117 protein-coding genes, 2 tRNA genes, 1 pseudogene and 1 riboswitch (1 of these 121 running past the window's edge) are annotated in these 109,820 nt (G+C 64.0%); of the genes and pseudogenes, 55 read left to right on the top strand and 65 right to left on the bottom strand.

Annotation, left to right across the window (positions count from 1 at the left end):
• Positions 1-282, top strand: the 3' portion of a protein-coding gene (locus tag M2281_RS23735) for an RNA polymerase sigma factor (protein WP_280823672.1). Its footprint begins 267 nt before the window's first position; 282 of the gene's 549 nt are visible here — the last part of the coding sequence; its start codon lies off the left edge, out of view; the stop codon is at positions 280-282.
• Here the strand turns inward: M2281_RS23735 and M2281_RS23730 are convergent.
• Positions 268-657 carry a response regulator gene (locus tag M2281_RS23730; RefSeq protein WP_280823671.1) on the bottom strand — a complete coding sequence of 130 codons (390 nt, stop codon included), beginning with the start codon at positions 655-657 and terminating at the stop codon, positions 268-270. The genes M2281_RS23735 and M2281_RS23730 overlap by 15 nt on opposite strands.
• Before the next feature lie 160 nt (positions 658-817).
• Between M2281_RS23730 and M2281_RS23725 the strand changes: the two genes are divergently transcribed.
• On the top strand, positions 818-1,153 hold the full coding sequence (locus M2281_RS23725) for a DUF883 family protein (protein ID WP_280823670.1): 336 nt from the start codon (positions 818-820) through the stop codon (positions 1,151-1,153).
• Complete coding sequence (locus M2281_RS23720; protein WP_342394296.1) at positions 1,150-1,623, top strand: hypothetical protein; 474 nt, start codon at positions 1,150-1,152, stop codon at positions 1,621-1,623. The genes M2281_RS23725 and M2281_RS23720 overlap by 4 nt, the downstream gene beginning before the upstream one ends.
• 279 nt (positions 1,624-1,902) lie before the next feature.
• On the opposite strand, the gene M2281_RS23715 is transcribed toward M2281_RS23720, so the two are convergent.
• On the bottom strand, positions 1,903-3,429 hold the full coding sequence (locus tag M2281_RS23715; RefSeq protein WP_425537794.1) for a sensor histidine kinase: 1,527 nt from the start codon (positions 3,427-3,429) through the stop codon (positions 1,903-1,905).
• A gap of 129 nt (positions 3,430-3,558) precedes the next feature.
• Between M2281_RS23715 and M2281_RS23710 the strand changes: the two genes are divergently transcribed.
• Both M2281_RS23710 and M2281_RS23705 read left to right on the top strand, forming a co-directional pair.
• Positions 3,559-3,891, top strand: coding sequence for a hypothetical protein (locus M2281_RS23710; protein WP_280823668.1), 333 nt, complete (start codon positions 3,559-3,561; stop codon positions 3,889-3,891).
• 121 nt (positions 3,892-4,012) lie between these two features.
• The gene (locus tag M2281_RS23705) at positions 4,013-4,942 is read left to right on the top strand and encodes a PRC-barrel domain-containing protein (protein ID WP_280823667.1); all 930 of its coding nucleotides are present in this window, start codon (positions 4,013-4,015) and stop codon (positions 4,940-4,942) included.
• Between the two features lie 68 nt (positions 4,943-5,010).
• On the opposite strand, the gene M2281_RS23700 is transcribed toward M2281_RS23705, so the two are convergent.
• A complete protein-coding gene (locus tag M2281_RS23700) occupies positions 5,011-6,555 on the bottom strand; it encodes an alkaline phosphatase family protein (protein ID WP_280823666.1) in 1,545 nt (514 codons plus the stop codon).
• A gap of 211 nt (positions 6,556-6,766) precedes the next feature.
• Here M2281_RS23700 and M2281_RS23695 point away from each other — a divergent pair, with 211 nt between their 5' ends.
• The 3 genes from M2281_RS23695 to M2281_RS23685 all read left to right on the top strand — a co-directional run bounded on the left by M2281_RS23695 (position 6,767) and on the right by M2281_RS23685 (position 8,703).
• Entirely contained in the window at positions 6,767-7,699 is a 933-nt protein-coding gene (locus M2281_RS23695; protein ID WP_280823665.1) for a VOC family protein, read from the top strand.
• A 66-nt stretch (positions 7,700-7,765) separates the two neighbouring features.
• Entirely contained in the window at positions 7,766-8,407 is a 642-nt protein-coding gene (locus M2281_RS23690) for an alpha/beta hydrolase (RefSeq protein WP_280823664.1), read from the top strand.
• A complete protein-coding gene (locus tag M2281_RS23685) occupies positions 8,404-8,703 on the top strand; it encodes a GNAT family N-acetyltransferase (RefSeq protein WP_280823663.1) in 300 nt (99 codons plus the stop codon). Before M2281_RS23690 ends, M2281_RS23685 begins: the two co-directional genes overlap by 4 nt.
• A gap of 28 nt (positions 8,704-8,731) precedes the next feature.
• Here the strand turns inward: M2281_RS23685 and M2281_RS23680 are convergent, their stop codons facing one another.
• The 4 genes from M2281_RS23680 to M2281_RS23665 are packed head-to-tail and all read right to left on the bottom strand — an operon-like array spanning position 8,732 to position 13,392.
• Positions 8,732-8,971 (bottom strand): hypothetical protein, encoded by a 240-nt coding sequence (locus tag M2281_RS23680; protein WP_280823662.1) that lies wholly within the window; start codon positions 8,969-8,971, stop codon positions 8,732-8,734.
• A gap of 2 nt (positions 8,972-8,973) precedes the next feature.
• Positions 8,974-10,227, bottom strand: coding sequence for an aminomethyltransferase family protein (locus M2281_RS23675; protein ID WP_280823661.1), 1,254 nt, complete (start codon positions 10,225-10,227; stop codon positions 8,974-8,976).
• A gap of 2 nt (positions 10,228-10,229) precedes the next feature.
• Positions 10,230-11,786, bottom strand: coding sequence for a phytoene desaturase family protein (locus M2281_RS23670; protein ID WP_280823660.1), 1,557 nt, complete (start codon positions 11,784-11,786; stop codon positions 10,230-10,232).
• Positions 11,773-13,392 (bottom strand): phytoene desaturase family protein, encoded by a 1,620-nt coding sequence (locus M2281_RS23665; protein ID WP_280823659.1) that lies wholly within the window; start codon positions 13,390-13,392, stop codon positions 11,773-11,775. The genes M2281_RS23670 and M2281_RS23665 overlap by 14 nt, the downstream gene beginning before the upstream one ends.
• Positions 13,393-13,561: 169 nt before the next feature.
• On the opposite strand from M2281_RS23665, the gene M2281_RS23660 reads away from it, so the two are divergent.
• The 5 genes from M2281_RS23660 to M2281_RS23640 all read left to right on the top strand — a co-directional run bounded on the left by M2281_RS23660 (position 13,562) and on the right by M2281_RS23640 (position 18,637).
• Complete coding sequence (locus M2281_RS23660) at positions 13,562-14,362, top strand: methyltransferase domain-containing protein (protein WP_280823658.1); 801 nt, start codon at positions 13,562-13,564, stop codon at positions 14,360-14,362.
• Between the two features lie 26 nt (positions 14,363-14,388).
• On the top strand, positions 14,389-15,075 hold the full coding sequence (gene betI / locus M2281_RS23655; RefSeq protein WP_280823657.1) for a transcriptional regulator BetI: 687 nt from the start codon (positions 14,389-14,391) through the stop codon (positions 15,073-15,075).
• Between the two features lie 27 nt (positions 15,076-15,102).
• Positions 15,103-16,185 (top strand): substrate-binding domain-containing protein, encoded by a 1,083-nt coding sequence (locus M2281_RS23650; protein ID WP_280823656.1) that lies wholly within the window; start codon positions 15,103-15,105, stop codon positions 16,183-16,185.
• A 95-nt stretch (positions 16,186-16,280) separates the two neighbouring features.
• A complete protein-coding gene (locus M2281_RS23645; protein ID WP_280823655.1) occupies positions 16,281-17,357 on the top strand; it encodes an extracellular solute-binding protein in 1,077 nt (358 codons plus the stop codon).
• Positions 17,354-18,637, top strand: a complete 1,284-nt coding sequence (locus M2281_RS23640) for a flavin monoamine oxidase family protein (RefSeq protein WP_280823654.1) — start codon at positions 17,354-17,356, stop codon at positions 18,635-18,637. Before M2281_RS23645 ends, M2281_RS23640 begins: the two co-directional genes overlap by 4 nt.
• A 111-nt stretch (positions 18,638-18,748) precedes the next feature.
• Here M2281_RS23640 and M2281_RS23635 read toward each other — a convergent pair whose 3' ends face one another.
• The 3 genes from M2281_RS23635 to M2281_RS23625 are packed head-to-tail and all read right to left on the bottom strand — an operon-like array spanning position 18,749 to position 21,595.
• A complete protein-coding gene (locus tag M2281_RS23635) occupies positions 18,749-19,822 on the bottom strand; it encodes an ABC transporter ATP-binding protein (protein WP_280823803.1) in 1,074 nt (357 codons plus the stop codon).
• A 37-nt stretch (positions 19,823-19,859) separates the two neighbouring features.
• Positions 19,860-20,681 (bottom strand): ABC transporter permease, encoded by an 822-nt coding sequence (locus M2281_RS23630; protein WP_280823653.1) that lies wholly within the window; start codon positions 20,679-20,681, stop codon positions 19,860-19,862.
• The gene (locus M2281_RS23625) at positions 20,678-21,595 is read right to left on the bottom strand and encodes an ABC transporter permease (RefSeq protein ID WP_280823652.1); all 918 of its coding nucleotides are present in this window, start codon (positions 21,593-21,595) and stop codon (positions 20,678-20,680) included. Before M2281_RS23625 ends, M2281_RS23630 begins: the two co-directional genes overlap by 4 nt.
• A 240-nt stretch (positions 21,596-21,835) precedes the next feature.
• On the opposite strand from M2281_RS23625, the gene M2281_RS23620 reads away from it, so the two are divergent.
• Positions 21,836-23,257 carry an aminotransferase gene (locus M2281_RS23620; protein WP_280823651.1) on the top strand — a complete coding sequence of 474 codons (1,422 nt, stop codon included), beginning with the start codon at positions 21,836-21,838 and terminating at the stop codon, positions 23,255-23,257.
• A 189-nt stretch (positions 23,258-23,446) separates the two neighbouring features.
• Positions 23,447-24,181, top strand: a complete 735-nt coding sequence (locus M2281_RS23615) for an SDR family oxidoreductase (RefSeq protein WP_280823650.1) — start codon at positions 23,447-23,449, stop codon at positions 24,179-24,181.
• Here M2281_RS23615 and M2281_RS23610 read toward each other — a convergent pair.
• The 8 genes from M2281_RS23610 to M2281_RS23575 all read right to left on the bottom strand — a co-directional run bounded on the left by M2281_RS23610 (position 24,166) and on the right by M2281_RS23575 (position 32,246).
• Positions 24,166-25,062, bottom strand: coding sequence for a LysR family transcriptional regulator (locus M2281_RS23610; protein ID WP_280823649.1), 897 nt, complete (start codon positions 25,060-25,062; stop codon positions 24,166-24,168). The genes M2281_RS23615 and M2281_RS23610 overlap by 16 nt on opposite strands.
• Positions 25,063-25,225: 163 nt before the next feature.
• Positions 25,226-25,699 (bottom strand): Cys-tRNA(Pro) deacylase, encoded by a 474-nt coding sequence (gene ybaK, locus M2281_RS23605; protein WP_280823648.1) that lies wholly within the window; start codon positions 25,697-25,699, stop codon positions 25,226-25,228.
• Between the two features lie 127 nt (positions 25,700-25,826).
• On the bottom strand, positions 25,827-26,966 hold the full coding sequence (locus M2281_RS23600; protein ID WP_280823647.1) for a helix-turn-helix transcriptional regulator: 1,140 nt from the start codon (positions 26,964-26,966) through the stop codon (positions 25,827-25,829).
• A gap of 324 nt (positions 26,967-27,290) precedes the next feature.
• Positions 27,291-28,499 (bottom strand): aromatic ring-hydroxylating oxygenase subunit alpha, encoded by a 1,209-nt coding sequence (locus M2281_RS23595; protein ID WP_280823646.1) that lies wholly within the window; start codon positions 28,497-28,499, stop codon positions 27,291-27,293.
• Positions 28,500-28,743: 244 nt separating this feature from the next.
• Complete coding sequence (locus tag M2281_RS23590; protein WP_280823645.1) at positions 28,744-30,009, bottom strand: ABC transporter substrate-binding protein; 1,266 nt, start codon at positions 30,007-30,009, stop codon at positions 28,744-28,746.
• 111 nt (positions 30,010-30,120) lie between these two features.
• The gene (locus tag M2281_RS23585) at positions 30,121-31,170 is read right to left on the bottom strand and encodes an aldo/keto reductase (RefSeq protein ID WP_280823644.1); all 1,050 of its coding nucleotides are present in this window, start codon (positions 31,168-31,170) and stop codon (positions 30,121-30,123) included.
• A 10-nt stretch (positions 31,171-31,180) separates the two neighbouring features.
• Positions 31,181-31,531, bottom strand: coding sequence for a TIGR04076 family protein (locus M2281_RS23580; protein ID WP_280823643.1), 351 nt, complete (start codon positions 31,529-31,531; stop codon positions 31,181-31,183).
• On the bottom strand, positions 31,524-32,246 hold the full coding sequence (locus tag M2281_RS23575) for a GntR family transcriptional regulator (protein WP_280823642.1): 723 nt from the start codon (positions 32,244-32,246) through the stop codon (positions 31,524-31,526). Before M2281_RS23575 ends, M2281_RS23580 begins: the two co-directional genes overlap by 8 nt.
• Positions 32,247-32,426: 180 nt before the next feature.
• On the opposite strand from M2281_RS23575, the gene M2281_RS23570 reads away from it, so the two are divergent.
• The 5 genes from M2281_RS23570 to M2281_RS23550 are packed head-to-tail and all read left to right on the top strand — an operon-like array spanning position 32,427 to position 37,358.
• Positions 32,427-33,239 carry an ABC transporter ATP-binding protein gene (locus M2281_RS23570; protein ID WP_280823641.1) on the top strand — a complete coding sequence of 271 codons (813 nt, stop codon included), beginning with the start codon at positions 32,427-32,429 and terminating at the stop codon, positions 33,237-33,239.
• A complete protein-coding gene (locus M2281_RS23565) occupies positions 33,236-33,982 on the top strand; it encodes an ABC transporter ATP-binding protein (protein ID WP_280823640.1) in 747 nt (248 codons plus the stop codon). The genes M2281_RS23570 and M2281_RS23565 overlap by 4 nt, the downstream gene beginning before the upstream one ends.
• The gene (locus tag M2281_RS23560) at positions 33,979-34,890 is read left to right on the top strand and encodes a branched-chain amino acid ABC transporter permease (RefSeq protein ID WP_280823639.1); all 912 of its coding nucleotides are present in this window, start codon (positions 33,979-33,981) and stop codon (positions 34,888-34,890) included. The genes M2281_RS23565 and M2281_RS23560 overlap by 4 nt, the downstream gene beginning before the upstream one ends.
• The gene (locus M2281_RS23555; RefSeq protein WP_280823638.1) at positions 34,887-35,885 is read left to right on the top strand and encodes a branched-chain amino acid ABC transporter permease; all 999 of its coding nucleotides are present in this window, start codon (positions 34,887-34,889) and stop codon (positions 35,883-35,885) included. The genes M2281_RS23560 and M2281_RS23555 overlap by 4 nt, the downstream gene beginning before the upstream one ends.
• A 12-nt stretch (positions 35,886-35,897) precedes the next feature.
• Positions 35,898-37,358: an aldo/keto reductase gene (locus M2281_RS23550; RefSeq protein ID WP_280823637.1), complete on the top strand. Its 1,461-nt coding sequence runs from the start codon at positions 35,898-35,900 to the stop codon at positions 37,356-37,358.
• Here M2281_RS23550 and M2281_RS23545 read toward each other — a convergent pair.
• Positions 37,322-37,912: a DNA-3-methyladenine glycosylase gene (locus M2281_RS23545; RefSeq protein WP_280823636.1), complete on the bottom strand. Its 591-nt coding sequence runs from the start codon at positions 37,910-37,912 to the stop codon at positions 37,322-37,324. The genes M2281_RS23550 and M2281_RS23545 overlap by 37 nt on opposite strands.
• Positions 37,913-38,059: 147 nt before the next feature.
• Here M2281_RS23545 and M2281_RS23540 point away from each other — a divergent pair, with 147 nt between their 5' ends.
• From M2281_RS23540 to M2281_RS23525, 4 genes are all read left to right on the top strand, one after another.
• Positions 38,060-38,596, top strand: coding sequence for a cytochrome b (locus M2281_RS23540; protein WP_280823635.1), 537 nt, complete (start codon positions 38,060-38,062; stop codon positions 38,594-38,596).
• Between the two features lie 166 nt (positions 38,597-38,762).
• Complete coding sequence (locus M2281_RS23535; protein ID WP_280823634.1) at positions 38,763-39,233, top strand: (2Fe-2S)-binding protein; 471 nt, start codon at positions 38,763-38,765, stop codon at positions 39,231-39,233.
• On the top strand, positions 39,230-41,419 hold the full coding sequence (locus M2281_RS23530; RefSeq protein ID WP_280823633.1) for a xanthine dehydrogenase family protein molybdopterin-binding subunit: 2,190 nt from the start codon (positions 39,230-39,232) through the stop codon (positions 41,417-41,419). The genes M2281_RS23535 and M2281_RS23530 overlap by 4 nt, the downstream gene beginning before the upstream one ends.
• A 117-nt stretch (positions 41,420-41,536) precedes the next feature.
• A complete protein-coding gene (locus tag M2281_RS23525; RefSeq protein ID WP_280823632.1) occupies positions 41,537-42,157 on the top strand; it encodes a Spy/CpxP family protein refolding chaperone in 621 nt (206 codons plus the stop codon).
• A 124-nt stretch (positions 42,158-42,281) separates the two neighbouring features.
• Here the strand turns inward: M2281_RS23525 and M2281_RS23520 are convergent, their stop codons facing one another.
• The 4 genes from M2281_RS23520 to M2281_RS23505 form a co-directional block, all read right to left on the bottom strand.
• Positions 42,282-42,482 (bottom strand): hypothetical protein, encoded by a 201-nt coding sequence (locus tag M2281_RS23520; protein WP_280823631.1) that lies wholly within the window; start codon positions 42,480-42,482, stop codon positions 42,282-42,284.
• Between the two features lie 610 nt (positions 42,483-43,092).
• Positions 43,093-43,758 carry an outer membrane protein gene (locus tag M2281_RS23515; protein WP_280823630.1) on the bottom strand — a complete coding sequence of 222 codons (666 nt, stop codon included), beginning with the start codon at positions 43,756-43,758 and terminating at the stop codon, positions 43,093-43,095.
• A 611-nt stretch (positions 43,759-44,369) separates the two neighbouring features.
• Positions 44,370-44,446, bottom strand: a tRNA-Arg gene (locus M2281_RS23510).
• 163 nt (positions 44,447-44,609) lie between these two features.
• Positions 44,610-45,773, bottom strand: coding sequence for a M20 aminoacylase family protein (locus M2281_RS23505; protein WP_280823629.1), 1,164 nt, complete (start codon positions 45,771-45,773; stop codon positions 44,610-44,612).
• Positions 45,774-45,986: 213 nt separating this feature from the next.
• Here M2281_RS23505 and M2281_RS23500 point away from each other — a divergent pair, with 213 nt between their 5' ends.
• Both M2281_RS23500 and M2281_RS23495 read left to right on the top strand, forming a co-directional pair.
• Positions 45,987-47,132: a D-alanyl-D-alanine carboxypeptidase family protein gene (locus tag M2281_RS23500; RefSeq protein WP_280823628.1), complete on the top strand. Its 1,146-nt coding sequence runs from the start codon at positions 45,987-45,989 to the stop codon at positions 47,130-47,132.
• 5 nt (positions 47,133-47,137) lie between these two features.
• A complete protein-coding gene (locus tag M2281_RS23495; RefSeq protein ID WP_280823627.1) occupies positions 47,138-48,262 on the top strand; it encodes a CobW family GTP-binding protein in 1,125 nt (374 codons plus the stop codon).
• 42 nt (positions 48,263-48,304) lie between these two features.
• Here the strand turns inward: M2281_RS23495 and M2281_RS23490 are convergent, their stop codons facing one another.
• The 5 genes from M2281_RS23490 to M2281_RS23470 all read right to left on the bottom strand — a co-directional run bounded on the left by M2281_RS23490 (position 48,305) and on the right by M2281_RS23470 (position 52,216).
• The gene (locus tag M2281_RS23490; RefSeq protein ID WP_280823626.1) at positions 48,305-48,538 is read right to left on the bottom strand and encodes a sulfurtransferase TusA family protein; all 234 of its coding nucleotides are present in this window, start codon (positions 48,536-48,538) and stop codon (positions 48,305-48,307) included.
• A gap of 11 nt (positions 48,539-48,549) precedes the next feature.
• Positions 48,550-49,848, bottom strand: a complete 1,299-nt coding sequence (locus tag M2281_RS23485) for a murein L,D-transpeptidase family protein (protein WP_280823625.1) — start codon at positions 49,846-49,848, stop codon at positions 48,550-48,552.
• A gap of 252 nt (positions 49,849-50,100) precedes the next feature.
• Positions 50,101-51,051 (bottom strand): acetyl-CoA carboxylase carboxyltransferase subunit alpha, encoded by a 951-nt coding sequence (locus M2281_RS23480; RefSeq protein ID WP_280823624.1) that lies wholly within the window; start codon positions 51,049-51,051, stop codon positions 50,101-50,103.
• Between the two features lie 91 nt (positions 51,052-51,142).
• On the bottom strand, positions 51,143-52,066 hold the full coding sequence (locus M2281_RS23475; protein WP_280823623.1) for a site-specific tyrosine recombinase XerD: 924 nt from the start codon (positions 52,064-52,066) through the stop codon (positions 51,143-51,145).
• Positions 52,067-52,216: a histidine kinase gene (locus M2281_RS23470; RefSeq protein WP_106725288.1), complete on the bottom strand. Its 150-nt coding sequence runs from the start codon at positions 52,214-52,216 to the stop codon at positions 52,067-52,069.
• 169 nt (positions 52,217-52,385) lie between these two features.
• On the opposite strand from M2281_RS23470, the gene M2281_RS23465 reads away from it, so the two are divergent.
• From M2281_RS23465 to M2281_RS23455, 3 genes are read left to right on the top strand one after another with little or no spacing between them, the layout of a single operon-like run.
• Positions 52,386-52,994: a shikimate kinase gene (locus M2281_RS23465; protein WP_280823622.1), complete on the top strand. Its 609-nt coding sequence runs from the start codon at positions 52,386-52,388 to the stop codon at positions 52,992-52,994.
• Entirely contained in the window at positions 52,991-54,112 is a 1,122-nt protein-coding gene (gene aroB, locus M2281_RS23460) for a 3-dehydroquinate synthase (RefSeq protein ID WP_280823621.1), read from the top strand. The genes M2281_RS23465 and aroB overlap by 4 nt, the downstream gene beginning before the upstream one ends.
• Complete coding sequence (locus M2281_RS23455; protein ID WP_280823620.1) at positions 54,109-55,398, top strand: HlyC/CorC family transporter; 1,290 nt, start codon at positions 54,109-54,111, stop codon at positions 55,396-55,398. The genes aroB and M2281_RS23455 overlap by 4 nt, the downstream gene beginning before the upstream one ends.
• Before the next feature lie 12 nt (positions 55,399-55,410).
• Here the strand turns inward: M2281_RS23455 and M2281_RS23450 are convergent, their stop codons facing one another.
• Entirely contained in the window at positions 55,411-55,713 is a 303-nt protein-coding gene (locus M2281_RS23450; protein WP_280823619.1) for a BolA family protein, read from the bottom strand.
• A 156-nt stretch (positions 55,714-55,869) separates the two neighbouring features.
• Here M2281_RS23450 and M2281_RS23445 point away from each other — a divergent pair, with 156 nt between their 5' ends.
• The 5 genes from M2281_RS23445 (at position 55,870) to M2281_RS23425 (ending at position 61,542) form a co-directional block, all read left to right on the top strand.
• The gene (locus M2281_RS23445) at positions 55,870-56,490 is read left to right on the top strand and encodes a J domain-containing protein (RefSeq protein ID WP_280823618.1); all 621 of its coding nucleotides are present in this window, start codon (positions 55,870-55,872) and stop codon (positions 56,488-56,490) included.
• 119 nt (positions 56,491-56,609) lie between these two features.
• Positions 56,610-57,596, top strand: a complete 987-nt coding sequence (cobS, locus tag M2281_RS23440; protein WP_280823617.1) for a cobaltochelatase subunit CobS — start codon at positions 56,610-56,612, stop codon at positions 57,594-57,596.
• Between the two features lie 5 nt (positions 57,597-57,601).
• Positions 57,602-59,506 (top strand): cobaltochelatase subunit CobT, encoded by a 1,905-nt coding sequence (cobT, locus tag M2281_RS23435; protein ID WP_280823616.1) that lies wholly within the window; start codon positions 57,602-57,604, stop codon positions 59,504-59,506.
• Positions 59,503-60,522, top strand: coding sequence for an esterase-like activity of phytase family protein (locus M2281_RS23430; protein WP_280823615.1), 1,020 nt, complete (start codon positions 59,503-59,505; stop codon positions 60,520-60,522). Before cobT ends, M2281_RS23430 begins: the two co-directional genes overlap by 4 nt.
• Before the next feature lie 165 nt (positions 60,523-60,687).
• The gene (locus M2281_RS23425) at positions 60,688-61,542 is read left to right on the top strand and encodes an alpha/beta hydrolase (RefSeq protein WP_280823614.1); all 855 of its coding nucleotides are present in this window, start codon (positions 60,688-60,690) and stop codon (positions 61,540-61,542) included.
• Positions 61,543-61,620: 78 nt separating this feature from the next.
• On the opposite strand, the gene M2281_RS23420 is transcribed toward M2281_RS23425, so the two are convergent.
• A complete protein-coding gene (locus M2281_RS23420) occupies positions 61,621-62,721 on the bottom strand; it encodes a saccharopine dehydrogenase family protein (protein WP_280823613.1) in 1,101 nt (366 codons plus the stop codon).
• A gap of 124 nt (positions 62,722-62,845) precedes the next feature.
• Between M2281_RS23420 and M2281_RS23415 the strand changes: the two genes are divergently transcribed.
• Positions 62,846-63,274: an Lrp/AsnC family transcriptional regulator gene (locus M2281_RS23415; RefSeq protein WP_280823612.1), complete on the top strand. Its 429-nt coding sequence runs from the start codon at positions 62,846-62,848 to the stop codon at positions 63,272-63,274.
• Positions 63,275-63,289: 15 nt separating this feature from the next.
• Here M2281_RS23415 and M2281_RS23410 read toward each other — a convergent pair whose 3' ends face one another.
• The 5 genes from M2281_RS23410 to M2281_RS23390 all read right to left on the bottom strand — a co-directional run bounded on the left by M2281_RS23410 (position 63,290) and on the right by M2281_RS23390 (position 66,224).
• A complete protein-coding gene (locus tag M2281_RS23410; RefSeq protein ID WP_280823611.1) occupies positions 63,290-63,985 on the bottom strand; it encodes a spermidine synthase in 696 nt (231 codons plus the stop codon).
• A 2-nt stretch (positions 63,986-63,987) separates the two neighbouring features.
• Complete coding sequence (locus M2281_RS23405; RefSeq protein WP_280823610.1) at positions 63,988-64,668, bottom strand: queuosine precursor transporter; 681 nt, start codon at positions 64,666-64,668, stop codon at positions 63,988-63,990.
• Positions 64,669-64,764: 96 nt separating this feature from the next.
• A complete protein-coding gene (rpmB, locus tag M2281_RS23400) occupies positions 64,765-65,058 on the bottom strand; it encodes a 50S ribosomal protein L28 (protein ID WP_280823609.1) in 294 nt (97 codons plus the stop codon).
• A 125-nt stretch (positions 65,059-65,183) separates the two neighbouring features.
• Positions 65,184-65,627, bottom strand: coding sequence for a DUF1284 domain-containing protein (locus tag M2281_RS23395; RefSeq protein WP_280823608.1), 444 nt, complete (start codon positions 65,625-65,627; stop codon positions 65,184-65,186).
• A 3-nt stretch (positions 65,628-65,630) separates the two neighbouring features.
• Positions 65,631-66,224 (bottom strand): biotin transporter BioY, encoded by a 594-nt coding sequence (locus M2281_RS23390; protein ID WP_280823607.1) that lies wholly within the window; start codon positions 66,222-66,224, stop codon positions 65,631-65,633.
• Positions 66,225-66,483: 259 nt separating this feature from the next.
• On the opposite strand from M2281_RS23390, the gene M2281_RS23385 reads away from it, so the two are divergent.
• The 3 genes from M2281_RS23385 to M2281_RS23375 all read left to right on the top strand — a co-directional run bounded on the left by M2281_RS23385 (position 66,484) and on the right by M2281_RS23375 (position 68,938).
• Positions 66,484-67,272, top strand: a complete 789-nt coding sequence (locus tag M2281_RS23385) for a DUF3108 domain-containing protein (RefSeq protein WP_280823606.1) — start codon at positions 66,484-66,486, stop codon at positions 67,270-67,272.
• A 107-nt stretch (positions 67,273-67,379) separates the two neighbouring features.
• Positions 67,380-68,267: an aromatic amino acid exporter YddG gene (gene yddG / locus M2281_RS23380; RefSeq protein WP_280823605.1), complete on the top strand. Its 888-nt coding sequence runs from the start codon at positions 67,380-67,382 to the stop codon at positions 68,265-68,267.
• Positions 68,264-68,938 carry a lysoplasmalogenase gene (locus M2281_RS23375; RefSeq protein WP_280823604.1) on the top strand — a complete coding sequence of 225 codons (675 nt, stop codon included), beginning with the start codon at positions 68,264-68,266 and terminating at the stop codon, positions 68,936-68,938. Before yddG ends, M2281_RS23375 begins: the two co-directional genes overlap by 4 nt.
• 5 nt (positions 68,939-68,943) lie before the next feature.
• Here M2281_RS23375 and M2281_RS23370 read toward each other — a convergent pair whose 3' ends face one another.
• The 3 genes from M2281_RS23370 to M2281_RS23360 all read right to left on the bottom strand — a co-directional run bounded on the left by M2281_RS23370 (position 68,944) and on the right by M2281_RS23360 (position 70,743).
• Positions 68,944-69,390, bottom strand: a complete 447-nt coding sequence (locus M2281_RS23370; RefSeq protein ID WP_280823802.1) for a cupin domain-containing protein — start codon at positions 69,388-69,390, stop codon at positions 68,944-68,946.
• The gene (gloB, locus tag M2281_RS23365; protein WP_280823603.1) at positions 69,387-70,154 is read right to left on the bottom strand and encodes a hydroxyacylglutathione hydrolase; all 768 of its coding nucleotides are present in this window, start codon (positions 70,152-70,154) and stop codon (positions 69,387-69,389) included. Before gloB ends, M2281_RS23370 begins: the two co-directional genes overlap by 4 nt.
• 88 nt (positions 70,155-70,242) lie before the next feature.
• Positions 70,243-70,743 (bottom strand): GNAT family N-acetyltransferase, encoded by a 501-nt coding sequence (locus M2281_RS23360; protein WP_280823602.1) that lies wholly within the window; start codon positions 70,741-70,743, stop codon positions 70,243-70,245.
• 132 nt (positions 70,744-70,875) lie between these two features.
• Here M2281_RS23360 and M2281_RS23355 point away from each other — a divergent pair, with 132 nt between their 5' ends.
• Positions 70,876-71,676: a class I SAM-dependent methyltransferase gene (locus tag M2281_RS23355; RefSeq protein WP_280823601.1), complete on the top strand. Its 801-nt coding sequence runs from the start codon at positions 70,876-70,878 to the stop codon at positions 71,674-71,676.
• On the opposite strand, the gene M2281_RS23350 is transcribed toward M2281_RS23355, so the two are convergent.
• Complete coding sequence (locus M2281_RS23350) at positions 71,627-72,913, bottom strand: MFS transporter (RefSeq protein ID WP_280823600.1); 1,287 nt, start codon at positions 72,911-72,913, stop codon at positions 71,627-71,629. The genes M2281_RS23355 and M2281_RS23350 overlap by 50 nt on opposite strands.
• Positions 72,914-72,983: 70 nt before the next feature.
• On the opposite strand from M2281_RS23350, the gene M2281_RS23345 reads away from it, so the two are divergent.
• Complete coding sequence (locus M2281_RS23345; RefSeq protein ID WP_425537793.1) at positions 72,984-73,613, top strand: TetR/AcrR family transcriptional regulator; 630 nt, start codon at positions 72,984-72,986, stop codon at positions 73,611-73,613.
• A 305-nt stretch (positions 73,614-73,918) separates the two neighbouring features.
• Here M2281_RS23345 and M2281_RS23340 read toward each other — a convergent pair whose 3' ends face one another.
• Both M2281_RS23340 and metA read right to left on the bottom strand, forming a co-directional pair.
• Entirely contained in the window at positions 73,919-75,121 is a 1,203-nt protein-coding gene (locus M2281_RS23340; protein WP_280823599.1) for an AI-2E family transporter, read from the bottom strand.
• Positions 75,122-75,357: 236 nt separating this feature from the next.
• The gene (gene metA / locus M2281_RS23335; RefSeq protein ID WP_280823598.1) at positions 75,358-76,296 is read right to left on the bottom strand and encodes a homoserine O-acetyltransferase MetA; all 939 of its coding nucleotides are present in this window, start codon (positions 76,294-76,296) and stop codon (positions 75,358-75,360) included.
• Positions 76,297-76,351: 55 nt separating this feature from the next.
• Positions 76,352-76,430, bottom strand: a riboswitch (SAM riboswitch).
• Positions 76,431-76,548: 118 nt separating this feature from the next.
• Between metA and hisC the strand changes: the two genes are divergently transcribed.
• Both hisC and M2281_RS23325 read left to right on the top strand, forming a co-directional pair.
• Positions 76,549-77,661 (top strand): histidinol-phosphate transaminase, encoded by a 1,113-nt coding sequence (gene hisC, locus M2281_RS23330; protein WP_280823597.1) that lies wholly within the window; start codon positions 76,549-76,551, stop codon positions 77,659-77,661.
• Between the two features lie 3 nt (positions 77,662-77,664).
• Positions 77,665-78,609, top strand: a complete 945-nt coding sequence (locus M2281_RS23325) for a prephenate/arogenate dehydrogenase family protein (RefSeq protein WP_280823596.1) — start codon at positions 77,665-77,667, stop codon at positions 78,607-78,609.
• A 63-nt stretch (positions 78,610-78,672) separates the two neighbouring features.
• Here the strand turns inward: M2281_RS23325 and M2281_RS23320 are convergent, their stop codons facing one another.
• Positions 78,673-79,647, bottom strand: a complete 975-nt coding sequence (locus M2281_RS23320; protein WP_280823595.1) for a DUF2125 domain-containing protein — start codon at positions 79,645-79,647, stop codon at positions 78,673-78,675.
• A 157-nt stretch (positions 79,648-79,804) separates the two neighbouring features.
• Between M2281_RS23320 and M2281_RS23315 the strand changes: the two genes are divergently transcribed.
• Positions 79,805-80,326: a gamma-glutamylcyclotransferase gene (locus M2281_RS23315; protein WP_280823594.1), complete on the top strand. Its 522-nt coding sequence runs from the start codon at positions 79,805-79,807 to the stop codon at positions 80,324-80,326.
• Between the two features lie 118 nt (positions 80,327-80,444).
• Complete coding sequence (locus M2281_RS23310; RefSeq protein ID WP_280823593.1) at positions 80,445-81,392, top strand: aldo/keto reductase; 948 nt, start codon at positions 80,445-80,447, stop codon at positions 81,390-81,392.
• 55 nt (positions 81,393-81,447) lie between these two features.
• Here the strand turns inward: M2281_RS23310 and M2281_RS23305 are convergent, their stop codons facing one another.
• The 4 genes from M2281_RS23305 to ftsE all read right to left on the bottom strand — a co-directional run bounded on the left by M2281_RS23305 (position 81,448) and on the right by ftsE (position 84,800).
• Positions 81,448-82,233: a lysophospholipid acyltransferase family protein gene (locus M2281_RS23305; protein ID WP_280823592.1), complete on the bottom strand. Its 786-nt coding sequence runs from the start codon at positions 82,231-82,233 to the stop codon at positions 81,448-81,450.
• An 84-nt stretch (positions 82,234-82,317) separates the two neighbouring features.
• Entirely contained in the window at positions 82,318-82,998 is a 681-nt protein-coding gene (locus M2281_RS23300) for a YdcF family protein (protein ID WP_280823591.1), read from the bottom strand.
• Between the two features lie 154 nt (positions 82,999-83,152).
• The gene (locus tag M2281_RS23295; protein WP_280823590.1) at positions 83,153-84,148 is read right to left on the bottom strand and encodes a cell division protein FtsX; all 996 of its coding nucleotides are present in this window, start codon (positions 84,146-84,148) and stop codon (positions 83,153-83,155) included.
• Positions 84,141-84,800 carry a cell division ATP-binding protein FtsE gene (gene ftsE / locus M2281_RS23290; RefSeq protein ID WP_280823589.1) on the bottom strand — a complete coding sequence of 220 codons (660 nt, stop codon included), beginning with the start codon at positions 84,798-84,800 and terminating at the stop codon, positions 84,141-84,143. The genes M2281_RS23295 and ftsE overlap by 8 nt, the downstream gene beginning before the upstream one ends.
• 180 nt (positions 84,801-84,980) lie before the next feature.
• Between ftsE and M2281_RS23285 the strand changes: the two genes are divergently transcribed.
• Positions 84,981-85,631, top strand: a complete 651-nt coding sequence (locus tag M2281_RS23285) for a hypothetical protein (RefSeq protein ID WP_280823588.1) — start codon at positions 84,981-84,983, stop codon at positions 85,629-85,631.
• A gap of 4 nt (positions 85,632-85,635) precedes the next feature.
• Positions 85,636-86,178 carry a hypoxanthine phosphoribosyltransferase gene (gene hpt / locus M2281_RS23280; protein ID WP_280823587.1) on the top strand — a complete coding sequence of 181 codons (543 nt, stop codon included), beginning with the start codon at positions 85,636-85,638 and terminating at the stop codon, positions 86,176-86,178.
• A 20-nt stretch (positions 86,179-86,198) separates the two neighbouring features.
• Here the strand turns inward: hpt and M2281_RS23275 are convergent, their stop codons facing one another.
• Complete coding sequence (locus tag M2281_RS23275; RefSeq protein ID WP_280823586.1) at positions 86,199-87,089, bottom strand: lipid kinase; 891 nt, start codon at positions 87,087-87,089, stop codon at positions 86,199-86,201.
• A 105-nt stretch (positions 87,090-87,194) separates the two neighbouring features.
• Positions 87,195-88,118, bottom strand: coding sequence for a DMT family transporter (locus M2281_RS23270; RefSeq protein ID WP_280823585.1), 924 nt, complete (start codon positions 88,116-88,118; stop codon positions 87,195-87,197).
• Positions 88,119-88,305: 187 nt separating this feature from the next.
• Here M2281_RS23270 and M2281_RS23265 point away from each other — a divergent pair, with 187 nt between their 5' ends.
• Both M2281_RS23265 and M2281_RS23260 read left to right on the top strand, forming a co-directional pair.
• Entirely contained in the window at positions 88,306-89,217 is a 912-nt protein-coding gene (locus M2281_RS23265) for a LysR family transcriptional regulator (RefSeq protein WP_425537792.1), read from the top strand.
• Between the two features lie 87 nt (positions 89,218-89,304).
• On the top strand, positions 89,305-89,928 hold the full coding sequence (locus M2281_RS23260; protein WP_342394295.1) for a glutathione S-transferase family protein: 624 nt from the start codon (positions 89,305-89,307) through the stop codon (positions 89,926-89,928).
• A 31-nt stretch (positions 89,929-89,959) separates the two neighbouring features.
• On the opposite strand, the gene M2281_RS23255 is transcribed toward M2281_RS23260, so the two are convergent.
• The 4 genes from M2281_RS23255 to argH form a co-directional block, all read right to left on the bottom strand.
• Positions 89,960-92,566, bottom strand: coding sequence for a TIGR02302 family protein (locus tag M2281_RS23255; protein WP_280823584.1), 2,607 nt, complete (start codon positions 92,564-92,566; stop codon positions 89,960-89,962).
• Between the two features lie 108 nt (positions 92,567-92,674).
• On the bottom strand, positions 92,675-93,940 hold the full coding sequence (gene lysA / locus M2281_RS23250) for a diaminopimelate decarboxylase (protein ID WP_280823583.1): 1,266 nt from the start codon (positions 93,938-93,940) through the stop codon (positions 92,675-92,677).
• Positions 93,941-93,980: 40 nt separating this feature from the next.
• Positions 93,981-94,187, bottom strand: coding sequence for a hypothetical protein (locus M2281_RS23245; protein ID WP_280823582.1), 207 nt, complete (start codon positions 94,185-94,187; stop codon positions 93,981-93,983).
• A 124-nt stretch (positions 94,188-94,311) separates the two neighbouring features.
• The gene (argH, locus tag M2281_RS23240; RefSeq protein WP_280823581.1) at positions 94,312-95,712 is read right to left on the bottom strand and encodes an argininosuccinate lyase; all 1,401 of its coding nucleotides are present in this window, start codon (positions 95,710-95,712) and stop codon (positions 94,312-94,314) included.
• Positions 95,713-95,743: 31 nt separating this feature from the next.
• Between argH and tlpA the strand changes: the two genes are divergently transcribed.
• Together tlpA and M2281_RS23230 are read left to right on the top strand one after the other, a co-directional pair.
• Positions 95,744-96,451 (top strand): thiol:disulfide interchange protein TlpA, encoded by a 708-nt coding sequence (gene tlpA / locus M2281_RS23235; protein ID WP_280823580.1) that lies wholly within the window; start codon positions 95,744-95,746, stop codon positions 96,449-96,451.
• Between the two features lie 106 nt (positions 96,452-96,557).
• Positions 96,558-98,000 carry an FAD-binding oxidoreductase gene (locus M2281_RS23230; RefSeq protein WP_280823579.1) on the top strand — a complete coding sequence of 481 codons (1,443 nt, stop codon included), beginning with the start codon at positions 96,558-96,560 and terminating at the stop codon, positions 97,998-98,000.
• A 57-nt stretch (positions 98,001-98,057) separates the two neighbouring features.
• Here the strand turns inward: M2281_RS23230 and M2281_RS23225 are convergent, their stop codons facing one another.
• The 6 genes from M2281_RS23225 to M2281_RS23200 all read right to left on the bottom strand — a co-directional run bounded on the left by M2281_RS23225 (position 98,058) and on the right by M2281_RS23200 (position 102,668).
• Positions 98,058-98,939, bottom strand: coding sequence for a 3-hydroxybutyryl-CoA dehydrogenase (locus tag M2281_RS23225; protein ID WP_280823578.1), 882 nt, complete (start codon positions 98,937-98,939; stop codon positions 98,058-98,060).
• 116 nt (positions 98,940-99,055) lie between these two features.
• Positions 99,056-99,985: an electron transfer flavoprotein subunit alpha/FixB family protein gene (locus tag M2281_RS23220; RefSeq protein WP_280823577.1), complete on the bottom strand. Its 930-nt coding sequence runs from the start codon at positions 99,983-99,985 to the stop codon at positions 99,056-99,058.
• A gap of 25 nt (positions 99,986-100,010) precedes the next feature.
• Positions 100,011-100,760 (bottom strand): electron transfer flavoprotein subunit beta/FixA family protein, encoded by a 750-nt coding sequence (locus tag M2281_RS23215; protein WP_280823576.1) that lies wholly within the window; start codon positions 100,758-100,760, stop codon positions 100,011-100,013.
• Positions 100,761-100,964: 204 nt separating this feature from the next.
• Entirely contained in the window at positions 100,965-101,735 is a 771-nt protein-coding gene (locus M2281_RS23210; RefSeq protein ID WP_280823575.1) for a rhomboid family intramembrane serine protease, read from the bottom strand.
• 128 nt (positions 101,736-101,863) lie between these two features.
• A complete protein-coding gene (locus M2281_RS23205; RefSeq protein WP_280823574.1) occupies positions 101,864-102,445 on the bottom strand; it encodes a cob(I)yrinic acid a,c-diamide adenosyltransferase in 582 nt (193 codons plus the stop codon).
• A 31-nt stretch (positions 102,446-102,476) separates the two neighbouring features.
• Positions 102,477-102,668: a twin transmembrane helix small protein gene (locus M2281_RS23200; RefSeq protein WP_280823573.1), complete on the bottom strand. Its 192-nt coding sequence runs from the start codon at positions 102,666-102,668 to the stop codon at positions 102,477-102,479.
• Positions 102,669-102,888: 220 nt separating this feature from the next.
• Between M2281_RS23200 and M2281_RS23195 the strand changes: the two genes are divergently transcribed.
• Complete coding sequence (locus tag M2281_RS23195) at positions 102,889-103,743, top strand: YihY/virulence factor BrkB family protein (RefSeq protein WP_280823798.1); 855 nt, start codon at positions 102,889-102,891, stop codon at positions 103,741-103,743.
• Here the strand turns inward: M2281_RS23195 and M2281_RS23190 are convergent.
• Complete coding sequence (locus tag M2281_RS23190) at positions 103,710-104,600, bottom strand: DMT family transporter (RefSeq protein ID WP_280823572.1); 891 nt, start codon at positions 104,598-104,600, stop codon at positions 103,710-103,712. The genes M2281_RS23195 and M2281_RS23190 overlap by 34 nt on opposite strands.
• Before the next feature lie 166 nt (positions 104,601-104,766).
• Between M2281_RS23190 and M2281_RS23185 the strand changes: the two genes are divergently transcribed.
• Positions 104,767-105,054, top strand: coding sequence for a hypothetical protein (locus tag M2281_RS23185; protein ID WP_280823571.1), 288 nt, complete (start codon positions 104,767-104,769; stop codon positions 105,052-105,054).
• A gap of 6 nt (positions 105,055-105,060) precedes the next feature.
• Here the strand turns inward: M2281_RS23185 and gluQRS are convergent, their stop codons facing one another.
• Positions 105,061-105,945, bottom strand: a complete 885-nt coding sequence (gene gluQRS, locus M2281_RS23180; protein WP_280823570.1) for a tRNA glutamyl-Q(34) synthetase GluQRS — start codon at positions 105,943-105,945, stop codon at positions 105,061-105,063.
• Between the two features lie 73 nt (positions 105,946-106,018).
• On the opposite strand from gluQRS, the gene M2281_RS23175 reads away from it, so the two are divergent.
• Together M2281_RS23175 and M2281_RS23170 are read left to right on the top strand one after the other, a co-directional pair.
• On the top strand, positions 106,019-106,669 hold the full coding sequence (locus tag M2281_RS23175; RefSeq protein ID WP_280823569.1) for a DNA-3-methyladenine glycosylase family protein: 651 nt from the start codon (positions 106,019-106,021) through the stop codon (positions 106,667-106,669).
• A 120-nt stretch (positions 106,670-106,789) separates the two neighbouring features.
• Positions 106,790-107,347, top strand: coding sequence for an HNH endonuclease (locus M2281_RS23170; protein WP_106725341.1), 558 nt, complete (start codon positions 106,790-106,792; stop codon positions 107,345-107,347).
• Between the two features lie 107 nt (positions 107,348-107,454).
• Here the strand turns inward: M2281_RS23170 and M2281_RS23165 are convergent, their stop codons facing one another.
• Together M2281_RS23165 and M2281_RS23160 are read right to left on the bottom strand one after the other, a co-directional pair.
• Positions 107,455-107,967, bottom strand: a complete 513-nt coding sequence (locus M2281_RS23165; protein ID WP_280823568.1) for a disulfide bond formation protein B — start codon at positions 107,965-107,967, stop codon at positions 107,455-107,457.
• 40 nt (positions 107,968-108,007) lie between these two features.
• Positions 108,008-108,595: a YqaA family protein gene (locus tag M2281_RS23160; RefSeq protein ID WP_280823567.1), complete on the bottom strand. Its 588-nt coding sequence runs from the start codon at positions 108,593-108,595 to the stop codon at positions 108,008-108,010.
• A 137-nt stretch (positions 108,596-108,732) separates the two neighbouring features.
• Here M2281_RS23160 and M2281_RS23155 point away from each other — a divergent pair.
• Positions 108,733-108,817, top strand: a tRNA-Leu gene (locus M2281_RS23155).
• A 77-nt stretch (positions 108,818-108,894) separates the two neighbouring features.
• Here the strand turns inward: M2281_RS23155 and M2281_RS23150 are convergent.
• From M2281_RS23150 to M2281_RS23140, 3 genes and pseudogenes are all read right to left on the bottom strand, one after another.
• The gene (locus M2281_RS23150; protein ID WP_280823566.1) at positions 108,895-109,200 is read right to left on the bottom strand and encodes a UBP-type zinc finger domain-containing protein; all 306 of its coding nucleotides are present in this window, start codon (positions 109,198-109,200) and stop codon (positions 108,895-108,897) included.
• Between the two features lie 128 nt (positions 109,201-109,328).
• Positions 109,329-109,670 (bottom strand): hypothetical protein, encoded by a 342-nt coding sequence (locus M2281_RS23145; protein ID WP_280823565.1) that lies wholly within the window; start codon positions 109,668-109,670, stop codon positions 109,329-109,331.
• A gap of 21 nt (positions 109,671-109,691) precedes the next feature.
• Positions 109,692-109,820: pseudogene (locus tag M2281_RS23140) on the bottom strand (chemotaxis protein CheD); the annotation flags it as partial.

Below are 109,820 nucleotides of genomic sequence, written 5' to 3'. Positions count from 1 at the left end.
CTGGCCGTGCATCCCGCCCAGCATGGCCTGCTCGATCTCGAGGATTTCCGCGGCGCGCTTGAGCAGCTGCCGCAGGACCAGCGCGAGGCGATCATCCTTATCGGCGCGTCGGGCTTTTCCTATGAGGAGGCAGCCGAAATCTGCGGCTGCGCCGTCGGCACGATCAAGAGCCGCGTCAGCCGTGCGCGCAACAGGCTTCAGGAGATTTTGAAGATTTCCGGCGAGTCCGAATATGGCCCCGATGCGATCTCGGCGCAGGTGACCGGGTCAAACGCGGCCTGAGCCACTGAGACGGCTGATCGCAATGGCGAGCGCCTCCATGAGATCCCCGCCCGAATAGGGCTTGTCGACCACCGGGATGCCGGGAAAGGCCTGAAACACCTCATCCATGTCCGTGTAGCCGGACGCGAAGATGAAGGGCAGGCGCTGTGCGCGGATACGGCGCGCAAAGCTGAGTGTCGAAATACCGCTCACCATGATATCGAGGATCGCCGCGTCGAAATTCGCCGCGACCGTATCCTGTTCGATCTCGTCCAGATCCTTGACGATCACGACATCCCTGGCGCCATTGTCGCGGCAAAGCTGCTCGACATCCATGGCGATCAGGAACTCGTCTTCAAGTAGCAGGATTCGCATGCCGGCGAGTATATCGGACACTCAAATCACCCATTTTGGAATATTCGTAGACCATGGCGACAAACGCCGGGCCTGTCATTTAGAAATGGCATATATACTTAATATCGCTGCGGAACTTCCTCGGGGAACCTCGCAGGGTATGAAACGTTTGCAGGCCAACGAGAACTTGAGGAGTTGAACTATGCCAGCAGCAACAGGCAAATCCAGCAAGACCGGCAACGACGGCGGCGCCAGCCCTGATCTCGATGCCGATATCCGCCAGTTGCGGGCCGACATCGCCAGGCTGACGGAGCAGCTCAACGTCACTGGCGAACACTCCTATCGCACGGCGCGGCGCGCCGCCAAGGAAGGCGTGGAGCAGCTGAAGGTCCAGAGCGAGGCAGCCATGGAAGGGCTGCGCAGCAATGCCAAGGACCTCGAGGAACAGATCCTGACCGCCGTCCGTGAAAAGCCCGTCACCTCGCTGGCCATCGCCGCCGGTATCGGTTTCCTCTTTGCCATGATGTCACGCCGTTGAGCGGCGCGGGGGGGGCGAACACGCTGGCCACGCTGCTGGCAAACTTCGCTTCGGGGGAGGCAATGGTTGCGGCGCGCCGCGCGCGCCAGACGGCGATCGCCTATCTGCTGGCCGCAGCTGCCGCTTTGTGCGGCGTCGGTTTCCTGATCGGCGCCGGCTACATCTGGACGGCACGGCGCTACGGAGCATTGGAAGCCTCGCTGGGTTTCGGCATCGGGTTTCTGGTTCTGGCCGGCCTCATCCTCATCATCTACAGACTGGTGCTGGATCGCCGCCGTGAGCGCGAGATCCGTCAGCGCAATAAGGAAATGACCAATCTCGCCATTGCCGCGGGTCTCAATGCGGTACCGTCCTTGCTGAGCAGCAAGGCGGGGCTGGGCGCCGCGCTGGCGGCGGTTGCCTATGCCATCTACCGCGAGAACAAGGCCACCAAGCCAGACGTGTCGGATGAGGAAGGCGGCGAGGGCTGACGGCCTGCTGCCTACGGCTCCAAGTTCTATCCTGCTGTTGTTTTGGTGCGTCCTTCGAGACGGCGCTTCGCGCCTCCTCAGGATGAGGGAGGTTGGCGCCGACGGTCCTGACCCCAGACGCGATCCTGAGCTTGCGGAAGGGCGAGGCTCGCGCTTGGCACCAGCAGTTCAGAATGAAGAGGGCTGGCGCCTGCGTTCCTCATCCTGAGGTGCGACCCTGAGCCTGCCGAAGGGGAGCCTCGAAGGACGTACCCAAATTCAGGGGCCGTTCCCGTCAGTTCAAAAATCCACCAGCGGCATCGAGATTTCCGCCCGCACGCCCTCGGGCAGGTATTCGTGCCTGACCTCGCTGGCGAGAATCTTCGATAGGCTTCGCCGGATCAGGATGGAGCCGAAGCCTTGGCGATGCGGCGGCTCGACCCGCGGCCCGCCGCTTTCCACCCAGGTCAGGACCAGCCGCCGCGCGCGGCGGTTGCCCTCGACCCTCCAGCTTAGATCGACGACACCGTCCGGGTTGGATAGCGATCCATGCTGGAGCGCGTTGCCGCCAAGCTCGTGCAGGACAAGGCCAAGCCCCAGCGCCTGGTCGGGCGAAAGCAACAGATGCTCGCCGCTGACCCGGATGCGCGGGTTTTCGGCCTCGTCGAAGGGCAGCACTTCCAGCCTGATCAGCTCGCACAGCGCGATGCCGCGCCATTCGTGGTCGGAAAGCAGCCCATGCGCCCGGCCAAGCGCGCGCAGCCGGGCGGTGAAGGCCACCAGGAATTCGGCCGGGTCCTGCGCGTGGCGCACGCTTTGCGTGGCCAGCGCCTGCACCGTCGCCAGCGTGTTCTTGACCCGGTGATTGAGCTCGCGCAGCAGCAGGTGCTGGCGCTCTTCGGCCGCCTTGCGTTCGCTGATGTCGAAATTGACGCCGAAGATGAGCAGGGGATTGCCCTCCTCGTCATGCTCGATGACGCGTCCGCGCGCGGCCAGCCAGCGCGTCGGGTGCACGCCGGCGACGCGGTATTCGCCGATATATTCCTCGTCGGTGGCGAGCGCGGCACGGAACTCGGCCTCCGCCTTCTTGACGTCGCGGCGGTCTATGGCGCGGAAGATCCGGCGGGCCGACAGACGGGTCGTCGGCGGCAGGTCCAGAAGCTCCGGAAACAGCGTGTCGCACTCGATCGTGTCGGTGCGCAGGTCCCAGGCCCAGCTTGCCAACGAGGCCGCCTCGACGGCGACGACGCGGCGCTTTTCCTCGCGCGCCAGGGCAGCTCGCGCCGCCAGGCCGGTGCGATTGTCTTCCTTGATCTTGAACAGGCTGGCAGCGAGCGCGGCGAGCGAGTGCAGCTGGCCGATCCGGTTTTCGTCGGGTGTCGGGCGCGGCTTGGTGTCCACGACGCTCAGCGTGCCGATTGCCTCGCCCGACACGATGATCGGCGCGCCGGCATAGAAACGGACGTTGAGGCTTCCGGTGACCAGCGGATTGTCGGCAAAGCGCGGATCGGCGGTTGCATCCGGCACCACGAATACCTCGTCGCCGCCGGCGATGGCATGGGCACAGAACGAAACGCCGATGGGAATCTCTTCGACGCCGATGCCCAGGCAGGACTTGAACCACTGGCGATCGGATTCGATCAGGCTGACGAAGGCGATCGGCGCTTGCATGAGCGCGGCGGCGAGCGTGGTCAGCCGATCGAAATCGGCGTCGGCCGGCGCGTCGGCCAGCTGCAAATCGCGCAGCACGGCGATCCGCTGATCGTCGTTCACAGCGCGCAGGACGTCAGCAGGCAAGCCTTGTGCCTCTTTCAATTTGCGCTGCACTTTTCCCCCAATCGCTCCCCCGCACCACTAAGTTTCTGCACTGATCCTCAAAAGTCTACCCTCCTACAAAGGGTAATTTAGTTTGAGTTAATACATCTGCCATGTTGGCAGAACGTTTTCGCGCTTCATGTGGAGATCGACATCGGCCAAAGCAAATCTGGCTGGCTGGGCGAGTTTGCAATCTGGCTTGCGCTTCAGCGCCATCATGAGCTTGGCATCCACGCGACCGATCTTCGGCCGAAGCCGCAAATCGCCTCGGTTTCTGCTCTGCCCGGAACGCCCTATCCACGGCGGATCACCGCTGCAGAATGCATCCGTTGGTCTCCATTTCTGCTGGAAGGCAGCAGCGCCGTCCACGCCTGCCAGAGCGAACTTCCCGCCGCCAACGTGCCGGCAGATGAAAGGTTCCCAAATGCATATACAAATTTTTCAGACGAAGTCTGGCGGTTCCGAGGCCGATAAATTTCGGAACAACGAGGTTTTCGTGACGTTGTCGACACGTGAAAGCCACGTCCCAACAGCTCCCAGCGGCGGTGTGTAACCGCAACGTGGCAGTGCAAAATTCCCGCATAAGGAGAATATCATGTTCCGCAACCTCTTGGCTACGACCGCCATTGCAACGCTGCTGACGACCGCCGCCTATGCGCAGAACACGACAGCACCGGCTCCCGCGAACCCCGCGCCGATGGGCCAGGACAACAATTCTTCAGGCACGCCCGCCATGCGCGCCGACGGCCATCTTGCCAGCAACCTGATCGGCGAGACCGTCTATAACGGCACCGGCGAGGATGCCCAGAACATCGGCAAGGTCAAAGACCTGGTGATTTCACCGAACGGCGCCGTGGAATCGCTGGTCATCGGTGTCGGCGGCTTCCTTGGCCTTGGCGAGAAGAACGTCGCCGTCAACTATGGTGACGCTGACCAGGCCGAGCAGAACGGCAAACGGTGGCTGGTGGTCAACGCAAGCAGAGACCAGCTGAAGACGCTGCCCGACTTCGACCGCCGTGCCTATGACGTCGCTCCGGTCACCGCCGGTGATACGAGCGCGCCCGTTACCAACAACCTGGCGCAGGCGAATGGTGGCGGCGCGATGGCGCGGGCTGCGCCGGGCCACGACAATACGGCCGAGGCGCCGAGCGAACCCGACACCATGACAACGGCCTCGATCGACAAGTCGCAGCTGACGCGGATGCCTGTGGGCGAGATCCGCTCCGAAGAGCTGACCGGCACCACCGTCTACGGCTCCGAGGATGCCAATGTCGGCAAGATCGGTGACGTGGTGCTATCTGGCGACGGCAAGGTCGATGCGGTGATCATCGATGTCGGCGGCTTCCTCGGCATCGGCTCGAAGGAAGTGGCCGTCGGCATGGACAACCTTGCCTTTATGGTCGACAAGGGCGGCACGAAATATCTGTACACCAACTTCACCAGGGATCAGCTCAAGGCCCAGCCGGCCTATGACAAGAGCACCTATTCGGAGAAGCGCGACGAGCAGCGCATGATGCAGCAGTAGCGTTGCCGACGGCGAAGTTGTGAATGGCGAAGAGGACTCGTGCCGGCGACGGCGCGGGTCTTTCTGCATCAGGGCCTGTAGGTGAGGGGGCCTTCGTTGGTGAGTTCGACCAGCGCCAGCGACTGGTCGAGATGGCGGGCGCGCCAGGCGAGCAGCCGTTCTGCGAATTCGAGCCGCACACCGGCGAAGGCCGGGTCGTCGGCGAGGTTGCCGAGCTCGCCGGGGTCTTCCTGAAGATCGAACAGCAGTGGCGGCAGCCCGCCGCCGAAATGGACATATTTGAAACGCTCGCCGCGGATGACCGAGAGATTGCAGTCGCGCGGGCCGATGCCGAAATGCCGTTCGGCGGTGCCTTTTGAAACCGAGCGGAAGTCGAACTCCCAATGTGCCGCGTCGCGCCAGTTCTCCGGCGCCTCTCCTTCAATGAAGGGTTTTAGGGAGTTTCCATCGAGATGGACGGGCACGTCCTCGCCCAGCAGGTCGAGAAGCGTCGGCATGATGTCCACCGCTTCGGTGAAGCGTTCGACTTGCGTGCCCGAGGCCGCCTTGCGGCTTGGATCGCGGATGATCAGCGGGATGTGAAAACTCTGGTCGTAAAAGCCGCCTTTGCCGAGCATGAAGTGGTCGCCCATCATTTCGGCATGGTCCGACGTCAGCACGATGATCGTGTCTTCCCATGCGCCGGTGGCCTTCAGCGCGGCCCAGATACGGCCGAACTGGGCGTCAACTTCCGAGATCATGCCGTAATAGAGCGCGCGGATGGCGCGGAAGTTCTTATCGCCCCAGTCGCGCACCTTGCCCTCGGTGCCGGGGATGAATTTCGAGCGCTTCTGATGTTCGTATTCATAGGCGAGGTAGGGGTGCGTTGCGGCTTCCTCCTGCCAGTCGCCGGCCTGGCGGAAGGCCGGGCCGTCGGCCGGGTCGTACATCGTGTTGTAGGGTTCGGGCACGATGAAGGGCGGGTGCGGGCTGATGAAGGAGAGATGAGCGAACCAGCTTTGCTTCTCCTGCTCGCCCAGCCAGCGGATGAACTCGCCGGCGATGAAGGCCGTCGGCGTCTCGTCCTTCGAATAGACGGGCGGCGCGTTGGTCACGTCGTCTCCGGCAACGCCGGTGGCGGGACGGTGGATGTCCGGGCTGCCGGCGCCGGTATCGATCCCGCGCTGGGAAAGCCAGGAGAGCCACTGCTTCTGGTGCTCGGGCAGCAGCTGGCGCATGGAAAAGCCGGGCAGCACGCCCTCATAGCTGCGCAGGAAGGGGTCGTTAGGTGCAAGCGTCCTCGGGTCAGGCGAGACGTCGGTATAGCCGAACAGCGTCGGGTCGTAGCCGAGGCGGCGGGCGGCGAGCGCGATGTTGTCGTGGCGAGCGTCGAGCGGCGTGCCATTGCGACAGACACGGTTGTTCATCTGGTAGAGACCCGTGTAGAGGCAGGCGCGCGCCGGCGAACAGGGCGCCGCACCGCCATAGTGCCGGCGAAACAGCACGCCCTCGGTGGCCAGCGCATCGGCGTTGGGCGTCTTCACCACACCATGCCCGGCGGCCGACAGGCACTCGCCGCGCCACTGGTCGCAGGTGATCAGAAGAATGTTCGGTCGATTGCCTTTGCGTACCACGCGCTTCCCCCATCATGCGTGCGGAAGTTGGAGCCCAATTTTCGGTATGGCGCAAGCGGCCGTTCGGCAAGTTCAGTGAACGATGCCTGTGTTATTGTTCGATAATCGAAGACAGTCCATTCTGTGACCGGCCTCTTTCCCAAACGCCCTGATGACCGACATATGAGGACGACGAAAGCAGCAGCGGCTGCACGAAGAAAGGGACAAGGACATGCTCGACCAGATCAAGGGTCTGCATCACGTGACCTCGATGGCCAAGGATGCGCGCCAGAACAACGATTTCTTCACCCACAAGCTCGGCCTGCGTCGCGTCAAGAAGACGGTGAATTTCGACGCGCCCGACGTCTACCATCTCTATTATGCCGACGAGGTTGGCACGCCCGGAACGGTGATGACCTATTTCCCCTTCCCGAATATCGGCAAGGGCCGCCCCGGCACCGGTGAGGTCGGCAGGACAATCTTTTCCGTGCCCGAAGGCACGCTTGCCTATTGGGAAAAGCACTTTGCCGAGCAGGGCGTGACCGGCCTGAAGCGCGAGACGCTGTTCGGCCAAAACCGTCTCGATTTCGACGGGCCCGATGGTGACAGCTTTGCGCTCGTCGAGGTTAGGGATGACAAGCGGTTGCCATGGCTGAAGGGCGGCGTGCCGGGCGAGGACGCGATCCACGGCTTCCATTCCGTGTCGCTGCGCCTGAAGGATGGCGGCGCGACCGAGGAGCTGCTGAAGTTCATGGGCTATGAGGCGGTGGACACCGCGGGCAACGTCAAGCGGTTCGCCGTGAAGGACGGCAACGGTGCCGACTTCGTCGACATCGAGACCCTGCCGGGCGTTTCCTATGGCGACCTCGGCGCCGGCTCGGTGCACCATGTCGCCTTCGCGGTGGAGAACCGCGCCAAGCAGCTCGAGGTGCGCAAGGCGCTGATGGACACGGGCTATCAGGTGACGCCGGTGATCGATCGCGACTACTTCTGGGCGATCTATTTCCGGACGCCCGGCGGCGTGCTGTTCGAGGTGGCGACCCACGAGCCCGGCTTCGACCGCGACGAGGACACCGCCCATCTCGGCGAGGCGCTGAAGCTGCCGGCCCAGCATGCGCATCTGCGCCCGTGGCTGGAGAAGAACCTGCAGCCGCTCGCCGACTGACGATCCCCGGCCGGTGGCGAACCCTTCGCCGCCGGCCCCTAGAACCGATCAGGCAAGGAGGCCACAATGTCCAAGGACAGCTACATCTACACGCAGTTGCCCGGCAAGAAGAACGGCCCGGAGCTCTTCCTCTTCCACGGCACCGGCGGCAATGAAAACCAGATGCTCGGCCTTGCGCTCGACCTGTTGCCGGGCGTGGCCGCGATCTCGCCGCGCGGCGACGTTTCCGAATATGGCGCGGCGCGCTTTTTCCGCCGCACCGGCGAAGGCGTCTACGACATGGCCGACCTGGCCGCCCGCACGGCCAAGATGGCGAATTTCGTAAAGGCGCATGTCGCCGAGGCCAAGCCGTCTTCGGTGATCGGCATCGGCTTTTCGAACGGGGCAAACATTCTTGCCTCGCTGCTCTTTGCCGAGCCGGAGCTGTTCGACGCGGCGATCCTGATGCATCCGCTGATCCCGTTCGAACCCGAGGTGAAGGGCAGCCTGGCGGGCAAACGGATCCTGATCACCGCCGGACGGCGCGATCCGATCTGCCCGCCCGAGCTGACCACGCGGCTCGACAGCTATTTGCGTGCGAACGGCGCCAATGTCACACTCGAATGGCATGAAGGTGGGCACGAGATGCGACAGAACGAGCTTGTTGCGGCAAGAGGTTTTCTTGCGCCCTACAGGTTGGAACAGGCAGGCCAGGAGGTGCGGACGTGATTGAGAACCTAGCTGAAATCGAACTCGAGGATAACGGCTCCAAGGGGCGCTATGTGCTGCGCGAGCCAGGCGGCGCCGAGGCGGAGATGACCTTCACCCGCATCGGCGAACACCGGATCATCATCGATCATACCGAGGTGCCGGACGCTTTTCGCGGGCAGGGCGCGGGGCTGCGGCTGGTGACGCGGGCGGTCGAGGATGCGCGCGCTGCCGGCAAGAAGATCATTCCGCTCTGCCCCTTTGCCAACGCGCAATTCCGCCGCCATCCCGAATGGGCGGATGTGCTGCAGGGCTGATTTTCCCTTGAGACCGCGGGGCGCGGCGCTATCGCTGCGCCTCCATTTTTTTCAGCCAATCCTTGCCCACGCCGCGGTCGCGGATGATCGGCAGCGGATCTGTCGAGTCCAGCCGCGAGCAGATGCGGTAGACTTCAAGCGTCTCGGCATCCATGTCGCCGCGCTTGTGAAACCACATCGCCGCCGCATAGCGGGTGCGGCCGGACCATTCTTCGCCCAGCGGCGTGTTTACGAGCCGCCACTGTTCGGCGAATTCGGCATCGGTCATGCTCAGAACTCCGCAGGCGGGCTCGCGGTGCGGCGGTCGAGTTTTACGAAGGGCCGCGCCACCACCTTTGCCCGCTTCATCAGCCGCTCGTATTTCAGCTCACGCATGGCATAGATCTCGACCCAGAGGTCGTCCGTAATCGCATCGCCATAGGGCCGGGCGAGACTTGCCAGCGCGATGTTGCGCTTGGCCATGGGCGACCAGATGGCCGCGCTGACGAGCCCGACCTCCTTCTTCTTGCGATGATAGACGATGGCGTGCTCGGCGGGAATGTTGCCCTCGATCTCCAGCCCGACCAGGACATGCTGCAGCTTACCCTTCGCGCGCGCTTCGACGATGGCGCGGCGGCCGTTGAAATGGCCCTTTTCCAGATCGACCATGAAGCCCAGCCCGATCTCGTCGGGCATCCGCACGCGGTCGGCCCGGATGGCATGTTCGGCGGTGACGAAATCGGCATTGGCGACGATCAGCCCGGCCTCCAGCCGCGCGCGGTTGAGCGCGGTGTAGCCGATGGCGCGGATGCCACGCAGCTCGCCCGCCAGCCAGAGGCGGTCCCACAGGCTGAGCGCGAGACGCGTTTCGACGAAGAGCTCGTAACCCAGATCGCCCGTAAAACCGGTGCGCGAGATGGTGACGCTGCCGTCCTCATGCGGGAATTCGGCAAGGTCGAAAATCCTTAGGCGCTCCACGCCTTCGAAACCGGCCTCGCGCAGGATCGCGAAGGAAGTCGGGCCCTGCAGGGCGAGCGCGGCGACCGCTTCGGTTTCCTCGGAGACGGTGACGGCGAAGCCGATGGCGCTGTCGAGCAGCCAGGGCAGATGGCGCTCCTGGCAGCAGAGCCTGAAACGGTTCGGCGCGAGGAGGAAGAGCGTGCCGTCGTCGAGCACATGGCCGGCATCGTCACACCAGGCGGTGTAGTGGACGCGGCCGGGCTTGAGCTTCGTCACATCGCGGAGCGTAAGTCGGTTGAGAAAGCTTTCTGCGTCCGGCCCCTCGATCCGGTATTTCGTCATCGGCGAGATGTCGAACAGTGCCGACTGGCTACGGATCGCGAAATATTCCAGCTCCTCGTCCCATAGCGAGGCAGGCGCGCGGTAGCCGCCCCAGTCATACCAGTCATTGGTCTTCATCAGCGCGTCGATGCGCGGCTGAAACGGCGTATCGAGGCGCAATGTGCGGAAGTGCAGCTGGGCGGGGGTGTGAGCAGGTCGGATCGTCGGCTGCTCAGCCACGGGTTTTACGGCCGTCTTTGACATGCTCAGCCCCTCATCTCGATGATCCGCCGCGCCGCGTTTAGGCCCGGCACACCGGAAATGCCGCCGCCCGGATGCGAGCCGGCGCCGCACAGGAACAGCCCGTCGACGGGCGTATCGTAACCGGCTGCGCCGAAGGCGGGGCGCGACATCATCATCTGGTCGGCCTGCAGCTCGCCATGGTGCCAGTGGCCACCGGGCATACGGTAGCGGGCTTCGAGGTCGGCGGGCGTCAGCAGTTCGGCATGACGCACCAGCTTGCCGATGCCCGGCGCGTAAAGCTCGAGCTGGGCCATGATGGCGGCCAGAAACTTCGGCTTGCCGGCCTCCCAGCCTTCCTTCAGCCCATAGGGCGCATATTGCACGACGGCCGAGAGCACGCAGGCGCCGCTTGGCGCGAGCGTGGGGTCGGATAGGCTGGGCAGGGTGATCTCCATCACCGGCTCGGGAGAAAACTCGCCATATTTGGCGGGATTGAAGGCGCGTTCGACATGGTCGGAGGAAGGCGCAATCACCAGGCGGCCGCGGTGGCCGGCGGCATCGACGCCGGAAAATTCCGGCGGCCGGTCGAGCGCAAGATGCAGCTTCGCCGCATCGCCCTTCATGCGGATATTGTTTACCCGCCGGACGAAGCCTGTGTCGATTTCGCGCGTGCCGACTAGCTCCAAAAAGGTGCTGCGCGGGTTGATGGCCGAGACCACCGTGCGGGCGCGGATTTCCTCGCCGCTGTCGAGGGCGACGCCCGTGGCGCGACCCTTTTCGACGAGGATTTTTGCCACCGGCGCATCGGCGCGGATGCTGACGCCGGCAGTCTTTGCCGCGCGCAGGATGGAAGCGACCACCGCGCCCATGCCGCCTACGGGCAGCGCCTGCGCGCCTGGCTGGCCGCCGATCCCGCCGGCAAGGCGATAGTAGAGGCCGAGCAGCGAGGTAGGCGAGCGCGGGCCGAGATGGCTACCGAGAGTGGCGTCGAAGGCGAGCAGGCCCTTCAACCGGTCGTCCTCCAGATGCTCGTCGGCAACGTCCGAAACGTTCATCAGCAGCATGCGCAGGAAGTCGCGCATGTCCTCCTTACCGAGCCGGCGCAGCGACAGGCCGGTCATGGCGAAGGCCGATGTCTCCATCAGCGACATGTTGCCGAGGTCGGGCGGACGGCGCGTGAGCAGCGGCTTCAGGATGCTGGCATAGCGCAACAGCTGGGCCCGCAATTCCTGCCAGGCCGCTGCCTCCGAGGCCGAGGCGCCGGAGAGGCTTTCGCCATAGGCGCCATGCAGCGTGAGCGGCTTGCCGTCGCGCGAGAGCGCAACGCTCGGCGCTATCGGGCCGAAGGCGAGGCCATGGCGCTCCAGCTCCAGCGATTTCACCACTTCGGGATGCAGGCGGTTGAGCAGGTGGGCGGGCGAGGCGCGGAAGCCGGGCGCAAACTCTTCGGTGCGGGCCGCGCCGCCGATGTCGCCGGCGGCTTCCAGCACCAGCACCTTGCGTCCGCTTTTTGCCAGGGTCGTTGCGGCGACAAGACCGTTGTGGCCGCCGCCGATGACGATTGCATCAAATGACGTCATGGGCCGGGCTCATATGCTTGGTGTCGCGCGAGAGGTCGCGCAGGATTTCGTTTGCGGCGTTGCGGCCGGGCGCCCCCATGACACCGCCGCCGGGATGGGTGGATGAGCCGCAGATGTAGAGGCCGTCGATGGGCGAGCGATATTGCGCGTAGCCGGGCACCGGGCGGTTGAACAGCAGCTGGTCGAAGGTCAGCTCGCCCTGGAAGATGTTGCCCTCGGTGAGGCCGACCTCGGCCTCCAGCTCGCGCGGCGTGCGGACTTCCATGTGTACGATGCGGTCGCGGAAGCCCGGCGAATAGTCGGCGATCTGCGAGACGACCGTTTCGGCGAAGGCGTCGCGGTCGGCGTCGGTCCAGTCGCGGCCTTCCACCTTGGGCGGGCAATATTGCACGAAGCAGCTCATGAAATGCTTGCCCGGCGGGGCCATGGTCGGATCGAGCATGGTGGGCATCATCATGTCGAGGAAGGGATCGGCCGACCAGCGCCCGGCCTTCCAGTCGTCATAGCCGCGCTCCATGCGCTCGACCGAGTCGGTAAAATGCATGTCGCCGCGATAGCAGGGCGAATCCTTGGGCAGCGCGGGGAATTCGGGCATGGAATCCAGTGCGATGTTCACCTTGCCCGACGAGCCGCGCATCTTGAAGTTCTTGACGCGGCGCAGGAACGTGCCTGGCAGTTCCCTCTCCTCGACGAGCTTCAGGAAGGTGCGCTTGACGTCGGCATTGGAGACGACGAGCTTGCCGGAAATCTCTTCGCCATCGGCCAGAACCAGCCCGCGCGCCTTGCCGTTCTTGACCAGCACCTGTTCCACTTCCGCCCCGGTGCGGATGGTGCCGCCGGACGCGCGAAAGCTGTCGGCCAGGGCCTTGGTGACGGCACCCATGCCGCCGCGCGCATAGCCCCAGGCGCCGACCGAGCCGTCCACTTCGCCCATATAGTGGTGCAGCAGCACATAGGCCGTACCGGGCGACATGGGGCCGAGTGCTGTGCCGATGATGCCCGAGAGCGCGAAATTGGCCTTGATGACGTCGGTCTCGAAATATTCGTCGAGGAAGTCGGAGATCGACATGGTCCAGAAGCGCAGCGTGTCGGCCATTTCAGCAGCGCTGAGCCTGGCGAATTTCTTGCCGAGATAGATGAGCTCGCCGATGTCGCGGGGGCGAAAACTGGTCGGATCGGGGGCAGTGCGCATCAAAAGCGGCTGGATGAAGCGGCACTGGCGCGTCACATCACGGGCGTAGCGGTCGTACGCTTCTGCATCGCGGGCGGAAAAACGCGCGAATTCGCGGCGATGGGCGTGGTGGTCGCGGTAGTTGGCGAGATAGTCGCCATCGCGCGTGAACACCGCGCCGCCCTCATAGGAGATGACCTGCAGGCCGAAGCGAGGCAGCTCGAGGTCGCGCATGATCTCGGGCCGGAACAGCGAGCAGACATAGGAACAGTTGGAGTAGAGGAAGCCCGGCGTGAGCGAGCGGCTAGTGGCCGCGCCGCCGATCCAGTCGTTCTTCTCCACCACGAGCACGTCGAGCCCAGCGCGCTGGAGGTAGCAGGCATTGACGAGCCCGTTGTGCCCGGCGCCGATGATAATGGCGTCCCAAGTCTTCATTCCGGTTCCCGCTCTTATGTTCTTTTCCCGGAAGTCTGGCACGGGGAAGCTGGCTCTGTCCAGAGATTCTGAATGAATGTTCAACAAATGGAGAGTTGCGTTTTGTGGCGGGTGGAGTAGGCTTCGAAAAAATTTCGACGTTGGATATTTCCGCTGGGAGGGTGGAACAATGATCGAAAGGGCCGATGCAGAGCCGGAATATGACGACACCGCCATACGCTTTTTGGAAGCGTTGTGGGGCGAAGGCTACCTGTCGCCCGGCGGGCCGGAGGAGGTGGATCGCGTGGTTGCCGGGCTTTCGTTAGCCGGCAAGCGCATCCTCGACATCGGCTGCGGGGCGGGCGGCATTGCGCTGCATCTGGCGGAGAAGCACGGCGCGGCGCATGTGACCGGCTTCGACGTCGAGGCTCCGGTGCTGACGGTGGCGCGCAAGCGCGCCGAACAGCGTGGCCTATCGGACCGAGTTTCCTTCGTGCAGGCGCCGCCCGGCCTGTTGCCCTTCGCCGATGCTTCCTTCGATGTTGTGTTCTCCAAGGACGCACTGCTGCATGTGCCCGACAAGCAGGCGCTGTTTGCCGAGATTTTTCGCGTGCTCAAGCCCGGCGGGGTGTTTGCCGCGTCGAACTGGATGATCGGCCATGACGGCGAGCCGTCTGCCGAGATGCAGGCCTATGTGGCGGCCGAGGGTCTGAGCTTTGCCATGCGCTCGCCCGCGCATTACCGCAAGGCGATGGAGGCGGCGGGCTTTCGCGACATCACCGTTGTCGACCGCAATCCCTGGTATCGCGACGTTGCGCGTGGCGAGCTCGAGCGGCTGAAAGGCCCGCTCTACGCGCCGGTCGCGGCCGTCGTGGGGGCCGACTATGTCGCCGGGAACATCAGAACCTGGGAGGCGATGCAGAAGGTTCTTGACAGCGGGGAGCACCGTCCCACTCATCTGCGCGGATGGAAGCCGGACGAGGGTCGTTGACGGCGATGTGGAGCATGGCGGCAGGGATGAAGACGACGCAGCGGGCCGAGAAGGCCCCGGACAAGGGTGACGCGGAGCGACGCAGCCGCAAGGCCTCCAAGGAAACCCGGCAACTGCAGCTCATCGAGGCCACCATCGATTCCCTTGCCAAGCGCGGCTATGCCGACACCACCATGGCCGATGTGGCCGATGGCGCGGGCCTGTCGCGCGGCATCGTGAACTTCCACTTCGAGAGCAAGGAAAAGCTGCTCGTCGCCACGCTGCAGCATATGTACGACGAGTATTCCGCCCATTGGCGGAGCGCCCTGCAGAAGGCCGGCGAGGATCCGGCCCGGCGGCTGCATGCGCTGGTGGCGGCCGATTTCGACCGCTCGATCTGCAACAAGCGCAAGCTTGCCGCCTGGTGCGCCTTCTGGGGGGAGGCCAAGTCGCGCCCGACCTACCAGGCGCTGAGCGGCTCGCGCGATCAGGATTACCAGCAGACCATCATCGACCTGTGCGAACAGCTGAAGCAGGACGCCGGCTATCTTTATGATGCCGAGGCCACGGCGGTGGGCCTCAGTTCCATGCTGGAAGGTCTTTGGCTGCGCCTGATGATGGGCGCCGAGAACATGACGCGCGAAAGCGCTTACCGCGCGGCGGTGGAATATCTGGTTTCGGTCTTTCCCAAGCACTTCTCGCGGGAGGGCGAGACGGGGGAGAAGATCGCGTGAAAACATAACAACCGAAGGATGGGAACGATGACGGTGGTGATGAAACGGCTTTCGCTGGCGCTGGCGCTGGCCAGTGTGCTGACGGTTCCGCTCATGGGGAGCGCTGTCGCAGCCGACAAGGATCTGACGATCTTCGACTGGGCCGGCTACGAGGATCCGTCGTTCCACCCGGCCTATGTCAGCAAGCATGGCGACTCGCCCACCTTCACCTTCTTCGGCGACGAGGACGAAGCTTTTGAGAAGATGCGTTCGGGCTTCAAGGCCGATCTCGGCCATCCCTGTTCGCAAAGCGTGGTGAAATGGCGCGAGGCCGGGCTGTTGCAGCCGCTCGACCCGGCCAAGATCGCCGACTGGAAAGATCTCAACCCCGGCATCATGGCGATGAAGAACCTCGCCACCGACGAGAGCGGCAAGGTCTGGTTCATGCCGTGGGACTGGGGCAACACCCAGCTCACCTACAATACCGAAAAGGTCGACGCGAAGGATGTGCAGTCGGTCAAGGCCTTTGCCGATCCCAAGTTCGAGGGCCGCGTCTCCATTGGCGACAATGTCGACGACGCCTATGCGCTGGCCGCTCTGGCGATCGGCCTGAAGGACTGGACGCAGATGACGGACGAGCAGTTCAAGCAGGCGTCCGACTTCCTGCGCCAGGTACACAAGAATGTCCGCCTCTATTGGACCGACACGACCAACATCGTGCAGGCCCTCTCGGGCGGCGAGGTCGACCTGGCCTGGGCCTGGAACGACGCCGCCGTGCAGTCGGCGGCCGCGGGTGCCCCCATCCAGGCCAAGAAGGACACCGACGAAGGCATTTCCACCTGGGTGTGCGGCTATGTGCTGTTCAAGGACGCGCCGGGCAATGCCGACAAGGCCTATGACTATCTCAATGCCATCAATGAACCCGAAGTGGCCAAGGTGCTGGTGGGCGACTGGGGCTATGGACAGGCCAATGCCAAGGGTATGGCGGCGGTCGACCAGACGGTGTTGAAGGAAAAGGGTTATGACGACGTGCAGAAATTCGTCGACAAGACCTTGTTCCAGCAGCCGCTACCAACCGAGCTCAAGCAGAAGATGATCGCCGAGTTCGAAAAGATCAAAGCCGGCTACTGACGTTACTTGGATACGTCCGGAGTGTGTCTTTCCAGTTGACGCGTGCAACGGGAAGGCATTCTCTGGACGGCATCACCAGCGGGGGTCGCTCAGCCATGCAGCCAGTAAGTCGCCGCCTTGCCTTCCTTGCCTCGATAGCCGTCATCATTGCAGCACCACTGCCGGCAAAAGCCGCGGGCGGCTCGCCCATCGTCTTCGAGTGGTCGGGCTATGAGGAGCCCGCACTCCACCCGGCCTTTAGCGCCAAATATGCCGAGCCGCCGGAATTCGCCTTCTTCGGCGACGAGGACGAAGCCTTCGAGAAGATGCGCGCCGGCTTCAAGGCCGATCTTGCGCATCCTTGCGCCCAGAACGTGGTGAAGTGGCGGGATTCCGGCCTGCTGCAGCCGCTCGATCCCACCAGGATCGCCGGCTGGAAGGACCTCAACCCTGGCATCATGGCGATGAAGAACCTCGCCACCGACGACGCCGGCACCGCCTGGTTCATGCCCTTCGACTGGGGCAACACCGCTCTCATCTATCGCACCGACAAGGTGACGCCCGAGGAGGCGAAATCGCTGAAGATCTTCGCCGACCCGAAATACAAGGGTCGCGTGACGATCGGCGACAATGTCGACGACGCCTATGCGCTGGCAGGCCTGGTCATCGGCCTGCGCGACTGGACGAAGATGACCGACGAGCAGTTCAAGCAGGCGTCCGATTTCCTGCGCGAGGTGCACAAGAACGTCCGCCTCTACTGGACCGACAGCACGGATATCAACCAGGCCTTCAGCAATGACGAGGTCGATCTGGCCTGGGCCTGGAACGAGACCGTCACCTCGCTGAAGAAGGAGGGCATCCCGCTGGAGATGAACCGTGACACCAGTGAAGGGCTCTCCACCTGGGTGTGCGGCTATGTGCTGCTGAAAAATGCGCCGGACAGCATCGACCGCGCCTATGACTTCCTCAGCGCGCGCAACGCTCCCGAGGTGTCGGACTATATGGTCACGACCTTCGGCTACGGCCACGCCAACGCCAAGGGCATGGCGGGGATCGACTCGGCGGTGCTGACCGAAAAGGGTTATGCGAATGTCGACCAGTTCCTCGACAAGACGCTGTTCCAGTCGCCGCTGCCCAACGAACTGAAGCAGAAGATGATCGCCGAGTTCGAGAAGATAAAGGCCGGCTATTGAGCATCGAGCGTGTTGATGCCGTCGTCGTCGGGGCCGGCTTCACCGGCCTTTCGGCGGCGCAGGAGCTTTCGCGCGCCGGCCGCAGCTTCGTCGTGCTCGAGGCGCGTGACCGGGTGGGCGGGCGTGTCGAGGCGCGAGCCAATGGCCTTGGCGAGGCGATAGACACCGGCGGCCAGTTCCTCTGTGAGGATATGCCGGAACTGATGGCGCTGGTGCAGGCGCGCGGCAAGACGCTGGTGGAAGCCCATGTCGACGGCGAGTTCATCACCCAGCCGCCTTTGCCGGGCGACGAGGCCGAGCGAACCTATCTCGGCGCCATGGCGATCCGCGAACGGATGAACGGCATCGAGCCACACGATCCGGCCATCGCCGGCATGACCGTCGCCGCATGGCTCGAACGGCAGGTCGACCCGGCGGATGCCAAGGCCGGCTTCCGCTCCATGATCGAGGGTCTTTGGTGTCAGGCGCTGGAAAAGATTCCGCTGTGGCACCTGATCGACAACGACCGCCGCATCACCAACGAGCAGTCGGAACTGCAGTATTTTTTAGCCGAGACCATGCAGTCGCTGGCCGACGATCTGGCACGCGATCTCGGCGGCCGGCTGCGGCTCAACTCGGCGGTGATGGGCATCGAGCATGCGCCGGGCGGCGTCCGGGTTGTGGCGGGCGGTCGCGTCTTCGAAGCCCGCTCGGTGCTGGTCGCCGTGCCGCCGATGATGGCCTCGAAGCTCGTTTTCTCGCCGCCGTTGCCGGATCGGCTGTCACGGGCGCTCGGCGTCTGGCACAGCGGCGTGGTGATAAAAATTCTGGTCCGCTATGCCCGTGCCTTCTGGCGCGACCGGGGCCTGAGCGGCATGGTCATGTGGCGAAGCCTGCCGGGCCTCTTCGCCTGCGACGTCAGCAAGGACGAAGTCCACCCGGCGCTGGTCGTCTTTATCGGCGGGCCGCTGGCGTTGCGCTGGGGCGGGCTAGACGATGCGGCGCTGCGTACTGAAGTAATGTCGCGGCTGGTGGCGGCGATTGGGCCGGAAGCGGGCGAGGTGCTCGACTTCAGCTTTCGAAGCTGGATCGACGATGCCTGGAGCGGCGGCGCCTATAGCGATCTCATCCTCGACGTTCACGCCACGGATGCGGAAGACGTGCTTCTGGCCGGCGCCCCGCCGGTGCATTTCGCGTCGTCGGAACTGTCGCCATCGTTCCCCGGCTATATCGAAGGCGCGATCGTGGCCGGCCGGATCGGCGGGCGGAAGGTGCTGGCTGATTTGCAGGAAACGACCTGAATCGCAGCGAAACTTTGGTGCGTCCTTCGAGGCTCGCCCTGAGGTGCGACCCTGAGCGCCAGCGGTCCTCATCCTGAGGTGCGAGCGTAGCGAGCCTCGAAGGACGCACCTTCAATCCGCCAACGCCACCAGCGCGTCGGGATCATAGGCGAGGCGGATGGGGGCGCCGACGGGAATGTCGTCGGCGCCAAAATCGTTGGTCTCGGTCACCGAAAGCGGCTTTTCGAGCCCCGGTATTTCCACGATCAGATGGGTGATCTCGCCGAAATAGTGGCGCTCGACGACACGGCCGGCGACCTCGAATTTAGATTTCGCATCCTCCCACAGCACGCGCAGCCGCTCGGGCCGGATGCCCAATGTGGCGCCGCCGCCATTGCGCACGAAGGCTTTTGGCTTCTCGGTTTTCACACGGCCGAAGCCCAGCGTGTCGACCACCAGCGAGGAGCCGTTCTCCTCCACGATCTCGGCCTTGACGAAATTCATGCCGCCGAGGAAGTCGGCCACCTGCCGGTTCACCGGGCGCTGGTAGATCTCCTTGGGCGAGGCGACCTGCGCGATACGCCCGCCGAACATCACTGCGATGCGGTCGGACATGGCCAGCGCCTCGTACTGGTCGTGCGTGACGAGGATGAAGGTGATGCCGACCGCCTGCTGCAGCCGGCGCAACTCCACCTGCATCTGCTCGCGCAGCTTCTTATCCAGCGCCGAAAGCGGCTCGTCGAGCAGCAGCACCTTCGGTCGCATGACGAGCGCTCGCGCCAGCGCCACGCGCTGCCTCTGGCCGCCGGAAAGCTCGTGCGCGCCGCGTTTTCCCAGGCCCGTCAGCGAGACTTGCGCCAGCGCCTCATCGACGCGGCGCTTTTCCTCCGAAGCGCCGAGCTTCAGGCGCCTCAGCCCATAGGCGACGTTCTGTTCGACATTGAGATGCGGGAAGATGGCATAGCTCTGGAACACCATGTTGGTGGGCCGCCGGTTGGCCGGAATGCCCGCCATGGACTGGCCGCCGACGGCGATGGTGCCGGTGGTCGGGTTGTCGAAGCCGGCGATCATCCTGAGAAGCGTGGTCTTGCCGCAGCCGGACGGCCCGAGCAGCGAGAAGAACTCGCCCTCGCGAATGGTCAGCGAGGCATCGTCCAGCGCCTTGAAGGCGCCGTAGCTGCGCGTGACATGCGAAATCTCGATCATCGTGCGATCGCTCTGCGAGCGTTCGGGCATCGGTTTCTCAGGCAAGGACGCCTCCGGTGTTCTGGGTGCGGCGCGCGGCGCGGCGGCGCAAAAGTTCGGCGATGGTGAGGAGCAGGAACGAGCCGACCAGCAGCAGCGTGCCGAGCGCCAGCACGCCCGGCAGTTTTGAGGCGAAGCGCAACTGGCCCCAGATGTAGATCGGCAGCGTCGGCTCAGTGCCGGTGAGGAAGAAGGCGATGATGAATTCATCCAGCGAGATGGTGAAGCAGACGAGCAGGCTGGAGATGATGGCCGGCGCCACCATCGGCAGCGTCACCCGCCGGAAGGTGCCGAAAGCGGTTTCGCCGAGATCGGCGGAGGCTTCTTCAAGGCTGCGGTCGAACCCCTCGAAGCCGGAGGTCAGCACGCTGAGCGAATAGGGGATGCACACGAGCACATGGCCGAACACCACCGTGACCAGCGACAGCGCGAGGCCCAGCTGCAGCATCACCAAGAGCATCGAAACGGCCAGGATGATCTCCGGCAGCACCAGCGGCGCCATGATCAGGCCGTTGATGGCGCGGCGGCCCGGAAAGCGATAGCGCGTGATGGCGCGTGCCGCGCAGATGCCCAGAATGGTGGAGAGGAGTGCTGCCGCAATGCCCACCATGAGGCTGTTGCGGGTGGCGTCGATCAGCGCCGGCGTGTTGGGTAGGTCGCGGTACCACTGCAGCGTAAGCCCGGCGAGCGGGAATTTCGGCGAAGCCGAGGTGTTGACCGAAAAGATCGGCAGGAACACCACCGGCAGATAGAGGAAGACGATGTAGAGAAAGGCGTAGGCCGGCAGCCAGCGCGACAGGATGTTGCGTATTGCGGTCATCGTGCCAGCCTCGCCGCCGAGCGGATGATGAGCACCGTGGACGCCGCCATCGCCGTCACGACCAGCATGGTCGTCACCGAAAGGGCCGCGCCCAGCGGCCAGTTGGCCCCCTTGCCGAACAGGGCCTGGATGGCATTGGCAATCATCACCCCATCCTTGCCGCCGACCAGCTTGGGCGTGACGAAGTCGCCCACAGTCGGGATCATGACGATGAGGATGGCCGAGACGATGCCCGGCACCGACAGCGGCAGGGTTATGCGCAGGAAGCGGCGCAGCGGCCCGTCGCCAAGGTCGGTCGCTGCCTCGATCAGCGAGCGGTCGATTTTTTCAAGCGACACGAAGATCGGCAGGATGGCGAAGGCGGCCCAGGCGTGGGTGAGCGTGATGACGACGGCACTGGTGTTGTAGAGCAGCGCCGTCGACGGCTCCTTGATGATGCCGAGCCCCATCAGGCCCGAATTCAGCACGCCGTTGTAGCCGAGGATGACCTTCCACGACATCACGCGCAGCAGGTAGCTGGTCCAGAAGGGGATGGTGATGAGGAACAGCCACAGCCCCTTGTGCCGTCCGCCATGGAACGAGATGTAGAAGGCGATGGGATAGGCCAGCACCACCGTGAAGAAGCTGACCAGCAGCGAGATCCACAGCGAGCGCATCAGAAGGTCGAGATAGATCGGTTCGGTGACCGCGATGCGGTAGTTTGCCAGCGTGAAGGTGCGGTCGATGGTGAGGTAGTTCTGCGTCCAGAAGCTGTGCGCGACCACGACCAGGATCGGCATCACCAAAAGCACCAGCGCGTAGAGGAAGGTGGGGCTGATCAGGGCGAAGCCCTGTGCGGCTTCCGATTGCAGAAGGGAGGTTCGTTGGCGCCCCCTGAGACCGAGAGGCTGTGACCCTTCCGCAGCGGCCGTCATTGGTGCGGCTCGCGCGAATATGCCGGTTCGAATGCGTTCCGCATGACCATCCCATTATCTTTGCCGGCGTCACGGTTCCCTGCGTGCGCCGGCTTTTCATCATCTTGAGCTCATCCTCGGATTGAAATCAAGCGCTATTTCTGTGATATTGATTGAACGGACATTCAATATGATGTTGAATGTCGTCTGGTCCCTGCCGTATGGGCGGCCCGGGGCGGCGCGTTTCGGAAAGGGGAGAAAATGGCTGCGGCACAGGACATGATGACGGTGATGGCCGGCGAGGCGCTGACCGGCGAAGAGGCGGTGGAACTCGCCAAGCGCCATCTGGTGCAGCCATGGCCGACCGCCGGCGAGATCGGCGCCGAGGCGCGCAGCCTGATCGGCGAGGGCGACGGCATCTACATCACCGACGGCACCGGCAAGAAGCTGATCGACGGGCCGGCGGGCATGTGGTGCACCAATGTCGGCCACCGCCGCGAGGAGCTGGCGCGGGTGATGTACGACCAGTCCATGCAGCTTTCCTACAACACGCCCTGGTACACGATGAACGAGGCCTCCGCCGTGCTGGCCGAGCGCATTGCTGGCCACGCGCCGGGCGATCTCAGCCACGTCTTCTTCACCACCGGCGGCTCGTCGGCGGTGGAAAGCGCGCTGCGCTTCATGCAGTTCTACAACAATGTGCGCGGCCGGCCCGAGAAGAAGCTGATCCTGTCGCGCGGCGGCGCCTATCACGGCTCGACCTATCTGTCGGCTTCGCTCAACGGCCGCCCGCGCGACCGCGACTGGATGGATGGCGCCGACGACCTTGTGATAAAGCTGTCGTCGCCCGACCCGTTCCGCCGACCGGCGGGCATGAGCATCGTGGCCTTCACGGACAGCCTGGTGGCCGAGTTCGAAGAAACCGTGAAGCGCATCGGCGCCGACAAGATCGGCGCCTTCGTGGGCGAGCCGGTGCAGGCTTCCGGCGGCGTCATCGTGCCGCCTGACGGCTATCTGCCGCGCATCCGCAAAATCTGCCGCGACAACGATATTCTTTACGTTTCGGACGAGGTGGTGACCGCCTTCGGCCGGCTCGGTCATGTCTTCGCTTCCGAGGACGTGTTCGGCATCGACCCCGACATCATCACCTTCGCCAAGGGCGTGACCTCGGGCTATTTCCCGCTCGGCGGCATGATCGTGTCACAGCGCCTGCTTCAGGAACTGCGCCGCTCCAACCATCCGACGGCGATGTATGCCCATGGGCTGACCTATTCGAGCCATCCGGTGGGCTGCGCGGTGGCGCTGAAAAATCTCGACCTGCTCGAAGGCGGCATCCTTGCGCATGCGCGCGCCGTGGCGCCCTATTTCCAGGCGCAGCTGAAGAGCCTGGAAGAGCTGCCGCTGGTGGGCGAGGTGCGTGGGCTCGGCCTCATGGCCTGCGTGGATTGCGTGGCCGACCGCGAGAGCAAGAACCCGCTGGAGCTCGACCGCAATGTCGGCATGCGCATCGACGCGCATTGCCACGAGCTCGGCCTCCTGGTGCGGCCGCTGATCAATATGTGCGTGATGTCGCCGCCGCTGACGATAACCAAGGAGCAGATAGACGACATGGTGGGCATTCTGCGCGAGGGCATTTCGCGCACGATGGACGATCTGCGGAAAGAGGGCGTCTGGCGGGGGTGAGTGGGCTTGAAAGTATCGCCTCTCGCAGAGCTTAGTCAGGCATTCCCGTGACTTCGATCTGCTGTCATCGGATTCGGCGATGACCACAATCGTATCTTCCCGTTTCCTTCCGTCACTCGCAGCGGGCTAGTTCTCTGGCAGTTCGGGGCGCAGCGTGGCGCCTTGCGGTACGGCTTGAGGAGACTGTCTTTGGAAGATCGAAATTCGCATGAGCATGTCCTTATCGTCGGCGGCAGCTCGGGAATGGGACTTGCCCTTGCCGAGAAGCTGCTTGCGACAGGTATCGCGGTCACGATTGCGGGCAGAAGTGCCGAGCGACTCGCGCAGGCCCGGGCAAAACTTGGCAATGCGCCCCGGCTACAAACCGTTGCCGCCGATGCTACGTGTGAGGAGGATGTAGTGCGGCTGTTCAGTTCGGCCGGTGACATCGATCACATCGTATCGACTGCCGCCGATGTTAGCGGTGTCTATGTGCTGCTGCCTTCCATGGATATTTCCATCGCGCGCCGGGTCTTGGACTCAAAGGTAATCGCGCCTCTTCTGCTGGCAAAGCATGGCGCACCGCGTCTTACCGCTGGCGGCTCCATCACCTTCACGTCCGGGATCGCGGCTTATCGGCCTGCGCCGAAGGGGACCGTGGTGGCCGCGATCAACGGGGCGATCGAATCTCTCGTTTATGCGCTTGCGCTCGAACTCGCGCCGATACGCGTGAATGCGATCTCGCCGGGTTGGGTCGACACGCCTATCTGGGGTTCGGTTGCGGGCGAGGGAGCAGCGGTCACGCTGGCAGCCATGGCAAAGAGGCTCCCAGTCGGGCGCGTCGGCGAGGCGAGCGATATCGCGCACGCAATCGAGGCGGTCATGCGGAACGGCTTTATTTCCGGCACGGTCGTTCACGTCGACGGCGGTCAGCGTCTGGTGTGATCGACGAAGAATTCCCTGGCGGTGGTTAGGAATGCCGCCACCGCCGGCGACCGAACGCGTTTGCGACGCCACATCATCGTCATGGGCACTGTGCGGCTACTGCCCTTCCATGCGATCGCGACCAACCTTTCGGATTGCTCCAGGAGGGCTGCTCTCGGAACGAGGGCGCAACCCAATCCGGCATCCACCAAGCCTCTGATCGAGCCGATGCTCGCAAACTCTCCGACAAGCTTGGGACGTTCCGGCAATGATTGGGCGAATGCCTCGTCGAACATTCTGCGGTAGACACAGCCCTCCTGCGTCACAAGAAACACGTCTTCAGCGAGGTCCTCGGGCCCGGCCTCCAAGCGTCCCGCCAACCGATGTCCGGCTGGCAGGATGACCAGAAGGTCCTCCTGCATAACTGTTTCGCTTTGAAGGTCCAGCCCCGCCATCGCTTGCCCGAAGATGAAGCCGACATCGAGGTCCCCGCTCCTGATGCCACTTCGTAAGCCGCTGCTGTCTGCTGTTCTCAGCGTCAGTTCCACGGTTGGGTGCCGGCGGTGGAACTCCGCAAGTAGTTGCGACAGCCGGGCCGTGCAAAGCGTTTCCAGGCCGCCAATGGTGAGGCTTCCCGATACGTCGGAAGCGCCAGTGACTGCGGATTGCGCTTCCTCGGCCAGCTTGAGCAACTCGGCTGCGTAGCCCAGCAGGCGCTCGCCCGCCGGTGTGAGAGTGATCCCCTTTCGCGACCGGTCAAATAGCCGCGCACCGATGTCAGCCTCGAGCGTCTGCACCTGTTCGGTGACACTCGACTGGGAAAGATGAATGCGTTCGGCCGCTCGGGTGAAGTTCAGAGTATCGGCAACCGCAACGAATGTCCTGAGATGGCGAAGTTGCATGCCGTCCTCAATGTCGGGGTGTGCGGTTGGGAGAGACCGCGAAGCCGTCGGTGTTCCGTGCCGGCAGGCATTCTAGCTGGCGAAGAAAGAAAGCATCAAGGCCTCCTCGTCTAGTGGCTGTTATCTCTGGCCACTGGTGGGCAAGGTGTTTTCAAGGGCGGCATTATCGAATGAGGTCCGCCACCTTGGCTCCCAGCGCCTGGATAAGATCGTCGGGGCGCATGCGGATCTGCAGGCCTCTCTGGCCGCCATTGAGGAAGACGTCGTCCTCAAGGGTGGCCATTTCCTCCACGGCCGTCGGCACCTGCTTGCGCTGGCCGAAGGGGCTGATGCCGCCAACCTTGTAGCCGGTCAGCCGCTCGGCGTCGGCCGGTTTCATCATGTTCGCCGACTTGCCGTCGAAGGCGGCCGCTACCTTCTTCATGTTGACCTCCTGATCGGAGGGCACCACCACGCAGGCCGGTTTACCGTCGACCTCGACCATCAGCGACTTGAGCACGATCGAAGCCGGAACCCCCATTGCATCAGCGGCCTGCAGGCCGACGCGCTCGGCGCCAACGTCGTAGTCATAGGTGGCGAGGGTGAATTGTATGCCGGCTTTGGTCAGCGCAAGCGTGGCGGGCGTGGTCTTGGACATGGCCTTTCTGTAGCAGAGCCGGCGCGACGAGCAAGATGGTCGGTTTAGGCCAAGGACGTCGGGCCCGTCGGCGAGGCGCTACTTGCTGCGGGCAATGTCCGCGGCAAGACCTTGGCAGAAGGGGCGCTTACCTCGCCGGGGGCAGCATCTGCATGGCCAGTCGCATCAGGTCAGCCTGACGGCAGGTACCGGTCTTGGCAAAGATGTTGCGAAGATGCGTCTTGGCCGTGGTCTGGGCAATGTCGAGGTGCGCTGCCACTTCCGTCAGGGTCTTTCCGGACAGGAAACCGGCAAGAAAGCGCGTTTCCGCCTGAGTGAGCTCGAAGGTAGTGGCGAGTGCCTTGGCTGCTGCCCGTTCGTCCGCCGGCGCGCCGATGAAGATCGCTGCGACCGCAGCCGGCTCCATCTCCCTGCGCCGATCGCTGCCGGCCATCGGCAGCACATGCGCGAACACCGGCTTTTCGTCGGACGCGGTGAGGCGAACGGCAAGGCCGGTCGCGCCGATGGTCGTTTCGTCTTCCGCCGCGAGCAGGATCGCCGCCCGTAGCTCTCGCGCGGCGGACGGATGGCGAACTCGCAAGACGCCGCGGTCATTTCGCAGCGGGCCGCCGTTACAAAACATTCGCTCGGCGGCGCGGTTGGGATGCAAGATGGCGCCGCGCCTGTCGATCAGCACTACCCCGCAGGACAGTGCGTCCAGCGCGTCCGCGAGTTGTCGATGCTCGATGGCCTGTGCGTCGAGCACGCGGCTGATTGTGACGGCCCGTCGCAAATGCGGCAGGAGCAGCGCGGCGAGTTCGATTTCCCGCTCGGTCGCCACGCCATAACGCTCATGATGCATGATGACGAGCTCAGAGACATGCGTCGGCGTCTGCATGAGGAACAGATGCATTACATCGGCAATGCCCAGCGGGGCGAGCACATCCTTCACATAGGGAGACACGCCAGCATCGTACGAAGGGAGGTGGCGCGAGGCGATGAACGGGGCGTCTAGCGAAGGCGCGACGGCCAGCCACTCCGAAACCCGCGCATGGATTTCCGTCAGGTGGCGATCACGGCGCTCGCGCCATTCAGGTGTCCAGCCGACGCTTCTGTCGATCAGCAGTCGATCCGAACGCATGTCGTTCAAGGAAAGTATGATGGACTCGCCATCGAACACCTCCTTGACCTCGGCAAGCGTCGCATCCCAGCGTGAGGGGTCGAGGGTGCAATCGTAGATCGTTCCGATCAGTTCGGAGAACCTTTTCTCCGACAGAAGGCTGGTCATGACTATGCCCTCCACTGCCGCGGCCGTTTAGCCGGCTCGTCGCGGCGCGCCACCCAAGACGATTGCGCTCAATTTCTCCCCGAAGCGCCCGATGCGCAAGCACAAGAAGCATGCTTGGTTTCGACTTTGTCGACAAGGATTGCCCGGATGGGTCGAGTTCGAGCCTGGCTGCAAACCATAAACGATCTGTTTTATGAAGTGGTCAGGCTCTTGATGTTCATCAGGTCGGACACCAAAAAACGCAAATAGCCATTCGATTCGCGCGAGCAACGATGAGGCGGCTAAGGGCACTCCCCAAGCCGCCTCATCATGTCGTTGGCTGTCTCAGGCATGAGGAGTGTGTGGCCGCATCGCCTCGTTGATGCCGGCCATCTCCGTCTCGTCAGGGGCGGCTTCCAGGGCCAGCACCGGAAGCCGGGCGCGCAGATGGTCGTGATGCGTGCGCACGCCATATTCGAGGTCGGAGAGGTAGAAGCCGGCAAAGGCCTCCGACAGCATGGATTCGTTCGACCAGATCGAGAGCTGGACGTCCTCCGCCTGGGTGTCGCGGTCGATGCGGTATGACAGGTAGCGAGCCGCGGCCTGTTCACGGCTTTCGTCGCGGTAGCGATAGATCGCGCTGCGCAGCAGCGTCTCGCCGGTCGACAGCGGGAACTCCTGGTAGAACTGCGTGGTCTCCGGCGTCACCGCGATCACCGCATTGGGGAACATGCCGTAGTAGATCCAGGCCTTCTTCAGCCGGTCGGGCAGGTGCGTCGGCTCGGGCGCGACATTGACATAGCGCCCGACGCTCCAGCGGCGGCCGGCATGCGGGTTGTAGGTGGCAAAGGAGCGTGACACGCCGTTGACGAATGGCTCGTCATAATAGCTTGCGCCATAGAGATCCTGCAGCGCCGGGTGGGCCATGGCGACGTGGTAGCCTTCATTGTCGACGTCGCGCACCGACTTCCAGTTGACCGGGCTGGTCTGTGTCCACACGCCGTTTGCCGGCACCATCTCGGCGATACCGTAGTGCGACAGCTCCTCTTCGAAGGGGCGCAGGAGTTCGGCGACCGAGGGCTGCGGGCCCTTGCGGAAGCGGATGAAGATCAAACCCATCCAAATTTCGAGTTCGAGCGGCGCAAGGCCAAACTCGTTCTTGTCGAGCTCAGGGAAGGATTTCGGCTTTGCTGCGCCGCGCAGCGTGCCGTCGAGATTGTAGACCCAGCCGTGGAACGGACACACCAGCGCGTTCTTGCAGCTCCCGCGCTCGTCGGCGACCACGCGGCTGCCGCGATGGCGGCAGATATTGTGGAAGCCGCGCACAACGCCATCCTTGCCGCGCACCACGAGCGCGCGCTCGCCCACCACGTCCATGGTGAGATAATCGCCCGGCTCCGGCACGTCGGAAACGTGGCCGATGATCTGCCAGTGATTGCGGAAGAGATGCTCCTTCTCCAGCTCCAGCAGGGCCGGGCTGTGATAGGCCCAGCCGGGCAGGCCGCGGCGGTCCCAATCGGTCGGAACCCTGATGTCGCGAATGTGCGGATTCATGGTGGCACCCCTGTTTCTTATTGAATTATCATTCAATATAAACACATTTATCGTTTAAATGCAATAGTTTATGGATTTTCGATATTTTCGTTTCTGTTACGTGCTGTCGCTAATGCGACGCGCCGAGCGGAAAAAGTCGCGATCTTTCCGGGCGTTAATTGCAAGTGCGCACATAAAAAAACGCCGGCTGGAAGCCGGCGTAGAGGGGAGTGTCTTGTCGTTGGATGCGGCGTCGAGGCCGGTCTTATTTGGCGGTTTCGGCCTTGATCTTGCCGACCTCGTCGGCGCCCATCTCGCCCACGGTGGTCACCGCGCCGTCCTTGATCTGCCACAGGCGGAACGGGCCGGTGATGTCGCCATACTGGTCGAAGCTGACCGGGCCGATGACGCCTTCATACTTGATCGGCTTGCCTTCCTTGATGAGCTTCAGCGCCTTGGCGAACTCTTCCTTGCCAGCGTGGATCGGCTCGCCGCCCTCGGCAACCACCTCAGGGATCGCAGCCTTGATTGCAGCCGCATCGGCCTTGCCCGCCTTGGCGACGGCGAGCGCAACGATGGCGCCGGCGTCATAGGAGCGGTCGGCTGCCGGTGCGTCGGCCTTGATGCCGCCGGAGAAGGCTTCGAAATTGCCGTTGAAATATTCGGTCGAGGCCGTCGGGCTGGTGCCCGACGAGGTGCCGTAGGCTTCGCTGAGATACTGCGCGCCGACGCTTTCGATGAATTCGGCCGAGTTCATGCCATCATTGAGCAGGAATTTTTGCGCGCCGCCGCCCGAAATCCAGGCGCGGGCGATGGTTGCACCGTCCACCGGATAGCTGACGAGGTAGAGCGCTTCGGGATCGCCCTGCATGGCAGCACTTGCTTCGGAGGAGTAGTTCGCCTGCTTCTCGTTGTAGGGCGTGACCGAGGTGATGGTGCCGCCGAGCTTTTCATAGGCCGCCTTGAACTCGCGCACCATGTTCACGCCAAAATCGTTGTTGACGTGGACGATGGCGATCTTCTTGAGGCCCTGATCGAGTGCATATTTCGCTGCCGCCGTGCCCTGCAGCGCGTCAGAGGTGATGGTGCGGAAGAACACGCCGTTGGTCTTGCCCTCGCGGCCGAGCTCGGTGAGCGTCGGCGAGGAGGAGGCGGGCGAAACCTGCACCACGCCGGCCGGTGCGGTGACCGAGGTGAGGATCGGGATCGACACCGAGGAGATGATGCCACCGATGACGACCGGCACTTTCTTGATATTGACGAGCTGGGTGGCCTGGTCGACCGCGACATTGCCCTGGCTCTGGCTGTCGCGGGTGTCGGTCACCAGCTTGCAGTCGTCGACGCCGCCCGCTTCGTTGACGTCGCGAAACGCCATTTCGACGGCCTTGGCGCCTGCCTGGCCGTATTCGCCGGCAGGGCCGGTGAGTTCCATCACGAGGCCCACGGTGATGTCGCAGTCGGCGGCGAGCGCCGGCAGGGCCGAGGCGCCGAGCGCCGTCAGCAAGGTGGTGGCGAGAAGTGTTTTACGCATTTCAGTTCCCCTTGGTTGTGGCGGCCGGTTTGGTCACCTGCACGGCCGCTGTTTGGCGTTTTGTCTTGAAAGTTCTGAAAACTCCCGCGCCGTCTCCCGCGGGCGCGGCTCTCAGGCGGCTCCCTTGTTGAGATTGTATTTCATGATCGAACCGTGGCGGCCGTGGCGGTCGCGCTCCAGCGTGTAGACGTCGCCCTCGATTTTGTTCGCCTCAGCAAGCACGCCATTGATCAGCCCGTGATCCTCGGCGGTCAGCTGGAGATCAGAGATCGCCAGGTTGGAGGGCAGGTGCGAGCGGTTGCGCGCGCCGACGATGACACCGGCAACGCCCGGCCGCTTGAGCATGGCCGCACTCGCCACCGTGGCGATGTCGGTGCCGTGCCGGTCGGCGATGCCGCGCAGCGTCTTCAGCAGCGTCTGGAACAGGTCCCAGCCGCCGAAATCGTCGATGATCAGCTTGTATTTGACCAGCGAGCGGTTTTCGAGCGCGTCGTCCGGCTCGCGCAAGCCCAGCCACTGGTCGCTGAGGAAGCCGCCGGCCACCGTGCCGTAGCAGAGGAAGGAAACGCCATGGTCGCCTGCCGCTGCCGCCATGCGCTTGGCGGGGCGGGTGTCGAGCAGCGAATACTGCACCTGCATCGACACCAGCGGCACGCCCGCCGTGGCGATATCGACCATGTGGTCGGTGTCGAAATTGGTGGCGCCGATATTGTGGATCTTGCCGGCCTGGCGCAGTTCGCCCAGCCACTGTGCCGTTTCCAGCCAGAGCGGCGCGTCATAGTCCCACCAGTGGAACTGGACGAGGTCGAGCCGCTCGAGGTTCAGCCTGCGCAGCGACTGGTCGATGACGCCTTCGACATAGGACTTGGTGATGCGCGGCAGCACGTCGAGGTCTGGCACGAATTTGGTGTGCACCTTGATCCTGTCCAGCGCGTCCTGCCCGCGGACGTCACGGTAATGCAGGCGGAAGCGGCCGATCAGCTCCTCCACACCGGTGTAGATATCGGCGCAGTCGAAGGTGGTGATGCCGGCATCGGCAAAGGCCACCATGTCGGACACCGGGTCCTCGCTCACCAGCGCGCCGTGGCCGCTGGCCATCTGCCAGCCGCCGCGGATGACGCGCGAGATTTCATAGTCCGGTGTCAGGTTGGTTCTTTGCATGCTGTTCGTCTCAATCGTCCTGAAGCGGCACCGCCGTGGTGGCGGCGTGGCTGAAGCGGCGCAGGCCGGTGCGGGTGATGCGGAAGCGCGAAGTGCAGTTGGGGTCTGGGCAGGCCACTTCGGCGTCCGTGCTCATCCAGTCGTTCTTGTGGGTCGGCCGCTGCTTGGCCGGCAGTAGCGGTAGGAGCGAGGCCAGCGAATAGATGGAAAAGGCCTGGCCGGGTGGCAGGTGCAGCATCTCCCCGTGCAGCTCGAAATAGTCGCCGACCTTGGCGCCGCAGTAGATGGCGCCGCCTTCGGGCGCGACCACTTCCACGCGCAGGTCGTAGAGCTCGAAGGAATCGTCCTTGGCGTCAGCCATTGTTCGTGGCCCTTTCTGCGGCTTCCTCGGCGTCGAGGCGGCCGCGAATGAGATTGAAAGATCGGGTGATGTCGTCGGTCAGCGCCTTGACCGAGCCTGCGGTGTCGCCGCGCTCCAGCGCCTCGATCAGCGCCCAGTGATGATGGGTCGCCGAAATATCGCGGAACTCGTCGTGGATATGGGCGGCCGCGCGGACATAGGGGCCGGACTGCAGCCAGAGGCTTTCCACGATCGGGATCAACACGACCGAGCCGGCGGCGCGGTAGATGTAGAAATGGAAGGCGTGGTTCAGCTCGGACGTTGCCTGCGCCTTGTCGATCTCGTCGTCATGGCTGCGAAATGCTTCTTCGCAGGCCACGGTCAGTTCTTTGAGCCGGACGAAATCCTCGTCGGTGAGATTGGGCAGCGCCAGCGCGGTGATCTGGCCCTCGATCAGGCAGCGGGCGCGTGCGAGGTCTTCCAGCCGGTCGCGGGTGATGACGGGAACGCGGACCGAGCGGTTGGGCAGCGCTTCCAGCGCCTGTTCCGACACCAGCCGGCCGAGCGCCTCGCGCACCGGCATGGTGCTGGTCTGGAGCGTGGCGGCAAGGTCCTGGATGCGCAGCATCTCGCCGGCGTCGAACATGCCGTAGATCAGCGAACGGCGCAGTTCGGCGTAGACGCGATCGTGCAGCGTTTCGCGGCCGACGGGGGAGAGCGCGCCGCGGTTGCTCATGGCAACAGCTCCCGGCAAGGCGAGCGGCCCTGTCTGCGTTGCTGATGTCTCCGATCGGGCATGGGTACCGCCATTCGAAACTCGGATGCAGTTTGCTGCGACGGCAAATTTTTAGTTGCATTCAGGTCTGATGTAAAGTTTGATCAAACATCATCTATCAGAATTTGGTGTCAGAACCGGATGCCGACCGCCGCCCACGCCCATAACGGTCCAAGAGACGCCGAGGCTCCGCCCCTCATCGAGGCGCGCGACCTCGTCAAACGGTTTGGCGGCGTGCGCGCCGTCGATGGCATGTCGATCACTCTGCGGCGCGGCGAGATGGCCGGGCTGATCGGGCCGAACGGCGCCGGCAAGACCACATTGTTCAACCTTCTGGCGGGCAGCCTGAAGCCGAGCTCCGGTTCCATCCGCGTCAGCGGCCGGGAAGTGGCGCAGGAAGGGCCGGAGCGGCGCATTGCGCGCGGCGTTGGCCGCACCTTCCAGATCCCGCGGCCCTTTGCCGAAATGACGGTGCTGGAAAACGTGCTGACCGGCGGGCAGGGCCAGGCCGGCGAGCAGATATGGAAGAACTTTTTGCAGCCCGGCCGCGTTGCGGCGCAGGAGCGGGCGGCGGTGGAGAAGGCGCGGTCGCTGCTCAACTTCGTGAGGCTTTCGGGGCTGGAGAGCGAGCCGGGACGGGTGCTTTCCGGCGGCCAGCGCAAGCTTCTGGAACTCGCGCGCATCCTGATGGCCGATCCCGAGGCGATCCTGCTCGACGAACCGGCCGCCGGCGTCAATCCGAGCCTTCTGGAACTCATCATCGACCGTGTGCTGGAGCTCAACGCGCAGGGCAAGTCGATCCTGCTCATCGAGCACAATATGGAAATAGTGGCGCGGCTGTGCGGGCGCGTCGTTGTCATGGCCACCGGCAAATATCTGACGGAAGGCGCGCCGGACGTGGTGGCGCGAGATCCCGCAGTCATCGAAGCCTATCTCGGCGGGGTCGCGGCATGAGCGGTCAGATTGCTCTTTCCACGCGTGCGCTGGTCGCCGGCTACGAGCGCGACCTGCCCATCGTGCGCGGCGTCGACCTCGACGTGAAACAGGGCGAGCTGGTGGTGGTGCTGGGCCCGAACGGTGCCGGCAAGTCCACCTTCGTCAAGGCGATTGCCGGGCTGGTGCCGATCCATTCGGGCACCACCGCGCTTGGCGGCCTCCACATCACCGCTGTGCCTGCACATGAGAAGATCAGGCACGGCCTGGCCTTCGTGCCGCAGACCGAGAACATTTTTGGCACGATGTCGATCAACGACAACCTGCTTTTGGCCGCCAACATCCTGCCCAAGGAAAAGCGCGCCCGCCGCATCGCCGACCTCTACGCCATGTTCCCCGATCTTGGCTCGCGGCCTTCGCTGCGTGCTGGCCAGCTCTCGGGCGGCCAGCGGCAGATGCTGGCAGTGGCGCGGGCGCTGATCGTCGAGCCGTCGGTGCTGATCCTTGACGAGCCGTCGGCCGGCCTGTCGCCCAAGATCGTGTCGGAAGTTTTTGCCCGGCTGAAACAGATCAACGAAACGGGCGTCACCATCGTGCTCGTGGAGCAGAATGTGAAGGCGGCGCTGGCCATTGCCGACCGCGCCGTCATCCTCGTCGAGGGGCGGCTGCGCCATGAAGGCCCGGCCGCGACGCTGGGCGACGACCCGATCGTGGCCGAGCTCTATCTCGGCGCGCGCCGCGAACCGAAAACGGTGACGCCATGAACCCGCAGGCACTCATGGACGGGCTGATCACCGGCTCGATGATCGGGCTTGGCGCCATCGGCGTCACGCTCACCTATTCGATCCTGCGCTTTGCCAATTTCGCCCATGGCGAATTCATCTCCTGGGGCGCCTATATCGCGCTCGCTGTCAGTAGTGCGCTGGGCTACCTGTCGGGTGGCCTTCTGACGCCGATAGGTCCGTTCTCCTTCGGCTGGTCGCTGCCGATCGCGGCGGTGGTGGCGGTGGCGCTCACCGGCGGGCTGGCGCTGGTGGTGGATGCACTGCTGTTCGGCCGGCTACGGGCGCAGCGCGGAACGGTCATCATCATGGTGATGGCGAGCTTTGGCGCGGCGCTGACGCTGCGCAGCCTGCTCGAATTCATCTTCACCTCCAAGCCGGCCTACTACACCAAGGCGCTGCAGATCGCGCTGCCGCTCGGCGGCGGCCTCAGGGCCACGCCCGACCAGATGCTGTCGCTCGGTCTGGCGGTGGTGCTGGTCGTGTCTGTGCATCTCCTGCTCACGCGCACGGCCATCGGCCGCTCCATGCGCGCTGTCAGCGAAAACCAGCAGCTGTCAGGCGTCGTGGGCATCGACGTGCGTAAGGTGGTGCGCACGGTCTGGGTGCTCGGTGCGGGGCTGGCATGCGTCGCTGGCGTCATGGCCGGCCTGCTTGTGCAGATTCGCCCCTATATGGGCTTCGACCTTCTTCTGCCGCTGTTTGCCGCTGCGATCCTCGGCGGCATCGGCAGCGTGCCGGGCGCGATGCTGGCCGGCCTGATCGTCGGTCTGGCGGAAGCCTTCGCGGTGCAGTTGGTCGGTGCCGAATGGCGCGCGGCAATTGCCTTCGTCATTCTTGTGCTGGTGCTTTTGGTACGGCCGCAGGGCCTGTTCGGGAGGCCCGAATGAGCGTCGAGCTGATCGGCTACGGCTGTTTCTTCCTCACCATGGCGTTGACCTACGCCATCATGTGCCTGGGCCTCAATGTTCAGTGGGGGCAGACGGGCCTGTTCAATGTCGGAATCGCCGGCTTCGTCGCCATAGGCGCCTATGTCTCGGCGCTCTTAACCACGCCCGACACAGCCAACCGCTTCGGCGGCTTCGACATGCCGATCCTCGTCGGCTGGCTGGGCGGGGCGCTAGCGGCGGCGCTGATCGCCTTCCTCATCGGCGCGCTGACGATAAGGTTGCGGGCCGACTATCTCGCCATCGCCACCTTCGGCGTGGCGGTGACGGTGCAGCTCTGCGCGCTCAATCTCGAGCGGATCACCGGCGGCCCCTTCGGCATCGGCTTCATTCCGCGGCCCTTCGCCAACCTTGCAGGCGATCCGCTGCTGTTTTCGCTGTTCAATCTCGGCGTGCTCATCGTCGTGGTGGCGCTGCTTTACCTTGCGCTGGAGCGGCTGGTGCGTAGCCCTTGGGGCCGCGTGCTGCGCGCCATCCGCGAGGACGAAACCGCAGCACTTGCGCTCGGCAAAAGCGCTGTGAAATTCCGGCTGCAGGCCTTCGCTATCGGCGGCGGCATCATGGGGCTGGCGGGTGCTGTGCAGGCGCATTTCATCGGCTTCATCGCGCCGGAAAACTATCTGCCGATGCTGACCTTCCAGGTCTGGGCGATGCTGATCGTCGGCGGCTCTGGCAACAATCGCGGCGCGATCCTCGGCGCGGTGCTGGTCTGGGGCCTGTGGGCGGCTTCGGCCGGCGCGGTCGCCGCACTCTTCCCGCCCGGCCAGCAGGCGCGTGCGGCAGCCCTGCAGATCGTCATGATCGGCGTGGCCCTTTGCGCCATCTTGCTCCTGCGCCCGCGCGGCATCCTCGGCGAGGAAAAAGTGGTGTCGCGCCATCTCGGCAAGCTTTCCTCCGCTTTGCGCACTGATGCGAAGCCGGTAACTCCCAAGCAATGAACGGTGCCTCCCATGCAGAGAATTCCTGACCACATCGAGCTCGATGGCGGATTGAACATCAGCCGCCTGGTTTGCGGGCTGTGGCAGGTTGCCGACCTTGAAAAGGACGGCACCACGCTCGACCCCGAAAAGGCTGCCGATGCGCTGGAAGCCTATGCGAAGATGGGCTTCGACACCTTCGACATGGCCGACCACTACGGCAGCGCCGAGATCATCACCGGCCGGCTGCTGGCCCGCTATGGCAGCAACGAAAAGCGCCCGCTCGCCTTCACCAAATGGTGTCCCGAGCCGGGGCCGATGACAGCCGAGATCGTCCGCAAGGGCGTGCAGGAGCGGCTCGACAGGCTCGGCGTCGACAAGGTCGACCTGCTCCAGTTCCACTGGTGGACCTTCGAGCATCCGGCCTGGTTGGACGCGCTGCACGAGATGGCGCGGCTGAAGGAGGAGGGGCTGATCGGCGCCATCGGCGTCACCAATTTCGATGCCGCGCATCTGGCCGTGGCGCTGGCCGATGGCGTGCCGCTCGCCACCAACCAGGTCTCGTTCTCGCTGGTCGACCGCCGCGCCGCTGGTGCGCTTTCCGAGCTCTGTGCCCGCACGGGGACAAAACTCTTTGCTTATGGCACGCTGTGCGGCGGTTTCCTGTCGGACAAATGGCTGGGCAAGCCCGAGCCGACCGAGATACCCGACTGGAGCCGCTCGAAATACAAGCGCTTCATTGACACCGCCGGCGGCTGGGCGCCGTTCCAGGGCATTCTGGCTGCCGCAGCCGAGATCGGCCGCAAGCACGGAGTGTCGATCTCCAACGTCGCATCGCGCTGGGTGCTGGAGCACGAGGCGGTGGCGGCGACCATCATCGGCGCGCGCATCAGCGAGAGCGAGCACCGCGCCGACAACCTCAACATCTTCAACTTCGCGCTAGACGCCGAGGACAAGGCGCGGCTGGAAGAGGCCTTCGCCGCGACCACTCCGATTCCCGGCGACTGCGGCGACGAATATCGCCGTCCGCCGTATCTCACCGCCTCGGGCGACCTTAGCCACCACCTCGACGCCATCCCCTCGATCTACAAGGCCGAGCCCATGCCCGGCCGGCCCGACCGGCTGCGCGTTTCCTCCGGCAGCATCTGGGAGCCCATCGCCGGCTTCAGCCGCGCGGTGCGGGTGAAGGACGTGATCCGCGTTTCCGGCACCACCGCCACCCACGGTGCCGACCGCTGCGTGGCGCTGGGCGATGCAGGCGCGCAGACTACCTACATCCTCGACAAGATCGCCGCCGCCATCACCGCGCTCGGCGGCCGCATCGAGGACGTCACGCGCACGCGCATCTACATTCGCGACGCCGCCAAATGGGAGCCGGTGTCGCGCGCGCACGGCCGCGTGTTCGGCGAGGTGCTGCCCGCCAATACGCTGATCGAGGCGGGTGACCTGATCGGCGACTACGAGGTGGAAATCGAGGCCGAGGCTATCGTCTGAGCTTCCTCATGGGCAAAGCGCCGGCTGACGAAGCGTGAGCCGGCGAGCCCGAAGCGCCAGGGCTTTTCTATGGCGCGGCTGATGCCGATGCGGCGGCCGGCCACGATGCTGACCTTGCCGTTGCGCGGCGCCAGCGTGATCTCGGGGCCGTCAAGCGGCAGCCCGTCATGTGAGCGGTCGATGGCCAGCGCCTGGCAGAGTTTTCCGGGGCCGGAGCACAGCAGCCTGACGTCGGAGAGCCCGCGCCGCGCCTGCATGGTCTCGATGCCGGCCGTAGGCTCCAGCGCGCGGATAAGCACAGCACTGCCCGGCAGGCAGACGAAATTCAGGCACCAATGGACGCCGTAGGAGCGGTAGACATAGGCGTGGCCCGCCGGCCCGAACATCGCGGCGTTGCGCGCGGTGCGACCGCGAAAGGCGTGCGAGGCAGGATCGTCGCTGCGATAGGCCTCGGTCTCGACGATGATGCCGCTGACCCCATGGGTGCGGATTTCAACTCCGATCAGGTCTTGTGCCACAGTCACGGAGTTTCGTTCGAAGAATCCTCGGTCCATTCCTGGCAATCCGGCGACGGTTTCATTCGGGAAACTTTATGCGCGGCGCGACCGCGATCCGCAACCAGCTTGCCGCTGCGGAGGAAGCGACATAGCTTTGCCAAAATTCAATTGCGGACTTGACGCAACGCAACTTGGAACATGGAAATGCAATCGACTACCTATGCCCCTGCCCAGAAGGCCCTCCATTGGATGATCTTCCTTCTGGTCATCGGTCTCTATGGCCTCACCTATGGCGAAGATTTCTTTCCGCGCGGCGATCCCGGCCGGGCTACCATCTGGTGGCTGCACATTTCGTTTGGTCTTTTGCTCGCAGCGCTGGTCGCGGTGCGTGTGGCGATGCGTCTGCGGCGCGGGGCGCCGAGCCTGCCCGCCGCGATGAGCGAGATGGAGCAAAAGCTTGCGCATGTGGCGCATCTCCTGCTCTACGCGCTGCTGGTGATTATTCCTGTGGTCGGCATATTCCTCACCTGGTTCCGGGGCGATGCCCTGACCTTCTTCGGGCTGTTTACGATCCCGTCGCCCGTCACACCCGACAGGGACACCGCCGGTATCATTCGCGAGGCACACTCGCTTTGCGCCAACCTGATCCTGATCGTGGTGGGGGTGCATGCGGCGGCGGCACTTTGGCATCATTTCATCCGCAAGGACGAGGTTTTGAGACGCATGTTGCCGGGAACCTGAGGCCGGTTGCTGTCGTTTGAAGGTGGTCCTGGAACGGCGGTACACATTGCCGTGAGGGGCTAGCGGCGGGTGCGTTTCGGGTTTTAACTGACGCCTCGCGTGACGCTCGCGCAGGAGACCGGCGGCTGACCATGGCGGCCGCAGACAACCGCTGGGAGACAAGCCCATGGTTGCATTCACCATCAATGGACAGCATCAGGAACTGGACGTAGAGCCGGAAACCCCGCTTTTGTGGGTGATCCGCGACGAGCTTGGCCTCATTGGCACGAAATACGGCTGCGGCATTGCGCAATGCGGCGCCTGCACGGTGCATGTCGACGGCCAGGCGGTGCGCTCCTGCTCGCTGCAGGTCGGCGACGCCGACGGCAAGACCATCATCACCATAGAGGGGCTTTCGCCTGACGGCACTCATCCGGTGCAGCAGGCATGGCTCGCAGAGGACGTGCCGCAATGCGGCTATTGCCAGTCCGGCCAGATCATGGCTGCCGTGGCCTTCCTTGGCGAGCATCCCGATCCGACCGATGCTGATATCGATGATCAGCTGACCAATATCTGCCGCTGCGGCACCTATGCGCGCATCCGCGCCGCGATCCATCGCGCCGCGGCGATCGCCAAGGATGCGGGAGGCGCGCCATGACCTCTATGGACGCATCAAACGCGAGCGCCATGAGCCGCCGCCAGTTCCTGGTGGTGTCGCTCAGCGCCGCCGGCGGGCTTGCCATCGGCTTCTCGCTGCCTGATCTGGCTAGAGCCGAGGCGATCCTGCCCGAGCCGTGGAGCGAGACGGCCGGCGACGAGATCAATGCCTGGATATTGATTGAACCGGACGATACGGTGGTCATCCGTGTCGCACAGTCGGAAATGGGCGAGGGCGTTTTCACCGCGCTGCCGATGATCGTTGCCGAGGAACTCGCCTGCGATTGGGAGAAGGTCAGGCCCGAATACGCCTCGGCCAACCGAAACCTGCGCGAAAACAATGTCTATGGGCGCATGCTGACGGGCGGTTCGAGCGCGGTGCGCCGCTCGCGCGAATTCCTGCAGCAGGCGGGCGCGAGCGCGCGGGAGCGGCTGATCCATGCCGCGGCCGATCGCTGGGGTGTGCCCGCCGCGGCCTGTACGGCAAAGGACAGCATGGTCACCCACGCCGAAAGCGGCCGTAGCCTGCGCTATGGCGAGCTCGCCGCCGACGCCGCCAAGGTGAAGCTGGCGACAGAGCCGGCAATCAAGACGCCGGACCAGTACACGCTGATCGGCCAGCCGAAGGCCCGGCTGGACACGCCGCCGAAGCTGAACGGCACGGCACACTTCGGCATCGATACCCGCCTGCCGGACATGCTCTATGCCGCCGTCGTGACCTGTCCGGTGTTCGGTGGCTCGCTCAAATCCTATGACGCCAAGGCGATCGAAGGACGACGCGGGGTCAAGGCGGTCGTCCCCATTCCGGGCGGTGTGGCGGTCGTTGCCGATCGCTTCTGGCGCGCCAAGGAAGCGGCCGCGGCGCTGCCGGTGACCTGGGACGAAGGGCCGGCGGCCAATACCGACAGTGCCCAGTTCGCCGAGGCCTATCGCACCGCGCTGAACGGGCCGGCGGCGACCGCGCGCAAGCAAGGCGACGTCATGAAGGCGCTGACCGATGGCAAGCGCGTCGAGGCGCTCTACGAGGTGCCGCATCTGGCGCATGCGCCCATGGAGCCGCTGAACTGCACGGCCCATGTGCAGCCCGACCGCGTCGACGTCTGGATCGGCACGCAATATCCGGAAGCCGCGCTGGAGCTGGCAGCCAAGGCCGCCAGCGTGGCGCGAGAGAAGGTCGAGGTACACAATTGCTTCCTTGGCGGCGGCTTCGGCCGGCGCGCGGTGAATGACGAGTTGACCCAGGCGGTTCTGGTTTCCAAGGCAGTCGGCAAGCCCGTTAAACTGGTGTGGACGCGCGAGGAAGACATGCGCCATGACCGCTACCGGCCGCAGGCGGCGATCCGCTTCGAGGCAGCGCTGGGGCCGGATGGCATGCCCAAGGGCCTTCGTGTGCGCACGGCGGTCGGCTCCATCGAACGCTCGCTCGGCTGGGGCAGTCCCGACAAGGGCATCGAGCCCTCGGCGGTCGAAGGCCTCGCCAACCAGCCCTACGAAGTGGGCGCCGTCGAGGTAGACTGCGTGCTGAAGAACACCCATGTGCCGGTGATGTTCTGGCGCTCGGTGGGCAGCTCGCAGAACGCATTTGCCATGGAAGGTTTTATCGACGAGCTGGCCTATGCGGCCGGCGACGACCCCTATCGCTTCCGGCGCAAGCTCTTGGCCGGCAAGGACGATTTCCTGCGCGTGCTCGATACGATCGCCGAGAAGAGCGACTGGAGCAAGCCGATGCCGGCCGGCCAGGGGCGCGGCATCGCCATCCACGAATCCTTCGGCACCATCGTCGGCGAGGTGGCCGAGGTGACGGTGAGCCCGAAAGGCGAGGTGCGCGTCGAGCGCGTGGTGGCGGCGGTCGATTGCGGCCATGTCGTCAATCCGCGCACGGTTGAGATGCAGATCGAAAGCGGCGTGGTCTATGGCCTCTCGGCGGCGCTGTTCGGCGAGATTACCATCGACAAGGGCGCCGTGGTGCAAGGCAATTTCGACGACTATCAGGTCGTACGCCTGGCCGACATGCCCAGGATCGAAACCCATCTTGCGCTGAGCGGCGGCTCGAAATGGGGCGGCATCGGCGAGCCGGGAACGCCGCCGATCGCGCCGGCGGTGTGCAACGCCATCTTCGCGGCCACGGGCAAGCGGATCCGCCGCCTGCCGATAAAGGACTTCGACCTGTCGGGCGAACGCAGCTGAACTCGTCCCGCCGGCAAAGCGAACTGAAACTGCATTTTCCAAGAACCGAGCGGGGCCGGCGAGCCGCCGCCTTGGGCATGGCTGGATGCGAGTGGATTGCCCTGTGAAGCAGGCGGCATGTCTGCCGTCGTTCCCGGAAAGTGGGAACACATCGAATGTCGAAGACCGCCTGTCGCTGAAGCAATGGAGATCACGATGCTAAGGACAGCAATTGTTGGCTTGACCGCCCTCATGATCACTGCGCCTACGGTAGCCTATTCGCAGACCCAGACCCCGACCCCGACCCAGCCCCAGACCCAGGCGGCTCCAGCCGCCGGAGGTACCGAGGAGGGCGGCGGACCGTCGGCCGAGTTGAAGGCGATTAACGAGGCGAGGATCGAGATACTCAAGAACGCATTGCAGCTGACGCCGGATCAGGAAAAGCTGTGGCCGGCGGTCGAGTCGGCCATAAAGGCGCGCGGCGAAGCCCGGCGTGAACGCATCGAAAACCTGCAAAAGATGCGTGAGGGAGAGCCCGATTTCTTCCAGATCCTGCGTAATCGCGCCGAGAACATGACGCAGCGGGCCGCCGGGCTGAAGCAACTCGCCGATGCCTGGGAGCCGCTCTACAAGACCCTCGATGACAAGCAGAAGACGCGCCTGCGCGTGATGGCGATGTACGCCGCCCAACAGGTGCGCGGCGCCATCCAAAATCGTATGGAGTTCGAGGAAGGCGACGATCTGGGCGGCGTGGAATAGCCCGACTGGTCCGTCCAGCTAGCATGCCGGCTCCCGCCTGGCATGATCCCCTTTCAGCCAACAAGCCCGCCTCGGTCGATCCGCGGCGGGCATTGTTTTGGGAAGCGGGAGGTCCGCAGCGTAGCTACGCGCTCCCGGCCGTCTGCGTATCCTCATCGAGCTTGTATTCGGGTTTCAGATAGCCAGCCGCGATAAGACATTCGCGCATAACGGCTGCTGCGGCTTCTTCGAGGTCGACGCTGCATACAGAAGCAAGTCGACGGAGTGCTTGGCGTTCATCGGCGGCGAGCCAAACGATGACGAAGCGATCACTTATGTCGGTCATCTCAAATCCCCTCGACAGAACAGTGATCAGCGTCGCCGAGCGCGGAAGCTCTTGCGTTTAGTCAGCGGGTAGACACTACTTGCAGTCGCGCAATAGCCAATCCTGAAACTATGGACACTATCGCCAGAGCCTCTGGCATCGGCTGGTGTTGACCAAGCCACGAAAGACGCCAGGTCCGCCGCGCAGAACGCGGCTTGCGCATGATTTTTCATCCCCCAAGCCCCTCCGAGGCTATACTTCGCTTCGTTCAATCTTCTTTTTTTCAAGCATCATGAGTGCCGCCCAGAGACCGAGGCGGTCTCAAGGCAAGTCAAGAGGAGGCCGCCCGCCTCGGTATCCGTGGCGGGCTTTTAGGCTGTTTTGGGGGATCGAGGTGCTGGCGACATGAGGGGCGCCATACTCGTTACTGGTCTTCACCTGTTCAACCCTAATGCCGCCAGTCGCCTTTCGAAGACATGAAGCATCGTACCCGCATCTGTGGTCAGCAACCTCTCCAAAAGGTGATCAGCTAAAAGAGGTAATCCGGCAGAGGCGGTGGGCTTGCTGCACACGCCCCAAAGAAAAAGCCCCGGCTTTCGCCGGGGCCAAATGTCTTGCGTAGTGCGGGAAATCAGAACTTGTAGTTGATGCCGAACTTGACGCTGTGGAAGTTGACCTTCCGGTCGATGTCGCCATCGAAGACCCGTGCCTTGCCGAGATCGGTATAGGCGTATTCGGTCTTGAGGCTGACGTGATCGGTGACCGCATATTCGACGCCTGCGCCGACGGTCCAGCCGGCCTTGGTCTTTGATTCGCTTACGCTGTTACCCAACATCATCTCGGAGTATGTCTTGGTGTGGCCATAGGCGAGACCGCCGGTCGCGTAGACCAGCAAGCGGTCGGTTGCCAGCATGCCGGCGCGTGCACGCACCGTGCCGTACCAGTCGAGCTTGGTGCCGACTGGCACTACGCCGCCGAAATCGACGTCACCCTTGATGTTGGCGCCCTGGAAATCAGCCTCGGCACCCACGACCCACTGGTCGATCTGGTAGTTATAACCGACCTGAACGCCACCAACGAAACCACTGGACGAGGCGTTGAAGGACGCGGCAGGCGCAGCGCCAACTATCTCATGCTTGAACTTGCCGCCGCCGAAGCCAACATTCAGGCCGACATAAGCACCGGTCCAGCTGAACACCGGGATGACTTCCGGTGCGGATACGGTATCCGCCGCGAAGGCGCCGGTCGATAGAATGGTTGAAAATGCCGCCAGGACAGCGATGCGTTTCGAAAACATTGAAATCCTCAAATCAGGTAAGAATGGTAGCTGAGAGCTAAAGGAGGAAACCCAAAAAGTCTGTTGCAAGGCTGCAACATCGCAAGCAAGTTTTCCTGAAATATTTCAATATGATATTTCTAATTTTGAATGTTTGCGGGCAGCCGCCGCGCTCAGATAGTTTTGGCAAAAATCACTGATTTGGCACTGCATATCCGGCGCCTGCGCAGCCGCTAGCGCGATCAGTTCAAAATTGTATCCGCGCCTACCGCTATTGAGATGATTTAAAGATGCCTTGTTAGAAATACAGGGCATCACTTGGATAGTATCGTCATCGCCTTACTAGGTCGCCTGCGAACTGTTTGGTCGGATCTTGACGTTGAGATCCGCCCTGAAGCCGTTGTCGTGGGCGCGGCTGGCCAGCTGGCCGGTATGGCAAGGCCGAGCGTGGTGGTGGGCGTCAGCCGTAGGTCCAGGCCCGCCACGATCACTGTCGCATCCCGAGCGAGCGGTGTGCCGGCCACGGTGAGGTCTCGCCGCCCGCAAAGGCCAGGCTTGCTTTGGGCGTATGGTTGTCAAAGGTGGCGCTAATTGAGAAGGCCGCGCGCGGTTCGGTCGGCGCTGCCGATTGGTGGTGATCCCGACAGGAATCGAACCTGTGACCTACAGATTAGGAATCTGCCGCTCTATCCTACTGAGCTACGGGACCAACCGAGACGACACATAGCCGCTTCGAGCGGTTTCGCCAACGGCTTTTGGACATTTTTCCAATAACCCGCCCGGGGCAGGACAATTTCCGGTGGCCGCCGTGTTGGCAGCGGCCACCGGGATCCTTTGGGCTTTCGCTGCCCGATGTCGGCGCTTCGGCGGCCTCAGGCTGCCAGGGTGGTTTCGGCGAGTTTCACCCAATAGCTCACGCCATGCGGGATGACCTCGTCGTTGAAGTCATAGGCCGGGTGGTGGAGATTTGCGGTGTCGCCGTTGCCGATGAAGATGAAGGCGCCGGGGCGGGTTTCCAGCATGTAGGAAAAGTCCTCGCCGCCCATAAGCGGCTGGATCTCGCGATGTACCTGCGCTTCGCCTGCGATGGTAGCGGCGACATCGCCGGCCACCACTGTCTGCTCGGCGTGGTTGAAGGTCACTGGATAGTTGGAATCGTAGTCGACATGCACGCTTGCGCCATTGGCTGCGGCGATGCCGTCGCAGATCGCCTTGATGCGCTCGCCCGCCGTGGCGGCCACCTCCTTCTTCAGCGTGCGCACCGTGCCGGCAAGCTCCACCTCTTCGGGGATGACGTTGTAGGCGTCGCCGCCGTGGAATTTCGTCACCGTCACCACCACCGAGTCGAGCGGGTCGATGGTGCGCGAGGCAATCGTCTGCATCGCCGCGACGATCTGGCTGCCGATGACGATCGGGTCGATGGCGCGGTGCGGCATGGCGGCGTGGCCGCCCTTGCCCTTGATGGTGATGGTGAACTCTGCCGTCGCCGCCATGATCGGGCCCGGGCGGATGGCGAACTGGCCGACCGGCAGGCCGGGCATGTTATGCATGCCGAAGACCTGGGCGATGCCAAAACGGTCCATCATGCCGTCCTCGACCATGGCAAGGCCGCCGGCGCCGCCCTCCTCGGCAGGCTGGAAGATCACCGCCACCGAGCCCGCGAAATTGCGCGTTTCGGCAAGGTATTTGGCGGCGCCCAGCAGCATGGCGGTGTGGCCGTCATGGCCGCAGGCATGCATCTTGCCGGGGTTCTGGGAAGCATAGGGCTTGCCGGTCGCCTCGTTGATGGGCAGCGCGTCCATGTCGGCGCGCAGGCCGATGGCGGCGCCCGCGCCGAGATTGCCGCGGATGACCCCCACCACGCCCGTCCGGCCGATGCCGCCGACCACCTCGTCGCAGCCGAAGGACTTCAGCTTGTCAGCCACGAAAGCCGCCGTCTGATAGACGTCGTAATTCAGCTCGGGGTTCTGGTGCAGCGTTCGGCGCCAGCCCGCGACTTCGTCCTGCAATTCGGCGGCTCGGTTCAGAATCGGCATGATGAAATACTTTCGCTCTTCGTGGGTTTTGTCCCGTTAGCTCGCAATCGTGATCGCACACGCTTTGCCATTTTGACGTCACATAGGCTAAATAGCACCGCGAGATGCGGCCGGGACACGGGGCCAGATCCCGCTCTATTTGAGACTTGGCCCGATCCGAAAATCTTAAGGACCCCGAGGCGGCCACGGCAAGAGGCGAAATCGGAATTAATCATGCGGCATCTCTTTTTTTCAAAAGGACTTTTCGTCGGCCTCGCCGCACTTTCGGGGCTCGCCAGTAGCCAGGCGGCGGCCAATCCGTCGATCCTGTTCGACGTGCGGACCGGCCAGGTGCTCGAGCATGAGGATGCCTTCAAGCGGTGGCACCCCGCTTCGCTGACCAAGACCATGACGGCTTACGTCGCCTTCCGCGCCATCAAGGCCGGCGAGGTGACGATGCAGTCGCCGGTCAAGATCACCAAGATCTCCGCCGCCGAGCCGCCGAGCAAGATGGGCTACAAGCCCGGCACGGTGATGACGCTCGACAATGCGCTGAAGATGATGCTGGGTAAGTCGGCCAACGACATTGCCGCCGCTGTGGGCGAGAATATCGGCGGCACCATCCCCGCCTTCGCCGACCGCATGAATGCCGAGGCCCAGCGCCTGGGCATGACCGGCAGCCACTTCACCAATCCCAACGGCCTGCACGATCCGGAAAACTACACCACCGCGCGCGACCTTGCGCTCTTGGTGCGGGCGATCCGCACCGAGTTTCCGCAATATGCCTCGTATTTTTCCATCGAGGGAATCACAACCAACGGCAAGAACCGCATTCACGGCTTCAACCCGCTGCTCGGCCGCTTTGCCGGCGCCGATGGCATGAAGACCGGTTTCGTCTGCGCTTCCGGCTACAATCTCATAGGCACCGCGACGCGCGAAGGCCGCACGCTGGCAGCCGTCGTGCTGGGCGAGCGCACGCCATGGGGCCGCGCCGACCATGCGGCAGACCTTCTGGGCCAGGGCTTTTCGACCTCGACGGCTGGAAACGTGACGCTCTCCAACCTCCAGCCCTATGGCGAGGGACAGACCACGCCTACCGACATGCGCGACATCGTCTGCAGCAAGGAGGGCGCCTCGGAGCGCTCCGACGGACTCGACGCGCAGGGCAAGCCAAAATTCAAGTCGCGCTACATGGCCGAGTTGAAGCGTGACCTACAGATGGTCCGCGTCGGGCTTGGCGGTGCGACTGGTCCGGTGCCGGCGGCCTTCGCCGCGGTTGACGCAAAGAACAACAAGGCCGACGTGCCGATCCCGACCTGGCGGCCGGACAAGCCGGTGCCGGGCGTGCCGTCGGCTCAGGGCGACGCCACGCAGCAGTAACAGCCATGCATGACCTTTATCCGATACCCGTCTCGGTGCTGACCGGCTTTCTCGGCGCCGGCAAGACCACGCTGCTCAACCGGCTGCTGAAAGACCCGGCACTTGCCGACACGGCCGTCATCATCAACGAATTCGGCGACGTGGCCATCGACCACCTGCTGGTCGAGCAGGCGTCGGACGGCATCATCGAGCTTTCGGACGGCTGCCTGTGCTGCACGGTGCGCGGCGAGCTGGTCGACACGCTGGCCGACCTGATCGACCGGCTGCAGACCGGCCGCATCGCAAAGCTCAAGCGCGTCGTCATCGAAACCACCGGCCTTGCCGACCCCGCACCGGTGCTGCAGTCGATCATGGGGCATCCGGCGCTGGTACAGGCGTTCCGGCTCGACGGCGTGGTCACGCTGGTGGATGCCGTCAATGGTGCGGCCACGCTCGACGCCCATGTCGAGGCGGTCAAGCAGGCGGCGGTGGCCGACCGGCTGGTGATCACCAAGGCCGACCTGTTGGGCGATCCTTCCGAACTTGCGGAACTCAAGGCGCGGCTTGCCCGCGTCAATCCTTCGGCGCCGGTCCTGGACGTGAACGAGACGGGTGCTGCCGCCCTGTTCGAATGCGGGCTCTATAATCCCGAGACGAAGACGGCCGATGTCCGCCGCTGGCTGGGCGAGGAGGCGGCGCATGCCGACCACCATCACCACCATCACAGCCACGACCATCATGATCACGACCATGATCACGCGCATCACCATCATCATGATGCGCGCGTTCGCTCCTTCAGCCTGGTGCATGACGGGCCGGTGCCATTCGGCGCCATCGAAATGTTCCTCGACCTGCTGCGGTCGACACATGGCGAGCGGCTCTTGCGCATGAAGGGCGTCATCGAGCTGGCCGAGGATCCGAGCCGGCCGCTGGTGGTTCACGGCGTGCAGAAGATCCTGCATCCGCCCGCACGCCTGCCTTTCTGGCCGGATGGACGGCGCGGCACGCGGCTTGTCCTGATCACGATGGATATGCCGGAAGACTATGTGCGGCGGCTGTTTGCGGCCATCACCAACCAGCCGGCGATCGACACGCCTGACCGCGCGGCGGTGGAAGACAATCCCCTCGCGATTGCGGGCATGCCTCGGTAGAGGGCAGGGCCCGCTCAGACGTTCAGTCCAGAATTGGAAGGCTCAGGCCCCGCGCTCGACCAGAAAGCGGTGGCCTCCGGGCTGGGACTGCGTTTCCACCAGCCGGTGGCCGCTTTCCGTGCAGAAGGCGGGAATGTCGATCACCGCCAGCGGGTCGGTGGTCTCAAGCCACAGCAGGTTGCCGGGCGCCATGCCGGCGAGGCGCTTGCGCGCCTTCAAGACGGGCAGGGGGCAGTTCAGCCCCTTGAGGTCGTAGACGTCTGGTTCGCCTGTCAAAGCTTCCTGCCTCAGCTGCCGAACAGGCTGGCCATGCGCCTGCGAACGCCGCCGAGCAGGCCCGGCTTTTCCGCCGGCGCCGGATCGGCCTGCCCAACGGCAATCTGGTTGGCATCAGGTGCTGCAGCCGGCGCGGGGCCGGCCTTGGCCAGCGCGGCGGCTGCGTTCTTCTCGGCCTTGGCGAGGGCGACCGCGGCAGCCTTTTCCTCTGCTGCGCGCTTCTTTTCCTCGGCGAGCTTCTTCTTCTCGGCCTCCGCGGCCTCGAGCGCGGCCATGCGCCGGCCGGCTGGGGAGTCGATACGGCCCATGTGGTTCGTCACCTTGACGCTGCCGTCCGCCTGGAGCGACGGCGGGTCGATCGGCACGCGCTCGCCGCGTGCACGCTGCTTGGTCCAGTCGGAGACGATATTGGCTTCCTTGATGCCGCCGATCGTCGGCTTGGGCTCGGGGGTCGAGCTGTTAATGGCGGACGCGAAGGACTTGTCGTAGGTAGCCTGGTAGCTCTGATAGGCCGTCTTCAGCGAATCGGGCAACGCCGATGGCGGGCAGGCGCCGGTCGGCGAGAAGGCGGCGCCATTCTCGGGAACCTGGTTGAAGACATAGTGCTTCTCGCAGACATCGACCTTCGGCGGCACCTTGGTGATCTCGAACTGGTCGTAGCCTTCCTTCAGCATCTTCCAGAACTCGTAGTTCGGGTCGTTGCGGTAGCGCGCCATGTTGGCGGCCGTCATGCGGAAGGGGAAGGCCTGCACCTGGAACTCGGTCTGGCCACCGGAGAAGGCGTCGCGGCCGAAGGCGTAGATCTGCTCGATCTGCGCGTCGGTCATCGAGTAGCAGCCCGACGACGAGCAGGCGCCGTGCACCATCAGGTTGGAGCCGGTGCGGCCGTTAGCCCGGTCATAGGCGTTGGGATAGCCGATGTTGAAGGCCAGATAATACTGCGAGTTCGGCTTCATCTGCCCCGGGCGTACTGTGTAGAAGCCCTCGGGCGCCTGGCGGTCGCCTTCGATGTATTTCGGGCCGAGCTTGCCCGACCATTTGCAGATGTCGTAGCTGGCGATGATGTCGTAGCGGCCGTTGGACTTCTGCTTCCATATCTCCAGCTTGCCTTCTTCCTTGAAGATGCGCGCCATCAGCGGCGAAGTGCGCGGCATGTCCTTGGCCCTCATCTCGGCCAGGATCTTCGGCGGAATATGGACATCGCCCGTAGGGGTCAAACCCTCGAAGGTAGACTGCGACTCGTTGCAGCCCGCCACAGCGAGGGCCGCAATCAGCAAACCGGAACGGGCTATACTGGCAATTCTCGGCATCAAAATATCGTCTTCGTTTCCGTCGATTCCGGCGGGAACTGCAATCCCCCTGCCGGCCTAGGTCGGCGCGGACGGTAAACCGTTAACCTTGCGAATTGATTACTGCAAGGGTTAACGATTCTAGCGTCTGGGTTGTGTTTGACGAAAATCTGGCGGCGATTTTGTGACGAAGGCCGTCAACTGGCCGCATTTGCGCCGCCTTGCGCCATGCCGCGGACCTTTAGGTGCGCGGCATGGCTTTGCGACGATGTGTCAGAGGCTGCGGCCCATGGCCAGGTATTTTTCGCGACGCTGCTCGCGGAAATCGACCGGCTTGGCGGCGAAATCGGCCAGGGTCTTGGCGATGAGGTCGCCGGTGGACCTGATGACCGCTTCGGGTGCGCGGTGCGCGCCGCCCAGCGGCTCGGGAACGATGCCGTCGATGATCTTCAGCGCAAGAAGGTCCTGCGCGGTGATCTTCATGTTGGTCGCCGCATCCTTCGAGCGCGTGGTGTCGCGCCACAGGATCGAGGCCGCGCCCTCCGGCGAGATCACCGAATAGATCGCATGCTCGAGCATGAAGACGCGGTTGGCGGTGGCGATCGCGATCGCGCCGCCCGAGCCGCCTTCGCCGATCACCACAGAGATCGACGGCACCTTGAGCGCCAGGCCCGTGGAGATGGAGCGGGCAATCGCTTCGGCCTGGCCGCGCTCTTCGGCGCCGACGCCCGGATAGGCGCCCGCGGTGTCGACCAGCGTTACCAGCGGGATCGAGAACCGGTCGGCCAGTTCCATGATGCGCACGGCCTTGCGGTAGCCCTCGGGGCGCGGCGAGCCGAAATTGTGCTCCAGCCGGCTCTTGGTGTCGGAACCCTTTTCCTGGCCGAGCACCGCGATGGGCTGGCCCTGGAAGCGGGCGAAGCCGCTGACGATGGCCTTGTCCTCGCCGAAGGCGCGGTCGCCGGCCAGCGGCGTGAAATCGGTGAACAGTGCGGTGACGTAGTCGAGGCAGTGGGGGCGGTCGGGATGGCGCGCCACCTGCACCTTCTGCCACGGCGTCAGCGCCTTGTAGGCGTCGCGCAGCGCATCGCGGGAGCGCTTTTCCAGGCGCGCGATCTCGTCGCCCACGTCCACGGCCTCGCCATTCTCGGCGAGCTTCTTGAGCTCAAGGATCTTGCCTTCGAGATCCGCGACAGGTTTTTCGAAATCGAGGTAGTTGTACATGCGTGAACTTTGACCGATACGCCTGAAGAAAAAGACGGCCGACGCCTCGAAAGAGCAGGGTCGGCATCGCGAAACTTGCCTTCACATAACCTTAGCGCCCGCCATCGGCAAGCGGATGATGGTCATTGACCAGCCGCACGAGCCGCTCTTCGAGCACATGAGTGTAGATTTGCGTGGTGGAAATGTCCGAATGGCCGAGCAGCTGCTGCACGGCGCGCAGGTCTGCGCCGTTCTGCAAAAGATGGCTCGCAAAGGCATGGCGCAGCACGTGCGGCGATATCTTAGCCGAGGAAATGCCGGCCCGAGCAGCGAGCCCCTTCAGCTCGCGGGCGAAGACCTGGCGCGGCAGGTAGCCGCTCTCGGACGCGGCAGGAAAGAGGAACGGACTTTCGGCCAGCGCCGGCATCTTGTTGCGCTCGGTGAGCCAGGCGCGCATCGCCTCGCGCGCCTTGCCCGACAGGGGCACCATGCGCTCCTTGTTGCCCTTGCCTCGAACGATGAAGAAGCGCTCGTCGCGCAGCGCCACCGTCAGCGGCAAGCCGACAAGTTCGGAAACGCGCAGGCCCGTCGCATAGAGCACCTCGACCAGCGCATGCATGCGCCGCGCCGCTATGCGCTGGGCGTCGCCTAGCGCAGGGTCGGCCGCTTCCGCAGCCGCGCGGTCGAGCAGGCAGCCGGTTTCGGCCTCGCTCATGGTCTTGGGCAGGGGGCGGTCCTTCTTCGGGCTGTCCAGGACGCCGGTGGGATCGTCCGACCGCAGGCCTTCCGAATAGAGAAACTTGTAGAACTGGCGCAGGGCCGAGAGCCGGCGCGCCTGCGAGGTGGCGGCAAAGCCGCGCGCAGCGATGTCACCGAGATAGGCGCGGATGGCGGCGGAATCCGCGCCCGCCAGATCGCCTATGTGTTCGGCCGCATCCTCCAGGTCGCGACGATAGGAGGCCAGCGTGTTGTCGGCCGCGCCCCGTTCGGCGCTCATCATTTCAAGGAACGCCTCGATGCGCGCGCTGCTCTTCATTTATTTCTTCGGATTGACCTTGTCGGCAGGGATGCGGATGGTGATTTCGCCGCGCTTGGGCTGGACGAAAGTGACGAGCGCGAACATCGCGCCATAGGCCAGGCCTGCCAAAATGCCGAGCGTTACAAGAAACCGGAATAAGGTCGGCATTGCGCTCCGTCCCGTCGCTGGTTCAAGGTCTGGTTATGTGTCAGTCAGGATGTCATTTCAAGGGCGAACAGGCGAAGGTGGTCCAAGGGCGTAGAACCACGGCCGCGTGGCCGAAAGCTTCTGCGCCTAACCCTTGACGCGACATGCGTTTTCATGTCGAAACGCTGGCATGACGAGCGAGACGCCTCACGACCCGACCGACGATATGGCGGAGCTGCTGAAGCGGCTCGGTAACCGCTCCATTGTGTTCGTCGGTCTCATGGGCGCAGGCAAGACCGTGATCGGCCGCCGGGTGGCGACGATGCTCGATCTGCCCTTCATCGACAGCGATCACGAGATCGAAACCGTCTCGCGCATGACCATCCCCGACCTGTTCCAGCGCTATGGCGAGCCGGAGTTCCGCGCGCTCGAGCAGCGCGTCATTCAGCGCGTACTGGAAGGCGGCCCACAGGTGCTGTCGACCGGCGGCGGGGCCTTCATGAATGCGCAAACGCGCGAAGCCGTGGCCGCGCATGGGATTTCGGTGTGGCTCAAGGCGGATATCGACACGCTGATGGAGCGCGTCGGCAGGAAGCCGACCCGGCCGCTGCTGCAGAACGCCGATCCGCGCAGCGTGATGGAGCGGCTGATGGCAGAACGCTATCCGGTCTATGCGACGGCTGACGTGACCGTGCTGACCCGGGAAGAGCGCAAGGAAGTCATCGCCGACGAGGTGGTGGCCGCGCTCGATGAATATTTGGACGGACAGGGCGAAGATGCCCGGGAGAATGCGGTATGACGAGTAGTGGTGCGGTCAAGGTCGAGGTGGGTCTTGGTGACCGGGCCTACGACATCCTGATCGGCTCGGGCCTCGTCGGCCGCGCGGGCGAAGAAATCGCCGCGCGCCTGCCGGGCATTCGGGCAGCGATCGTCACCGACGAGAATGTCGCGCGCGCCCATCTCGACGCGCTGACGGCTTCGCTCGACAAGGCCGGCATCGGCTCAACGGCAATCTTGTTGCCGGCCGGCGAGAAGACAAAGAGCTTTGCGCATCTGCAGGAAGTGGTCGACGGCGTGTTGGCGGCCCGACTGGAGCGCCGCGATGCGGTGATTGCGCTGGGCGGCGGCGTCATCGGCGATCTCACCGGCTTTGCCTCGGGCATCGTGCGGCGCGGCATGAATTTCGTCCAGATCCCGACCTCGCTCCTGGCGCAGGTGGATTCGTCCGTCGGCGGCAAGACCGGCATCAACACGTCGCACGGCAAGAATCTCGTCGGCGTATTCCATCAGCCGAGGCTGGTGCTGGCCGATACCGATGTGCTCGACACGCTGCCCGTTCGCGAGTTCCGGGCCGGTTATGCCGAGGTTGCCAAGTACGGTCTGATCGACCGGCCGGATTTCTTCGCCTGGCTGGAGAAGAACTGGCAGGAAGTTTTTTCGGGCGGACCGGCGCGCACCGAGGCCATTGCCGAATCCTGCCGCGCCAAGGCCGCTGTCGTGGCGCGTGACGAGTTCGAGACGGGCGACCGCGCACTCCTCAATCTCGGCCACACCTTCGGCCACGCGCTCGAAGCCGCGACGAATTATGACGGCACCCGCCTGGTGCATGGCGAGGGCGTCGCCATCGGCATGGCGTTGGCGCATCGCTTCTCGTCGCGCATGAATCTTTGCTCGCCCGACGATGCGGCCCGCGTCGAGGCGCATCTCAAGGCCGTGGGCCTGCCCTGGCGCATGGCCGACATTCCCGGCGAATTGCCGGACGCCGAACGGCTTCTGGCGTATATTGCGCAGGACAAGAAGGTCTCGCGCGGCGCGCTGACCTTCATCCTCACGCGCGGCATCGGCCAGTCTTTCATTGCCAAGGACGTGCCGGCCTCCGAAGTGCTGGCCTTCCTGAAGGAGAACCATCCCGGATGACCATGGAGATCTGGATCACGATCGGGATCATTCTGGTGCTTCTGGTCCTGTCCTTTCTCTTTTCCGGGACCGAGACCAGCATGACGGGCGCCTCGCGCGCGCGCCTGCACTCGCTTGAGCAGGCCGGCAACACGCGTGCGGGCCTCGTGCAGTGGCTGATTGAGCGCAAGGACCGGCTGGTTGGCGCGCTGCTCATCGGCAACAACTTCGCCAACATCCTGGCTTCGGCGCTGGCGACGAGCCTGCTTCTGGAACTGTTCGGCGCCAAGGGCGTGGCCTACGCCACCATCGTCATGACCGTGGTGCTGGTCATTTTCTCCGAAATCCTGCCGAAAAGTTGGGCGCTGGCACGCCCCGAGCAGTTCGCGTTGAGGGTCGCGCCCTTCGCGCGGTTTGCGATCATTGTGTTCGGGCCCCTCTCGGCTGCCGCCAACTGGATCGTGCGCATGCTGCTGTGGCTCTGTGGCGTCAGCCTGTCGAGCGACGAGCCTCTGCTGTCGCCGCATGAGGAGCTGCGCGGAACGGTGGCCGTGCTGCATCGCGAGGGCGGCATGGTCAAGCAGGACCGCGACCGCATGGGCGGGCTGCTCGACCTGCATGAGCTCGAAGTCTCCGACGTGATGGTCCACCGAACCAACATGCGCTCGGTCAATATCGACAATCCGCCCGAGGCGGTGGTGCATGAGATCCTGCAGAGCCCGCACACGCGCATGCCGCTGTGGCGCGGCGCCAGCGACAACATCGTCGGCGTGCTGCACGCCAAGGACCTGCTGAGGGCACTTGAGGAAGTCGGCAACGACTTCACCAAGGTCGACGTGATGAAGATCGCCTCAAAGCCGTGGTTCGTGCCCGACACCACTTCGCTTCAGGACCAGCTCAACGCCTTCCTGCGCCGCAAGGCGCATTTTGCCCTCGTCGTCGACGAATATGGCGAGCTGGAAGGGCTGGTGACGCTGGAGGACATCATCGAGGAGATCGTCGGCGAGATCGCCGACGAGCACGATGTCGACGTGCAGGGCGTGCGCCAGGAGTCGGACGGCTCCATCGTCGTCGACGGCTCGGTGCCGATCCGCGACCTCAACCGCGCGCTCGACTGGAACCTGCCCGACGAGGAAGCGACCACGATTGCGGGCCTCGTCATCCACGAGACCCAGTCGATCCCCGAGGAGCGACAGGCATTTACCTTCCACGGCAAGCGCTTCATCGTCATGAAGCGCGAGAGGAACCGCATCACCCGCATCCGGATCCGGCCGGCGCTCGAAGCGCAGGACAAGGCCGAGCGGTAAAGGGGAGATGACTTATCGCCGGGTCTTCTCGCCGGGAGCGGCGGGTTCGATGGCGAGGGCGTGGACGCCCGCCTTCAGTTCGTCGGCCAGCAGCGCGTTGATCGAGCGGTGGCGGTCGATGCGGCTCATGCCCTCGAAGATGTTGGAGACGATGCGCACGCGAAAATGTGTCTCGCCGGTGCCGTCATACATCACGTGATGGCCAGAATCTTCGTGATGATGCCCGGCGTGCAGGTGGCTTTCGTTGATGACTTCCAACTGCTCCGGCGCATAGGCCGCCGTAAGCTTGGTTTCCATCGAGGCTTTTATGGACATCGTCGTCTCCTTTGCCCACATATGGGGTGTTCATCCGAAAAAGCCGCGGATCTGTTGGTCGATCGATCACTCTTTCCCGATTCATCGGGTTAGAGGGGCGATGTTCGAAATGTCAATTCTTGTTTCGTGGGGCCAATATCCCCTAAATGGGCTGAAATGAAACCCTATCCGAAATATTTCGAGAAGATCCGCGTGCGCCCGGACCCTGAGGCCGAGTCCAAGGCGAGTGCGCCGGTCTGCCAGTGGGACGGCTGCCACGAGGCCGGCACTCATCGCGCGCCCGTGGGCCGACTGCGGGAGGGCGAATATTTCCGCTTCTGCTTCGAGCATGTGCGTGAATACAACAAGGGCTTCAACTATTTCTCGGGCCTCGCCGACAGCGATATCGCGCGCTTCCAGAAGGAAGCGCTGACCGGCCATCGCCCGACCTGGGCCATGGGCACCAATGCCAGCAATGCCAATGTGCGTTCGTCGCCGGAGATGGCGCAACAACGTTCGGGGCGCGCCGGCTACTACCGGAACATCCGCGACCCGTTCAACATGTTCGGCACCAACCACGGTGCCCCGCGCGAGCGCAAGGCCAAGCCCCTTGAGGCCAAGGCGCTGGAAACGCTTGGCCTTACCACAAAGGCGACTGGCGCAGACATCAAGGCGCGCTATAAGGAACTCGTAAAACGCCATCATCCGGACGCGAATGGTGGAGACAGGGGTTCGGAGGATCGATTCCGCGATGTGCTGCAAGCATATCGCGTGCTCAAGCAAGCCGGCTTGTGTTGAGCGACAGGTTTGAATGAGCATTCCGCCACGGCTTCCGCCCGAAAGGAAAAGGCTCTAAGACCACTCCCGGACAAGGCTAGATTGACGGTGGAGGATATGCCTCCGCCTGTGGAGATGTGATGAACAAGGTCGACCGCGACATTGCAAACCTGCCCGATACGACCGTGTCGGTGAAAGAAAAGTTCGGCTTCGAGTCGAAGATGGTTGTGCCTGCCTATTCGGTGGCCACCGAGCACGTACCGGACATCGACCCGGACTATTTGTTCGATCAGGCGACCACCATGGCCATCCTTGCGGGCTTTGCCTACAACCGCCGCGTGATGGTTTCTGGCTATCACGGCACCGGCAAGTCGACGCACATCGAACAGGTCGCTGCGCGCCTCAACTGGCCTTGCGTACGCGTCAACCTCGACAGCCATGTCAGCCGTATTGACCTCGTCGGCAAGGATGCGATCGTGGTCAAGGATGGCCTCCAGATCACCGAGTTCAAGGACGGCATCCTGCCCTGGGCCTACCAGCACAACGTCGCGCTGGCGTTCGACGAATACGACGCCGGCCGCCCGGACGTGATGTTCGTGATCCAGCGCGTGCTGGAATCGTCGGGCCGCCTGACCTTGCTCGACCAGAGCCGCGTCATCCGCCCGCATCCGGCCTTCCGCCTGTTCGCCACCGCCAACACGGTGGGCCTGGGCGACACCACCGGCCTCTATCACGGCACGCAGCAGATCAACCAGGCGCAGATGGACCGCTGGTCGATCGTCACCACGCTGAACTACCTGCCGCACGACAATGAAGTGGCGATCGTGCTGGCCAAGTCGAAGCACTATCGCAACGACAAGGGCCGCGAGATCGTCAACAAGATGGTGCGCGTGGCCGACATGACTCGCTCGGCCTTCATCAATGGCGACCTGTCGACCGTGATGAGCCCGCGTACGGTCATCACCTGGTCGGAAAACGCCGAGATCTTCGACAATGTCGGCATGGCCTTCCGGCTGACCTTCCTCAACAAGTGCGACGAGCTCGAACGCCCGATCGTGGCTGAGTTCTATCAGCGCGCCTTCGGTGAGGACCTGCCCGAATCCTCGGTCAACGTGGTTCTGGGATAAGACACGTGGCAGGGGCGGGCGACAACACACGCGGCAGGCCCAAGGCGGGCGGCGATACGGACGCCTTCAAGCGTTCGATCACCGTCTGCATGCGCGCCATTTCCGGCGACAACCAGTTCGAGGTCGCCTTTGCCAAGGACAGGCCGGCTCTGGCCGGCAGTCGTGCCCGTCTGCCCGAACTGCCCAAGAAGGCATCCAAGGCAGACATCGCGATCACCCGTGGTCTCGGCGACTCCATGGCGCTGAGGCGCGCCTGCCACGACAACCGCATCCACGCCAAGCTGGCGCCGGAGGGCAAGCAGGCACGCGCGGTGTTCGACGCCGTGGAGCAGGCCCGTGTCGAGGCAATCGGCAGCCGGGCGCTGACGGGCGTGGGAGACAACATCTCCCAGATGCTCGAGGACAAATACATCAAGGCCAATCTCGCCGACGTGCGCGAGCAGGCCGACGCGCCGCTCGAGGAAGCAGTGGCGCTGATGGTGCGCGAGAAGCTCACCGGCCGCCCGGTGCCCAAGAGCGGCGAGAAGCTGGTTTCGCTCTGGCGCGACTGGATCGAGGAAAAGGCCGGCACCGACTTCGACGACCTCGCTTCCAAGCTCGGCGACCAGCAGGCTTTCGCACGCGTCGTTCGCGACATGCTCGCCTCGATGAACATGGCCGAGGAACTGGGCGACGACGAACAGTCCGAGGAAAGCGAGGAGGACAGCGAGGACCAGCCCGAGGGCAGCGAGCAGAACGAGGATAGCGGCGAGGACGATTCCGGCGCCGACCAGTCGCAGCCCGAAGAGTCCGAAGCCTCTGCCGAGGAAGACCAGGCCGGTGAGATGGAGGCATCCGATGCCACGTCCGACGAGATGTCGGACGAGGAGGACGCCGACGCCGAAACGCCAGGCGAGGCGCGCCGCAAGGACGATCCCTTCGCCAATTTGCCGCGCGAGATCGACTACAAGGTCTACACCACCGCTTTCGACGAGACGGTGGGGGCCGAAGACCTTTGCGAGGAAGAGGAGCTCGACCGGCTCCGCGCCTTCCTCGACAAGCAGCTGGCCAATCTGCAGGGTGTGGTCGGCCGTCTCGCCAACCGCCTGCAGCGTCGCCTGATGGCGCAGCAGAACCGCTCCTGGGATTTTGACCTCGAAGAAGGCTATCTCGACACCGCCCGCCTGATGCGCGTGGTCATCGACCCAATGCAGCCGCTCTCCTTCAAGCAGGAGCGCGACACCAAGTTCCGCGACACGGTCGTAACCCTGGTGCTCGACAATTCGGGCTCGATGCGCGGCCGTCCGATCACGGTCGCGGCAACCTGCGCCGACATTTTGGCCCGTACGCTGGAGCGCTGCGGCGTTTCGGTCGAGATTCTCGGCTTCACCACCCGCGCCTGGAAGGGCGGGCAGGCGCGCGAGAAGTGGCTGAAGGACGGCAAGCCTGCCAACCCCGGCCGCCTGAACGATCTGCGCCACATCATCTACAAGAGCGCCGACACGCCCTGGCGGCGCGCGCGGCGCAATCTCGGCCTGATGATGCGCGAGGGTCTGCTGAAGGAGAACATCGACGGCGAGGCCTTGCTCTGGGCGCATCAGCGCCTGATCGCCCGGCCCGAACAGCGCAAGATCCTGATGATGATCTCGGACGGCGCGCCGGTCGACGATTCGACGCTGTCGGTCAATCCGGGCAACTATCTGGAGCGCCACCTGCGCGCGGTCATCGAGCTGATCGAGACGCGCTCGCCGGTTGAGCTTCTGGCCATCGGCATCGGCCATGACGTGACCCGCTACTATCGCCGCGCGGTCACCATCGTCGACGCCGAGGAACTGGCCGGCGCCATGACCGAGCAGCTCGCCTCGCTGTTCGCCGAGGAGACTGCACGCGACACGCGCCGCGGTGGCGGCCGCCTCCGCGCCGCTGGATGAGGTTGCTCCCAGCCCGTCTGCTTGGGCTTTTGCTGGCGGCGGCGGTGGGCGTGGCAAGTGTCGCGCCGGTTTATGCCGCCCCAGCGCCCGTCGAGCGCATGGATGTCTCGACGCGGCAGATCATCCGCTTCGAGATCGGCCGTGACCGCACGCAGTTCGGCCCGCTGGAATTCATCGGCGGGTTCGAGCTGAAGGCGTCGTCGCCCCATTTCGGCGGATTCTCGGCCATGCGCTTCCTGACGCCGGGCGAGGATTTCATCGGCGTGGCCGATACCGGCTTCTGGTTCTTCGGCAAGGTAACGCGCGACGCCGAGCAGCGGCCGACCGGCATGGCCGATTTCCGCATGGTGCAGATGGTCGATGAGGCCGGCGAGCCGATCGACGAAAAATGGCGCGTCGATGCCGAAAGCTTGGCCGTGAAGGGCAAGATCGCCACGGTCGGCTTCGAGCGCGACCACCGCATCGCCGACTTCCATATCGATCCGGACGACATGCGGGCGCCGTTCAGGCAGCTCGATTTCCTGGTGCCGAAGCACGAATTGCGGCTCAACCGCAGCTTCGAGACGCTCGCCTATGCGCCGGAAGGCGGTGCGCTAGAGGGGGCGCTGGTGGCCGTCACCGAACGCAGCCTGGACAAACAGGGCAATGTCTTTGCCGCCGTGCTCTCCGGGCCGCAAAAGGGCGTGTTCACGGTGGTGCGCAGCGATGGCTTCGACGTCACCGACGGCGCCTTCCTGCCCAATGGCGACCTGCTTCTGCTGGAGCGCAGCTTCACCCTCATGAAGGGGCTCAGGATGCGGCTGCGCCGCCTGCCTGCCGACAGTATCGGCAAGGGCAAGGTCGCCGACGGGCCGGTGCTGATGCAGGCGGGCATGCGCTACCAGATCGACAATATGGAAGCGCTGGATGTGTGGCGGCGCGGCGACGGCGCGCTGATCGTGTCGCTGATGTCCGACGACAACCAGTCGATCCTGCAGCGCAGCCTCTATCTCGAATTCCGGCTCCAGGGCGAATAGTCCGCCGCCTGGCGCAACCCTCAGATTAGCCTATCCCCTTTTTGCCGCATCGCCTGCCGGTTGCCGACGCCCGATTCCGGCATAAGTTGTGTTCTTTGGAACCGATTTCTTCAATTGGCAGCTGAAATTCCAGGCCCTTTGGACCTGGGAACAAGAGGAATTGCCATGTCTGATGCAATCGATATCGCCGAGACCGACGACAAGTTCATAGGCGTTGGTGGCCTCGGCATCTTCTTCCGATCCTGGCGCCCTGAAGGCAAGCCTCGCGGCGTGGTGGTGATCGTCCACGGCTTCAACGCCCACAGCGGCTACTATCAATGGGTGGCCCGCCAGCTCGTCGCGCAGGGGCTCGCCGTCTATGCGCTCGACCTGAGGGGGAGGGGGCACTCGGATGGCGAGCGCTACTATATCGACAGCTTCGCCGACTATGTCAGCGACGTTTCCAGCATGGTCCATATCGCCAAGTCGCGCGAAAGGGGATTGCCGGCCTTCCTGCTTGGCCACAGTGCTGGCGGGGTCGTCTCCTGCATCTATGCCGTCGAGAACCAGTCCGAGCTGGCCGGGCTCATCTGCGAGAGTTTTGCCCATCAGGTACCGGCGCCCGACTTTGCGCTAGCCGTGCTGAAAGGGCTGAGCCATGTCGCCCCGCACGCGCATGTGCTGGCCTTGAAGAACGAGGATTTTTCGCGCGATCCGGCGGTGGTCAAGACGATGAACGCCGACCCGCTCATCGCCCACGAATCGCAGCCGACCAAGACGGTCGCCGAAATGGTGCGCGCCGACGAGAGGCTGAAGAAGGAATTTCCGCGTATCACCGTGCCGCTGCTCATCCTGCACGGCACGGCCGACAAGGCCACCAAGCCGCGTGGCAGCAAGCTCTTCTTCGACACGGCCGGATCGTCCGACAAGACGCTGAAGCTCTATGAGGGCCATCACCACGACCTGCTCAACGATGTCGGCAAGGAACAGGTCATGCAGGACATCATTGACTGGATCGACGCCCGCCTTCCGGCCAAATGAACGCGAAGGCCCGGATGCCTTGGGGCATCCGGGCCTTCTGATATGGTCTTCAGTCAGGAGCCAGGCTCCCGAAGGGACTTACGCAGCCAGCGTGGAGCTGACGGCCTGGGCGTAGTTGCGGCCGAAGCGGTTGGCGAGGAAGACGTCGAGCGCGATGTCTTCCTGGCGGACAAAGCCCTTCTGCGGCAGATCGCCGTTGGCCAGCATGTCGAGCACGGCGCAGATGCCGGAAGCCGTGGTGATCTGGATGGCGCTGCGCACCATATCGCCGACGCGGCGGGCGTAGATCTTGTTGGCGTAGGTTTCCTGCAGGAGGCGGCCGTTCTTGCGGCCCGAGACGGTGACGAAGATCACCACCACGTCCTGCAGCGTCGCCGGCAGGGCGTTTTCAAAAATGTCCTTGAGCACTTCGCGGCGATGGCGCAGGCCGAGATCGTTCAGGAGCGCCTTCATCAGCGCCACGTGGCCCGGATAGCGGATGGTGCGGTAGTTGAGCGTACGCACCTTGCCTTTCAGCGTCTCGCAGAGCGTGCCGAGACCGCCCGAGGTGTTGAAGGCCTCGTAGGTCACGCCGTCGAGCGAGAATTCCTCGCGCTCTTCCAGCGCCGGCACTTCCGTCAGCTCGCCGTTCACGATGGCTTCGCACGGCTCGATATATTCGTTGATGACGCCGTCCGTGCTCCAGGTGAGGTTATAGTTCAGAGCGTTCGACGGGTACTGCGGCAGGGCGCCGACGCGCATGCGCAGGCTGTCCAGCGTGTCGAAGTTCTTGGCCAGATCGCTGGCGACGATGGAGATGAAGCCCGGCGCCAGGCCGCACTGCGGGATGAAGGTGCTGGTGGCGCTGGCCGCCAGTTCCTTGACGCGACGGGTGCTGGCGACGTCCTCGGTGAGGTCGAGGTAATGCACGCCGGTCTTGGCGGCTGCCTCGGCGATCTTCGTGGTGAGGTGGAAGGGAGCTGCGCTCAGCACGGCGAACTTGCCGGCAAGCACGCCTTCCAGCGCGCCGTCCTGTCCGATGTCGAGCTGGCGCGTGGCGACCTTGCCGCCGACTTCCAGCGCGTCGAGCTGCGCCTGCGAGCGGTCCACCACGGTGACGCTATAGTCGCCCGTGTCGGCCAGCATGTCTGCAATGGTTGCACCGATTTTTCCGGCGCCGACGATGACGATCTCTTTCATGGCAATGCCCCTCGAAAAGTAAAAATCTGACCTTGTTTGTAGGGGCGTGTCACGTCGGATGACAGTATCGCTTCGTACAAAACATCGATACAACCTAAGCAGTTCGCCGATAGGATTGCGCATAATGACGACCGATGCCGACCGTGCCCTGATTGCCCTGCTGCGCGAGAATGCGCGTGCCTCCACCGCCGAGCTGGCGCGCAGGCTTGGCGTGTCGCGCACCACGGTGCAAAGCCGGCTGGAGCGGCTGGAAAAGAGCGGAGTGATTGACGGATACAGCGTGAAGCTGTCGCCCGACTACGAGAAAAACCTCGTCCGGGCGCACATTTTGGTCACAGCACTACCCAAGCTGGCGGCCTCCGTCGAGGCGGTGCTGCGGCGCATTCCGGAGGTGCGCACGCTGCATTCGGTGAGCGGGAATTTCGACATGATCATCATCGTGGAAGCGCCCTCGGTGCGCGATCTCGATGCGCTGATCGATCGCATCGGCGCGCTCGAGGGCGTCGAGCGCACGCTGTCGTCGATCATCCTGTCGACGCGGATAGATCGCTGAAACAGAGGGCGCGAATCAGGCCCGTTGCTTGTCGCCTGATTCGCCCGGCTTGGTAGCGAGCCAGATTATGTGCCGCGCGCCGCGCTTGCCGCCTGCGCGAGCCTTCACTTCCTCAGTGGCAAAACCTGCCTGCCGCAGCCGGTTGGTGAAGGCACGATCCGGCCCGGAAGACCATACGGCCAGCACGCCGCCGGGGCGCAATGCGGTGCGGGCGCAGTTCAGTCCAGCGTGGCTGTAGAGAGAATCGTTGGCCGGACGGGTCAGGCCTTCAGGGCCATTGTCTACGTCCAGCAGGATGGCATCGTAGAGCGACTTGGCGGAGTTGATCAGCGCGCCGACATCCCCTTCGCGGACAGTCACGCGCGGATCGTCGAGGCAGTTGCCGAACACTTCCGCCATGGGCCCTCGCGCCCAGGCGACGACCGAAGACACCAATTCCGCGACGGTTACACGGGCGTCGGCGCCAAGTTCGGAAAGGGCTGCGCGGAGCGTAAAGCCCATGCCCAGCCCGCCGATCAGCATATGCGGCGATCGGCGCGCGCCGATCCGCTCGCAGGACAGCTTCGCAAGCGCCTCCTCCGAGCCGCTGAGACGACTGTTCATCAGCTCGTTGGTCCCGAGCATGATTGAAAATTCCGTGCCGCGCTTCTTCAGGCGAAGCTCGCCACCGCCCGGCGCAGATGCAGAATCAAGCTGGACCCAGGGCAGCATGTCTAAGCGGTCACCGCCGGCTGGCTCCAGCGCGCGGCGATGAGCCGATAGGGAATCAGCGCGAAGATCGCGATCAGCAGCTTCATCGACAGGTCGCCCAGCGCCCAGGACTGCCAGCGCGCGGCTTCCGTCTGCAGGACGCCGAACAGCGGCGCGTTCTCCAGCGCGAAGGGCTCGTTGGGGCCCATGAAGGCAAAGGCCGGTGCGAAGGCGATGGAGAAGAAGATGACCGTATCGATGACCGAGCCGACCAGCGAGCCGAACACCGGCGCACGCCACCAGCTCTGCTTGCGCAGCCAGTTGAACACGGTGACGTCGAGCAACTGGCCGAACAGGAACGCTGCACCCGAGGCAGTGGCGATGCGCGCCAGCCGATCGATGGGCGTGCCGATCTCGATCAGGCCAAAGCGGAACAGCAGCGGCGGCACGATGATCGAGCAGATCACGGCGGTCATGAAGCCGATGAACACCACGCGGCGCGCCATATGCGGGCCATAGCGCCGGTTGGCGAGATCGGTCACGAGAAAAGCGGCGGGATAGCTGAAGGCGCCCCAGGTCAGGATGTCGGCAAGCTGCAGGGAGCCGACCTGTCCTTGCACGGGAAACTGCACAAGGATGTTCGATGCCACGACGACGAGCGCCATGGCGACCACAAAGGGCAAATAACGTGTAGAAGAATTCATTTTTTTAGCCTGGGTGATGGAACCAGTGGAGCGCGACTTCGGTCAAAACGACCCGTCGCGCTCGCTGTCAGGCGGTTGTCCCCCGCCGGAAAGAAATCAGGCCGTCTGTTCGGCCAGCTTCTTGGCGACCTGCTTCTTCAGCAGGCGGGCGCGCTGCGACAGCTCGGCAGCGTCCGCCTTGGCCAGGAAGGCGTCGAGGCCACCGCGATGCTCGACCGAACGCAGGGCGTTGGCCGAAATGCGCAGGCGCACGTTCTGGTTCAGCGCTTCGGAGATCAGCGTCACGTTGACGAGATTCGGCAGGAAGCGACGCCGAGTCTTGTTGTTGGCGTGGCTAACATTGTTGCCGGTCATAACGGCCTTGCCGGTCAATTCACAAGCGCGAGACATTTTCACTACCTTCGTTCTAAACGGGCCAATGCGACTGCGGCGCACCATCAAAGTGCATGGCGCGCAGTCTGGTCAAGCGGCCGCATGGAAAAGTTGGCGTTCCATAGTGGGAATCAAACCACCCGTCAAGGGCAGGGCAGCTTGCGCTCGATCACGAGACGCGTATTCGGGAAGTTGCCCTCAGCTATCGCTGTGCAGAGATCATGCCATTCGCAGCCGGTGCAGGCCGGGCGGATTTCCCCGGTGCGGAAGGCGGCGCGCAGTTCGGCCAGTTTGCCTGCGTCGAGCACAAGGCGTTCGCCCGGAGCGATCGGCCGGCCAAGCAATTCTTCCACGGCTTTCTCCGCACTTTCGTCCCGCTCGATCACGCTCTGGCCGAAGCAGTGCTCGTCCTTGTCGGCCAGAAGCGGTGTGCAGATGTCGTCCGGGCCGGCGACGAGAAGCATGTCTTCTCCGGCGCCGAGCCGTTCGACGATCTTGTCGTAGTTCGCCGTAAATGCGCCCGTGTAGCCCTTGCCGACATAGGTCAGCATACAGAGCAGGTGATGGGCGCGGATACGGACGGTCATTTGTTACGCCTTGGACTTGCCGGCGCGGCGGGTCGCTTCGACGCTCGCGGTTGCCAGTGCCGACTTGACGATAGCGCCAAGGACGAAGGGCGTCACGCCATAGGTGATGGCATCGCTGACGCCGATCAGCGCAGCCAGCCAGGCGCCGCCCATGACCAGGATGAAGGCATTGCCGAGAAGCATGGCGGTAAAGCTGCGCAGAAGCTTGCCGCTGCCGGTCCAGCCACGCTCGGCCAGCCAGCCAACCAGGGCAGCGGCGAGCGGGAAGGCGAAGAGATAGCCAGCCGTCGGGCCTGCGAAGTGAGCGATGCCGCCGGCGCCGCCTGCGAGAACCGGCATGCCGACAACCGCCTCGCCAAGCCAGGCCAGCACGGTGATTGCACCAAGGCGCCAGCCATAGAGCGCGCCGATCAGCGTAACCGCAAAGGTCTGCATGGTCATCGGCACGGGAATCATCGGCACCTCGACCCAGGACGAGGCGGACAGAAACAGTGTGCCCAGAGCCACGACGGCGGCGCGCAAAGCAAGCGGCCTGTCGGCCAGGCGAAGGGGCACGAAGGCCCTGCCGGCGGTCGCGGCGGAAATGGGGTTGTTCATGCAAAAGTCTCCAGATTTCGGAAGGTCCCGGATGGCACTGGCCTTCGGCCATCGTACATCGCAAGGGGAGTAAGCTATCCCATAGTCTGATGGTGCAGCGCAATAAGGGTGCTGCAAACCCCGCCGGCTCGCGTGCGCCCGGGGACTGGCGAGGTGCTGACTCTGGCCCATATATCTGCCGGATTTATGCGTTTGATGGCCTTTGAAGGGACTTTTCGCGCGTCCGGTTCCGGATGCGTCAGGCATGAGGGCGCCCCCCATGGCGAATATTTTTCCGACGGTTTCGACGGCAGCTGCCGTCATTTTCGTGTCGCTGTATGCAGAAGCGGCTTCCGCCGCCTCGTTCCGCAGCGAATATGTCGTCTCCTACCTTGGTCTCACGATTGCGCGGTCCAAGTTCGAGAGCTCCTTCGACGGCGACAAGTTCTCCGTCAGCGGCAGCATGTCGAGCGCGGGCATTGCGCAGATATTCGACGACACCAAGGGCACGGTCAAAACCACGGGAAGCTTCGCGGGGAACGATCCGAGGCCGGAAGGTTTCGTGACCAACTACACCTCCGGCAAAAAGAAGAAGAAAACCGAGATCGGCTTTTCGGGCGCCAGCGTCGGCAAGGTGGTCAACATTCCGCCGCTCGACAAGCATGGAGACGACTGGGTGCCGGTGAGTGACGGCGATCTGCGGGCGGTGACCGACCCGCTTTCGGCAACGCTGATCCGCGCCGACAAGCCGGAGAATGTCTGCGGCCGCACGGTCAAGATGTTCGACGGCGAGATGCGCGCCAATCTGGTGCTGAGCTACGTATCGACTGGGCCGATTTCGATCCCGGGATATTCGGGCGATGCGATCGTCTGCAGCGCGCGATTCGTGCCGGTGGGGGGCTACAAGAAGAACCACAAGTCGATCGAGTATCTGAAAAACCGCGCCCAGATCGCCATCTCGTTTGCGCCTGTCGGTTCAACCGGGGTATACGCGCCTATCTACGCCACGGTTGGCACTCAGATCGGAACGATCACAATCCAGGCGAGGAAGTTCGAAGCGCTGGACTAGAGCGGTCATCCGGATGCCTTATGCCGCTCTATCTGATTATCAGCCGCCAAGCGCTGCCTGGCTGCAAAATGCTCTGGGGCCGTCGAGAAGCCCCGATCGGGGGGACTATGGGTCGTGCCACTCTTATCGGCTTTTCAGCCGTCGCCATGTGGGCGCTTCTGGCGCTGCTGACCGACGCGTCCGGCCAGGTGCCGCCCTTCCTGCTCTCGGCCATCACCTTCACCATCGGCACATGCGTGGGGCTGGTTGCGCGGCTGTTCATGAAGCAGCCCGCCATGCAGCCCAAAATCCCGCCGCAGGTCTGGGTGATCGGCATTGCCGGCCTGTTCGGCTACCATTTCTTCTACTTCACCGCGCTGCGCAACGCGCCGGCGGTTGAGGCGAGCCTGATCGCCTATCTGTGGCCGCTGCTCATCGTGCTCGGCTCGGCATTGATGCCGGGCGAGCGGCTCCGCTGGAACCATGTTGCCGGTGCGCTTCTGGGGCTGTCCGGCACGTTCCTGATCGTCACCAAGGGCGGCGGTCTCTCGTTCGACAGCCGCTACACCTTCGGCTATGCCATGGCCTTCGTCTGCGCCTTCCTGTGGGCGGGCTATTCGCTGCTGTCGCGCCGCTTCCCGGCGGTGCCGACAACGATCGTGACCTGGTTCTGCGCCGCCACCGCCGTCCTGTCGCTCCTGTGCCACCTGATGCTGGAAGAAACCGTTCTGCCGGCCAATGCCGGCCAGTGGCTCGCGGTGCTCGGCCTTGGGCTGATGCCGGTGGGCGCCGCCTTCTATACCTGGGACCATGGCGTCAAGCGCGGCAACATCCAGGTGCTGGGCGCGGCGAGCTATGCCGCCCCGCTGCTTTCCACCCTGGTGCTGATCATGGCCGGCTTTGCAGAGCCGACGCCCACCATCATCACCGCCTGCATTCTGATCACCGGCGGCGCGGTGTTGGCCGCCAAATCCATGCTTTTCGGCAAGAGCCAGCCGGCGGGAGCGGAAGCATGATGCCCTTTGCCGGTGGTCTCGAAGCGACGGCCAACGGCATGCTGCTGTTTTCGGTGGCTTCGGCCTGCGTATATTTCTTCCTGCTCGACACGCCGGTGTCGCTCCGGCGCTCGGTGGTGAAGACCATTCCGGTCGCGCTGCTGGCAGGGCTGGTGCTGCTGCATCGCGGGCCGCTGCTGCTGGCCGGGGCGCTGGCGCTCAGCGCGCTTGGCGATGCCTTTCTGTCGCGCGGCCAGGGCGAAAAAGCGTTCCTCGGCGGGCTTGCCAGCTTCCTTGTGGCGCATCTGCTCTATGTCGCGCTGTTCGCGCATTCCGGCGGCGGGCTGGGAATGCTCCTGACCTCGCCCCGGCTCCTCTTCGGCATCATCATTGCGATCTTCGCCATTGTGATGCTGGCGGTGCTGTGGCCGCGCGTCGAAGTCACGCTCAGGCTGCCGATTGCCGTCTATGTCGCTGCGATCCTGGCCATGGGGCTGGCCGCGCTCACGCTGCCCGACTGGAGGATCATCCTAGGCGCGATGCTGTTCATCGCCTCCGATGCCTTGCTAGCAACGGAAAAGTTTCTGCTTGGCGCCCGCTCGACGCAGCGGTTCTGGATGCGTCACGCGGTATGGGCGCTCTACTACGCCGCCCAGGCGCTGATCGCGCTAGGGTTTTTGATGGCGCCTTAAGGGGCTCAGCTCTCGGCGCCCGGCTCCCAGCCTTCTTCCGCCATCTCGAATTGCGAGAACTCGAACCCCGGCGCCACGGTACAGCCCACCAGCGTCCAGTCGCCGAGACTTTTCGCCGTCTGCCAAAAACCCGCCGGGACGATGTGCTGCGGCCGCTCGCCGGCAAAAAGGTCAGGTCCCAGCCGGTGGCGGCTCACGCTGCGGCCTTCCTCATGCATGGCGATCTCGATCGGCGCGCCGGCATAATAGTGCCAGACCTCGGCGGCGTCCTTCACGCGGTGCCAGGCCGACACGTCCCCGGCCTCGAGCAGGAAATAGATCGCCGTCGAATGGCCACGCGGGTTGTGGGCGGTCGCATCCCGGAAGGTCTGCACATACCAGCCGCCCTCGGGATGCCGCTGCATCCTGAGCTTTTTGATGATCGATGCCGCGTCCATCTCGCCCGTCATCAGAACAAATCCTTGCGCTTGCGGATTTCGGCGAACACCGCCTCGTCGGGTGCATTCTCCATGCCCAGGTTGCGACGGATCGCGGGGTCGTGCCAGCGCAGGAAGGGGTTGGTGGCCATCTCCTCTCCGATCGTGGTGGGCAGCGTCGGCTTGCCGTCGGCACGCAGCCGGTCGATCTTGGTTGCTCGCTCCTTCAGCGCCGAATTGGTCGGATCCACGGTCAGCGCGAAGCGGGCATTGCCTTGCGTGTATTCGTGGCCGCAATAGACGGCGGTTTCGGGCGGCAGGGCGGCAAGCTTCTTCAGCGATTCGAGCATGACCGCCGCCGGGCGCTCGAACAGCCGGCCGCAGCCCAACGCAAACAGCGTGTCGCCGGTGAAGGCGAGGTTCTGGGTGGGAATGTAGTAGGAAATGTGCCCGGCCGTGTGGCCCGGCGTCTCGATCACATAGACGAGGTGATTGCCGAAGGGGATGGCCGCGCCTTCCTCCACCGCCTCGTCGAGGCCGGGTATCTTCGGGGCCTCCGCCTTGGGGCCGACGATCTTGAGGTCGAAGCGCTTCTTAAGCGCCTGGTTGGCCTCGACGTGGTCGCCATGGTGATGGGTGTTGAGGATCATCGTCGGCGCCCAGCCGGTGCGCTGGACGGCCGCCAGGATCGGCGCCTCTTCCGGCGCGTCGATCAGTATGACCTCGCCGCTTTCGTTGTCGTGCAGGAGCACGCCGAAATTGTCGCTGCGGCACATGAACTGTTCGATCTCGATCGTCATCGGTGGTCTCCTTGTCGCGGGGGACGATAGGGCGGCAGGTGCCCGCCGTCATCCCCGGCGGGCAGTATTCCCCATCGAACCGCAGGCCCTAGTCCGGAAACGTCTCCATGCGCCCCGCATAAATCCGGAAGCCGGCGCGTTGGTATGTCGATTTCGCCTTGGGGTGATCGTTGGTATCGGTATGCAGCCAGATGCGCTGCGGTGCATATGACCAGATTTCCCGCAGCGCCCGGTCCAGCAAACAGGGACCGAGCTTTCGACCCTGAAAGGCAGGAACCAGCCCAAAATGGACAAGTTCCACCTCGGCCCCGCCGACGCCGTCGAATTCGCAAAAGCCTACGGCCTGACCTTCGACATGCAGAACGTAGACGAGTGTTGAGGAACGGGAGAGGAAATCGCGGAGATCATCCGCCGGCATTCGCAGTCGCTGATCCCACTGCAACGGTTCGCCGACGGCCCTGTAGAGTGCCAGGTACTGTGAAGGATCGAGCACTTCTCGCTGGATCGTCGTTCCAGTGCTTGCCGGCGACAGGGCCAGTCCCGACGGTGGGCTCGTCATTTCCAGATATGTGACGAATAGATCGACCATGCCAGTTACTGAGACGATGATTGCCGCCGTCTGCGTAGAGCACGCCACCACGTGGGACGCAACGAGAGGAGCATTGACCTCCGCCCAACAGCTTTATTGTACTTGGGTGACAAGGTCGCTACCGTCGCGGACATGAATTCGGACATCGTCGACCTGCATTCCTTCTACGGCACGCCGCTAGGCCACGCGGTCGAGGAGGCGATAGGCATGGCGCTGGCCTCGATCTGGGCGAACATACCCAGCGAGCGGCTGGTAGGGCTGGGCTATGCGCTGCCCTGGCTCAACCGCTTCGGTGCCGACACCGAACGCGTTTTTGCCTTCATGCCGGCGACGCAAGGAGCCTTGTGCTGGCCGCCGGCGCGGCCCTCGGCCACGGCGCTGGTGTTCGATGAGGAACTGCCGCTGCCCGACGCCTCGATCGACCGGATGCTGCTGGTGCATTCGCTGGAACATGCCGAAAATCCGCGCGAGACGCTGAAGGAAATCTGGCGGGTGCTGTCGCCTGCGGGCCGCGTCGTCATCGTGGTGCCCAACCGTCGCGGCGTCTGGGCCCGCTTCGAGCACACGCCCTTCGGCACCGGGCGGCCGTTTTCGCGCGGCCAGATCAATGAATTGCTGCGCGATGCCAACTTCACGCCGGCGGCGTGGTCGGAGGCGCTTTTGTTCCCGCCGTCGCATACGCGGACGGTGATGCGGGTGCACAACCTGTTGGAGCGCACCGGCCGGCGTTTTTGGCCGATCTTCTCCGGCGTCATCGTGGTGGAGGCGCAAAAGCGCCTCTACCAGGGCCTGCCGGTGGCGCAGCGTGCCTCGCGCCGCGTCTTCGTGCCGGTGCTGACGCCGCAGGGCGCGGGCCAGCATGCACGGGAAAAGCGGGTTGACCTCAAGCCGGCTGTGCGGCGCGGCGGCGCAGCGTCTCGCTCGGTTCGATGAGCAGCGAGAGCGCGGCGGCCGCAATCGCGGTCATGCCGGCGATCTGGAAGGCGAGAACATAGTCGCCCTGCATTTCGCGCAGCGCGCCGCCGAAGAAGGCTGCTGTGGCCGCGCCCACCTGATGGCCGGCGACGACCCAGCCGAACACCAGCGGTCCCGAGCGGTCGCCGAAGGCTTCGTTTGAAAGCCTGAGCGTCGGTGGCACGGTGGCGATCCAGTCCAGCCCGTAGAGCACGGCGAAGATGGTCAGGCTGACGCCTGAAAAGCCGGAATAGGGCAGATAGACCAGCGACAGGCCGCGTATGCCGTAGTAGACGCCGAGCAGCTTTCGCGGATCGAAGCGGTCGGTCAGCCAGCCCGAAAGCGTGGTGCCGATGAGGTCGAATATGCCCATCAGCGCCAGAAGGCTGGCGGCGCGCACTTCCGGGATTCCCATATCGCCGCAGAAGGCGATGAGATGGGTGCCGACGAGGCCGTTGGTGGTGAAGCCGCAGATGAAGAAGGTGGCGAAGAGATACCAGAACACGCGGGTCTTCGCGGCCTGTGCCAGCGTGCCGAAGGTGATGGTCAGGAAGTTCCCGCTGGCCGCAAGCGAGGGCTGCTCGACCTCGCCCGGTTCGGCGCCATAGCGCGTGATGCCGATGGAGGCCGGGCGCTCGGGCACCAGGAGATAGACCAGCGGCAGGAGTGCTGCGGTGGCGACCGAAACCGCGATGACGACTGGCTGCCAGCCGCCGGACTGGGCCAAAGCCGCCAGGAAGGGCAGGAATATCAGCATGCCGGTGGCGCTGGAGGCCGACATCAGCCCCATCATCAGGCCGCGATTGGTCTTGAACCAGCGGTTGACGATCGTGGCGCCAAGCACGCTGGCCACCGCGCCCGAGCCGATGCCGGAAAAGACGCCCCAGGTGAGCACCAGTTGCCAGGACTGGGTCATCAGCAGGCTTGAGGCGGTCGAAATGGACATGAGGGCCAGCGAAGCCAGCACAGTGCGGCGAAGGCCGACCCGCTCCATCAGTGCTGCGGCGAAGGGACCGGCCAGGCCATAAAGGAAGATGCCGACCGCGGCGGCCACCGAAATAGTATCGCGACGCCAGCCGAAGGCGTCCTCCAGCGGCAGCATCAGAACGCTAAGCGTCGAACGCATCCCCGCAGCGATCAGTAGCGACAGAAATATGACCCCCACGACCACGAAAGCGTAGCGCTGGCCAAAGGGACGTTTTTGAACTATGTTCATGTTACTGACCGGTACGTTGCGGATCGCCTATGTACGTACCGGTCAGTAACAAAGTCAAGAGAGCACGTACATGTCGACGAAGACGAGCGCCACACACCTGACAGAAACTGCCAAGCCCGATGAGGCAGGCCAGCCTCAGCCGCGCGCGGCCGAACGCATATTGGGCGTGGCGCGGAATCTTTTTTACCGGCAAGGCATCCGCGCCATCGGCGTCGATGAGATCGTGCGCCAGGCAGGCGTCACCAAACCCAGCCTCTACCGCAGCTTTTCCTCCAAGGACGAACTCGCGGCCACCTATCTGCGCGGCTATGAGGTCGAATTCTGGGAGCGCTTCGACCAGGCAGTGGCGGCCCATCCCGGCGATCCGCGCAGCCAGATCCGCGCCTTTCTGACCCGGGTCGGCTACAGGGCGGTGCAGACGGATTATCGCGGCTGCGGCATGACCAATGCGGCGATCGAATATCCCGAGCATGGGCATCCGGCGCGTCTGGTGGGCGAAGCTAACAAGCGCGAGCTGCGCCGGCGCCTGCGCGCCATGGCGTCCGAAATGGGTGCGGAAGATGCCGACACACTTGGCGACGGCCTGCTGCTTCTGATCGAGGGCGCCTATGTTTCCGGTCAGCTGTTCGGCCCGGGCGGTCCCGCTGCTTCCGTGGCTGAAAATGCTGACAGATTGATTTCCGCAAGCCTGAAGGATTAGGCGCTTAGCACAAGGCATGCCCTTTGCCAGGCTTTTGCCTTTCACACCCGCTGAGGCATGGATTCCCGACACTCTCCGCTCGTTCCTCGCTCACGAGGTCGGGAATGACGGCTTAATACGGCGCTGATGCAAATCACTAAGGTTGAAGATTGGCAACGAACGTCAATGCGTTCGTCATTCTCGACCTCGTGAGCGAGTGCGAAGCACGAGCGGAGAGTGTCGGGAATCCATGCCTCGACCGCCCCGCCTTCACAACCGTTCAAAATTGCCGATGAGACGCCTGAAATCCGGATGCAGCAGGAAAGCTACTCCGACCCTACCAGCCGTTTTGGCTCCCGTTCGGTCAACAGCTCGTCGGTCATCTGGGCCACGCCGGCGGATGGGCTGTCGGTCTGCTCCACCTCACGCAGCCATTCTCGCCAGATCGCGACCAGCAGTGCCATGAGCACCGGGCCGATGAACAGGCCAAGGAAGCCCATGGTCTTCACACCGCCGATCAGGCCGAAAAAGGTGGGCAGGAAGGGCAGCTTGATGGGGCCGCCGACCAGCTTGGGCCGCAGCGTCTTGTCGACGATGAAAAGCTCGATCGAGCCCCAGGCAAGTAGCGCGACGCCGGCGATCGGCGTGCCACGCGCCACCAGATAGGCCGAGACCAGTGTGAACGACAGCGGTGCGCCGCCGGGGATCAGCGCCATGACGCCGGTCAGCACGCCGAGCGTCACCGGGGAGGGCACGCCGGCGATCCAGTAAGCAATGCCCAGCACCACGCCCTCTCCGATCGCGATCAGCGTCATGCCGGTCACGGTGGAGCTGATGGTCGCCGGCACGACGCCGGAAATTCGCTCCCAGCGCGTCGGCAGGATACGCTCGCCGAGCTTGCCGATCTGCTTGGCGAAGCTTTCGCCATCGCGATAGACGAAGAAGAGCGCGATCAGCATGAAAAGCAGCGTCAGCAGCAAGTTGAAGGCGCCGCCGCCGGCCGCCAGCACGCCGCGATAGATGCTGCCGATATTGGCGCCGCTGACGATCTGGATGAGTTCGCCGATGGCGCCGGGATGGCCGATATAGCGCGCCCATTGCTCATCCGCCCATTCGCCGATGATGGGCAGGGCGGTCATCCATTCGGGCGTCGGCGCGCCGTTGCGGTTGGTCTCGACCGCCCAGCTGAACCATTCGCGCACTTCGTTGACCGTGTAGATGCCGGCCAGCACGATCGGCACCACCAGGAAGGTCACGATGAACAGGATCGCGAGCGTCGCGGCCACGGTACGGTTGCCCGAAACCGCGTCGAGCAGGCGGCGGTAGAGCGGCCAGCTGGCAAAGGCGATGACGAGCGCGGCCAGCACCGGCACCAGGAAGCCGTTGAAGAAATAGATGCCGGCGGCAACGATGAGAACAAGCAGCCAGCGCGCCGCCGTGAGCGGAGGGATGAGCGGGATGCGGGCAGGCGTGGAGAGCCCGAGCAGTCGGGGTTCGCGTTTGGCGGTCCCGGGTTCCAATTCGCTCAACAGAAGGTTCTCCTTGGCATAGGCGCGTACATTCTCACTACCCTTTTGCGCGAGATGCACCAAGGCCTTTCGCGCAGATATAGGTATTCGCCGGGTCGGGCGAAATGCGAAGCCCGGCCACGGTGCGATTTAGCGACTATAGCTGCGGAAATGCGCTGCTTTGTGACATTGCATGCGACCTGCTGGCGCGGGTGCTCGCGCGCCAGTCGTATCGGTCGCCTTGCCCCCCGAGAGGCTCAGGCGATGTCGGGCTGCAGGAGCCTTCCGACGTCCGCCAGGTCGTAGGGCGTGGTCTGGTAGACCTGGTTGATCCAGTTGCCGAACAGCAAGTGAGCATGCGAACGCCACCGGTTGAGCGGCCGGCGGGCCGGATCGTCGTCGGGGTAATAGCCGTGCGGCACCTCGATCGGCGTTCCGGCGGCCACGTCGCGGTCATACTCTTCCTTGAGCGAGGTGGAGTCGTACTCGATGTGGTTGAACATGTAGAGCCGGTTGCCGGTCGTCTCGGCCAGCAGGCAGGGGCCGGTCACATCGGATTCCATCAGCAGGTCCAGGCCCGAGCCGGAGGGGATGTCGGCGCTGCGCACCTCCGTCCAGCGCGAAACCGGAATGGCGAAATCGTCCGAGAAGCCTGCAAGATAAGGCGAGGCGGGCGCATTGTTGCTGTGACGGAAGACGCCGAAGGCCTTCTTGTCGAGCGTGTATTTCGGAATGCGGTGGAAATGCCAGGCGGCGGCCATGGCCCCCCAGCAGATGAAGTTGGAGGAATGAACGTTGGTGGTCGTCCAATCGAAGATGCTTTTGAGCTCGTCCCAATAGGTGACGTCCTCGAAGGGGAGGAGCTCCACTGGCGCGCCGGTGACGATGAAGCCGTCGAACTTGCGGTCCCGAACCTCCTCCCAGGTCTGGTAGAAGGAGATGAGATGCTCTTCTGACGTGTTCTTGGCCTTGTGGTTGCCGATGCGCACCAGCGTCAGCTCGACCTGGAGGGGCGAGGCGCCGATCAGTCGCGCAAACTGCGTTTCCGTGCGGATCTTGTTCGGCATGAGGTTCAGGAGCCCGATCTGCAGCGGACGGATGTCCTGGCGCAGCGCCGTCCGTTCGTCCATGACGGACACGCCCTCGCGTACGAGCACCTCGTGGGCAGGCAGCTGATCGGGGATCTTGATCGGCATCGCACAAACTCCAAAACAAAAAAGACCGGTGGCGAAATCGCGACCGGTCCGAACGAATTTGTCGTCATCGGTCCCTTTAGCGATTTATTTAACGTGGCTGCAAGCCGACCGGCCAAATCACCACGGAACGTTCCAGTCTTTTACGGCTGCGCCCGGTCGGCGTCAACGGCAAAGCTTTTCCTCGACAATCCGCGCATCGGCTTGTATTTCCGCTGCATCCATTCACATCTAGAAAGCCGGATACTTTCAGCCATGACGAACGCGAATGACGTGAGCCGCCCGCAGCCCAAACCCGGCATCATGGACATCGCCGCCTATGTGCCCGGCAAGAGCAGCGCGCCGGACGGCGTCGCCAAGGTTCATAAGCTGTCGTCGAACGAGAATCCGCTCGGCGCTTCGCCGGCTGCCATCGAGGCGGTGCGCGATGCAGCCACCCGCATGGAGTTCTATCCGGATGGCTCGGCGACCAAGCTTCGCGAGGCGATTGGCGAGGTCTACGGTCTGAACCCGGCCAACATCATCTGCTCGAACGGCTCGGACGAGATCATCGGCCTTCTGGCGCAGACCTATCTGCGGCCGGGCGACGAGGGCGTCTTCACCGAGCATGGCTTCCTCGTCTACCGCATCTACATCCAGGCTGCCGGCGCGGTTCCGGTGGTGGCCAAGGAAAGCAACGAGAAGGCCGATGTCGACGCCATTCTCGCGGCGGTGACGGACAAGACGAAAATCGTCTTCCTGGCCAATCCGAACAACCCGACCGGCACCTATATGCCGTATGAGGAAGTGCGCCGCCTGCACGCCGCGCTGCCCAAGCACGTGCTTCTGGTGCTCGACGCGGCCTATGCCGAATATGTGCGCCGTAACGATTACGAGTCGGGCATCGAGCTCGTCTCGACGTCGCAGAACGTGGTCATGACCCGCACCTTCTCCAAGATCCACGGTCTTGGCGGCGCGCGCATCGGCTGGGCCTATGCGCCGACGCATGTCGTGGACGCGCTGAACCGCGTGCGCGGACCGTTCAACGTCAACGCCATGGCTATTGAGGCGGGCGTCGCTGCCATGCGCGACCGCGCCCATGTCGAACAGACCGTTGAGCACAACGAAAAGTGGCTGCCCTGGGTGACGGAAGAGCTGACCAAGCTCGGCCTTCGCGTCACGCCTAGCGTCGGCAATTTTATTCTCATTCACTTCCCGGACGACGGGAAGCACTCGGCGGCATCGGCCGACGACTATCTCACGGCGCGCGGTTATATTCTGCGGCGCGTTGCAGGCTACGGTTTTCCCAACGCGCTGCGGATGACAGTCGGAACCGAAGAAGCCAATCGTGGCGTAGTCGCCGCACTCACCGAGTTTTTGAAAAGTTAGAAAATGTCCGCTCCACTGTTCGAGAAGATCGCCCTCGTCGGCATCGGCCTGATCGGGTCGTCGCTGGCGCGGGTCATCCGTCGTGAAGGCCTCGCAAGCCATATCGCCATCGCCACCCGTAGCCCGGAAACGCTGAAGCGTGCGGAAGAGCTTGGGCTCGGCGGTTCCTACTCCACCAACGCCGCCGAAGCGGTGAAGGACGCCGACCTCGTCATCGTCTCGGTTCCGGTCGGTTCGTCCGGCACGGTGGCCGAGGAGATTGCGCCGGCGCTCAAAGCCGGCGCCATCCTCACCGATGTCGGCTCCACCAAGGGCTCCGTCATCGCCCAGATGAAGCCGCATGTGCCGGCTGGCGTGCACTTCATTCCCGGCCACCCGCTGGCGGGTACGGAAAAGTCGGGCCCCGATGCAGGCTTTGCCGAACTGTTCGAAAACCGCTGGTGCATCCTGACGCCGCTGCCGGACACGGATCCGGAAGCAGTGGAGAAGCTGTCGGAATTCTGGCGCCGCTGCGGCTCCAACATCGACACGATGGATCCCGAGCACCACGACATGGTGCTGGCCATCGTCTCTCACCTGCCGCACATCATCGCCTACAACATCGTCGGTACCGCCGACGACCTGGCGGCGGTCACCAAGTCCGAGGTGATCAAGTATTCGGCCTCGGGTTTCCGCGACTTCACCCGTATCGCGGCGTCCGATCCGACGATGTGGCGCGACGTGTGCCTGCACAACAAGGACGCGATCCTGGAGATGCTGGCGCGGTTCTCAGAGGATCTGGCTTCGCTGCAGCGAGCCATCCGCTGGGGCGACGGCGAAAAACTGTTCGATCTCTTCACGCGCACCCGCGCCATCCGCCGCTCGATCATCGAGGCGGGACAGGAAATCGACGCGCCGGACTTCGGCCGCCAGGTCGTCGCGCATCCGGAGAAGCTGGCAAAGAGCTGACGCTCGACGCCTTGTTCTTAGCCTGCGACGCGGGGCCACCCTGCGTCGTCGTTTCCCGTCGCGCTACTGCAGCGGCGGAACCTGGCCGAGCTTGATGAAGGCAAGCGAGATCTTGCCCTTGACGATCTTGAGCGGCAGCGAAGGCGACGGCCCGAGTATCGACAGGCCCATAAAACCTTGCTGGATCTCCCGGCTCTTTTCGGGCACCACGCCGGCCAGCACCGTCGCCAGTCCTTGCGGGTCGCGAACGGTGACGCGCAGATCGGCATCAAGCAGCCCATCCTGATCGACCGAGAACGGCCCGTTCAGCGAAATCCCAGTCTTCTCGTTCGTGGACAGGTCCAGGTTGCGGATGGTGCCGGACTGGCCGCGCAGGCTCTCGGTCCGGTTGCCGACCAGTTCCACGCCATTGTTGATGGTCAGATCGGTGTCGCCCGACAAAAGCGGCAGGGTTCGCCCCTGCACCAGCGAGGAGTCGAGCAGCAGATTGGAGAACGTACCGGCGAGGTCGAGATTGGCGCCGTCAGGGCGCATGTGGCCTTCGAAGGTATCGATGGTCGCCAGCGACTTGCCGGAGACGGTCGACGCCCGCAGCTGGTGGCCTTCCACCGAGACCCGTTCCGGCAGCGGCCGCGCGAGGCGAACGCTGGCGCGCAGATTGTCCCAGTCCAGCGCAAACGGTTCGGTCCGCGGCGTGTCGATGCGCGCCGGGCCATCGAGTTCAGCGATCAGGTGAGTGGGATCGTAGACCTGGCCGACTGAGCGGAAGCTTCCGGCCGAAACGCTAAGGCCCTGCCTGGCATCGTCGAAGGCAATGCGGTCGCAAAACAGGCCGAGGCGGAACGGGAAGCCGCGCGCGACGGGATTGGTGCACTCGGCCACGACGCCGTCGCGGTTCAGCTCCGCAAGGCTGGTCTTGGCCTTGGCCTCGAGCTTGTCGGCAAGGTAGAACCAGCCCATCGTGTAGCCGCCGCACAGGATGACGACAACCACCGCCAGCCACATGACACGGCGACCGTAGTTTGGCTTGCTGCTCACTTCTGGCGGCATCGTTGCGTCGATCCTTTGGTCTGGGGTGGTCTTTTCCGTTCCGAAGGACGGCGCAGCAAAAAACCGGTTTCCCCTTTTGGCGATGATACTTTACCCATGACCCCGAAGCAGCGCCGAGCGCTGCATACGGAGTTGTCTTGGCGATATGGGCGATTTTTGGGTTTTTGGCTACGGCTCGCTAATCTGGCGCCCAGGTTTTGCGCATGTTGAAACCCGGCGTGCCCATTTGCACGGCTATAGGCGTTCGCTTTGCGTGCGCTCCTATGTGCATCGCGGCACGCGCGAACGCCCCGGCCTGGTGCTGGGGCTCGATCGTGGCGGCTCCTGCGTCGGTCTGGCGTTCCGCGTGCCGGGCGACCTGCGCGAGGAGGTGGTCGCCTATCTGCGTGAACGCGAACTGGTCACCAACGTCTATCTCGAGCGGACCCATATGGTGCAGCTCGATGCCGGCGGCAACGTCGAGGCCATCTGTTACGTGGTCGACCGCAAGCACGAACAATATGCCGGAGGTCTCCACGAAGCTGAAGCGGCCAGCATTGTCGCCGGCGCGGTCGGCCAGTCCGGGCGCAACGAGGAATACGTCATGAACACCCTCAAGCACCTCGAGGCGCTCGGCATCCGCGACCACTGGCTGGAGCGGGTGGCGGGGCAGCTCAACGCCGGTTGAGAATGCTCGCAATCTTTTGAGGGGAAATCCATTGGTTCGGGTTTGAACGGTCGCGGGCGCAACATAGCTTGACTGTGGAGGCTGCCTGCGCGGCCCGACAAACCATGGAGAGCAGATCTTGCAGAAACGACGTCTAGGACGCACCGACCTCGAAATCGCGCCGCTGGTGCTTGGCGGCAATGTCTTCGGCTGGACCGCGGACGAAAAGACTTCCTTCGACCTGCTCGACCATGCCTTCGCCGCCGGCCTCAACACGATTGATACGGCCGATGTCTATTCGCGCTGGGCGTCCGGCAACAGCGGCGGCGAATCCGAGACGATCATCGGCAAGTGGATGAAGAGCCGCGGCAACCGCGACAAGGTGATCGTCATCACCAAGGTCGGTTCGGACATGGGGCAGGGTAAGCGCGACCTTTCTGCCGGCTACATTGCCCGCGCGGTAGAAGCTTCCCTGAAGCGTCTGCAGACGGACGTGATCGACCTCTATCTCTCGCACTGGCTCGACCCGGAGACGCCATACGAGGAGACGCTCGGCGCTTACCAGAAGCTGATCGCAACGGGAAAGGTGCGCAACATCGGCGCCTCCAACCTCGATGCCGAGCAACTGAAGGCAGCTCTGAACGTGGCGAAGGACAAGAACCTGCCACGCTATGACGTGCTGCAGCCGGAATACAATCTCTACGACCGTGCAAGCTATGACGGGCCGCTGCGCGACCTCTGCATGGCCGAGGATATCGGCGTCGTCACCTATTTCAGCCTGGCCAGCGGCTTCCTATCAGGAAAATACCGCAGCGAGGCCGATCTCGGGAAAAGTGCCCGCGGCGAGGACGTGAAGCACTATCTTGACGCGCGGGGCATGCGCATTCTGGCGGCGCTCGACGCGGTCGCGGCGCGGCGCTCTGCAAAGCCGGCGGAAGTCGCGCTTGCCTGGATCATGGCGCGAGCGGGCGTTACCGCGCCGATCGCCAGCGCCACCTCACTGGTGCAGATGGACAGCCTGATCCGCTCGGCCGAACTGAAGCTCGACGCCGCAGACATTGCCGAGCTCGACGCGGCGAGCGCTTGACTATCGATTGAATTGAAAAAGCCCGCCCCGATCGGTTCGGGGTGGGCTTCTTTCTTCAGGCGGTTACGCCCAGTTCCTTCAGGCGCTCCACCGCGGTCGGCGGCAGCGGCGGGCGGTCGGTGCTGGTCGCTTCGATCAGCAGCTGGTCGCAGGCGGCTTCGGTTTCGGCGATCAGGCGCTGCATGAACTCTTCCTTGCCCAGCCCCGGCGGGATCGGCGGCAGGAAGCGCGCGCGGATCGTGCCCGGATAGCGCAGGAATTTGCGGCGCGGCCAGTAGAGCCCGGCGACATGCGCCACCGGAACGACCGGCAGGTTGAGCTGCGTATAGAGCTCCACGATGCCCCATTTGTAGGCGGGCTCGGCCCCAGGTGGGCGGCGCGTGCCCTCGGGGTAGATGATAAGCTGGCGGCTGTTACGGGCAAGCTCGGCCTTGGTTGCGGCCACTGCGGCCTTCAGCGCCTTGGACCGGCTGCCGCGATTGACAGGGATCATCCGCATCTTGGCGATGTACCAGCCGAAGAAGGGGATCCAGGTCAGCTCGCGCTTAAGGATATAGAGCGCGTCCGGAATGTAGGGCAGGAAGGCGATCGTGTCCCAGAACGACTGGTGCTTGGGCGCGATGATGTAGGAGCCCTCCGGCAGGTTCTCCTGCCCGGTGACCTCGCTTCTGGTGCCGGCGATCTTTTCCTGCAGCCACAGGCTGGAGCAGGCCCAGAACTTAGGCACCAGCCAGGCGCGCTTGCGCGACACCAGGAAGTAATAGGGCGTCCAGAAGATCATCTGGAGAATGAGATTGGCGTAGAAGACGATGTTGAACGCCAGGGAGCGGATTTGGACCATGGTCAAGCCTGAAGAAGATGTCAGGGCTGGTTACACCAAGAGCCGCAAAAGGAAAACCGGGCGGCCCGGAATAAAGCCGGTCGCTCAATTGTTCTTGGTGACCGACGTGGTGGCCGCATCAACCAGCGCCACGCCGTCCGGCGTCGAGCGCAGCGGCACCACGGCGCGGGCAAGCGCGCCGAGATACTTGGTATATTCGGTGAACAGCACGCGCAGCGCTGCCCGGTTGGTCATCCAGCTGCCGCCGTCGAGACGGCTGTTGACGACCGGGTAGGGCGTCATTTCGACCTTTTCGATGAAGCGCCGCATCTCCAGCAGGCTGCGCGGCATGTGGTAGTTGTTGGTGACGAGGATGATGCTGGAATAGTCGTGGTTTTCGACCCACTTGGCGCTCTCCTCGGCATTGCCGATGGTGTCGAGCGCGGCGTGGTCGATGTCGACACAGCAGTTGAAAAGCGCTTTGTCGCCGCCCGTTGCCCGTTGCAGCGAACGGCGGCTGGCGGCCGGGTTCACGCCGCTGATCAGCAGACGCTTTCCCTTGCCGGATTTGAGGAGGCTGACCGCGGCGTCGATGCGCGCCTGGCCGCCGGTCAGCACGATGATGGCATCGGCAGCGGGCGGATCGTTCGGCGTGGTCAGCCGGCTGATGTAGTCGGCGAACATGCCGAAGCCCACGGCAAAGGCTACGCCCGCGCCGACCAGCCCGTAAGCGGACACGCGTAAGAACGCGACAAGTCGCGTCGAACGTGACCTAGCCGTTGGCATCTCGTCCCTCATGCCGCAGCCGGCGTCCTCCAAATCAAAGCGCGTTATCATATCACGGAATTTTCCGTATGGCGGCCACGCGCGGCCGGCCGCCGCACATTGCGTTACAACCCGTCGTCCTTCGTGACCCGTTCCGACGAGGGGTCGAGCGGTCCTAGAGTCCGTCGTGATGACTGACGTCTATGTCCTTCAGATAGGTCGTAACGGTCACATGCGAAGTGGCAGCGGTAAGAACGCCGATCAGCAGGATGACGAGAGCGGCGCCCGCATATCCGGTAACCCCGATGGCGAAATTGCCGAACAGGGCGGTCGCCTGGTCGGCCTGAGGGGTGGCGAGATTGCGCGAAGACCACCACCAGAACAGGACGAAGACGGCCATGGCGGCAGCACCACCGGCCACCGCGCCCTTCATGCCGATGAGCAGGAAATGCCGGCGGAATTCGCGCGCGATGAACTTTGCCTCGGCGCCGACATAGTGCAGCACCTCGATGATATGGCCATTGCCGGCCATGGCGCCGCGTGTGGCAAACACCACCGTCAGGACTGTGGCCGACAGCATCAGCACCAGCACGGCCAGGCCCAGCGTCACCGTGGTGCGGGCCATGGCGACCAGGCGGTCGACCCAGGTGCGGTGGTCGTCCAGCGAAACGCCCGGCACTTCCGGCTGCAGCAACTGGCGCATGCCGGCGAAGTCCGGCGGGTTGTCCTCGTCGATGGTGACGATGACCAGCCGCGGCACCGGCAACTCGTCAATGTTGAGGCCCGACCCGAGCCAGGGCTCGAGCAGGCGGGATGTCGCTTCCCGGTCGACGATCTTGACGCCGCGCACCCCGGTGAACTGGCTGGCGATGCTCGCCGCCTTCTCCAGCGACGCTTCCATGTCGACGCCCTCGACGGGCTTGATCTGGATCGTCGCCTCGCGCGCGATCTGGTTTTCCCAGACCGAAGCCGTGTCGCGCACCAGCGTGACCGCGCCCAGCGTGAGGCAGGACAGGAACGTCATGATGGCGATGACGAAGACCAGCGCCCGACCGGCGATGCTTTGCGGCGGCACGATAGGCGCAGTCTTGCGCCGCGCACGAGCGGGCGGTGCCGGCTCGGCGGCAACCGGAGCCTCGTAGAGGTCTTCTTCGCCGTTAAGCTCAGTCATAGATGTCGAGCCTTCCATTGGCGAGGATCATGCGCCGGGCATCGACCTGATCCATCAGGGCGAGATCGTGGGTGGCGATCACGACCGCGGTTCCCAAGCGGTTGAGCTCGATGAAGAGCCTGAGCAGCCGGCGCGCCAGAGGCGGATCGACATTGCCGGTGGGTTCGTCGGCCAGCAGCATCTCCGGCTGTTCGATCAGGGCGCGGGCAATCGCCGCGCGCTGCTTCTCGCCGCCCGACAGGACTGGCGGCAGCACATGCATGCGCTCGCCAAGGCCCACCCATTTCAGCAGCTCGGTGACGTCGCTGCGATAGCTCGCTTCCTCGCGCCCGCGCACGCGGAGCGGCAGCGCGACGTTCTCATAGGTCGTCATGTGGTCGAGCAGGCGGAAATCCTGGAACACCACGCCGATGCGGCGGCGCATCAGCGGCAGTTCCTGCCGGGAGATACGCGAACGGTCCTTGCCGAAGACGGTGATCAGCCCGCGCGTCGGCTTCAGCGACAGGAACAAGAGGCGCAACAGCGTGGTCTTGCCCGCGCCGGACGGGCCGCTGAGGAACTGGAATGAGCGCTCGGGAATATCCAGGGAGATGTCGCGGAGAATTTCCGGACCCATCCCATAGCGCAGGCCGACGTTCTCGAAGCGAATCAATTGCGGAAACCTTGGGTGTTCGGGGGCGCCTGGCGGTCGAAACGACCTTCGGGCCGTACTATTAACGGTCGGTTAATTCTCACTGCAAAAGCGGGCCTGATTCGCATCTGGTGGCGAAGCATTAACCAATTCCGTTTACCTCCGGAATCGGGGTCGGTTCGAAAGGATAACCCATCCACTATGGCAGACGGTCGCACCGCACGCCCGGTTTCCGGCGAGATCATGACGGATGCCTCCGTCATGGGCGGTGCATTGCGCCCTGAAATCGATCCGGACATCGTCGACGCTGACTTCGAGATCGTCGCTTCGCCCGAGCAGCGCCAGCCTGGAGCAGAGCGCCAGCCAAAAACGTTCGTGCCCAATGGTGCGTCGACGACCGGCATGGAGATGCTGCAACGCAAAGTCCGTGAGCGCCGTGCCTTTCAGCCGTTCGCCAAGCGCGGCGGGCCGGCCTTCTGGACGGTCGGCGGCGGATTGGTCGTGGCCGCCTTCTGGATATCGGGCGGGCACATGCTGCTTAGCCAATTGCCGCTTCCCGGGTCGGCCGAGGCAGCACCCTTCTTCACCATTGCCGGGGTCAAGTCGCGCGTCGAGACGACGGGCGGGGGGCAGATTCTGTTCGTCGACGGGGAGGCTACAAATGGCGGCAGCCTCGCGGGCATGCTGCCGGAATTGGAAATTCACGTGACCGGAGAGGACGGGCGCGCTACCTTTTACAAGCTGGGGACATCACAGACACCCTTGGCACCCGGTGGAAGATTTGCCTTTTCGTCTCGCCTTGCGGTGCCTAAGAACGGCGTAAAGACCGTTACGGTCGCCTTTGGAGAGTAAGACTATGCCGGCTGTTCGCGGCAAGGATATCGAAGTTCTGTTCAGCGCCTCGGCGATCGCCCGGCGCAATCTCGAGCTGGCCAAGGAGATCGCCTCGCGCGATTACACCGACCTCCTGGTCATTTCCGTCCTGAAAGGCTCGTTCATTTTCGCTGCCGATCTCATTCGCGCCATGCACGATGTCGGCCTGTCGCCTGAAGTCGAGTTCATCTTCATTTCGAGCTATGGCAGCGGCACCACCAGCGGCGAAGTGCGCGTGCTGCGCGACATCGACAACGAGGTGAATGGCCGCGACGTGCTCCTGATCGACGACATTCTGGAGTCGGGCAAGACGCTATCCTACACGCGCGAGCTGATGCTGTCGCGCGGCGCCAAGAGCTGCTCGATCGCCGTGTTGCTCGACAAGCGCATGCGCCGCCAGACCTCGCTCAACGCCGATTATGTCGGCTTCGATTGCCCCGACTCCTTCGTCGTCGGCTACGGCATGGACGTGGCCCATGCTTTCCGCGAACTGCCCTTCGTCGGCGTCGTCAAGGGCGAGGTCTGACCTAGCGGTCGTAGCTTCGGCTACGAGGACGGCCTGAACACCTGAAGCGCCTTCGGCCGGATGCGGAAATGCGCCGGCGTTGTAGTGCACAATTCGCCGTCCGTATTGACCGGCCGGGGCTTGCTGGTGCGGATTGTCACCTCAGTGGTACGGAAAGCCCGCACATCGTCCCAGCGGCCCTGTGTGCCCTTCCTGAGGCTCGGCAGCAGCGCCAGAAGCCGCCACCAGTGGTCGACCTCCAGGCTGTAGAAATCGAGCGTGCCGTCATCGGCGGTGGCGCTTTCCTCCACCGTCATGCCGCCGCCATAGTGGCGTCCGTTGCCGACCGACACCTGCATCGTCCTGATCTTCTCGGTCGTGCCGTCATGGTCGAGATGGGCGCTGAACAGCTGCGAGCGCGCGAGCAGCCGCGCCGCAACGATGGCGTAGCCCAGCTTGCCCCAACGCTTCTTGGCGTGTGAGGTCAGGTCGGCGGCCAGCTCGGCGCTGAAGCCGATGCTGGCGACGTTGAAGAACAAATGGCCGTTGACCTCGCCGAGATCGATAGGCGCGAGCGAGCCCGCGACGATCACCTCGGCGGCCTTGGTCGGGTCGGCCGGAATGCCGACGGTGCGGGCAAAGTCGTTAGCGGTGCCGAGCGGCAGAACGCCGAGGGGCAGGCCTGCATCCACCAGGCCCGGCGCGGCCGTGTTCAGCGTGCCGTCGCCGCCGCCGAGCACGATGAGGTCGAAGCTGGATGCCTTGCGTCGGATGAGCTCGGTGAGCGGTTCATTTTCGGCGGCCTTTTCCTCGGTGACGGCCAGGCCGCCCCGTTCGAGCACGCTGACGGCTGACGCGACGGAGCCTGTGCCACGGCGCGCCCTGGGATTGACGATCAGTAGCGCGCGCTTGGGAGGCTTGGAGTTCGGCAATGGCAACTCTTTGTCTGGTGAAAACCGGTCGGTTTCCGCCAGATAGGGTTGCCCAGGCTGCAAAAAAAGAGCGGCATGTTGGCCGGTCCGCCCTTTCAGCCCGCCTCAGGCCGGCACTTTTTCGCTCTGCCTTGCGTTGAGGGCGAAGAGGCCGGCGCCGACGATCAGTACGCCGCCGAGGACGGTCGATGTGTGCGGTACTTCGGCGAAGAAGAGAAAGCCCCACAGCGGCGCCCACAGGATGCCGGTGTATTCGAACGTCGCCACGATGTTGGCCGGGGCCAGCCGGTAGGCCTGCGACAGCAGGGTCATGCCGGCCGAGGCGATTACGCCGCACGAAGCCATCATCAAGAAGTCGCCGGTGGTCGGCCACTCCCAGCCGCGCGTCAGGAAGCGCAGGCTCGGATGGGTGATGTGGCCGACATCGACGACCATGAAGACTAGGGCGGTGACGATCGCGCCGAGCAGGTAGACGCCGTTCTGGTAGAAACTCATGACCGTCGAGGATTCGGTTGCGCCGAGCTTGCGCGCCGTCATCTGCGCAAAGCCGTAGAGGCCGGCCGACAGCAGTGACAGAAGTGCTGCCCATTCGAACATGCCGCCGCCCGGCCGCAGCATGACCAGCACGCCGACGAGGCCGACCGACACGGTTGCGAAGCTCTGCCAGCTCACGCGCTCTCCGAGATAGGGGCCCGACAGCACCATGATGAACAGCGGCGCCATGAAGTAGAGCGCCACCGCATCGGCCAGCGGAAGCGCCGCCAGCGCCAGATAATAGGCGGTGTAGGAGGCAAACAGGGTCAGTGCCCTGAGGCTGAGCAGGCCGAAATTGCGCGAGACGAGCGCGCCCAGCCCGACATCCCGGTGCACGAGAAGGAGCATGATGGGTAGCGCCACGACGCAGCGTATAGCCATGACCTCCATCACCGGATAGCGGTCCGACACCGCCTTGATCAGCGGGTCCTGCGTGGAAAACACCAGCACGCCGAGGCAGAGACATGCGATGCCGGCGACGATACGGTTCTGCATTCCAGATAGGCCCTGATTATGCCCGCTGCGGCAGGCATGGAACAAAAAGAACCCGCGGCCCAGAGGACAGCGGGTGAGTGAGGACTTTTTGCCCGGAACGGCTCCAGCGCATGGCGATGCCGTCGATTGCATTTCGGTCTCGCGCTCAGGTATGGCCGGTCGATTGACATGTTTCAAACGAATTGGAATGATGCCAGCCATCAGATTTCCTTATGGCGGCGACATGACCATCCATCTCGACAGCGACCTGCTGCGCACCTTCGTGGCCGTGGCCGAGGCGGGCAATTTCACCAAGGCCGCGGAGCAGGTCAGCCGCACGCAGTCGGCCGTGTCGATGCAGATCAAGCGGCTGGAGGACATGATCGGCGAAGCGCTGTTCGACCGCGGCTCGCGCGGGGTTTCGCTCACCCGCAGAGGGCAGGAGCTGATCATCAATGCCCGCCGCATCGTCTCGCTGATCGAGGAAACGGCCGCTTCGCTCAAGGCCAAGCCGCTGGACGGCCCGGTTCGCATCGGCATCCCCGAGGAGTACAGCTATTCCATCCTGTCGCGTGCGCTCGGCATGTTTTCTAAGCAGCATCCGAAGGTGGAGATCACCGTCAGATATGCCCATTCGGCCTCGCAGATCGAAGCGCTGGAGGCTGGCGAGCTTGACCTCGCGGTGGTGTTCGAATGGGAGGACTATTCCGACGGCGAGGTGTTGATGCGCGACCCGACCGTGTGGGTAACCTCGAACCTGCATTGTCAGCATGAGGAGCGGCCGCTGCCGGTGGCGCTCTACAACCGCGATGGCTGGTGCAAGGATTTCGCGCTGAGGTCGCTCGAGGATCGCGGCTACCCCTATCGCGTCGCCTATACCAGCGACACCACGGGCGGGCTGAAGCTTGCCGTGGCCTCGGGCCTGGCGATCGCGCCAGTGTCGCGCTCCAACATTCCGCCCGATTGCCGCGAACTGACCGCCGCGGAAGGCTTTGGCGACATCGACGCCTCCAACGTCGTGCTGCACCGCGCACCGGGAGCCACGAGCGAGGCGATCAAGGGCATGGCGGACGCGATCCGCGAGGCGTTCTATTCGCGGCTGGTGGTGACTGTCCCGTAGCCCGGAAATTGAATATCCCGACAGACTCCTGACAGTGAGTTGTCAGGAGTATGCTGATATTGTCCCTGCGAACAGTCGGAGAGGACAATGTCTATGATCAAGTTCTATCACATGCCCTGGTCGCGTTCGTCCGGCGTGCGCTGGCTCCTCGAGGAGCTGGGCGTGCCCTACGAGATCGAATTGATGAACCTCAGAGCGCCGGGCGGTGCGCCGGAGAGCTACCGCAGCATCCAGCCCAACAAGAAGGTGCCGGCGATCGACCATGACGGCACGATCGTCACCGAGCGGGCCGCGATCTCCATCTATCTTTCGGAGGCCTTTCCCGAGGTCGGGTTGGCGCCCGCCATTGCCGACAAGGCGCGTGCGGCGTGGCTGACCTGGCTGGTCTATTCCGATTCGGTCTTCGATCCGGTGGTTGCCGCCAAGTCGAACGGCATCGACTTCATGGGCGGCCGCTATTCCTACGGCTCGTTCGACGAGATGGTCGCCAATCTGGAGCGCACGCTTTCATCCAGGCCCTACATCGCCGGCGACAGCTTCACTTCGGCCGACGTGCAGATCGGGAGCGGCATCCACTACGCCATCCATGTCCTGCAGGTGCTGCCGGAAAAGCCGGTGTTCAAGGACTATCTGGCGCGGCTGCAGGCACGCCCGGCCTATCAGCGCGCCGCTGCACTGGATGCGGAACTGGCACAGAGCTTGGCTAGATAGGCTGATATCCGCGAAAGAGCGTGGAGGACGCTCAGCGCATCTCGAGCAGGCGTTCCAGATACTGCCTTTCGAGCTCGGGGCTCAGCGCATTGCCGAGCCGCTTGCGGATGGCATCGAGGATCTGGCGGGCACGCTGGACGTCGATCTGGTCCGGCACCTTGACCGTGTTGCCGAAATCCGGGCCGGTGGTGCCGCGCGGACGGCCGAGCGGATCGCGGTCGGCGCCCTGCTGCCGGCCGTTCGGCCCGGTGCCCTGCTCGCCTTCCATCGCCTGCTGCATCTGCTTCATCATGTCCTGGGCACCGCGGCGCAGGGCCTCCAATGCGCGGCCCTGCTCGCCGACGGCGCGGTTGCCTTCGCCTTCGCCGAGCGCTTCCTTGGCCTGGCCCATCGCATCGCCCGCGTCGCCAAATCCCTTGCCGGGCTCGATACCGAGGTCCTTGAGGCCTTTCGTCAGCCCATCAAGATCCTTCTGCAGCTTGCCCTGGCCTTCCTGCAGCTGCTTCAGCGCATCGCGGAATTCCTCGGGCGTCATCTGGTGGCCGTTCTGGCCCTGCTGCCCCTGGCCTTGGTCGCCGCCGCGTTCGGCATCGCGGTCGCGGTTGTCCTGCATGCCCTGCTGCCAGTCGCCGAACTCGTCATCTTGCTGGCCGCGCTGCTTCTGGTCCAGGCGGAACGTCTCGTTCATCATCTCCTGCTGGCGCCGCATGATCTCGCCGAGCTTGTTCATCTGCTGATGCATCTCGCTCTGCTCGCCATTCTGGCCCGGCTGCTGCTGGCGGTTGGCCTGCAGGTTGTTCATCATGTCCTGCAACTGCGACAGCATCTGCTCGGCCATATCGCGATTGCCCGACTTCGCCAGGTTCTCGATCTGATCCATCATGCGCTCGAGGTCGCTCTGCCGCAGTTCCTGGGCATCGCGTGGCAGCTGCTGCTGGGCAAGGTTCGGATCACGCTTGGCGCGCTCGGCAAACTCCTTGATGAAGTCGTTCATCGCCTGGCGCAGCTCTTTCATGAGCTTGTCGATCTCTTGGTCGCTGGCGCCATTCTTCAGCGCCTGCTTAAGCGCCTCCTGCGCCTGGCGCAGGCGCTTTTCGGCGTTCGACAGCGCGCCGTCCTCGATGGCCCGCGACATCTCCCAGAAATAGTCGGCGACGGCGCGCAGCTGATCGTTGCTCTGCGCCAGTTTGAGCTGGGAGCGGCCGGCCATGAGACCGAGATAGTTGGCGATGCTCGGTATCGTGTCCTCGGGCCGCAGCGTGATGGCGTCGAGGAGATCGAGCACATAGGGCTTCTGGTTGGCGTCGAGCGACAGGATGCGCCGGTCTTCCACGACCGCGCGGGCAAGCGGGTTGCTGAACGGCCGCTCGGGCAGGACGAAGGTCTTGGTCTCGCTGGTCGCTTCCAGACCGGCGTCATCAGTGACCTTGAGGGTCAGCCGCACCTTGCTGCCGGCCCAGGCGTGATCGGTCAGATCACGCGACATCCTGACCTTGCCGTCGCCGCCGCGCGGCGGCAGGGCAAGCGCAAGCTCGGGAGCCTTGTAGAGCGGCTCGGCGTCCTGGCTCTGCGGGTCGGCCAGTGCGAACTCGGCCTTGGCGGAAGCCGCGCCATACTGGTCGAGGATCTGGTAGTTCAGCTCCAGCGCGCCGTTGGCTGCCTGCTTCGGGTCGTCGAGGAAACGGATCGTCGGCGGCGTGTTGGGGGTGACGGAGAAGGTCCAGCTGCGCAGCTCCCGGCCGCTCGAGTCGAGCGCCAGCACGCCGTTCGTTTCGAGCTTGCCGGCAAACTGGCGGATCGCAGCCTGTGCATCCGACTGCGCGGATTCTTGCGAAGGCTTTGCGGGATCCTTGAGAGGGATCTCATGCCCGGTGCCATCCGCATCGGTGAAGGAGAGCGTTTCGTTGCCCGAACCGCCGGTGACGCGCAGCTGCACCTCGCTGCCCTGCGGCACGGTGAGGGGGCCGTTCTCGTGATTGTTGGCGTCTGCCGTCAGGAACAGCGGTGCCTTGCCGGTATAGGTCGGCGGAGTGACCCAGGCATCGATGCGCGGCGGGACGGTCTCAAAGCCGAGGCCTGCCCGAAAGGCGTCGCCGATGCGGCCGCCGAACGGTCCCTGGGAAAAGGCAAAGGCGATGACCAGCAGCAGCGCGGCGGCGTCGCGCAGGCCCCACGGGTCGCGCTCGGGCACCCGCGTGCGCGGCAGGTCGCTGTCGACGTCGGCGAGCTTTTCGGCCATGCGGCGCTGGTGCTCGCGCCACAGCGCCTGCGAGAAGGCGGTCTGCTCGCCGCTCGGCTTGTCGGTCTGCACCAGCACCGGCGTGTGCGGCAGCTTGCTCGCAGCTTCGATACGGCGGTCGACCTCAATGCGTGTGGGCTGGCGATAGAAGCGAAGCGGATAGAGCGCGGCGAGTGCTGCGAGCGCAAAGAGGCCAAGCAGACCGAAGCGCGCCATTTCCGGCAGGATGCGGAAGACGCCGAGCCAGGAGAGGCTGACGAACAGGCTGATGGTGACGAGAAGCGGCAGCACCAGCGGCCAGCCGCGTTCCACCATCATGGCGACAAGAGTAGCCGCCCTGGCGCGGCCAAGGCGCCGGGCAAAACCCTTGTCAGCAGCTTTCGTCGTCGTTTCCGTCATCGACCCTTTCCGGGTGCGCGATGGCGCGACCTCATCAGAGAAAGCATAGCAACAAACGCGGCAAAGACGAGGCGAGGCAAGAAATCGTGATTGCCCAAGCCGCCGCGTTCAAAGCCAGTCGGGCAGCGAATCGAGGCCGATCAGCTCCTCATAAGTCTGGCGCCGACGGATGACATGGAAGCTGTCGCCATTGACCAGAACCTCAGGCACTAGAAGCCTGGTGTTGTAGGTGCCGGACTGCACCGCGCCATAAGCGCCGGCAGTGCTGACGGCGATCAGGTCGCCCGGCTTCATGCGCGGCAGGTCGCGGTCCTGGCCGAGGAAATCGCCGGTCTCGCAGACGGGGCCCACGACGTCGGCATTCATGCGCGGCGCATCCACTGGCGGCTGCACCACCGGCTTGATGTCGTGGAAGGCGTCGTAGAGCGTCGGACGGATCAGGTCGTTCATCGCCGCATCGACGATCAGGAAGTTCTTGGCGTCGCCTTCCTTCACATAGATGACTTCCGAAACCAGGATGCCGGCATTGCCGACGATCAGCCGGCCCGGCTCGAACATCACCTTCAGGCCAAGCTTGGCGACATGCTTCTTCACCACCGCCGCATAGGCGTCGGGCAGGGGCGGGGGCGAGTTGTCGGTGCGGTAGGGAATGCCAAGACCGCCGCCGAGATCGACATGATCGATGGCGTGGCCGTCCGCCTTCAGCGTCTCGACCAGTTCGACCAACAGCGCGAAGGCATCGTCGAAGGGCTGCAGCTCGGTGATCTGGCTGCCGATATGCATGTCGATGCCGGTGATGCGGATGCCCGGCAGCTCGGCCGCGCGGGCATAGACGGCCCGCGCCCGCTGCCACTGTATGCCGAACTTGTTCTCGGCCTTGCCGGTGGAGATCTTCTTGTGGGTCTTGGCGTCGACGTCCGGATTGATGCGCAGCGAAACCGGCGCCTTCTTGCCGGCCGCCACCGCGCGGGCAGACAGAAGCTCCAGCTCGGGCTCGGATTCGACGTTGAAGCAGAGGATGTCGTTCTCGAGCGCCAGGTCCATCTCGCGCGCGGTCTTGCCCACGCCCGAGAACAGGATCCTGTTGCCCGGAATGCCTGCGGCCAGCGCCCGGCGCATCTCGCCTTCCGACACCACGTCGGCGCCGGCGCCGAGCTTTGCCAGCGTCTTCAGCACCGCCTGATTGGAATTTGCCTTGAGCGCATAGCAGACCAGCGCATCGAGATCGGCGAATGCCTGGCGGAACACGTTGAAATGGCGGGTCAGCGTGGCGGTGGAATAGCAATAGAATGGGGTGCCGACGGCTGCCGCGATCTCGGGTAGTGGCACGTCTTCGGCATGCAGCACGCCGTTACGGTATTCGAAATGGTTCACTGGCAGGGTTCCGGTAGATGTGCGTTTGCGAACGCGACGCTCAGATCAGGCCGTCGAGGATGAAGTGCCTGTCGGCGACCGGTGGCGCCGGCTCCGGCGGCACTGGCTGGTTGGCTTTCTCGGCATCCTTGCGCGCCTGCACGGCCGCTTCGTAGGGGGTGTCGAGGCCGGCCTTGCGCCCGCAGGCCGAGGCGGCGGCAACCACCGACAGAAGCACTAGCGTGGTAAGAAGTCTGCTGCCGGTCATCCGTGTCATCCGTCCCGAGAAAATCCGTTGCCTGCTTCTAGCGAAATTTTCGCGGCTTTGCACCCCCGGCAATTCCAAGTTCGCGTGATTGGCGCGCCGCGTGGCAGCAGCGCGCCTCGTCTCGCTACGCCTTGGCGATGCGCTTCTTCCAGTAGCGGATCTGGCGGCGCACTTCGGCGGGCGCCGTGCCGCCGAAGGAGGTGCGGCTCTTGACGGAATTCTGCACCGACAGGACCGAGAAGATGTCTGCCGTGATGCCGGAATGGATCGACTGCAGGTCCTCCAGAGCGAGCTTTTCCAGCCCGACCTTCTTGCTCTCGGCAAGTGCGACGGCGCGGCCGGTGACGTGATGCGCCTCGCGGAAGGGCAGGCCGAGCGTCCGTACCAGCCAGTCGGCCAGGTCGGTGGCGGTGGAATAGCCCGAGCCGGCGGCCTTCTTCATCGCCGCGTCGTTGATGGTCATATCCCCCATCATGCCGGTCATGGCCGCCAGCATCAGGTCGAGCGTCTCGGCGGCGTCGAACACCGCTTCCTTGTCTTCCTGCATGTCTTTCGAATAGGCGAGCGGCAGGCCCTTCATCACCGTCAGCAGGCCGATCAGATGGCCGTTGACGCGGCCGGTCTTGGCGCGCACCAGCTCGGCGGCGTCGGGGTTCTTCTTCTGTGGCATGATCGAGGAGCCGGTCGAGAAGCTGTCGGACAGCCGCACGAAGCCGAACTGCGGCGTCGACCAGATGACGATCTCCTCGGCCAGGCGCGACAGATGAGTGGCGCAGATGGATGCGATGGACAAAAACTCCAGCGCGAAATCGCGGTCGGAAACGCTGTCGAGCGAATTGCGGGTCGGCTCGCGGAAGCCGAGCGCCTTGGCCGTGCGGAAGCGATCGATCGGGAAGCCCGTGCCGGCCAATGCGGCCGCGCCCAGCGGGCTTTCGTCCATACGTTCGATGGCGTCACGCACACGCGACAGGTCGCGGCTGAACATTTCCACATAGGCCATGCAGTGGTGGCCGAAGGTCACCGGCTGGGCCGTCTGCATATGCGTGAAGCCGGGCATGACGGTGGCGGCATGTTCCTCGGCGCGGACAAGGAACACCTCAATCAGGCCCTTCAAGGCCACGGCCACGCGGTGGAACTCGTCCTTCACCCAGAGGCGGAAGTCGACAGCCACCTGGTCGTTGCGCGAGCGGGCCGTGTGCAGGCGGCCGGCGGCCGGGCCGATGAGTTCGGCAAGCCTCGCCTCGACATTCATGTGGATGTCTTCCAGCCGGCTCGAGAATTCGAACTTGCCGTCCTCGATCTCTTTCAAAATCGTGTTCAGGCCGTGAGCGATTTTTTCTTGATCTTGTTCGGTAATAATGCCCGTTTCGGCCAGCATCTGCGAATGGGCGATGGAGCCGCGGATATCCTGCGCGTGAAGCTTCTTGTCGAAACCGATCGAGGCGTTGATGGCCTCCATGATCGCAGCCGGGCCCGAGGCAAAACGTCCGCCCCACATCTGATTGCTGGCCTTCTTGTCGCTCATCGTGGTAACCGGGCTCCGGAGATTGAAGTGAATGGCTGACGGAAAGAAACTCATGCCGACCGCGCGTCTTCTGGTCATCGCGGCAGTCGCCGGCGCACTTGCCGGTGCGATCGCGGTATATGTCAGCAACACCCTGTCTGGCAACAATGCGCCGGCCGTGGCCCAGCAGGTGCCTGCCAATGCGCCCGTCGCCATGGCAAACAGCGCCGACAACGCCGCCTGCGCGGCAAAGGCCGACAAGGCCAAGGCCCTCGGCGCGGCCGCCACCGGCGAGATCGCGGCGATGCTGCCGGCCGACCCGCCGCAGTCGGTCAAGAGCCTCGCTTTCACCGCGCCGGACGGCAAGCCGATGACGCTGGCGGATCACTCCGGCAAGACGCTGCTGGTCAATCTCTGGGCCACGTGGTGCGCGCCCTGCCGCGCCGAGATGCCGGCTCTCAATGCGCTGCAGAAGGACAAGGGCAGCGACAAGTTCGAGGTCGTCGCGGTCAATGTCGACACCGGCGATAATGAAAAGCCGAAGAAGTTCCTCTCGGAGATCAATGTCGACAAGCTCTCGCTCTATCGCGACAACTCGCTCGACCTGTTCAACGAGTTGAAGACGCGCGGGCTGGCGCTCGGCTTGCCGGTGACGCTTCTGGTCGACGGCGAGGGCTGCCTGCTCGCGCATATGAACGGCCCCGCCGAATGGGCCAGCCCCGACGCCATGCGCCTGGTGGACGCCGCGATCGGCAAATAATCGCCCCGGCGCCTCGCGCGCCGCCTGGGCTTCTTGTGCGCCGACCCTGAGAGGCGCACAATTCCTGTCATGGGGGACGATCATCACCCTAGCGGGAGACTTGCCCATGACCGACCTTAGCCTCACTACTCTCGAATCCGGCAAGACAGTCATCAGCGCGGCGGCCATCGAAGCGCTTTCTGCCGGATTCGGCGACCGCCTTCTGCGCGAGAAGGACGGCGCCTATGAGGAGGCGCGGACCATCTGGAACGCCATGGTGGACCGCAAGCCGGGCCTCATCGTCCGCTGTGCCAATGCAACAGATGTCATCAACGCGGTGCAATTCGCCCGCGCCAACAATCTGCTCGTCGCCATACGCGGCGGCGGCCACAACATTGCCGGAAGCGCAGTCTGCGACGGCGGCCTGATGATCGACCTCTCGCAGATGAAAGCGGTGAAGGTCGACGCCGCCGCGCAAACGGCCCGGGTCGAGCCCGGGGCGACGCTGGCCGATGTCGACCGCGAAACGCAGGCCTTCGGACTTGCTGTGCCGACCGGCATCAACTCCACCACCGGCATTGCTGGGCTGACACTCGGCGGCGGCTTCGGCTGGCTGACCCGTAAGTATGGCCTGACATGCGACAGCCTGCTGTCCGCAGACGTCGTCACGGCAGCCGGCGATCTGATCCGTGCCAGCGAAACGGAAAACCCGGACTTGTTCTGGGCGCTACGCGGCGGCGGCGGCAATTTCGGTATCGTCACGGCATTCGATTTCCGGCTGCACAAGGTCGGCCCGGAAGTGCTGTCGGGTCTCGTCGTGCATCCCTTTGCCGATGCCAGAACCGTCTTGCGCGAATATCGCGATGCGTTTGCCGCTTCTCCCGAGGAATACACTTGCTGGGCCGTGATGCGTCAGGCGCCGCCATTGCCCTTCCTGCCGGCCGGGTGGCACGGCAAGGAAATTCTGGTGCTGGCCATGTGCTACAGCGGCTCGATCGAGGAGGGCGAGAAGGCTGCGGAGCGGATGCGGGCGATCGGAAAGCCGCTTGCCGATGTCGTAGGCCCCAATCCCTTCGCCGGCTGGCAACAAGCGTTCGATCCGTTGCTGGCACCCGGTGCGCGGAACTACTGGAAGAGCCACGACTTCGCTGAGCTATCGGATGCGGCAATCGATCTGCTGCTCGGCGCGGTGCGCGAACTCCCCGGACCCGAATGTGAGATATTCATCGGCTATGTCGGCGGCGCGGCCAGCCGCGTTCCCGCCGGTGCAACCGCATTCCCGCAGCGTCTACCGCATTTCGTCATGAACGTGCACGCGCGCTGGCGCGATCCGGCGATGGACAAGGCGTGCATCGACTGGGCGCGGCGCCTGTTCGAAGATGCCAAGCCGCTGGCCATCGGCACGGCCTATATCAACTTCATGCCGGCGGATGAGGTGGATCGCGTCGAGGCGGCCTATGGCGCCAATTACAAGCGTCTCGTGGAGATCAAGCAGCGCTACGATCCGCAGAACCTGTTCCGGATCAATCACAATGTGCGGCCGAAAGCCGGGCGGCAGGCCGCTGAATAGGGAAGCTGAACGAGGCTGCGGCTCGCCTATCCAGCGAGCCGCAGCCCAAAGCTGAAATCAGCGCGTCGGAACCGGATGCTCGCCGCGATAGTCGTAGAAGCCGCGGCCGGTCTTGCGGCCGAGCCAGCCGGCCTCGACATACTTCACCAAGAGCGGGCAGGGGCGGTACTTCGAGTCCGACAAGCCGTCATGCAGCACCTGCATGATCGACAGGCAGGTGTCGAGACCGATGAAGTCGGCCAGCTGCAGCGGGCCCATCGGATGATTGGCGCCGAGCCGCATGGCGGTGTCGATGGCTTCCACCGAGCCGACGCCCTCATAGAGCGTGTAGATCGCCTCATTGATCATCGGCAGCAGAATGCGGTTGACGATGAAGGCGGGGAAATCTTCCGAGACGGTGGTGGTCTTGTCGAGACGGTGGACGAATTCCTTTGCCGCCTCGAAGGTCCCGTCGTCGGTGGCGATGCCGCGCACCAGCTCCACCAGCTTCATCACCGGCACGGGGTTCATGAAGTGGATGCCGATGAAGCGCTCGGGGCGGTCGGTCTGTGCGGCCAGCCGCGTGATCGAGATCGAGGAGGTGTTGGTGGCCAGGATGGCTGTCGGGTTCAGCACCGGGCAGAGCTGCGCATAGATCTTGCGCTTGATCGTTTCGTCCTCGGTAGCTGCTTCGATGACGAGGTCGGCCGCGGCGAGATCGGCGGGCTGGTGAGCGGGCTGTATGTGCGAAAGCGCCTTCTGGCGCTCGTCCTCGGCCAGCTTGCCGGCGCTCACCTGGCGGGCCATGTTGCCGCTGATGGTGGCGATGCCCTTCTCGATCCGATCGCTGGAAATGTCGTACATCAACACCTTGTAGCCGGCGAGTGCCGCGACATGGGCGATGCCGCCGCCCATCTGGCCTGCGCCGACAATACCGACCGTTTCGATACTCTTGCTCATTACACAGATCCCGTCATAGGCCTTTTCGGCCACATTTTTGTGCAGTGCAAACTAAATGGCCGGGGTAGTTTCGTCTACCCCGGCCACCGTATTTTAATATGCTTGCCCGAACCGCGTCAAAGCGCCTTTTCGAGTTCCGGCAGGATGGTGAAGAGGTCGCCGACGAGGCCGTAGTCGGCAACCTGGAAGATCGGCGCCTCCTCGTCCTTGTTGATGGCGACGATGACCTTCGAGTCCTTCATGCCGGCGAGGTGCTGGATCGCGCCCGAGATGCCGACGGCGATGTAGAGCTCGGGAGCCACGACCTTGCCGGTCTGGCCTACCTGCCAGTCGTTCGGCGCGTAGCCGGCATCGACCGCGGCGCGCGAGGCGCCGACCGCGGCGCCGAGCTTGTCGGCCACCGGCAGGATCACCTCCTGGAACTTCTCCGCCGAGCCGAGCGCGCGGCCGCCGGAGATGATGATGCGAGCCGAGGTCAGCTCCGGACGATCGCTTTCGGACAGCTTGTTCTCGATGAAGCTCGACAGGCCTGGGTTGGCGGCAGCGCCGACGGTCTCGACCGGGGCCGAACCGCTTGCCTCGGCGGCCTGGAAGCCGGCCGTGCGCACGGTGATGACCTTCTTGGCCTCGCCCGACTGCACCGTCTGGATGGCGTTGCCGGCATAGATCGGCCGCTTGAAGGTGTCGGACGACACCACTTCGATGATTTCCGAGATCTGCGAGACGTCGAGCAGCGCGGCGACGCGCGGCGCAACGTTCTTGCCCGATGCGGTGGCCGGGGCAACGATGGTGTCGTAGTTGCCGGCCAGCGCCACGATCGTGGCGGCGAGCGGCTCGGCCAGACGCTCTGCGAGCTCGTCGGCTTCGACCAGGAGCACCTTGCGCACGCCCTTCAGCTTGGCGGAGGCGTCGGCAGCGCCCTTGGCGCCCTTGCCGGCGACCAGCACGTCGACGTCGGAACCGATCTTCAGCGCGGCCGACAGCGCCTTGGCGGTCTGGTCGGAAACGGTTGCGTTGTCGTGTTCGGCGATGAGGAGAATTGCCATTTTTTGTTCCCTTTCCTTCCGAACCTTAGAGCACGCCGGCTTCGTTCTTGAGCTTGTCGACCAGCTCGGCCACCGAGCCGACCTTGACGCCCGCCTTACGGCCGCCCGGCTCCTCGGTCTTCAGCACCTTGAGGCGCGGGGTGACGTCGGCGCCGAAATCGGCCGGGGCCTTCTCGTCGAGCGGCTTCTTCTTGGCCTTCATGATGTTCGGCAGCGAAGCATAGCGCGGCTGGTTGAGGCGCAGGTCGGTGGTGACGATCGCCGGCAGCTTGACCGCAATCGTCTGCAGGCCGCCGTCGACCTCGCGCGTGATCTTGGCGCCGTCGCCCTCGATCTCGATCTTGGAGGCGAAGGTGCCCTGCGCCCAGCCGAGCAGCGCGGCCAGCATCTGGCCGGTCTGGTTGGCGTCGTCGTCGATCGCCTGCTTGCCGAGGATCACCAGGCCCGGCTGTTCAGCCTCGACCACGCCCTTCAGCACCTTGGCGACGCCGAGCGGCTCGACCGTCTCGTCGGTCTTGACCAGGATGGCGCGGTCAGCGCCCATGGCGAGCGCGGTGCGCAGCGTTTCCTGAGCCTGGGCGGGTCCGATCGACACCACCACGATCTCGTCAGCCTTGCCGGCTTCCTTGAGGCGGATCGCCTCTTCCACTGCGATCTCGTCGAACGGGTTCATCGACATCTTCACATTGGCCAGCTCGACGCCCGAGCCATCCGACTTCACGCGGATCTTCACGTTGTAGTCGACAACCCGCTTGACCGGGACGAGAACTTTCATGTGCTTCTCACCTCTCTGATGAAACTTTGGAGCGCTCTCTAGCAGAGTTGGCCCCCGTCCATTTGCCGATTGACGACATATTGGACGACAAAACGGAAATCCAGATGCGTAGCCCGTTGCGACCGGATTTCGCACGCCCGCGGACCCTAGTTAGCGTGGAAATCAACGTCAATATCCGGCTTGCTTCCAAATCGGTTGAAAGGGCTACCTCCGCGGACCCCACGGCGCGGGCCCGTCATCGACGGGGGGCGCGGGCTGCGGCGGGGCGGATTCGGCCGGTGGCGTTGCCGGCTCTTCCTGCTCGAACAGCGGCACGTCGCGGCTGCGCAAGACCAGGACGAGCAGGGCGCCAGCGACGATGCCGCCGGCATGGCAGGCCCAGGAAATCTGGTCGGTTTCGCCGAACAGCAGCATGAACAGCTGGAACAGGATCCAGAGGCCGAGCGCCATATAGGCCGGGATGTGCAGAGGGACGCGGCCGAAGGCCAGGATCCACACCTTCACGCGTGGATAGAGAATGAGATAGGCGGTGACGATGCCGGCGATGGCGCCCGAAGCGCCGATCAGCGGCTGCTGCGAATCCGGCATGAACAGCCCATGTACCAGCGCGCCGGCGATGGCGCAGAGCAGGTAGAACAGCAGGTAGCGCCAATAGCCGAGCGCGTCTTCGACATTGTCGCCGAACACCCACAGGAACAGCATGTTGCCGCCGAGGTGGAAGATGTCGTTGTGCAAGAAGGCGTAGGTCACATAGGTGAGCAGGCTCGGCACCAGCACAAGTTCGGCCGGCAGGGTGGCCTTGTCGAAAGCCACTGAGGGGACGTAGCCGAGGCCCAGCACCCGCGCCTGCATCGTGTATTCGTCCGACGATGAAGTCAGGAAGAAGATGATGACGTTGGCCGCGATCAGGCCGATCGTCACATATTGATGCTTGATGTGCCGCAGATGGTTGGAGTCATAGAGCGGAATGAACATCGGTTCGTGTTCCGCCCTCCCGGCGGGTGCTAGAGCGGCAGGCATCCTGGCGGACGCTATTCCGCTCTATCTTGTTGTTTTGCCGCATTTGTACGGCGCCAGGCGAATCCGCTTGGCTGCAAAATGCTCTACCTATTCTTGCCGGGCACCCATAGCACATCGGCCTTTCCATTGTCATTGACGACACGGGCGGCGACGAAGAGGAAATCCGAGACGCGGTTGATGTATTTGATGCCGTCGCGGTTGACGTGCTCGGCCGGGTCCTGCGCCAGCGCCACCATCATGCGCTCGGCGCGCCTTGCCACGGTGCGGGCCAGGTGCAGAGCTGCCGCAGCCGGCGAGCCGCCGGGCAGCACGAAGGAGCGCAGCGGCTGGAGATTTGCGTTCAGCTGGTCGATCTCGGTCTCGATGCGCGCGGTCTGCTCGGCAATGATGCGCAGCGGCTCGTAGCCGAGCGGCTTGCCGGTATCCGGCGTTGCAAGGTCCGCGCCGAGGTCGAACAGGTCGTTCTGGATGCGCGCCAGCATGGCGTCGATTTCGGGATAGGCGCTTTCGGTATGCAGCCGCGCCAGGCCGATGCAGGCATTGGCCTCGTCGACGGTGCCGAAGGCCTCGATGCGCATGTCCGACTTCAGGCGCCGGTCTCCGGCGCCGAGACCGGTGGTGCCGTCGTCGCCGGTGCGGGTGTAGATCTTGTTGAGCTTGACCATGCGCCTCCTCCCTTGCGTGGCGTCGCTTTGATCAGCGGCCGTGGAAATAAAGGGCCAGCAGGATCAGAACCAGCGCGATGGCCTGCAGGAACACGCGCAACTGCATTAGCTTGTTGGAGGTGTTGCCGGAGCCGCCGCGCATCATGTTCACGAGACCGCGCAGCAGCACAATGACCACGGCGCACATGACGATGATGGCAAAGATGTTGAAGACGGTCGACATGAGTTATCCAGCTTCGTTTCGATCTGATCGTGAAATGCTCTAACCTGAACGAGGCCGTGGCGATAGGAGGGCGTGGCGCAAAACCGCAGGCTGGGCGCCGCGGGCACCCTCGCGCAACCTGCGGTTACGCATGGGCATTGTCTTCACGGGTTGCCAATTGTGGTGAACCCTTCCCATATTCCGGCCGGAATCGGATAGAGGAAATCATGCGGATGCCAACCTGGTGAGGAAGATCGTCGCGATAAAGCGGGTGCTTTTCGATGCGCTCGGCCATTTCAACTATGACGATGGCTGGGCGATGGCGAGCCATCTGGCGCTGTCGGCGCTGTTGGCGTTGTTTCCCTTCCTCATCTTCGCCACCACGCTGGCCGGTTTTCTCGGTGCAAAGGCGTTCGCCGACACCGCCGTCCATCTGGTGTTCGACACTTGGCCCGAACAGATCGCCGAGCCTATCGCGGGGCAGGTGGTCGAGGTGCTTACTGTGCAGCGCGGCGACCTCTTGACCTATGGCGGTCTGTTGGCCGGCTACTTCGCCTCCAACGGCATCGAGGCGGTGCGGGCTTCGCTCAACCGCGCCTATCGCGTCACCGAGACGCGCGGTATCATCTATCGCCGCCTGCAGAGCCTGCTTTTTGTGCTGATCGCTACGATCGGCTTTGTGGTGATCAGCGTGTTTCTGGTCTTTGCGCCGTTGCTTGCGCGGTTGCTCGAAGCAAAGATCGCATGGATCGGCCCCTATATGGGCACCATTACGCTGTGGCGCTTTATCATCGCCTCGGCGGTGATCGTGCTCGGCCTGATTGCGGTGCATGTCTGGCTGCCGGACGGCAAGCGAAAGTTCGTCACCATCGTGCCAGGCATCATCTTCACCTTGATCGGCTGGCTGGTCGGCTCGACGGCTTTCGCCACCTATATCGACCATTTCTCGTCCTATGTGACGACCTATGCCGGTCTCGCCTCGATCATGATCGCGCTGGTGTTCCTGTACATCATCTCGGCGATCTTCATCCTCGGCGGCGAGCTCAATGCCTCGATCACCCGCTATCTCGAGGCGCGGGCGCGCGTCGGGACCTGAGCCGTGGCAAGGCCCACCCCGAAGGTCGCTACCAGCAGGCCGGCGACCTGCACAGACGAGAGGTGTTCGCCGAACAGCGCCCAGGCCATGACCGCAGTGACACCTGGCACCAGGTAGAACAGCGAAGAGACCTTCGACATCTCGCCGTCGCGGATCATCACCATCAGCAGGAAGATGGCGCCGATCGAAAGCACGAGCACCAGCCAGGCCATGGCAAAGATGAGCTCACCGTTGATCGTGACAGTGCGCGTTTCGAATGCGAAGGACCCGAGCAGCATCAGCGCGCCGCCGCCGAGATACTGGTAGAGCGTGCCGGTGACGAGGTCACCGCCGGTGCCAAAACGCTTTTGCCAGATCGTACCGGCGGTCATGCCGCCCATGGCGACCACCGCTGCGGCAAGCGTCTGCCAGGTGACGCCGCCGCCGACATTGCCGAGCTGCGGCGACAGCACGATGACCACGCCGGCAAAACCCGCAGCAAGGCCCGCCCAATGGCGCGGCTGCACCTCCTCGCCCAGCACACGGCCGGCAACGAGCGCGGTGACCAGCGGCTGGAGGCCCGCGATCAGCGCCGCAATACCAGCCGGCAGACCCTGATGGATGGCCCAGAAAACGCCGCCGAGATAGACGCCGTGCATGAGCGCACCGGCAATCATGGCATGCAGCGCCACGCGGCCGCTGCCCCATCGCGAGCCGATCAGGATGGCCAGGAGACCGAGCAGCAGGAAGGCGAGGACGAAGCGCGCTGCCAGGAAGGTGAAGGGTTCGGCCCACGGCATGGCGTAGCGCGCACCGATGAAGCCGGTGGACCACAGCAGCACGAAGGCGGCGGGAATGAACCTCTTGAGGCCTGACATGCGCTTGATCCTGACTGGCTAAGGGACCGAAGGCTCGGTCCGCATTCGAGGTCCGTCTAATGCCGATCATTTCGTCAAGCAAAGCGAAACGATTGATCCATATATTCACGATCATTGAATTGGGGGTCATGGGACGCAAATTGTCGAAGCTTCGGAAGGGGCGGGCATGCTGTGGAATCTCGATCCGGCCTGGTTGATGATGGCAGTGGCGGTGGTCGCGGTCATCGCCTTCTTTTTTGGCTCCGCGCTCAACGCCATCATGCGCGACGACGGCTTTGGCCCTTTCGGGAACATGGTCGTGTTCACCGTGGGCTTCTTCGCCGCCCTCGTGGCCGTCAACTCCTACGGCATAGCTTTCCGTGACCTGACGCTCGCCACTGCCACGGGACTCGGCGGCGCCTTTATCGCGATCGCGACCGTTGCCCTGTTGAAGGCCGGCCTGTCGCGGCTCTGATCCTTCTCAAAGACCGACCATTCGCCTGATCTCCCCTGGCGAAACCCCTTGCTCGCGCAATGTGGCAAGGCCGCTGTCGCCGAGGCTTTTCGACAGCTTGCGCCCGTCCGGGCCCGGCACCAGCCGATGGTGGAAATAGCTCGGCTCCGGAAATCCCAGCAGTTGCTGCAAGAGCCGCTGGATGGAGGTGGCGAAGTAGAGATCGCGGCCACGCACGACATGGGTGATGTCCTGCAGCGCGTCGTCGGCCACCACCGACAGGTGATAGCTGGTGGGAATCTCGCGGCGGGCGATGACCACGTCGCCCCAATCCTGCGGCCGCGCTTCGACCTCGTGCGTCTCTGCGAGCGTCTCGTCGGTGAACTCGCGCCATGACAGCCGGCCGGACAGCCGGGCGAGTGCGGCTTCGGTGTCGAGCCGCCAGGCAAAGGGCTCGCCATCGGTGATGCGGCGGCGACGCATGGCGTACGACAGGTCCTTGTCGGCTCCGGGGTAGAGCGGAGCGCCGTCCGGGTCGCGGGGCCAGCGCAGTCCCTTGGTCTCGGCCTCGGCGATATGGGCGCGAACCTCGCCGCGGCTCATGAAGGCCGGGTAGACGAGTTCCGCATCGATCAGCCTTTGCAGCAGCGCTTCATATTCGCCGAAATGCTCGGACTGGCGGCGCACCGGCTCTTCCCAGCGGATGCCGAGCCAGGCGAGATCCCGCAGGATCGCGGTCTCGAATTCGGGCGTGCAACGGGTGACGTCGATGTCCTCGATGCGCAGCAGCAGGCGACCGCCGGTCGCCTCAGCCAGGCGGTCGTTGAGCAGTGCCGAATAGGCATGGCCCAGATGCAGTTCGCCATTGGGGCTCGGCGCGAAGCGGAAGACCTGCTTGGCAGGAGAGTTCATCTGCAATGCCTATATCGGATTGAACGGGACATTGCCCGATTGCTACTTTGCCGCCGAAGCTGGGACAAGACACATGCGCCGTATCAAATCGCTCGACGACATTTCCGAGGGGCTCGACGCGCTCTGCGTGATCGATCCACGCCTGAGCGACGTGCGCGCATTGGCTGGCGAGGTGCCGCTGCGGCTTTCCGAGCCGGGCTTCGTCAGCCTCGCCTCGATCATCGTCTCGCAGCAGGTGTCGCGCGCCAGCGCCGATGCCATCTTCGGCCGGCTGATCAAGCTGGTCGATCCGCTGACGCCGCAGGCGTTGCTCGAGGCAGGCGAGTCGGTGTTTCGCGAGGCCGGCCTGTCGCGGCCGAAGATCCGCACGCTGCTTGCCGTGTCGCAGGCGGTTCAGGACGGGCTCGATCTCCATCACCTGTGCGAACTCGATGCGCCCCATGCCATCGGCCACATGACCGAGGTGCCCGGCATCGGCCCCTGGACGGCCGAGGTCTATCTTCTTTTCGCCGCCGGTCATCCCGATATTTTTCCCGGGCGAGACGTGGCGCTGCAGACAGCGGTGGGCCAGGCGCTCGGCGTCGACCCGCGTCCGGGCGAGAAGGCGCTGATCGCGCTGGCCGAATCATGGTCGCCGTGGAGAGGGGTCGCGGCCCGTCTTTTCTGGTCATATTATCGTGAAACCAGGGGCCGGGATGCCGCTCCACCCTCCCAAATGCCTTAAAATGCCTGAAATTAGGGTTACCGCAGCGGTATTCATGGCAGTGAAACCGCTTCACATCCCTGTCATGTCGGGCTTACAGTATCCGGACCAATAGGTTCGGATGGACAAGGAGGTAAGTCAGTGACGGTCGCCGTAAACCCGGATGGCCTCCCAGCACTGGTGCTGAACGCGGATTACCGCCCGCTCAGCTACTATCCCTTGTCGCTCTGGTCGTGGCAGGATGCCATCAAGGCGGTGTTCCTCGATCGGGTCAACATCGTCGCCGAATACGACCACGCAGTCTCCTCGCCATCCTTCTCGATGCGGCTGCCCAGCGTCGTGAGCCTGAAGAGCTACGTCAAGCCGTCGCGCTATCCGGCCTTCACCCGCTTCAACGTGTTCCTGCGCGACCGTTTTCAATGCCAATATTGCGGCACGCCGGAAGACCTCACATTCGACCATGTGATCCCGCGTCACCGCGGCGGAGCCACCACCTGGGAAAATGTCGTTGCCGCCTGTTCACCATGCAACCTGAAGAAGGGCGGCATGATGCCGGCGCAGGCGAAGATGTGGCCCAAGCAGACGCCCTACCAGCCCACGGTGCACGACCTGCACAACAATGGCCGGCTGTTCCCGCCGAACTACCTGCATGAAAGCTGGCTCGATTATCTCTACTGGGATGTCGAACTGGAGCCATAAGGCTTTTGTCGCCGGCGCGGACGCGCGCATACGGCGAGCTTTCTCAATCCCGATCTAGAAATCCGGAACGATGTCGACGCGAAGTCTTCGCGCCTACCTAATCTGTTTCAGGCTTTGCCGACGGCGCCGCGGAAGGCGATGATCGTCAGGATCAGGCTGGCGATCGCGTTCCAGCCTGCCATGGACAGGCCGAGGATGCGCAGGGCCGCCTTCTCGCAGGAAGGCGGCATCACCGTGTTGAGCGAATCGAGCACGCCGCCGGTGCCGCCCGTGACCGGAACGACGGCAGTGCAGTCGGTCGGGCCGGGCCACCAGCCCCATTCGACGCCGGAGTGGTAGACGCCCAGGCCAAGGCCGTAGAGCATCAGCAGGCCGCCGATCAGAAGCAGGCCGCGCGTTATCATCGCCGGCCAGTTGAGGCCGGACGAAATCGCGGCCACCGCCATCAGCGGCATGCCGACATAATAGGGCGTGCGCTGCTCGAGGCACAGCTTGCAGGGGATGTAGCCGCCGATATGCTCGAAGCCGAGCGCGCCGCCGACGACCGCCGCCATGGCGATGAGGAGCATGAGCGCAGTGACGGTCTGGACGCTGCTGGTCGGCTGGGTGAGGCTGGACATGGTCTCTATCCGTTATGGCCTGGGTTAATCCTGTGTCCGGTCAGAGAGTGTATTTGACCGCGAGGTAGAGCACGATGAGGGCGCCGGCGCCGGCGCCGGCGATCAGCCCGAGCCGCTCTTCGATGAAGCCGCGGATCGGCTCGCCATAGGTGCGCAGCAGCCAGGCGAGGAGCAGGAAGCGGGCACCGCGCGCGATGATGGCAGAAACGACGAACAGGGCGAGATTGACGTGCATGACCCCGGCAAGGATGGTCACGACCTTGATCGGCGGCAAGTGCGCCGCGCCGGACGTCACCAGCATCAAGAGGATGAAGCCGATGCCCGACGAGGTTCTGAGCGCCTCGAACTCGTCGAACTTGCCATAAAATTCCAGCACAGGCTTGGCGATCGTTTCGTAGGCGTAATAGCCTATATACCAGCCGGCGATGCCGCCCAGAACCGAGGCCACCGTGGCGATTACTGCATAGCGGTAGGAGCGCTCCGGGCGGGACAGCGCCATCGGCACAAAGAGCACATCGGCCGGGATGAGGAAGACCGAGCTTTCCACGAAAGCGATGAAGGCGAGCCACCATTCGGCGGACTTGCGTGCGGCCAGCGACAGGGTCCAGTCGTAGAGTCTGCGAAGCATCGAAGGTTCCGTTGGTGGGTCGGATCCTGTCTAGAAAGATTTCCGTGGCTTCACAATGGCGGACGCGTCACGAAATCGACAGTTGGCCAGTTGACGACGATAGGGCGGACCGTATAGTCCGCAGCCATCTGCGCCGTGCGGGTGTGGTGGAATTGGTAGACGCGCCGGACTCAAAATCCGGTTCCGAAAGGAGTGTCGGTTCGACCCCGACCACCCGCACCACCTTCGACTGCTTCAGTCGATGTTTTTTCGCCCCCAAAAATCCTGGATTGTCCGCCGTCACGGGTATTCGAGACGGTTCAGTAATAGCGCGGGATGGGGCCGTTCTGTTCGGTCTGGTCCGGCAGGTCGATCATCATTTCGTCGATATAGCACCAGCCCCAGCCTTCAGGCGGGTCGTAGCCTTCTATGATCGGATGACCGGTAGCATGAAAATGCGCCGTGGCGTGCCTGCCCGGCGAATCGTCGCAGCAGCCGACATGGCCGCATTGCCTGCATAGGCGCAGATGCACCCAGATCTGTCCTGTGGCGAGGCATTCCTCGCAGCCGAGCGTTTGGGGTTCGACCGTTCGGATCAGGCGCGAATGACTGCAAGATTGCTGCATGACCGCCCCTCCAGCTTTCAGGCCGCCGGCATCATACGACTTCGTGCGTCACTGCGCGAGCCGGCGTCAGATCGCGACGACCGGGCACTTTTTTCAAGGCCCGGCACGGTAGCGGCAGCACCTCGGTTCTAGAACAGCTCGCAGTCGCCATCGTTGGCGGCCGGGTGCGGGGTGTGGCCAGCAAGGCGGGTGGCGAGGTCGGACAGGGTGAGGGCGGCGAGGGCCGGCTGGGCGTCAAGCTGCCAGTCGGGGGCGGCGGCCTTGGTGAGGTCGGCGAGGAAGCCGGCCAGCGCGCGCAGTTTTTGCTCGATGTGGTCGATGCCCTGCAGGGCTTGCAGGTAGTCCGGGTCGGGAGTGGCGGTGGCGATGGCGAGCGGGTACAGCCGGTTCACTTCGGCCGCCATGTCGTTGAGCTCCGTGCTCAGGCGCGCAAGCAGGGCGGGGACAGGCGTGAGGGTGGACGCGGACATGGAGGCGGATCTTTCGGGACTTTAGAAGAACTCGACGGCGCCGCTGGTCGGCGGGGGCGGCGGTGGGGCGGCGGGGGTGGCGAAGCCGGGGTCGCCGGTGAGCAGCGCCTGGCGGGCGCGGCCGGAGACCGGCCAGTATTCGATGCGGCG

It is taken from the genome of Pseudaminobacter soli (ex Li et al. 2025), assembly GCF_029892515.1.
In the GTDB taxonomy this organism is placed as follows: Bacteria; Pseudomonadota; Alphaproteobacteria; order Rhizobiales; family Rhizobiaceae; genus Pseudaminobacter; species Pseudaminobacter soli_A.
Note: the sequence above shows the minus strand (reverse complement) of the source record. Positions and strands in the feature narration are given on the sequence as shown.

Bases quoted from the DNA above. Each gene is read 5' to 3' on its own strand.
- M2281_RS23725 (WP_280823670.1), top strand. From the start codon at position 818: ATGCCAGCAGCAACAGGCAAATCCAGCAAGACCGGCAACGACGGCGGC.
- M2281_RS23705 (WP_280823667.1), top strand. From the start codon at position 4,013: ATGTTCCGCAACCTCTTGGCTACGACCGCCATTGCAACGCTGCTGACG.
- M2281_RS23695 (WP_280823665.1), top strand. From the start codon at position 6,767: ATGCTCGACCAGATCAAGGGTCTGCATCACGTGACCTCGATGGCCAAG.
- M2281_RS23690 (WP_280823664.1), top strand. From the start codon at position 7,766: ATGTCCAAGGACAGCTACATCTACACGCAGTTGCCCGGCAAGAAGAAC.
- M2281_RS23680 (WP_280823662.1), bottom strand. From the start codon at position 8,971: ATGACCGATGCCGAATTCGCCGAACAGTGGCGGCTCGTAAACACGCCG.
- M2281_RS23675 (WP_280823661.1), bottom strand. From the start codon at position 10,227: ATGTCAAAGACGGCCGTAAAACCCGTGGCTGAGCAGCCGACGATCCGA.
- M2281_RS23670 (WP_280823660.1), bottom strand. From the start codon at position 11,786: ATGACGTCATTTGATGCAATCGTCATCGGCGGCGGCCACAACGGTCTT.
- M2281_RS23665 (WP_280823659.1), bottom strand. From the start codon at position 13,392: ATGAAGACTTGGGACGCCATTATCATCGGCGCCGGGCACAACGGGCTC.
- M2281_RS23660 (WP_280823658.1), top strand. From the start codon at position 13,562: ATGATCGAAAGGGCCGATGCAGAGCCGGAATATGACGACACCGCCATA.
- betI (WP_280823657.1), top strand. From the start codon at position 14,389: ATGAAGACGACGCAGCGGGCCGAGAAGGCCCCGGACAAGGGTGACGCG.
- M2281_RS23650 (WP_280823656.1), top strand. From the start codon at position 15,103: ATGACGGTGGTGATGAAACGGCTTTCGCTGGCGCTGGCGCTGGCCAGT.
- M2281_RS23645 (WP_280823655.1), top strand. From the start codon at position 16,281: ATGCAGCCAGTAAGTCGCCGCCTTGCCTTCCTTGCCTCGATAGCCGTC.
- M2281_RS23635 (WP_280823803.1), bottom strand. From the start codon at position 19,822: ATGATCGAGATTTCGCATGTCACGCGCAGCTACGGCGCCTTCAAGGCG.
- M2281_RS23630 (WP_280823653.1), bottom strand. From the start codon at position 20,681: ATGACCGCAATACGCAACATCCTGTCGCGCTGGCTGCCGGCCTACGCC.
- M2281_RS23625 (WP_280823652.1), bottom strand. From the start codon at position 21,595: ATGACGGCCGCTGCGGAAGGGTCACAGCCTCTCGGTCTCAGGGGGCGC.
- M2281_RS23620 (WP_280823651.1), top strand. From the start codon at position 21,836: ATGGCTGCGGCACAGGACATGATGACGGTGATGGCCGGCGAGGCGCTG.
- M2281_RS23610 (WP_280823649.1), bottom strand. From the start codon at position 25,062: ATGCAACTTCGCCATCTCAGGACATTCGTTGCGGTTGCCGATACTCTG.
- ybaK (WP_280823648.1), bottom strand. From the start codon at position 25,699: ATGTCCAAGACCACGCCCGCCACGCTTGCGCTGACCAAAGCCGGCATA.
- M2281_RS23600 (WP_280823647.1), bottom strand. From the start codon at position 26,966: ATGACCAGCCTTCTGTCGGAGAAAAGGTTCTCCGAACTGATCGGAACG.
- M2281_RS23595 (WP_280823646.1), bottom strand. From the start codon at position 28,499: ATGAATCCGCACATTCGCGACATCAGGGTTCCGACCGATTGGGACCGC.
- M2281_RS23590 (WP_280823645.1), bottom strand. From the start codon at position 30,009: ATGCGTAAAACACTTCTCGCCACCACCTTGCTGACGGCGCTCGGCGCC.
- M2281_RS23585 (WP_280823644.1), bottom strand. From the start codon at position 31,170: ATGCAAAGAACCAACCTGACACCGGACTATGAAATCTCGCGCGTCATC.
- M2281_RS23580 (WP_280823643.1), bottom strand. From the start codon at position 31,531: ATGGCTGACGCCAAGGACGATTCCTTCGAGCTCTACGACCTGCGCGTG.
- M2281_RS23575 (WP_280823642.1), bottom strand. From the start codon at position 32,246: ATGAGCAACCGCGGCGCGCTCTCCCCCGTCGGCCGCGAAACGCTGCAC.
- M2281_RS23570 (WP_280823641.1), top strand. From the start codon at position 32,427: ATGCCGACCGCCGCCCACGCCCATAACGGTCCAAGAGACGCCGAGGCT.
- M2281_RS23565 (WP_280823640.1), top strand. From the start codon at position 33,236: ATGAGCGGTCAGATTGCTCTTTCCACGCGTGCGCTGGTCGCCGGCTAC.
- M2281_RS23560 (WP_280823639.1), top strand. From the start codon at position 33,979: ATGAACCCGCAGGCACTCATGGACGGGCTGATCACCGGCTCGATGATC.
- M2281_RS23555 (WP_280823638.1), top strand. From the start codon at position 34,887: ATGAGCGTCGAGCTGATCGGCTACGGCTGTTTCTTCCTCACCATGGCG.
- M2281_RS23550 (WP_280823637.1), top strand. From the start codon at position 35,898: ATGCAGAGAATTCCTGACCACATCGAGCTCGATGGCGGATTGAACATC.
- M2281_RS23545 (WP_280823636.1), bottom strand. From the start codon at position 37,912: ATGGACCGAGGATTCTTCGAACGAAACTCCGTGACTGTGGCACAAGAC.
- M2281_RS23540 (WP_280823635.1), top strand. From the start codon at position 38,060: ATGCAATCGACTACCTATGCCCCTGCCCAGAAGGCCCTCCATTGGATG.
- M2281_RS23535 (WP_280823634.1), top strand. From the start codon at position 38,763: ATGGTTGCATTCACCATCAATGGACAGCATCAGGAACTGGACGTAGAG.
- M2281_RS23530 (WP_280823633.1), top strand. From the start codon at position 39,230: ATGACCTCTATGGACGCATCAAACGCGAGCGCCATGAGCCGCCGCCAG.
- M2281_RS23525 (WP_280823632.1), top strand. From the start codon at position 41,537: ATGTCTGCCGTCGTTCCCGGAAAGTGGGAACACATCGAATGTCGAAGA.
- M2281_RS23520 (WP_280823631.1), bottom strand. From the start codon at position 42,482: ATGACCGACATAAGTGATCGCTTCGTCATCGTTTGGCTCGCCGCCGAT.
- M2281_RS23515 (WP_280823630.1), bottom strand. From the start codon at position 43,758: ATGTTTTCGAAACGCATCGCTGTCCTGGCGGCATTTTCAACCATTCTA.
- M2281_RS23505 (WP_280823629.1), bottom strand. From the start codon at position 45,773: ATGCCGATTCTGAACCGAGCCGCCGAATTGCAGGACGAAGTCGCGGGC.
- M2281_RS23500 (WP_280823628.1), top strand. From the start codon at position 45,987: ATGCGGCATCTCTTTTTTTCAAAAGGACTTTTCGTCGGCCTCGCCGCA.
- M2281_RS23495 (WP_280823627.1), top strand. From the start codon at position 47,138: ATGCATGACCTTTATCCGATACCCGTCTCGGTGCTGACCGGCTTTCTC.
- M2281_RS23485 (WP_280823625.1), bottom strand. From the start codon at position 49,848: ATGCCGAGAATTGCCAGTATAGCCCGTTCCGGTTTGCTGATTGCGGCC.
- M2281_RS23480 (WP_280823624.1), bottom strand. From the start codon at position 51,051: ATGTACAACTACCTCGATTTCGAAAAACCTGTCGCGGATCTCGAAGGC.
- M2281_RS23475 (WP_280823623.1), bottom strand. From the start codon at position 52,066: ATGAAGAGCAGCGCGCGCATCGAGGCGTTCCTTGAAATGATGAGCGCC.
- M2281_RS23470 (WP_106725288.1), bottom strand. From the start codon at position 52,216: ATGCCGACCTTATTCCGGTTTCTTGTAACGCTCGGCATTTTGGCAGGC.
- M2281_RS23465 (WP_280823622.1), top strand. From the start codon at position 52,386: ATGACGAGCGAGACGCCTCACGACCCGACCGACGATATGGCGGAGCTG.
- aroB (WP_280823621.1), top strand. From the start codon at position 52,991: ATGACGAGTAGTGGTGCGGTCAAGGTCGAGGTGGGTCTTGGTGACCGG.
- M2281_RS23455 (WP_280823620.1), top strand. From the start codon at position 54,109: ATGACCATGGAGATCTGGATCACGATCGGGATCATTCTGGTGCTTCTG.
- M2281_RS23450 (WP_280823619.1), bottom strand. From the start codon at position 55,713: ATGTCCATAAAAGCCTCGATGGAAACCAAGCTTACGGCGGCCTATGCG.
- M2281_RS23445 (WP_280823618.1), top strand. From the start codon at position 55,870: ATGAAACCCTATCCGAAATATTTCGAGAAGATCCGCGTGCGCCCGGAC.
- cobS (WP_280823617.1), top strand. From the start codon at position 56,610: ATGAACAAGGTCGACCGCGACATTGCAAACCTGCCCGATACGACCGTG.
- M2281_RS23430 (WP_280823615.1), top strand. From the start codon at position 59,503: ATGAGGTTGCTCCCAGCCCGTCTGCTTGGGCTTTTGCTGGCGGCGGCG.
- M2281_RS23425 (WP_280823614.1), top strand. From the start codon at position 60,688: ATGTCTGATGCAATCGATATCGCCGAGACCGACGACAAGTTCATAGGC.
- M2281_RS23420 (WP_280823613.1), bottom strand. From the start codon at position 62,721: ATGAAAGAGATCGTCATCGTCGGCGCCGGAAAAATCGGTGCAACCATT.
- M2281_RS23415 (WP_280823612.1), top strand. From the start codon at position 62,846: ATGACGACCGATGCCGACCGTGCCCTGATTGCCCTGCTGCGCGAGAAT.
- M2281_RS23410 (WP_280823611.1), bottom strand. From the start codon at position 63,985: ATGCTGCCCTGGGTCCAGCTTGATTCTGCATCTGCGCCGGGCGGTGGC.
- M2281_RS23405 (WP_280823610.1), bottom strand. From the start codon at position 64,668: ATGAATTCTTCTACACGTTATTTGCCCTTTGTGGTCGCCATGGCGCTC.
- rpmB (WP_280823609.1), bottom strand. From the start codon at position 65,058: ATGTCTCGCGCTTGTGAATTGACCGGCAAGGCCGTTATGACCGGCAAC.
- M2281_RS23395 (WP_280823608.1), bottom strand. From the start codon at position 65,627: ATGACCGTCCGTATCCGCGCCCATCACCTGCTCTGTATGCTGACCTAT.
- M2281_RS23390 (WP_280823607.1), bottom strand. From the start codon at position 66,224: ATGAACAACCCCATTTCCGCCGCGACCGCCGGCAGGGCCTTCGTGCCC.
- M2281_RS23385 (WP_280823606.1), top strand. From the start codon at position 66,484: ATGGCGAATATTTTTCCGACGGTTTCGACGGCAGCTGCCGTCATTTTC.
- yddG (WP_280823605.1), top strand. From the start codon at position 67,380: ATGGGTCGTGCCACTCTTATCGGCTTTTCAGCCGTCGCCATGTGGGCG.
- M2281_RS23375 (WP_280823604.1), top strand. From the start codon at position 68,264: ATGATGCCCTTTGCCGGTGGTCTCGAAGCGACGGCCAACGGCATGCTG.
- gloB (WP_280823603.1), bottom strand. From the start codon at position 70,154: ATGACGATCGAGATCGAACAGTTCATGTGCCGCAGCGACAATTTCGGC.
- M2281_RS23360 (WP_280823602.1), bottom strand. From the start codon at position 70,743: ATGGTCGATCTATTCGTCACATATCTGGAAATGACGAGCCCACCGTCG.
- M2281_RS23355 (WP_280823601.1), top strand. From the start codon at position 70,876: ATGAATTCGGACATCGTCGACCTGCATTCCTTCTACGGCACGCCGCTA.
- M2281_RS23350 (WP_280823600.1), bottom strand. From the start codon at position 72,913: ATGAACATAGTTCAAAAACGTCCCTTTGGCCAGCGCTACGCTTTCGTG.
- M2281_RS23345 (WP_425537793.1), top strand. From the start codon at position 72,984: ATGTCGACGAAGACGAGCGCCACACACCTGACAGAAACTGCCAAGCCC.
- metA (WP_280823598.1), bottom strand. From the start codon at position 76,296: ATGCCGATCAAGATCCCCGATCAGCTGCCTGCCCACGAGGTGCTCGTA.
- hisC (WP_280823597.1), top strand. From the start codon at position 76,549: ATGACGAACGCGAATGACGTGAGCCGCCCGCAGCCCAAACCCGGCATC.
- M2281_RS23325 (WP_280823596.1), top strand. From the start codon at position 77,665: ATGTCCGCTCCACTGTTCGAGAAGATCGCCCTCGTCGGCATCGGCCTG.
- M2281_RS23315 (WP_280823594.1), top strand. From the start codon at position 79,805: ATGGGCGATTTTTGGGTTTTTGGCTACGGCTCGCTAATCTGGCGCCCA.
- M2281_RS23305 (WP_280823592.1), bottom strand. From the start codon at position 82,233: ATGGTCCAAATCCGCTCCCTGGCGTTCAACATCGTCTTCTACGCCAAT.
- M2281_RS23300 (WP_280823591.1), bottom strand. From the start codon at position 82,998: ATGCCAACGGCTAGGTCACGTTCGACGCGACTTGTCGCGTTCTTACGC.
- M2281_RS23295 (WP_280823590.1), bottom strand. From the start codon at position 84,148: ATGACTGAGCTTAACGGCGAAGAAGACCTCTACGAGGCTCCGGTTGCC.
- M2281_RS23285 (WP_280823588.1), top strand. From the start codon at position 84,981: ATGGCAGACGGTCGCACCGCACGCCCGGTTTCCGGCGAGATCATGACG.
- hpt (WP_280823587.1), top strand. From the start codon at position 85,636: ATGCCGGCTGTTCGCGGCAAGGATATCGAAGTTCTGTTCAGCGCCTCG.
- M2281_RS23270 (WP_280823585.1), bottom strand. From the start codon at position 88,118: ATGCAGAACCGTATCGTCGCCGGCATCGCATGTCTCTGCCTCGGCGTG.
- M2281_RS23265 (WP_425537792.1), top strand. From the start codon at position 88,306: ATGATGCCAGCCATCAGATTTCCTTATGGCGGCGACATGACCATCCAT.
- M2281_RS23260 (WP_342394295.1), top strand. From the start codon at position 89,305: ATGTCTATGATCAAGTTCTATCACATGCCCTGGTCGCGTTCGTCCGGC.
- M2281_RS23255 (WP_280823584.1), bottom strand. From the start codon at position 92,566: ATGACGGAAACGACGACGAAAGCTGCTGACAAGGGTTTTGCCCGGCGC.
- M2281_RS23245 (WP_280823582.1), bottom strand. From the start codon at position 94,187: ATGACCGGCAGCAGACTTCTTACCACGCTAGTGCTTCTGTCGGTGGTT.
- argH (WP_280823581.1), bottom strand. From the start codon at position 95,712: ATGAGCGACAAGAAGGCCAGCAATCAGATGTGGGGCGGACGTTTTGCC.
- tlpA (WP_280823580.1), top strand. From the start codon at position 95,744: ATGGCTGACGGAAAGAAACTCATGCCGACCGCGCGTCTTCTGGTCATC.
- M2281_RS23230 (WP_280823579.1), top strand. From the start codon at position 96,558: ATGACCGACCTTAGCCTCACTACTCTCGAATCCGGCAAGACAGTCATC.
- M2281_RS23225 (WP_280823578.1), bottom strand. From the start codon at position 98,939: ATGAGCAAGAGTATCGAAACGGTCGGTATTGTCGGCGCAGGCCAGATG.
- M2281_RS23220 (WP_280823577.1), bottom strand. From the start codon at position 99,985: ATGGCAATTCTCCTCATCGCCGAACACGACAACGCAACCGTTTCCGAC.
- M2281_RS23215 (WP_280823576.1), bottom strand. From the start codon at position 100,760: ATGAAAGTTCTCGTCCCGGTCAAGCGGGTTGTCGACTACAACGTGAAG.
- M2281_RS23210 (WP_280823575.1), bottom strand. From the start codon at position 101,735: ATGTTCATTCCGCTCTATGACTCCAACCATCTGCGGCACATCAAGCAT.
- M2281_RS23205 (WP_280823574.1), bottom strand. From the start codon at position 102,445: ATGGTCAAGCTCAACAAGATCTACACCCGCACCGGCGACGACGGCACC.
- M2281_RS23200 (WP_280823573.1), bottom strand. From the start codon at position 102,668: ATGTCGACCGTCTTCAACATCTTTGCCATCATCGTCATGTGCGCCGTG.
- M2281_RS23190 (WP_280823572.1), bottom strand. From the start codon at position 104,600: ATGTCAGGCCTCAAGAGGTTCATTCCCGCCGCCTTCGTGCTGCTGTGG.
- M2281_RS23185 (WP_280823571.1), top strand. From the start codon at position 104,767: ATGCTGTGGAATCTCGATCCGGCCTGGTTGATGATGGCAGTGGCGGTG.
- gluQRS (WP_280823570.1), bottom strand. From the start codon at position 105,945: ATGAACTCTCCTGCCAAGCAGGTCTTCCGCTTCGCGCCGAGCCCCAAT.
- M2281_RS23175 (WP_280823569.1), top strand. From the start codon at position 106,019: ATGCGCCGTATCAAATCGCTCGACGACATTTCCGAGGGGCTCGACGCG.
- M2281_RS23165 (WP_280823568.1), bottom strand. From the start codon at position 107,967: ATGTCCAGCCTCACCCAGCCGACCAGCAGCGTCCAGACCGTCACTGCG.
- M2281_RS23160 (WP_280823567.1), bottom strand. From the start codon at position 108,595: ATGCTTCGCAGACTCTACGACTGGACCCTGTCGCTGGCCGCACGCAAG.
- M2281_RS23150 (WP_280823566.1), bottom strand. From the start codon at position 109,200: ATGCAGCAATCTTGCAGTCATTCGCGCCTGATCCGAACGGTCGAACCC.
- M2281_RS23145 (WP_280823565.1), bottom strand. From the start codon at position 109,670: ATGTCCGCGTCCACCCTCACGCCTGTCCCCGCCCTGCTTGCGCGCCTG.